This is a genomic window from Corynebacterium timonense (genome assembly GCF_900105305.1).
Lineage (GTDB): Bacteria > Actinomycetota > Actinomycetes > Mycobacteriales > Mycobacteriaceae > Corynebacterium > Corynebacterium timonense.
Genome location: NZ_LT629765.1, coordinates 1023932 through 1139274 on the forward strand (window position 1 = coordinate 1023932; position 115343 = coordinate 1139274).

Annotated in this window: 102 protein-coding genes, 4 tRNA genes, 4 pseudogenes and 1 other annotated feature (2 of these 111 running past the window's edge); of the genes and pseudogenes, 43 read left to right on the forward strand and 67 right to left on the reverse strand. The window is 66.3% G+C overall.

What is annotated here, in order from left to right:
• The 15 genes from tyrS to pheS form a co-directional block, all read right to left on the reverse strand.
• Positions 1-526, reverse strand: partial view of a tyrosine--tRNA ligase gene (gene tyrS / locus BLT81_RS04920; RefSeq protein WP_019194888.1) — the start only. Its footprint begins 740 nt before the window's first position; 526 of the gene's 1266 nt are visible here — the first part of the coding sequence; its start codon is at positions 524-526; its stop codon lies beyond the left edge, outside the window.
• A gap of 18 nt (positions 527-544) precedes the next feature.
• Positions 545-718, reverse strand: coding sequence for a Trm112 family protein (locus BLT81_RS04925; protein WP_019194889.1), 174 nt, complete (start codon positions 716-718; stop codon positions 545-547).
• Positions 715-1380, reverse strand: a complete 666-nt coding sequence (locus BLT81_RS04930; protein ID WP_019194890.1) for a hypothetical protein — start codon at positions 1378-1380, stop codon at positions 715-717. Before BLT81_RS04930 ends, BLT81_RS04925 begins: the two co-directional genes overlap by 4 nt.
• Positions 1367-2947 (reverse strand): VWA domain-containing protein, encoded by a 1581-nt coding sequence (locus BLT81_RS04935; RefSeq protein ID WP_019194891.1) that lies wholly within the window; start codon positions 2945-2947, stop codon positions 1367-1369. Before BLT81_RS04935 ends, BLT81_RS04930 begins: the two co-directional genes overlap by 14 nt.
• The gene (locus BLT81_RS04940; RefSeq protein WP_051011571.1) at positions 2944-4155 is read right to left on the reverse strand and encodes a hypothetical protein; all 1212 of its coding nucleotides are present in this window, start codon (positions 4153-4155) and stop codon (positions 2944-2946) included. The genes BLT81_RS04935 and BLT81_RS04940 overlap by 4 nt, the downstream gene beginning before the upstream one ends.
• A 13-nt stretch (positions 4156-4168) precedes the next feature.
• Complete coding sequence (gene argH / locus BLT81_RS04945) at positions 4169-5602, reverse strand: argininosuccinate lyase (RefSeq protein ID WP_019194893.1); 1434 nt, start codon at positions 5600-5602, stop codon at positions 4169-4171.
• Entirely contained in the window at positions 5603-6805 is a 1203-nt protein-coding gene (locus BLT81_RS04950; protein WP_019194894.1) for an argininosuccinate synthase, read from the reverse strand.
• Between the two features lie 73 nt (positions 6806-6878).
• Positions 6879-7364 carry an arginine repressor gene (locus tag BLT81_RS04955; protein ID WP_019194895.1) on the reverse strand — a complete coding sequence of 162 codons (486 nt, stop codon included), beginning with the start codon at positions 7362-7364 and terminating at the stop codon, positions 6879-6881.
• Complete coding sequence (argF, locus tag BLT81_RS04960) at positions 7361-8311, reverse strand: ornithine carbamoyltransferase (protein ID WP_019194896.1); 951 nt, start codon at positions 8309-8311, stop codon at positions 7361-7363. Before argF ends, BLT81_RS04955 begins: the two co-directional genes overlap by 4 nt.
• 27 nt (positions 8312-8338) lie before the next feature.
• Entirely contained in the window at positions 8339-9547 is a 1209-nt protein-coding gene (locus BLT81_RS04965) for an acetylornithine transaminase (RefSeq protein WP_019194897.1), read from the reverse strand.
• Entirely contained in the window at positions 9544-10491 is a 948-nt protein-coding gene (gene argB, locus BLT81_RS04970) for an acetylglutamate kinase (RefSeq protein WP_019194898.1), read from the reverse strand. The genes BLT81_RS04965 and argB overlap by 4 nt, the downstream gene beginning before the upstream one ends.
• Positions 10492-10500: 9 nt before the next feature.
• On the reverse strand, positions 10501-11658 hold the full coding sequence (gene argJ / locus BLT81_RS04975) for a bifunctional glutamate N-acetyltransferase/amino-acid acetyltransferase ArgJ (protein ID WP_019194899.1): 1158 nt from the start codon (positions 11656-11658) through the stop codon (positions 10501-10503).
• Between the two features lie 30 nt (positions 11659-11688).
• A complete protein-coding gene (argC, locus tag BLT81_RS04980; protein WP_019194900.1) occupies positions 11689-12732 on the reverse strand; it encodes an N-acetyl-gamma-glutamyl-phosphate reductase in 1044 nt (347 codons plus the stop codon).
• A gap of 37 nt (positions 12733-12769) precedes the next feature.
• Positions 12770-15277 (reverse strand): phenylalanine--tRNA ligase subunit beta, encoded by a 2508-nt coding sequence (gene pheT, locus BLT81_RS04985; RefSeq protein ID WP_019194901.1) that lies wholly within the window; start codon positions 15275-15277, stop codon positions 12770-12772.
• A gap of 16 nt (positions 15278-15293) precedes the next feature.
• Entirely contained in the window at positions 15294-16340 is a 1047-nt protein-coding gene (pheS, locus tag BLT81_RS04990) for a phenylalanine--tRNA ligase subunit alpha (RefSeq protein WP_019194902.1), read from the reverse strand.
• A 562-nt stretch (positions 16341-16902) separates the two neighbouring features.
• On the opposite strand from pheS, the gene BLT81_RS12585 reads away from it, so the two are divergent.
• A complete protein-coding gene (locus BLT81_RS12585) occupies positions 16903-17106 on the forward strand; it encodes a peptidase associated/transthyretin-like domain-containing protein (RefSeq protein WP_155860881.1) in 204 nt (67 codons plus the stop codon).
• 87 nt (positions 17107-17193) lie between these two features.
• The gene (locus tag BLT81_RS04995) at positions 17194-17412 is read left to right on the forward strand and encodes a peptidase associated/transthyretin-like domain-containing protein (RefSeq protein WP_019194904.1); all 219 of its coding nucleotides are present in this window, start codon (positions 17194-17196) and stop codon (positions 17410-17412) included.
• A 143-nt stretch (positions 17413-17555) separates the two neighbouring features.
• Here BLT81_RS04995 and BLT81_RS05000 read toward each other — a convergent pair whose 3' ends face one another.
• From BLT81_RS05000 to infC, 4 genes are all read right to left on the reverse strand, one after another.
• Positions 17556-18395, reverse strand: a complete 840-nt coding sequence (locus BLT81_RS05000) for a TrmH family RNA methyltransferase (RefSeq protein ID WP_019194905.1) — start codon at positions 18393-18395, stop codon at positions 17556-17558.
• 94 nt (positions 18396-18489) lie between these two features.
• The gene (gene rplT, locus BLT81_RS05005; protein ID WP_019194906.1) at positions 18490-18873 is read right to left on the reverse strand and encodes a 50S ribosomal protein L20; all 384 of its coding nucleotides are present in this window, start codon (positions 18871-18873) and stop codon (positions 18490-18492) included.
• Positions 18874-18932: 59 nt separating this feature from the next.
• Positions 18933-19127, reverse strand: coding sequence for a 50S ribosomal protein L35 (rpmI, locus tag BLT81_RS05010; protein ID WP_019194907.1), 195 nt, complete (start codon positions 19125-19127; stop codon positions 18933-18935).
• Positions 19128-19157: 30 nt separating this feature from the next.
• The gene (gene infC, locus BLT81_RS05015) at positions 19158-19706 is read right to left on the reverse strand and encodes a translation initiation factor IF-3 (protein ID WP_081583001.1); all 549 of its coding nucleotides are present in this window, start codon (positions 19704-19706) and stop codon (positions 19158-19160) included.
• A 300-nt stretch (positions 19707-20006) separates the two neighbouring features.
• On the opposite strand from infC, the gene BLT81_RS05020 reads away from it, so the two are divergent.
• The 4 genes from BLT81_RS05020 (at position 20007) to BLT81_RS05030 (ending at position 24065) form a co-directional block, all read left to right on the forward strand.
• A complete protein-coding gene (locus BLT81_RS05020) occupies positions 20007-21242 on the forward strand; it encodes a sensor histidine kinase (protein WP_019194909.1) in 1236 nt (411 codons plus the stop codon).
• Between the two features lie 32 nt (positions 21243-21274).
• The gene (locus tag BLT81_RS12590) at positions 21275-21484 is read left to right on the forward strand and encodes a hypothetical protein (protein ID WP_155860882.1); all 210 of its coding nucleotides are present in this window, start codon (positions 21275-21277) and stop codon (positions 21482-21484) included.
• Positions 21481-22146 (forward strand): response regulator, encoded by a 666-nt coding sequence (locus tag BLT81_RS05025; RefSeq protein WP_019194910.1) that lies wholly within the window; start codon positions 21481-21483, stop codon positions 22144-22146. The genes BLT81_RS12590 and BLT81_RS05025 overlap by 4 nt, the downstream gene beginning before the upstream one ends.
• 89 nt (positions 22147-22235) lie before the next feature.
• Entirely contained in the window at positions 22236-24065 is a 1830-nt protein-coding gene (locus BLT81_RS05030) for a hypothetical protein (RefSeq protein ID WP_019194911.1), read from the forward strand.
• Here BLT81_RS05030 and uvrA read toward each other — a convergent pair.
• Positions 24031-26883, reverse strand: coding sequence for an excinuclease ABC subunit UvrA (uvrA, locus tag BLT81_RS05035; protein ID WP_019194912.1), 2853 nt, complete (start codon positions 26881-26883; stop codon positions 24031-24033). The two genes, BLT81_RS05030 and uvrA, sit on opposite strands and share 35 nt — an antisense overlap.
• Positions 26884-27001: 118 nt before the next feature.
• Here uvrA and BLT81_RS05040 point away from each other — a divergent pair, with 118 nt between their 5' ends.
• The 3 genes from BLT81_RS05040 to BLT81_RS05050 all read left to right on the forward strand — a co-directional run bounded on the left by BLT81_RS05040 (position 27002) and on the right by BLT81_RS05050 (position 30975).
• Complete coding sequence (locus BLT81_RS05040; protein ID WP_019194913.1) at positions 27002-27604, forward strand: MBL fold metallo-hydrolase; 603 nt, start codon at positions 27002-27004, stop codon at positions 27602-27604.
• Positions 27605-27695: 91 nt separating this feature from the next.
• Positions 27696-28658, forward strand: a complete 963-nt coding sequence (locus BLT81_RS05045; RefSeq protein WP_040421772.1) for a DoxX family membrane protein — start codon at positions 27696-27698, stop codon at positions 28656-28658.
• Positions 28659-28776: 118 nt separating this feature from the next.
• Positions 28777-30975, forward strand: a complete 2199-nt coding sequence (locus tag BLT81_RS05050; protein WP_019194915.1) for a HelD family protein — start codon at positions 28777-28779, stop codon at positions 30973-30975.
• A gap of 2 nt (positions 30976-30977) precedes the next feature.
• Here BLT81_RS05050 and BLT81_RS05055 read toward each other — a convergent pair whose 3' ends face one another.
• From BLT81_RS05055 to BLT81_RS05115, 15 genes and pseudogenes are all read right to left on the reverse strand, one after another.
• Positions 30978-31421, reverse strand: coding sequence for a universal stress protein (locus tag BLT81_RS05055; protein ID WP_019194916.1), 444 nt, complete (start codon positions 31419-31421; stop codon positions 30978-30980).
• Between the two features lie 104 nt (positions 31422-31525).
• On the reverse strand, positions 31526-31984 hold the full coding sequence (locus BLT81_RS05060) for a universal stress protein (RefSeq protein WP_019194917.1): 459 nt from the start codon (positions 31982-31984) through the stop codon (positions 31526-31528).
• Positions 31985-32003: 19 nt separating this feature from the next.
• Positions 32004-34103 carry an excinuclease ABC subunit UvrB gene (gene uvrB / locus BLT81_RS05065; RefSeq protein ID WP_019194918.1) on the reverse strand — a complete coding sequence of 700 codons (2100 nt, stop codon included), beginning with the start codon at positions 34101-34103 and terminating at the stop codon, positions 32004-32006.
• 25 nt (positions 34104-34128) lie between these two features.
• A complete protein-coding gene (locus tag BLT81_RS05070) occupies positions 34129-34482 on the reverse strand; it encodes a DUF4259 domain-containing protein (RefSeq protein ID WP_019194919.1) in 354 nt (117 codons plus the stop codon).
• Positions 34483-34537: 55 nt separating this feature from the next.
• On the reverse strand, positions 34538-35137 hold the full coding sequence (gene coaE, locus BLT81_RS05075) for a dephospho-CoA kinase (protein ID WP_040421818.1): 600 nt from the start codon (positions 35135-35137) through the stop codon (positions 34538-34540).
• 63 nt (positions 35138-35200) lie between these two features.
• Positions 35201-36655: a 30S ribosomal protein S1 gene (gene rpsA / locus BLT81_RS05080; protein ID WP_019194921.1), complete on the reverse strand. Its 1455-nt coding sequence runs from the start codon at positions 36653-36655 to the stop codon at positions 35201-35203.
• Between the two features lie 314 nt (positions 36656-36969).
• Entirely contained in the window at positions 36970-39576 is a 2607-nt protein-coding gene (gene polA, locus BLT81_RS05085) for a DNA polymerase I (RefSeq protein ID WP_269208322.1), read from the reverse strand.
• A gap of 75 nt (positions 39577-39651) precedes the next feature.
• The gene (locus tag BLT81_RS05090; RefSeq protein WP_040421776.1) at positions 39652-40485 is read right to left on the reverse strand and encodes an ABC transporter ATP-binding protein; all 834 of its coding nucleotides are present in this window, start codon (positions 40483-40485) and stop codon (positions 39652-39654) included.
• The gene (locus BLT81_RS05095; protein ID WP_231286681.1) at positions 40482-41474 is read right to left on the reverse strand and encodes a FecCD family ABC transporter permease; all 993 of its coding nucleotides are present in this window, start codon (positions 41472-41474) and stop codon (positions 40482-40484) included. The genes BLT81_RS05090 and BLT81_RS05095 overlap by 4 nt, the downstream gene beginning before the upstream one ends.
• Positions 41475-41526: 52 nt before the next feature.
• Positions 41527-42474 carry a FecCD family ABC transporter permease gene (locus tag BLT81_RS05100; RefSeq protein ID WP_019194925.1) on the reverse strand — a complete coding sequence of 316 codons (948 nt, stop codon included), beginning with the start codon at positions 42472-42474 and terminating at the stop codon, positions 41527-41529.
• Between the two features lie 83 nt (positions 42475-42557).
• Entirely contained in the window at positions 42558-43520 is a 963-nt protein-coding gene (locus BLT81_RS05105; RefSeq protein WP_040421820.1) for an ABC transporter substrate-binding protein, read from the reverse strand.
• Positions 43521-43911: 391 nt separating this feature from the next.
• On the reverse strand, positions 43912-44328 hold the full coding sequence (locus BLT81_RS05110; protein ID WP_155860883.1) for a hypothetical protein: 417 nt from the start codon (positions 44326-44328) through the stop codon (positions 43912-43914).
• Between the two features lie 28 nt (positions 44329-44356).
• Positions 44357-44830, reverse strand: coding sequence for a hypothetical protein (locus BLT81_RS12595; RefSeq protein WP_155860884.1), 474 nt, complete (start codon positions 44828-44830; stop codon positions 44357-44359).
• Between the two features lie 283 nt (positions 44831-45113).
• Positions 45114-45326, reverse strand: a pseudogene (locus BLT81_RS12600) (transposase-like zinc-binding domain-containing protein); the annotation flags it as partial.
• Positions 45327-45844: 518 nt separating this feature from the next.
• Positions 45845-46450: a hypothetical protein gene (locus BLT81_RS05115; RefSeq protein ID WP_155860885.1), complete on the reverse strand. Its 606-nt coding sequence runs from the start codon at positions 46448-46450 to the stop codon at positions 45845-45847.
• Positions 46451-46762: 312 nt separating this feature from the next.
• On the opposite strand from BLT81_RS05115, the gene BLT81_RS05120 reads away from it, so the two are divergent.
• The 9 genes from BLT81_RS05120 (at position 46763) to BLT81_RS05160 (ending at position 52541) form a co-directional block, all read left to right on the forward strand.
• Positions 46763-47011 carry a hypothetical protein gene (locus BLT81_RS05120; RefSeq protein ID WP_019194929.1) on the forward strand — a complete coding sequence of 83 codons (249 nt, stop codon included), beginning with the start codon at positions 46763-46765 and terminating at the stop codon, positions 47009-47011.
• A 714-nt stretch (positions 47012-47725) separates the two neighbouring features.
• Entirely contained in the window at positions 47726-48337 is a 612-nt protein-coding gene (locus tag BLT81_RS05125; RefSeq protein WP_040421781.1) for an IS21 family transposase, read from the forward strand.
• Between the two features lie 34 nt (positions 48338-48371).
• Positions 48372-48557, forward strand: a complete 186-nt coding sequence (locus BLT81_RS05130) for a transposase (protein WP_019194930.1) — start codon at positions 48372-48374, stop codon at positions 48555-48557.
• Positions 48558-48644: 87 nt separating this feature from the next.
• Positions 48645-48773 (forward strand) — a sequence feature (AL1L pseudoknot).
• Entirely contained in the window at positions 48663-49034 is a 372-nt protein-coding gene (locus tag BLT81_RS05135; protein ID WP_172812376.1) for an IS3 family transposase, read from the forward strand. (Overlaps the previous feature by 111 nt.)
• Positions 49015-49383 (forward strand): DDE-type integrase/transposase/recombinase, encoded by a 369-nt coding sequence (locus BLT81_RS05140; protein WP_019194931.1) that lies wholly within the window; start codon positions 49015-49017, stop codon positions 49381-49383. The genes BLT81_RS05135 and BLT81_RS05140 overlap by 20 nt, the downstream gene beginning before the upstream one ends.
• 9 nt (positions 49384-49392) lie before the next feature.
• The gene (locus BLT81_RS05145; RefSeq protein WP_081583005.1) at positions 49393-49590 is read left to right on the forward strand and encodes an integrase core domain-containing protein; all 198 of its coding nucleotides are present in this window, start codon (positions 49393-49395) and stop codon (positions 49588-49590) included.
• An 84-nt stretch (positions 49591-49674) separates the two neighbouring features.
• Positions 49675-50529, forward strand: coding sequence for a Mu transposase domain-containing protein (locus tag BLT81_RS05150; RefSeq protein ID WP_155860887.1), 855 nt, complete (start codon positions 49675-49677; stop codon positions 50527-50529).
• A 1-nt stretch (position 50530) separates the two neighbouring features.
• Positions 50531-51271: an IS21-like element helper ATPase IstB gene (gene istB, locus BLT81_RS05155; protein WP_019194932.1), complete on the forward strand. Its 741-nt coding sequence runs from the start codon at positions 50531-50533 to the stop codon at positions 51269-51271.
• 517 nt (positions 51272-51788) lie between these two features.
• On the forward strand, positions 51789-52541 hold the full coding sequence (locus BLT81_RS05160; RefSeq protein ID WP_019194933.1) for a tyrosine-type recombinase/integrase: 753 nt from the start codon (positions 51789-51791) through the stop codon (positions 52539-52541).
• A gap of 471 nt (positions 52542-53012) precedes the next feature.
• On the opposite strand, the gene BLT81_RS05165 is transcribed toward BLT81_RS05160, so the two are convergent.
• Positions 53013-53086: transfer RNA gene (locus BLT81_RS05165), tRNA-Leu, on the reverse strand.
• 204 nt (positions 53087-53290) lie between these two features.
• Between BLT81_RS05165 and BLT81_RS05170 the strand changes: the two genes are divergently transcribed.
• From BLT81_RS05170 to BLT81_RS05190, 5 genes are all read left to right on the forward strand, one after another.
• Positions 53291-55405: a metallophosphoesterase family protein gene (locus BLT81_RS05170; protein WP_019194934.1), complete on the forward strand. Its 2115-nt coding sequence runs from the start codon at positions 53291-53293 to the stop codon at positions 55403-55405.
• Between the two features lie 214 nt (positions 55406-55619).
• Positions 55620-56165, forward strand: coding sequence for a hypothetical protein (locus tag BLT81_RS05175; protein WP_019194935.1), 546 nt, complete (start codon positions 55620-55622; stop codon positions 56163-56165).
• A 105-nt stretch (positions 56166-56270) separates the two neighbouring features.
• Entirely contained in the window at positions 56271-57179 is a 909-nt protein-coding gene (locus BLT81_RS05180; protein WP_019194936.1) for an ABC transporter substrate-binding protein, read from the forward strand.
• A 51-nt stretch (positions 57180-57230) separates the two neighbouring features.
• Positions 57231-58178: an amino acid ABC transporter permease gene (locus BLT81_RS05185; protein WP_019194937.1), complete on the forward strand. Its 948-nt coding sequence runs from the start codon at positions 57231-57233 to the stop codon at positions 58176-58178.
• A 2-nt stretch (positions 58179-58180) separates the two neighbouring features.
• Positions 58181-58942, forward strand: coding sequence for an amino acid ABC transporter ATP-binding protein (locus BLT81_RS05190; RefSeq protein ID WP_019194938.1), 762 nt, complete (start codon positions 58181-58183; stop codon positions 58940-58942).
• Between the two features lie 5 nt (positions 58943-58947).
• Here the strand turns inward: BLT81_RS05190 and BLT81_RS05195 are convergent, their stop codons facing one another.
• The 7 genes from BLT81_RS05195 to BLT81_RS05225 are packed head-to-tail and all read right to left on the reverse strand — an operon-like array spanning position 58948 to position 66068.
• Positions 58948-59694 carry a sulfite exporter TauE/SafE family protein gene (locus BLT81_RS05195; RefSeq protein WP_019194939.1) on the reverse strand — a complete coding sequence of 249 codons (747 nt, stop codon included), beginning with the start codon at positions 59692-59694 and terminating at the stop codon, positions 58948-58950.
• On the reverse strand, positions 59691-60167 hold the full coding sequence (coaD, locus tag BLT81_RS05200; protein ID WP_019194940.1) for a pantetheine-phosphate adenylyltransferase: 477 nt from the start codon (positions 60165-60167) through the stop codon (positions 59691-59693). The genes BLT81_RS05195 and coaD overlap by 4 nt, the downstream gene beginning before the upstream one ends.
• Before the next feature lie 3 nt (positions 60168-60170).
• On the reverse strand, positions 60171-60770 hold the full coding sequence (locus BLT81_RS05205) for an RsmD family RNA methyltransferase (protein ID WP_019194941.1): 600 nt from the start codon (positions 60768-60770) through the stop codon (positions 60171-60173).
• Between the two features lie 10 nt (positions 60771-60780).
• Positions 60781-62913 (reverse strand): ATP-dependent DNA helicase RecG, encoded by a 2133-nt coding sequence (locus BLT81_RS05210; RefSeq protein ID WP_019194942.1) that lies wholly within the window; start codon positions 62911-62913, stop codon positions 60781-60783.
• Positions 62914-62917: 4 nt separating this feature from the next.
• Complete coding sequence (locus BLT81_RS05215) at positions 62918-64426, reverse strand: DAK2 domain-containing protein (RefSeq protein WP_040421783.1); 1509 nt, start codon at positions 64424-64426, stop codon at positions 62918-62920.
• Between the two features lie 11 nt (positions 64427-64437).
• Complete coding sequence (locus tag BLT81_RS05220) at positions 64438-65106, reverse strand: uracil-DNA glycosylase (RefSeq protein WP_019194944.1); 669 nt, start codon at positions 65104-65106, stop codon at positions 64438-64440.
• Positions 65106-66068, reverse strand: a complete 963-nt coding sequence (locus BLT81_RS05225) for a thiamine-phosphate kinase (RefSeq protein WP_019194945.1) — start codon at positions 66066-66068, stop codon at positions 65106-65108. Before BLT81_RS05225 ends, BLT81_RS05220 begins: the two co-directional genes overlap by 1 nt.
• Before the next feature lie 34 nt (positions 66069-66102).
• Here BLT81_RS05225 and BLT81_RS05230 point away from each other — a divergent pair, with 34 nt between their 5' ends.
• On the forward strand, positions 66103-67068 hold the full coding sequence (locus BLT81_RS05230) for a DUF3515 domain-containing protein (RefSeq protein WP_019194946.1): 966 nt from the start codon (positions 66103-66105) through the stop codon (positions 67066-67068).
• Here BLT81_RS05230 and BLT81_RS05235 read toward each other — a convergent pair.
• Complete coding sequence (locus BLT81_RS05235) at positions 67040-68095, reverse strand: D-alanine--D-alanine ligase family protein (RefSeq protein WP_019194947.1); 1056 nt, start codon at positions 68093-68095, stop codon at positions 67040-67042. The two genes, BLT81_RS05230 and BLT81_RS05235, sit on opposite strands and share 29 nt — an antisense overlap.
• Positions 68096-68115: 20 nt before the next feature.
• Positions 68116-69114 carry an NAD(P)H-dependent glycerol-3-phosphate dehydrogenase gene (locus tag BLT81_RS05240; protein WP_019194948.1) on the reverse strand — a complete coding sequence of 333 codons (999 nt, stop codon included), beginning with the start codon at positions 69112-69114 and terminating at the stop codon, positions 68116-68118.
• A 235-nt stretch (positions 69115-69349) separates the two neighbouring features.
• Between BLT81_RS05240 and BLT81_RS05245 the strand changes: the two genes are divergently transcribed.
• Positions 69350-70318: an NUDIX hydrolase gene (locus BLT81_RS05245; protein ID WP_051011586.1), complete on the forward strand. Its 969-nt coding sequence runs from the start codon at positions 69350-69352 to the stop codon at positions 70316-70318.
• A 19-nt stretch (positions 70319-70337) separates the two neighbouring features.
• Here the strand turns inward: BLT81_RS05245 and leuD are convergent, their stop codons facing one another.
• Positions 70338-70925, reverse strand: coding sequence for a 3-isopropylmalate dehydratase small subunit (leuD, locus tag BLT81_RS05250; protein ID WP_019194950.1), 588 nt, complete (start codon positions 70923-70925; stop codon positions 70338-70340).
• Positions 70926-70942: 17 nt separating this feature from the next.
• A complete protein-coding gene (gene leuC / locus BLT81_RS05255; RefSeq protein ID WP_019194951.1) occupies positions 70943-72370 on the reverse strand; it encodes a 3-isopropylmalate dehydratase large subunit in 1428 nt (475 codons plus the stop codon).
• A gap of 36 nt (positions 72371-72406) precedes the next feature.
• Between leuC and BLT81_RS05260 the strand changes: the two genes are divergently transcribed.
• Entirely contained in the window at positions 72407-73120 is a 714-nt protein-coding gene (locus BLT81_RS05260; protein WP_019194952.1) for an IclR family transcriptional regulator, read from the forward strand.
• Here the strand turns inward: BLT81_RS05260 and BLT81_RS05265 are convergent.
• Positions 73117-75870, reverse strand: a complete 2754-nt coding sequence (locus BLT81_RS05265) for an FAD/NAD(P)-binding protein (RefSeq protein WP_019194953.1) — start codon at positions 75868-75870, stop codon at positions 73117-73119. The two genes, BLT81_RS05260 and BLT81_RS05265, sit on opposite strands and share 4 nt — an antisense overlap.
• A 4-nt stretch (positions 75871-75874) precedes the next feature.
• Positions 75875-76810, reverse strand: a complete 936-nt coding sequence (locus BLT81_RS05270; RefSeq protein ID WP_040421833.1) for a pyridoxal-phosphate dependent enzyme — start codon at positions 76808-76810, stop codon at positions 75875-75877.
• Positions 76811-76895: 85 nt separating this feature from the next.
• On the opposite strand from BLT81_RS05270, the gene BLT81_RS05275 reads away from it, so the two are divergent.
• The 4 genes and pseudogenes from BLT81_RS05275 (at position 76896) to BLT81_RS05290 (ending at position 83468) form a co-directional block, all read left to right on the forward strand.
• The gene (locus tag BLT81_RS05275; protein WP_019194955.1) at positions 76896-79529 is read left to right on the forward strand and encodes a YhgE/Pip domain-containing protein; all 2634 of its coding nucleotides are present in this window, start codon (positions 76896-76898) and stop codon (positions 79527-79529) included.
• Positions 79526-81703 (forward strand): YhgE/Pip domain-containing protein, encoded by a 2178-nt coding sequence (locus BLT81_RS05280; protein ID WP_019194956.1) that lies wholly within the window; start codon positions 79526-79528, stop codon positions 81701-81703. The genes BLT81_RS05275 and BLT81_RS05280 overlap by 4 nt, the downstream gene beginning before the upstream one ends.
• A 98-nt stretch (positions 81704-81801) precedes the next feature.
• Positions 81802-82800, forward strand: a pseudogene (locus BLT81_RS05285) (IS481 family transposase).
• Positions 82801-82874: 74 nt separating this feature from the next.
• Positions 82875-83468, forward strand: a complete 594-nt coding sequence (locus tag BLT81_RS05290) for a hypothetical protein (protein WP_019194958.1) — start codon at positions 82875-82877, stop codon at positions 83466-83468.
• On the opposite strand, the gene BLT81_RS05295 is transcribed toward BLT81_RS05290, so the two are convergent.
• Together BLT81_RS05295 and BLT81_RS05300 are read right to left on the reverse strand one after the other, a co-directional pair.
• Complete coding sequence (locus BLT81_RS05295) at positions 83425-84711, reverse strand: hypothetical protein (RefSeq protein WP_019194959.1); 1287 nt, start codon at positions 84709-84711, stop codon at positions 83425-83427. The genes BLT81_RS05290 and BLT81_RS05295 overlap by 44 nt on opposite strands.
• 5 nt (positions 84712-84716) lie before the next feature.
• Positions 84717-85652 (reverse strand): YibE/F family protein, encoded by a 936-nt coding sequence (locus BLT81_RS05300; protein WP_231286683.1) that lies wholly within the window; start codon positions 85650-85652, stop codon positions 84717-84719.
• Here BLT81_RS05300 and BLT81_RS05305 point away from each other — a divergent pair.
• The 3 genes and pseudogenes from BLT81_RS05305 to BLT81_RS05315 all read left to right on the forward strand — a co-directional run.
• Positions 85556-86054: pseudogene (locus tag BLT81_RS05305) on the forward strand (integrase core domain-containing protein); the annotation flags it as partial. The gene BLT81_RS05300 and the pseudogene BLT81_RS05305 overlap by 97 nt on opposite strands.
• A gap of 90 nt (positions 86055-86144) precedes the next feature.
• A complete protein-coding gene (locus BLT81_RS05310) occupies positions 86145-87143 on the forward strand; it encodes an NADP-dependent oxidoreductase (RefSeq protein WP_019194961.1) in 999 nt (332 codons plus the stop codon).
• Between the two features lie 10 nt (positions 87144-87153).
• Positions 87154-87837 (forward strand): type 1 glutamine amidotransferase domain-containing protein, encoded by a 684-nt coding sequence (locus tag BLT81_RS05315; protein ID WP_019194962.1) that lies wholly within the window; start codon positions 87154-87156, stop codon positions 87835-87837.
• Between the two features lie 527 nt (positions 87838-88364).
• Here the strand turns inward: BLT81_RS05315 and BLT81_RS05320 are convergent.
• The 9 genes from BLT81_RS05320 to panD all read right to left on the reverse strand — a co-directional run bounded on the left by BLT81_RS05320 (position 88365) and on the right by panD (position 96943).
• A tRNA-Glu gene (locus BLT81_RS05320) sits at positions 88365-88437 on the reverse strand.
• Positions 88438-88516: 79 nt separating this feature from the next.
• Positions 88517-89797, reverse strand: a complete 1281-nt coding sequence (locus BLT81_RS05325; protein ID WP_019194963.1) for an alpha/beta hydrolase — start codon at positions 89795-89797, stop codon at positions 88517-88519.
• Between the two features lie 26 nt (positions 89798-89823).
• Complete coding sequence (gene chrA, locus BLT81_RS05330; RefSeq protein WP_040421839.1) at positions 89824-91026, reverse strand: chromate efflux transporter; 1203 nt, start codon at positions 91024-91026, stop codon at positions 89824-89826.
• 17 nt (positions 91027-91043) lie between these two features.
• Positions 91044-92162: a cysteine desulfurase family protein gene (locus tag BLT81_RS05335; protein ID WP_019194965.1), complete on the reverse strand. Its 1119-nt coding sequence runs from the start codon at positions 92160-92162 to the stop codon at positions 91044-91046.
• A complete protein-coding gene (gene nadC / locus BLT81_RS05340) occupies positions 92159-93010 on the reverse strand; it encodes a carboxylating nicotinate-nucleotide diphosphorylase (protein ID WP_019194966.1) in 852 nt (283 codons plus the stop codon). Before nadC ends, BLT81_RS05335 begins: the two co-directional genes overlap by 4 nt.
• Before the next feature lie 17 nt (positions 93011-93027).
• Positions 93028-94467 carry an L-aspartate oxidase gene (locus BLT81_RS05345; RefSeq protein WP_019194967.1) on the reverse strand — a complete coding sequence of 480 codons (1440 nt, stop codon included), beginning with the start codon at positions 94465-94467 and terminating at the stop codon, positions 93028-93030.
• Entirely contained in the window at positions 94464-95720 is a 1257-nt protein-coding gene (gene nadA, locus BLT81_RS05350) for a quinolinate synthase NadA (RefSeq protein WP_019194968.1), read from the reverse strand. Before nadA ends, BLT81_RS05345 begins: the two co-directional genes overlap by 4 nt.
• A gap of 4 nt (positions 95721-95724) precedes the next feature.
• Positions 95725-96435, reverse strand: coding sequence for an NUDIX hydrolase (locus tag BLT81_RS05355; RefSeq protein WP_040421786.1), 711 nt, complete (start codon positions 96433-96435; stop codon positions 95725-95727).
• Positions 96436-96526: 91 nt separating this feature from the next.
• Complete coding sequence (panD, locus tag BLT81_RS05360) at positions 96527-96943, reverse strand: aspartate 1-decarboxylase (protein ID WP_019194970.1); 417 nt, start codon at positions 96941-96943, stop codon at positions 96527-96529.
• 139 nt (positions 96944-97082) lie between these two features.
• On the opposite strand from panD, the gene BLT81_RS05365 reads away from it, so the two are divergent.
• A complete protein-coding gene (locus BLT81_RS05365; protein ID WP_019194971.1) occupies positions 97083-97376 on the forward strand; it encodes a hypothetical protein in 294 nt (97 codons plus the stop codon).
• 61 nt (positions 97377-97437) lie between these two features.
• On the opposite strand, the gene BLT81_RS05370 is transcribed toward BLT81_RS05365, so the two are convergent.
• The gene (locus BLT81_RS05370) at positions 97438-98427 is read right to left on the reverse strand and encodes an alpha/beta hydrolase-fold protein (RefSeq protein ID WP_051011578.1); all 990 of its coding nucleotides are present in this window, start codon (positions 98425-98427) and stop codon (positions 97438-97440) included.
• A gap of 471 nt (positions 98428-98898) precedes the next feature.
• Between BLT81_RS05370 and BLT81_RS12605 the strand changes: the two genes are divergently transcribed.
• Positions 98899-99372, forward strand: a complete 474-nt coding sequence (locus tag BLT81_RS12605; RefSeq protein ID WP_156784085.1) for a hypothetical protein — start codon at positions 98899-98901, stop codon at positions 99370-99372.
• Here the strand turns inward: BLT81_RS12605 and BLT81_RS05375 are convergent.
• The 6 genes and pseudogenes from BLT81_RS05375 to gltX form a co-directional block, all read right to left on the reverse strand.
• Complete coding sequence (locus BLT81_RS05375; RefSeq protein ID WP_083337246.1) at positions 99292-100530, reverse strand: IS256 family transposase; 1239 nt, start codon at positions 100528-100530, stop codon at positions 99292-99294. The two genes, BLT81_RS12605 and BLT81_RS05375, sit on opposite strands and share 81 nt — an antisense overlap.
• Positions 100531-100721: 191 nt before the next feature.
• Positions 100722-101870, reverse strand: coding sequence for a hypothetical protein (locus BLT81_RS12610; protein ID WP_156784086.1), 1149 nt, complete (start codon positions 101868-101870; stop codon positions 100722-100724).
• A gap of 77 nt (positions 101871-101947) precedes the next feature.
• Positions 101948-102145 (reverse strand): annotated as a pseudogene (locus BLT81_RS12615) (transposase-like zinc-binding domain-containing protein); the annotation flags it as partial.
• A gap of 253 nt (positions 102146-102398) precedes the next feature.
• Positions 102399-102471: transfer RNA gene (locus BLT81_RS05380), tRNA-Glu, on the reverse strand.
• Between the two features lie 24 nt (positions 102472-102495).
• A tRNA-Gln gene (locus BLT81_RS05385) sits at positions 102496-102567 on the reverse strand.
• A gap of 135 nt (positions 102568-102702) precedes the next feature.
• Positions 102703-104217 carry a glutamate--tRNA ligase gene (gene gltX, locus BLT81_RS05390; RefSeq protein ID WP_040421788.1) on the reverse strand — a complete coding sequence of 505 codons (1515 nt, stop codon included), beginning with the start codon at positions 104215-104217 and terminating at the stop codon, positions 102703-102705.
• 207 nt (positions 104218-104424) lie between these two features.
• Between gltX and BLT81_RS05395 the strand changes: the two genes are divergently transcribed.
• The 8 genes from BLT81_RS05395 to BLT81_RS05430 all read left to right on the forward strand — a co-directional run.
• Positions 104425-105381, forward strand: a complete 957-nt coding sequence (locus BLT81_RS05395) for a choice-of-anchor M domain-containing protein (protein ID WP_040421790.1) — start codon at positions 104425-104427, stop codon at positions 105379-105381.
• A gap of 163 nt (positions 105382-105544) precedes the next feature.
• Entirely contained in the window at positions 105545-107914 is a 2370-nt protein-coding gene (locus BLT81_RS05400; RefSeq protein WP_051011580.1) for a choice-of-anchor M domain-containing protein, read from the forward strand.
• A 162-nt stretch (positions 107915-108076) separates the two neighbouring features.
• Complete coding sequence (locus BLT81_RS13005; protein ID WP_197675222.1) at positions 108077-110326, forward strand: choice-of-anchor M domain-containing protein; 2250 nt, start codon at positions 108077-108079, stop codon at positions 110324-110326.
• Positions 110327-110459: 133 nt separating this feature from the next.
• On the forward strand, positions 110460-111998 hold the full coding sequence (locus tag BLT81_RS12930) for a TIGR03773 family transporter-associated surface protein (protein ID WP_019194974.1): 1539 nt from the start codon (positions 110460-110462) through the stop codon (positions 111996-111998).
• Positions 111995-113491 carry an anchored repeat ABC transporter, substrate-binding protein gene (locus BLT81_RS05415; protein ID WP_040421793.1) on the forward strand — a complete coding sequence of 499 codons (1497 nt, stop codon included), beginning with the start codon at positions 111995-111997 and terminating at the stop codon, positions 113489-113491. Before BLT81_RS12930 ends, BLT81_RS05415 begins: the two co-directional genes overlap by 4 nt.
• Before the next feature lie 38 nt (positions 113492-113529).
• Complete coding sequence (locus BLT81_RS05420; protein ID WP_019194976.1) at positions 113530-114435, forward strand: choice-of-anchor M domain-containing protein; 906 nt, start codon at positions 113530-113532, stop codon at positions 114433-114435.
• Complete coding sequence (locus BLT81_RS05425) at positions 114432-115178, forward strand: anchored repeat-type ABC transporter ATP-binding subunit (protein WP_040421795.1); 747 nt, start codon at positions 114432-114434, stop codon at positions 115176-115178. Before BLT81_RS05420 ends, BLT81_RS05425 begins: the two co-directional genes overlap by 4 nt.
• On the forward strand, positions 115178-115343 hold the 5' portion of the coding sequence (locus BLT81_RS05430) for an anchored repeat-type ABC transporter permease subunit (protein ID WP_019194978.1). It continues 683 nt past the right edge of the window; 166 of the gene's 849 nt are visible here — the first part of the coding sequence; the start codon lies at positions 115178-115180; its stop codon lies beyond the right edge, outside the window. Before BLT81_RS05425 ends, BLT81_RS05430 begins: the two co-directional genes overlap by 1 nt.

Below are 115343 nucleotides of genomic sequence, written 5' to 3' on the forward strand. Positions count from 1 at the left end.
CCTGCAGCAGCATGTAGGAGAACTCCGTGTAAGAAATGCCGTCGGATTCCAAGCGCCGCTTGACGGTTTCACGGCCGAGCATGGTGGCCAGCGAGAAGTGCTTTCCCACGTCACGCAGAAAGTCGATGACCGTCCAGTCCTTTATCCAATCGTTGTTGTTCACCAGCAGCGCGCCGTTGGGACCGTCAAAATCCACAAAGCGCTTGAGTTGGCCGGAGATCCGCTGTGCCCAGTCGGCGACGGTGTCAGAGGAGTTCATCGAACGCTCCCCCACGTCGCGTGGGTCGCCGATCATGCCCGTGGCCCCACCGGCGAGAACAATCGGCCGGTGACCCGCGAGCTGGAAGCGTCGCAGCATCAGAAGCGGCACTAGGTGGCCAGCGTGCAGCGACGGCCCAGTCGGGTCAAACCCGCAGTAGAGCGAAATGGGCTCCGTGGTGGCTTGGCGCAGGTTGTCCAGGTCCGTGGACTGGTTCACCAGCCCACGCCACTCGATGTCGTCGACAATGTTTACGGGTGCGGTCATGCTCTGTTCACGCTCTTTCTAGTTCGGGTGGGGCTGGGCTTCGCTGCTCAGCAGCACCGGGATGCCATCCTCGATGCGGTAGGCGATGCTGAGCCGCTCGTTGATGAGCAGCTGCGCGTCGTCGTCGTAGACCAGCGGACCCTTGTCCTGCGGACAGACGAGGATCTCCAGCAACGTCGGATCTAGGCTCATGACGGTCGATCGTACCCGCCGGGGTCGGGGGCATCATCGTTGGAGTAGGCGTCGTCCAACCCGGGCAGTTCACCGAGCTCAACACGCAGAAAGTTCGCCTGGGAGTCCATTGCGCGCAGGTTGTCTTCGACAATCCCGTTCTTGATGCGCTCGGCGGCCTGGGTCAGCGTGCTCAGCGAGTCGACGACAACGGCGACGGCGCGCTCCTCGCGGAAGTTCGGGGCGGCGAGGTAGGTCCCCACAACCTCTGGGTAGTAGATTTTCACGATGTTCCAGATGGTCTGCCTATGCTGCGGGGTGGGCTCCAGGTGCTCCCACTGGCCCAGAACGAAGCGGATGTTGTCCTCCAGTGCATAGGCCTGGTAGAGCACGTCGTCCACGGGTTCCGCCTGCCTGAGCTGGGCTGTGGTGCGCCGGTACGCGTCTTCGAGGAGTTGCGGTGTGGGCACAAGCGGCGCCGGGGGCAGCTCTTTCTGCTTCTGCGGAGGTGTGAGCGCGGCGCCGGCCCCGTAGGCGGCGACGGCGGCGATTGGCCACAAAAACCCGAGGCCGAAAGCGATGTGCAGCACAACGACGAGGATCGCGCACACCATACCGACCTGGTTTTTGCGCGAGCGGAGGAACTCCGAAAAACCGCCCCCGGACTGCTTACTGGTAGCCACGAATCTCCTTAAAGGCCGCCTCCAAGTCGCCGCCCAAGGCGTCGAACACCGCGCCACCGGTTAGCCCGGCAAGCTTCTCCATCTCTTTGCGGTTGGCCTCGCCGTACAGGATGACGAAGACGGGGATCCGTCGCTTCTCGGCGGGCAGGCGTTGGTAGGCGGCCTCGAATTGAGAATAGTTCGGGCCGACATTCGCTTCGCCGTCGCTAAGCAGGACGATCGATGGGATGCCCTGGGAGGTGTCCGTCGCCTCGAGAGCGTCCAAAAGCGCCGAGTACATCGCGGTCGATCCGATCGGCGTCTGGACGTGCAAATAGGCTTTGACCTCGGTGATCACCTTCGGGTTGTCGCGGTCGAACTCCACGGTGAACGGCTCGCGCGGTTCGTCGCTAAACGGCAGGAAGGTCACCGACTCGCGGTCGCGGAAAGAGACGTCGCCGATGAGGGTGGACGCGGAGCCGTCGACAAGCGACAGCATGATCGCGCGCAGTGACTCCATGCGCTCGCCCACCATCGAGCCCGAGGTATCGAGGACGAAGGTGGTAGTACCCGGCTGGCGGTACTCGTTGTTGTACGCGAGGAGCAGGTCGTCGACCACGCCCTGATTCGCAGGAAAGGGAAGCTCAATGACCTGCTGGGCTTCAATCTCCGCTGGGAGAGTGTCTACGGCTTCCACCGGGCGGCGGTACGTCAGCGCGATGTCTTCTTGGTGCTCGATAAGCCAGTCCGCGAAGGCTTTGACTTTGTCGGCGGCGTCCGGGTGAGCGGGGTTCGCCAAGGTGGACAAGGGATAATCGGCGGTGATCACGCCGTCGGAAGGCACGATGACGGAGATCCGGTGGCCTTGGTCGCGCAGCTGGTGCAGCGTCGACTCGTAGTTGACAATCGCGTCCGCGCGGTCCGGCTCGCTGGCAAAAGCCTCCGCGAGCCAACCCGAGGAGCCCGAGACCAGCGACTGCGCGTGGAACAGCGCGGCCAGGGTCGGGCTAACCCGCTCAAGATCGGCCGGTCCCACGGCTTGGCCGGTATCCGCGACGGCGGTGGCTACCGACACAAGTGCCGAAAAACCGGAGTTCGAGGCCGAGGGGTCCGTCATGCCGAAGGTGAACTTCCCCTCCTGCGCCGCCTGCGCGAAGTCCGCCCACGTCGGCTGCTGCGCGTCCCAGCCGAGCTCTTTCGCCGTCTCCTCCCACACCCCGAACGCGACGGGGCTGGAGGCGATCTTCGTCTCGTCCGCCAGCTTGTCCGACGCGCCGATGAGGTGCACGTAGCGGTTAGTGGCAAACCAGGTGGCGTCCACTTCCCCATCGAACTGCCCGCGGCTCAGCGCCTGCGAATTGTCCAGCGTGCCGCCGGGAAACTCGAGCGTTATGCCGAAGCCGAGGTCCTCGGCCGCTTGGTCGGCCAGGCCCGTCAGGTCGCTCAGCTCGGTAGCAGCGACGATGGTCAGTTCGCCCGAGTTTGGGGCCCCGGCGGGTCCGCCCGCACCGAGGTCTTCACCGAGGGAGCACCCGGTGAGCGCTACCACGCCCAACGCCGCCCCGAGAATCGTCCACAATCGTGTCATTGCTCTGTCTCCTCCTCGGCCGGCGGCGGGGCGATGACGCCGTAGCGCGTGCCAATGCCGTCGATAAGCTTTTCCAGCCGGTCGTAGTGGGGCGGGTCAACCGAGTTGATGTAGTCAGTGGGCGGCGCGAGGCCGCGGGCCTCCATCTCCTCGGCGAGCGAGCCCGCCGTCGCCGGCCGGAAGCCGTGGCGGGCCGCGAGCTTCTGCAGCTTTTCGTCATGGGTGAGCAGGCGGCCGATCTCCTTGCCCTCCTCTGTCACACCGACAATGCCGTGGTTTGCCAGCACCGTCGGGCTGAGCTGAAGCAGCACCATGTCGTTGCGGATCCGGGAATTCGGGCGCAGTTGCTCGCCGACGAACTGCGCCTCGTAGACCATCACCAGCGGGGCCGCGCCCATCCCCTGCGCGAGGTACTCGTCGAAGGGGCCGGAAGACGTCGACTCCGAGTACCCCTGGCCAGTGAAAAACGGCGAGATTTCGCCGATGAGGTAACCCGCGTCATCCGCCCGCGCGCTGTCGCGCTCCGCGAACTCCCACGCCAGCAGGGACAAGTACATCGCGGCGGAGTTCGAGGTGCGGATGTCCGTGCTGCGAATCTGCACGGAACGCGGCGAGGGAAACGCCTCACTCAAGTCGCGCCACCGCGCTCCCGAGCGGGCCAGGTCCACGTACGCCCCGACGTCGAGCACGTACGCGCCGCCCTCCTCGCGCACCACTCCCTCTTTGAGGAGGATGTCGGCGATGGTATGCCAGCTCGCCACGGCCATCGGGGAAAAGAAGGGGTACTCGACGCTCGCGCCGGCCACCTGCTCCAAGACCTTCTGGGAGGCGGGGGCGGAAGAGGGCGAGACGAAATCCTGGGCGGCCACGTCCACCCCGGTCGCAATCTTGCGCGAGCCAGCGGTTGAAACTGAGACCTCGTAACCCAGCTCGGCGAAGCGCTCGACCACCTCCGAGTCCTCGAAGAAGCCGCGCTTTTCGGAGCCGATGACCCCGTGCACCGAGGTGAGGCCCGCCCGCGCGCTCCCCCCGTTCTCTCGGCCGTCATTCGTTTCCGCACCCCCGCCGAGCACCACGGCCGCGATGACCACTCCAACGAGGACGACGCCGAGCACGATGGATGCTCCCCGCCCTCGGCGCTTGGAGTTTGGCTTCGTACCCGGCGTCGCAATATTGTTATGCGAACCTGAGCTGCTGGGAACAGTCATGCGCCCATATTACTTAGGAACGCACAGGTTTTCCCGCCCATTCGCGAAACTGGTTCGCCGCTTCCCGGACGCGCTCGCGCTGCTCCTCGACGCGCACCTTCGCGGTACCGCCCCGCGTCGCGCGCGAGGCGACCGCCCCTTCGACGGTGAGCACCTCCCGCACCTCGGGCAGCAGACGCTTATCGACGCCCGCAAGCTCCTCATCCGTCAAGTCCACGAGGTCCACTCCCCTCGCTTCGGCGATGCGCACGCACGCGCCGGAGGCCTCGTGCGCTTCGCGGAAGGGCACGCCCTGGCGCACCATCCACTCGGCGAGGTCGGTGGCCAGCGTGTAACCGGCGGGCGCGAGCTCGCGCATCCGCTCCTCGTGGAAAACCAACGTGGATACCAAACCAGTCATCGCCGGCAGGAGGGTGCGCAGCTGCGTCACCGAGTCGATGACGGGCTCCTTGTCCTCCTGGAGGTCCCGGTTGTACGCCAGGGGCATGGCCTTGAGCGTGGACAGCAAGCCGGTGAGGTTGCCGATGAGGCGACCGGTTTTGCCGCGCGCGAGCTCCGGGACGTCCGGGTTTTTCTTCTGCGGCATGATGGACGAGCCGGTGGACCAGGCGTCGTCAAGCGTGACGTAGCCAAACTCCGGGGTAGACCAGGCGATGATCTCCTCGGCGAAGCGCGATAGGTCGACGGCGATCTGGGCGAGCACGTAGGCGGTCTCGGCGGCGAAGTCGCGCGAGGCCGTGCCGTCCAGCGAGTTATCTGCGGCTGAATCGAACCCGAGCTCAGCGGCAATCGCCTCCGGGTCCAGCTGGAGCGAGGATCCCGCCAGCGCGCCGGAGCCGTAGGGCGAGACCGCCAGCCGCTTGTCGGCGTCCTGGATCCGCTCCAGGTCGCGCAGCAGCGGCTGCGCGTGGGCAAGCAGCGAGTGCGCCAGAAGGATCGGCTGTGCCGCCTGGAAGTGGGTCTTGCCCGGCATGATCGCGCCCGGGTGCGCCTCGGCCTGCTCGACGAGCGCGTCGATGAGGTCGGCGACGTCGAGGGCGATTCCGCGCAGGGCGTCGCGGCACCACATGCGGAACATCGCGGCGACCTGGTCGTTGCGGGAGCGCCCGGCCCTCAGGCGCCCGCCGACCTCCGGGCCGACGCGGTCGATGAGGCCGCGCTCCATCGCGCCGTGGACGTCTTCGTCGGTCGGCGCCGGGGCGAACGTCCCGTCGGCGACGTCGCGACCCAGCTGGTCGAGTCCGTCGAGCATGGTCGCCAGGTCAGCGTCGGACAGCAAGCCTGCCCTGTTGAGCACCTTCGCGTGCGCCGTGGAGGCGAGCACGTCGTAGGGCGCCAGGACCCAGTCAAAGTGCGTGGACACGGACAGGGCGAACATCGCCTCGGAGGGGCCGCCGGAGAAACGGCCGCCCCACAGCGCGCCCTCGTTGGTCGCGTGGCGCTCCATTTACTTGCCCGCCTCCCGGTCGCGCTTGTTGGCGATCTGCGAGGACAAGCCGTGGAGGCGCACGAAGCCCTTGGCTAGAGTCTGGTCGAAGGTGTCGCCGGTGTCGTAGGTGGCCAGGTTGAAATCGTAGAGCGAGTGGTTCGAACGTCGGCCGTTGACGGTCGCGCGGCCGCCGTGGAGGACCATGCGGATGTCGCCGGTGACGTGTTCCTGGGTCGAATCGATGAAAGCGTCGAGCGAGCGCTTCAGCGGACCGAACCAGAGGCCGTCGTAGACCTCCTCGGACCAGCGGGCCTCGATGAGGCGCTTGTAGCGGGCGAGCTCGCGCTCGACGGTGACGTCCTCGAGGGCCTTGTGCGCGGTGATGAGCGTCAGGGCGCCGGGCGCCTCATAGACCTCGCGGGACTTGATGCCCACGAGGCGGTCCTCGACCATGTCGAGGCGGCCGATGCCCTGAGCACCCGCGCGGCGGTTCAGCTCCTCGATGGCCTCGAGGACGCTGACCTGACGGCCGTCGATGGCGACGGGGACGCCGGACTCGAAGGAAATGATGACCTCGTCGGGGGCGTTACCCAGGGCCGGGTCCTCCGTGTAGGAGTACAGGTCCTTTGTGGGCGGGTTCCACAGATCTTCCAGGAAGCCGGTCTCCACGGCGCGGCCCCACACGTTCTGGTCGATGGAGAACGGGGACGCCGCGGACTGTTCGATCGGCAGGTCCTTGCCCTCGGCGTAGGCGATGGCCTTGTCGCGCGTCCACGCAAAATCGCGCGCCGGGGCGACGATCTCCAGATCCGGGTCCTGGTTGAGGAAGCCGACCTCGAAGCGGACCTGGTCGTTGCCCTTCCCGGTGCAGCCGTGGGCGACGTGGGTGCCGCCGTGCTCCTGGGCAGCCTTGACCAGGTGCTTAACAATCAGCGGGCGCGAGATCGCCGAGACGAGCGGGTACTCACCCTGGTAAAGGGCGTTGGCCTTAATCGCCGGCACGCAGTACTGCTCCGCGAACTCGTCCTTCGCGTCGATGACGATGGACTCGACGGCACCGCAGCCGAGGGCGCGCTGGCGCACGGATTCCATGTCCTCACCACCCTGGCCGAGGTCAAGAGCGACGGCGACGACGTCGCCCTCGATCATCTCGCCGAGGTACGGGATGGCCACGGAGGTGTCGAGGCCGCCGGAATACGCGAGGACTACGCGGTTGGTCATAAAAAATCTCCTTGTCAATGAGTCAATGAGGTGTTCAGTTAGTTGGTCAGGGCACTCAGAATGGGCCACGGCTCTAGGTCGAGGATAGCGTTCCCCCCAACATCAGCTGCGCCAGGTCGGCACCGGTGAGCGGTTCCCGCGCGAGGACGAAGATTGTGTCGTCTCCCGCGATGCACCCGACCACCTGGTCAAGACCCACCCTGTCGATGTAGCTGGCCAGGTACTGCGCGGCCCCCGGAGGGGTGCGCAGGACGGCGATCGAGCCGGACGAGTCGGCAGTGACCACGAGCTCGTCGAGCATGCGCCGCAGCTTTTCTCGCGGGCCGGAGTACGAGGGGCCCGCGGCGCCGCGGACGGTGTAGAAGGCGCCCCCGCCGTCGGTGGGGCGGACCTTTTTGGCCCCGATCTCGTCAAGGTCGCGCGAGAGCGTCGCCTGTGTGATGTCGATGCCCTCCGATTTGAGGATCTCGGAGAGTTTCACCTGGCTGGAGACCCGGGTCGTGTCCAGAATCTCCAGGATCCGCGCCTGCCGGGCCGTGCGCGAGACCGGTTGCGTCATTCCTGGTGCTCCAGGAGCCAGACAAGTAGCGCCTTCTGCGCGTGCAGCCGGTTTTCCGCCTCGTCGAACACCCGCGAGGCGGGGCCGTCGATGACGTCCGCGGTGACCTCGCTCCCGCGGTAGGCAGGCAGGCAGTGCAGGAAGATCGCGTCGTCCGCGGCGCGGGCCATCATCGACTGGTTCACCTGGTACGGCAGGAACGGCGTGCGCCGGTCCTTACCGTCGCCCTCCATCCCCATGGACACCCACGTGTCGGTGATCACCACGTCGGCGCCGTCCACGGCTGCAAGGTCGGACGTCACCGTGACCGTCGCTCCCGTCTCCTCGGCGCGCTCAAGGGCCCGGTCTACGAACTGTTTCTTGGGCAAGAATCCTTCCGGCGCGACGATGGCGATGTCCATGCCGGCGGTGGCGAAGCCGATCATGTAGGAGTTCGCCATGTTGTTGTCGCCGTCGCCGAGGTAGACCGCCTTCTTGCCGCGCAGCCCCGCCGGCCCGTCCTCCGGGCAGAGGTTTTCCACCACGGTCTGCAGGTCCGCGAGGATCTGGCACGGGTGCAGGTCATCCGACAGGGCGTTCACCAGCGGCACGGTCGCCGACTGCGCCATGTCGAGGAGGTTCTGGTGGTCGTAGGTGCGCCACACGATCGCCTCAACGTAGCGCGAGAGCACGGCGCCGGTGTCCTGGTAAGTCTCGCCCTTGCCCATCTGCGAGTTGCCGGTCTCGGTCACGATGGCGTGCCCGCCCAGATGCGCGATGCCAGCGTCGAAGGAAAAGCGAGTGCGTGTCGACGTCTTATCAAACAGCACGGCGACGGACAGCGGCCCCTCTAAGGGGCGGCGCGATAAGGGCGCGCGCTTGAGCTCGGCGGCGAGCTGGAGTACCTCCGCCTGCTCGGCGGGAGTCAGATCGTCGTCTGCGAGGAAGTGGCGGGGTGAATGTGTCATGTGTAGTCCTCCTGCTTAGCTGTCCGGTTAGTTGGCGGCCGCCGCGTGGCCAAGGGCGTCGCCCAGTGCCTGCGCGATACGGCGAGTCGCCTCCGCGATGTCTTCGTCGGTGATCACCAGGGGCGGGGTGAGACGGAGCACGTGGTCCGCCGGTGCGTTGAGGATCACGCCGTGTGTGAGCCCGGCCGCAACGGCCTGCTTGGCCACCGGCGCATCCAGCACGACACCGAGCATGAGCCCGCGCCCTCGCACGCTCTTTACGCCGCGGAGCTCCCCGAGCTCGCGGGCGAGCTCCCCGCCCTTGCGCGCTACCTCGGCGAGAAAGGCGTCGTCGACAACATCGAGGACCGCGTTGGCGGCGGCGCACACGACGGGGTTGCCGCCGAAGGTGGTGCCGTGCGAGCCGGGGCCGAACAGCTGGGCTGCGGCGCCCCGGGCGATGACGGCGCCGATGGGCAGCCCTGCGCCGAGCCCCTTTGCCATCGTGACCACGTCGGGGGCGACGCCGTCGTGCTCGTGGGCGAAAAACCTTCCGGTGCGCCCCACGCCGGTCTGCACCTCGTCGACGACCATGAGGATGCCGTGCTCGTCGCACAGATCGCGCACCGCACGCAGGAAGCCTTCCGGGGCGGGCACTACCCCGGTCTCGCCTTGGATGGGTTCGAGGAAGATCGCCGCGACGGAGGACGGATCCATCTCCACGAGGGCGCGCAGGTAGTCGGCGTCACCGTAGGGGTAGAACTCCACGCCCGGGGTGAGCGGCTCGAAGACGGCGCGCTTGGCGGGCTGCCCCGTCAGCGCCAGCGAGCCCAGGGTGCGGCCGTGGAAACCGTGGTGGGCGGCCAGGACGCGGCGCCGGCCGGTCAGCCGGGCCAGCTTGAAGGCGGCCTCGTTCGCCTCGGCGCCGGAGTTGCAGAAGAAGGCGCGGGCGGTGGCGTCGCCAAGCTTCGCTTTCAGCCGCCCCGCCAAGCGCACGACGGGCTGGGAGGCAAAGAGGTTCGACACGTGGCCGAGCTGCGCGACTTGGCTGCTGACCGCCTCCACGACGGCGGGGTGGCCGTGGCCGAGCGCGTTAACGGCGATGCCCGCGAGCAGGTCGATATATTCCGCACCCTCGGCGTCCTTCACGCGGGCACCGCGGCCCGAGACAAGCTCGAGGGGCGGGGCGCCGTAGGTGTTCATGAGCACGTCGTCCCACTGCCTCGGGGCCGAGCGCTGGAGCGTCGAGTCGGTCATGCGCGATCATCCTTCCGGAAGACGGTTCCCTCGGGGTAGTTGGCGGCATCGAAGGCGTCGGGAAGCACCATGGTGCCGATGCCCCCCATGGTGAGCAGCTCGAGCAGGACCGCGTGGGCGAGGCGCCCGTCGATGACGTGAGCGGCGCGCACCCCGCCGTGCACCGCGGTCAGGCACGCCTGCATCTTCGGGATCATGCCCGAGTCGAGCGCGGGCATCATCTTCTCAAGGTCGCCGACCTCGACGCGCGAGAGCAGCGAATCCTTGTTCGGCCAATCCGTGTAGAGGCCTTCCACGTTGGTGAGCACGACGAGGCGCTCCGCACCGATCGCCGCGGCGAGTGCCCCTGCGGCCTCGTCCGCGTTGATGTTGTAGACGTTGCCGTCCTCGCCCGGGGCGATGCCGGAGACCACGGGGATGCGGCCGGCCTCGATGATGTCCATGACGGCGGAGGGGTTGACGTCGACAATCGTGCCCACCAGTCCGATGTCGAGGTCCTCCCCGTTGACCCGGACGTGGCGGCGTTGCGCGCGGAACAGGCCGGCGTCTTCTCCCGAGGTGCCGACGGCGTACGGCCCATGGGAGTTAATCCGGCCGAGCAGGTCGCGGCCGACCTGCCCGAAGAGCACCATGCGCACCACGTCGAGGATCTCGGGCGTGGTCACACGGTAGCCTTTGACGAACTCGCCTTGGTCGAGGCCGAGCCGGCGCAGCATGGCAGAGATCTGCGGCCCGCCGCCGTGCACGACGACGGGTTTCGCTCCTACCGTGCGCAAAAAGACCATGTCCGCGGCGAAGGCGGCCTTGAGCTCCTCGTCGATCATGGCGTTCCCGCCGTACTTCACCACCACGATCTTGTCGCGGAAGTGCTGCAGCCACGGTAGGGCTTCGGCGAGGACGTACGCGCGTGTCTCGTTGTTGAGTGTCACTAGGTGCTCGTTCATACTCCCCTCCTAGGTGCTGTAGGCCGAGTTGATCTCCACGTACGCGTGCGACAGGTCCGTGGTACGCACCGTCGCACGCCCTCGTCCCCCGGTGCCGAGATCCACGCGGACCTGGATATCCGCCCCAGATAGATCCACCTCGCGCGCGCCGGGCGCTCCCGTGGACGCCACGCACACCGGCTGCCCGTTGAAGCTGACCGAAATATTGTCGGGGTCCATCGTCGCCGGCGCCATCCCCACCGCGGCGAGCACGCGACCCCAGTTCGGGTCGGAGCCAAACATCGCGCACTTGAACAGGGTGTCGCGCCCAATCGTGCGCGCCGCCTCGCGCGCCTCGTCGTCGGAGTCGGCGCCCTCGACGGTGATGCTCACCCGCTTGGTCACACCTTCAGCGTCGGCCTGCATCTGCACCGCGAGCGACTCGCAGACCTGCAGGATCGCAGCGTCGAGCTCCTCCTGATCAGGGGCGATCCCGCTCGCCCCGCTGGCAAGGGCGATGACCGTGTCGTTCGTCGACGTCGTGCCGTCGATGTCGAGGACGTCGAAGGTGGCGGCCGTCGCGCGTCGCAGCGCGAGGCCGAGGGCATCGCTGCTTATCGACGCATCAGTGGTCACGCACACCAACATCGTCGCCAGGGAGGGGGCCATCATCCCGACGCCCTTGCCCATTGCGCCGACGGACCAGCCGTCGCCCTCGACGTGTGCCTCCTTGGCCACCGTGTCTGTGGTCATGATCGCGCGGGCCGCCGCTGCCCCGCCGGCGGCGTCGAGCCCGCCAACCAGAGCGGCAACGCCGGCGCGGACCTTATCCATCGGCAGCGGGTCGCCGATCAGCCCAGTCGAGCACACCGCGACCCCACCCGGTTCCATGCCGAGCGCCTGCGCAACGAGCTGCTGCGTCTCGGCGGCGTCGGCGTCGCCCTGGGAGCCGTTGAGCGCATTCGCGTTGCCGGAGTTGTACACCACGGCCGTCAGCGTGCCGTCCGCGATGGCGCGGCGGGTCACCTTCACCGGGGAGGCGACGATGCGGTTGCGGGTGAACACGGCCGCCGCCGCACGTTCGGGCCCCTCGTTGACCACCAGGGCCATGTCGGGGTTGCCCGAGGGTTTAATCCCCGCCGTCGTCGCCGCGGCCCTAAAGCCCCGCGGCGTGGTTATTCCCGTCATGGGGGGAACTCCTTCGCTCGTTGTGTGTGTTTAGGGCGCCACTCCCGCGGTGGGCAGACCCGAGGTCTCCTCCCAGCCGAGGGCGATGTTCATGCACTGCACGGCCGCACCCGCGGTGCCCTTGGTGAGGTTGTCGATGACCGCGGTGGCGAGGAGCTTGCCGGCGAGCTCGTCCGCCTCGACCTGGACGTGGCACATGTTCGTGCCTACGACGTTCTGGGTCTGCGGCTGTAGCCCGCCAGGCATGACCCACACGAAGGGTTCGTCCGCATAGTACGAGGCGTAGGCCTCGTGGGCCGTCTCCGTGGTCACCCCGGGGGTCAGCGGCGCGGTGATCGTGGTGAGAATGCCGCGCGAGAGCGGGGCGAGCACCGGTGTGAAGCTCACGCTCACGGGCGTGTCGGTGGCCTCGCGGAGGTTCTGCACGATCTCGGGGTTGTGGCGGTGGCGTCCCGCCGTGTTGTAGGCCTTGATCGATCCCATGGTTTCTGCGCCCAGCAGGGAGACGTTGGCCTTCTTTCCCGCCCCCGAGACGCCGGTGACGGACACGACGCTCAGGTCGGGGGTGACCAGGCCAGCGCTGACCGCAGGCAGGGCGGCGAGCGTGGCTCCCGTTGGGAAGCAGCCCGGGATGGCCACGCGGCGCGACGCCGCGATCTGTTCCCGGTGCCCCGGCATCTCCGGGATGCCGTAGGGCCACGAGCCCGCATGATCCTGACCGTAGTAGCGGCGCCAGTCCTCGGCGTCGCGCAACCGGAAATCCGCGGCGCAGTCGATCACCAGGGTGGAATCCGGCAGCGCGCGGACGATCTCCGCGGAGTACCCGTGCGGGAGACCGAGGAAGACGACGTCGTGGCCGGCAAGGATGTCCGGGCGCGTCTCCCTGATGACCCGGTCGGCCAAAGCGGGGAGGTGCGGCATCAGCGCCGCCACGGACTGCCCGGCGTTGCTGTTGCCGGTCAGCGCCCCGATTTCGATCTCGCCCGAGGCGTACTTCGGGTGGCCAAGCAGGAGCCGAAGGATTTCCCCTCCGGCGTACCCGGTGGCCCCTGCCACTGCTATCGTGAGTGCCATACAGCACACCGTACGCAATTATGCGCACGGGCGCAATTTATGCACGCATCTCTGCGCCGAAGTGTTCCTTCGCCGCCTCCGCCGCGGCGAGGCGCCCCGCCGACGCCTCGTCCTCCGTCAGCGTCCGATCGGGGGCCCGGAACACGAGGCCGAAGGCCAGGGACTTCTTGCCCTCCCCGAGCTGCGCCGAACGGTAGACGTCGAAAAGCGTCGCGCGCTCGAGCAGCTCGCCCGCTTCCTTTTCGACGACCCTCCGCACCGCTTCAGCAGGGACCTCCTCATCAACCACAAGGGCGATGTCCTGGTTGACCGCGGGGTACGACGAGAGCACCGGCGCCGGGAAGAATTCATCCGTCGGCAGCGCGCTGAGGTTGATCTCCATCGCGCATGTGCGCGCGGGCAGCTCCAAACGCTCGAGCACCTCGGGGTGCAGCTCCCCCGCGTGGCCCACGACCTGCCCGCCCGCGACGAGCGCCGCGCAGCGGCCCGGGTGCCACGGCAACTCCTGCGCCGCCTCAACGTCAAGCTCGACGCCCGCGGCGCGGGCGACCACGCGCGCTGACTCGACCGCATCGGCCCACGTATAGGCGCGTCCCTGCCCCCACGGCCCGGCGAGCTCCTGGCCGCCGGTGGCCACGGTCGCCGCGTAGAGGTCCTGCTGCGGCAGCGAGCCAATAAGCTCAGCGATGACCTCCTCGGCCGGGCGCGCGGCGACACTCGGCAGCGGTGAGACCTCCGCGCGTTTGAAGGACACCTGCGCCACCGAGAACAGCGCAAGATCCCGCCTCCCGCGCGCGACGTTGCGGCCCACCGCCTCCAGCATCGACGGCAAAAGCGTCGTGCCCAGCACGCCGTAGTCGGCGTCCAGCGGGTTGCGCACGCTCACGGTGTTACGGCGCGGATCCTCCGCCTCCAGGCCCCACGCGTCAAAGGTGTCGTTGGCGATGAACGGCGTCGGGATCACCTCAACGTAGCCCGAGTACGCCAGGGCGTGCGTCACGGCGCGGCGGCGGCGCTGCGCGCGCGACAGCCCGCGGCCGCCGCTCGGGGTAGGCAGCACCGACGGGATCTCGTCGAGCCCCTCGAGGCGCACGATCTCCTCGATGAGCTCCACCGGCACGTTCAGGTCGCCGCGCCACGTCGGCGGGGTCACAACCAGCATCTCCCCGCTCACCTCGACGGCGCAGCCAACCTCGTCGAGCCGCTTGACGACGGTCTCAGGCGCGTAGTCCACGCCCACCAGCTCGCTCGGGCGGCTCACGCGCATCTCGATGGGTTCCCGCGGTTCCACCTCGCCGACGAGGGTGCGTTCAGCGGTCACCGTGCCCCCGGCGGCCTCGACCAGCAGCGCGCAGGCGATGTCGAGGGCGACCTCGACGATCGCCGGGTCCACGCCGCGCTCGAAGCGGCGCGAGGACTCCGAGCTGAGCTTGTGGCGGCGCGCGGTCCGCGCCACCGTGAGCTCGTCCCACGTCGCCGCCTCGAAGTACACGGTGGTCGTCTCCTCCGAGATCTCGGAGGTTGTGCCGCCCATGACGCCGGCCAGCGACTGGATGCCGGCGTCGTCGGCGATGACCACGTCGCCGGCGTCGAGGGTGCGCGTGACGTGGTCGAGGGTTTCGAACGTTTCCCCCGCGGCAGCGCACCGCACGTGGAGCCCGCCGGAAATCTTGTCCGCGTCGAAGGCGTGCATCGGCTGGCCCAGCAGGAGCATGACGTAGTTGGTCACGTCCGTCGCCGCGTTGACGGAGCGCACGCCGGAGAGCATGAGCTCGCGCTGCAGCCAGTAGGGGGCTGGAGCCGCGGGGTCGATGCCCTCCACCTTGCGCAGGCCGAAGCGTCGAGCGTTGGTGTCGGCGTCGAGGGTGACCTCGAGAAGCGGAGCCGTCGGCGCGGGCACGGCCGAGGTGTCAATGCCTGCGACGGCGGGGTCGCGCGCGGGGTCGGCGTAGCTCAGGCCGAAAGCCGAGGCGATCTCGCGGGTCAGGCCGCGGGCGGACAGGGCGTAGCCGCGATCGGGCGTGACGTTGACGTCGAAGATCGTGTCGTCGAGGCCGAGGTGTTCGCGCACGTCCTCGCCTGGGGTGCCGAAGCCCTCCGGGAGGGTGATGATGCCCTCGCTACGGGCGGTCAGGCCCAGCTCGGCGGCGGAGGCCATCATGCCCTCTGAGATGTGATCGTAGGTTTTCCGGGCGGAAATCTCGAAGCCGCCCGGCAGCACCGCACCCGGCAGCGACACAACGACGGTGTCGCCCTCGGCGAAGTTGCGCGCGCCGCAGATGATGCCCTGCGGTTCGCCCGTGCCGTTCGCCTGGCCGACGTCGACCTGGCAGTAGCGGATTGGCTTCTTAAAGCCGGTCAGTTCCTCGATCTCGAGCACGCGGCCGAAAACGAGCGGACCCGTGATCTCGGGCAGCGCGGCGTAGCCCTCGGTCTCGAAACCGACGCGGACGAAGCCGGCGTCGAGCTCCTCGGCCGACACCGACCAGCCCTCGTTACCGGCGGCCTGGATGAGCCGGGTGATCCAATTCTGTGAAATCAGCATGCGGGTGACACTCCTTCTAGGCCTGAACGCCGAACGGGATGGTGAATCGAACGTCTCCTTCGACCATGTCGCGCATGTCGGTCAGGCCGTTGCGGAACTGGAGGGTGCGCTCGAGCCCCATGCCGAACGCGAAGCCGGAGTACTCCTCCGGGTCAACCCCGACGGCGCGCAGGACGTTCGGGTTGACCATGCCGCAGCCGCCCCACTCGATCCATCCGGCCCCGCCCTTCTTGTTCGGAAACCACACGTCCACCTCGGCCGAGGGCTCGGTGAAAGGGAAATAATTCGTGCGCATGCGCGTCTTCGTCTCCGGACCGAACAGCACCTTGGCCAAGTGGTCAAGGGTGCCGCGCAGGTGGGCCATGGTCAGCCCCTTGTCCACGGCCAAGCCCTCGATCTGGTGAAACACCGGTGTGTGAGTGGCGTCGAGCTCGTCGGTGCGGAACACCCGTCCCGGGCAGGCGATGTAGACGGGCACGTCGCGCTCGAGCAGCGTGCGCACCTGCACCGGCGAGGTGTGGGTGCGCAGCACCTGCTTAGAGTCCTCGCCGCCGACGTAGAAGGTGTCCTGCAGCGTGCGGGCAGGGTGATGCGGGATGAAGTTGAGGGCGTCGAAGTTGAAGTACTCCGCCTCCACCTCTGGGCCTTCCGCGATCTCCCAGCCCATGCCCACGAAGATGTCGGCGATGTTCTCGCTCAGGGTGGTGATCGGGTGCATCGCACCGACCTGGTGGCGCGTCGACGGCAGCGTCACGTCGACGGTTTCCTCGCGCAGCTGCCGTTCCCGGTGCTCGGCTTCGCGCACGGAGCGAGTCGCGGCGTATTCCTTCTCCACCCGGCCACGGGCCATGTTCACCAGCCGGCCAGCGTCCTTGCGCTGGTCCTTAGGCAGCGTACCCAGCGCGCGACGCGCCTGCGGCAAAAACCCCTGCTCGCCCAGGTGGGCGCGGTGTGCCTCCTCCAGCGCGGGCAAGTCCTCGGCAGCCGCGAAGGCGGCGATGGCGGCCTCGGCCGCCTCGTTGAGCGACTGCTCTGTTAGTTCAATTTCGGGGGTCTCGGACACACTCGTCCCTTCCGCATGCTCGTGAGTTGGGCGCTAACGTAAAACGCCCACCAGCATACCCGCGCCCCCGGACCCAGCCCGCGTGGAGGTCGCCGAGGGCTCGCCAGACAGCCATTACTCATGAGGCGCGGTGAGATTGGCGGCACGGTCTCCGTCTTCGCAGGTCTTTCACTCGGCTTTTCCCCAACACTCCCTGCTGAGGGTTCAGGCCAGAGTCGCCAACCGGCGTTTTTGATAGTCGCTCACCACTCGTGCGGGATATGGACCACACGAGTTCCGCTACGTCGAGGGTCGCGCCCTCCCCGCCCGCCCGCACGACGACGTCGGAGACCACGGGCTCACCTTCGATCGCGCCACGATTGGCGCGCGCCTGTCTCGCCACCGCTTCCTCGAGGAGCTCAGCGTCGGCGCCGGCTCCCTCACACCTGCCGCCTGCCCACCGGACGCACCCACGTCCGCATTGACGTCCCCATCACACGCCACCAGCTCGCCGGCGCCGCTGACGGACATGAAGACAGTCACTGCGAGTCCCTATCCAGGCAACCGGTCGAACGGCCCAGACGTGTTGAAGAAAGTAAAAGCAGGGGTAGAGCGCCGGAACATCCGCGGCTCCATCGGCGGCGGCGTCACCGGCAGCGGGATCCCGCTAAGGGTGAGAGTGAGCATCATTGTCATGGTTAACTCCCGCGCACCGATGTCCGGCGCCTCCGTCGACATCTGGCACTGCACCGCCGAGGGCGAGTACTCGAGGTACTCGACCGGCTAGGAGGACGAAACCTACCTGCGCGGCGTCGAGTTCACCACCATCGTCCCCGGCCGCTGCGACGGGCGCTGGCCGCACGTCCACTTCGAGGTGCTCTCCTCCATCGACGACATCACGGACTCCACGAAGGCCATTTTCACCTCGCAGATTGCCGCGCCGGAGGAGGTCGCAACCGCGGTCTACGCCACGGGTGACTACGGCAAGCCCACCACCAACCTGGACAAGGTCAGCCTGGACACCGACAGCGTCTTCTCCGACGGGTGGGAGCAGCAGCTGCCCACCGTGTCGGGTAACACCCAGTCCGGCTGAGAGTTCGACATCGACGTCCCGATCGACACCACCACGCCCAACAGTGGCGGCAACATGCCCGGCGCCGACGGTATGCCCAGCGGCGCCCCCGGCGGCGACGGGATGCCCCAGATGGGCGGCACTCCCCAGCAGCCGCCCACCAACTAAGACCCCCGCGAATCCTCCAAGGCAGCGTCCCCGTGCAGCGCCTTTGAGGATTCCCACATGCACATCGCGGCCGCCGTGGCCATGTTCAGCGATTCCGCGCTGCCCCGGATGGGGATGGAGACACGGTAGTCAGCCGACTCGATGAGCTCTTTCGGCAGGCCGTGCGCCTCGTTGCCGAACAGCCACGCGGTGGGCCGGGTGAGGTGATCCCCCGCCCGCGCCAACGACACCTCCCCGTCCATCGTCGTCGCGGCGATGGACAGCCCTGCGGCGCGCAGCTGTCCGACCGCATCCGCAATATTGCGCTCGCGCACCACGGGCACATGGAAGAGCGACCCCGCAGACGAGCGCACCACTTTGCCCGACTCCGGGTCGACGGAGTCGCCCGCGAAGATCACCGCGTCCGCCCCGCACACGTCCGCGATGCGGATCAGGGTTCCGGCATTGCCGGGGTCGTTCGTCTCCACCCCCACGGCGACGAAGCGGGGCCGCCCCTTGGTTACCGCGCCGAGGGACCACAGCACTGGCGAACACACGGCGAAAATACCCGTGGTGTGCACGGTGTCGGACAGGTGGGCCGCCGCCTTGTCCGTGATCGCGTGCGTGAACACGTTCATGTATCCGGCCGTGGTGACGATCTCCGCGAACTCGTCGGCCGCGCGCTCGGTAACGAACACGTCCGTCGCCGCGCCCGTGGCCACCGCCGCCTCCACCGAGTTCGCCCCCTCCGCCAGGAATCGGCCCGCTTTACGACGCCCCTGCGCCCTGTGCAGCTTCGCCGCGTTGACGATCCGAGGCGTGCGTTCCGTGAAGGGTTCGGAGAAATCGAGGGCCATGGCACCACAGCGTACCGGGGACCTCTCGAAACACGCGAAACCCGCCCGGCGCCACTGTCGGGGTGGGGCTGGGCGGGCGTCGTGAAGCAGATGTTTAGGCGGCCTTCGGGGCGTTGACGTCCTCGGGCAGGGCGTTCTTGGCAATCTCGCAGATCGCGGAGAACGCGGCGAAGTCGTTGACGGCAAGCTCGGCGAGGATCTTGCGGTCGACCTCGACCTCGGCCAGCTTGAGGCCGTGGATGAGGCGGTTGTAGGTGATGTCGTTCATGCGAGCGGCGGCGTTGATACGCTGGATCCACAGCTTGCGGAAATCGTTCTTGCGCTGGCGGCGGTCGCGGTACGCGTAGGTCTGGGAGTGCAGCCACTGCTCCTTGGCCTTGCGGTACAGGCGGGAACGCTGTCCACGGTAGCCCTTCGCGGACTTCAGGATCGCGCGACGCTTCTTCTTGGCGTTGACTGAACGCTTAACACGTGCCATGAGTCATACTTCCTTATCTGGTGTGTCGAGACGGTGCGGTTGTTGAACTCGGGCAGTGCTTAGGACATGCCGAGGAGGCGCTTTGCGCGCTTGACGTCAGCGCGCGCGACGTCGGTGGTGCCAGACAGCTTGCGGCGGCGCTTCGAGGACAGCTTCTCGTTCAGGTGGCGCTTGCCGGCCTGCTCGCGGCGCAGTTTGCCCTTACCGTTGACCTTGATGCGCTTAGCGGTGCCCTTGTGGGTCTTCTGCTTCATGGTGAAAGCCCTTCAGAGTTGAAACGTGTACTACTTCTTGCCCTTGCGGGCCGGCCCGAAGACCATGGTCATGTTGCGGCCGTCCTGCTTCGGGCGGGACTCGACGACGCCGAGTTCGCCGATGTCGTCGGCGAGCCGCTCCAGCAGGCGGTAGCCGAGCTCGGGGCGCGACTGCTCGCGGCCGCGGAACATGATCGTGACCTTGACCTTGTTACCCTTTTCCAGGAAGCGCTCGACGTTGCCCTTCTTTGTCTGGTAGTCGTGCTCATCAATCTTGGGGCGGAACTTCTGTTCCTTCACCACAGTCTGCTGCTGGTTCTTGCGCGCCTCGCGGGCCTTCTGGTCCTGCTCGTACTTGTACTTGCCGTAGTCCATGATCTTGGCCACGGGCGGCTTGGCCTTGGGAGCAACCTCGACGAGATCGAGGTCAGCTTCGTATGCCAACTTGCGGGCGTCGTCCGTGCGGACGATGCCTACCTGCTCGCCGGAGGGACCGACGAGACGAACTTCGGGAACGCGGATGCGTTCATTAATCCGAGCTTCAGCGCTGATGAGAACTCCTAAAGACGTGAGAAACAATGTCGGACGCTACCGAACCACTCTTGTCGAGCTCACCCACGCAAAAATCCCGCGGCGCTACACGCGCCACGGGAGTCCTTCCGAGTACAGCTCACGCTAAGGAGAACCGTACCTTCGACCCGTAGCCTTCCGTGCCACGTCAAATGGCAGGCGGCGTGGGGTGGGAGAAACTCCACTTGTGGCCCGCGCTCCACGAGGGCGCACGGGCGGTAGTAACGGTTATGCTACCACAGCGGGCAGCTGCATCCAAACCGGTGCATGCCTCTGGGTTTTTCTCCCCGGGGGCGCTACCCTTTTCCCGTGCAGTTTACAGGCCAGCCTAGGTCCACTACCCGGTCCACTCCGCGGCCCCACCCTGACTACCCGCCTGCCATCAACTGGAAGATCGCCGCCTTCGGCGCCCTCGCCGTCGTCGCCACTCTGGCGTTTCCTCCGGTCGATCTTTCCTCGCTCGTCGTCGACGTCATCGCCGTGGTCGTCGTCTCGTTGTCGCAGCGCTGGCCCGTGGCGGCGGGAGCCGCGCTGGTGATGTTGTTCCTCGTGGGATCCGCGGACGAGTCGCTGCGCAGCGCCATTCTCCTTTTCTCCGCCCCCGCGCTCGTCGCGGTGGCCGCCTACTCAGGGCGCCCGCGCTGGTCTATCGCCTACGCCCTGATTTTGGGCTACATCAGCGTGACCAGCCCGTTCAATGGCCGGCTGGTGCCGTACGACGTCACCGGAACGCTCATCTACATCGCCGCGCTCGCCACCGCGTTCTGGATCGGCTGCTTCTTCCGCCGCCAACGTCTCATCGCTGCGGAGAACCAAAGGCGGCTCGAAGACGAGATGGAGCGACGCCGCGAGGAACTCACTCGCGCGCTCCACGACTCTGTGGCCACCACGCTGACCTCCGTGGTCATGCGCGCCGAGACGCTAGGCCTGACGTCCCCGTCCGACTCCGAGCAACGGCGCACCCTCGAGCTCATCGCGGACGAAACCCGGCAGGCGATGCAGGAGATCCGCCACTTGCTTCAGGTCGTGCGCGAGGACGCCCACGCCGAGGACACCACCATCGAGCGCACGGTCGGAGAGCAGATCAGCGTGACGGCTCGCCTGCTGCGCAGCCACGGATTCGACGTGCGCGTCGACGCGCGTGCCTCCGTATGCTCCTACGCCTTCCCCGCCGGTTTCGAGCACGTCTTCACTGAGCTCGCCACCAACGCCATCAAGTATGCAGCGCCCGGCACTTCTGTCGAGCTGAGGGTGTCGCACTCGCGCCGCGGGCTACATTGCTCGGTCACCAACGAGCTCAGCGACAGCCGTGGCCCCGCCACCGCGTCCCCCCACCTGACCAGCGGGCTCGGGCTGGAAGAGGCGAGAAGGGTCGTCGAAAGGCACGGCGGGCGCTGGAAAGCGCGGCCAAAGGGACGCCGGTGGGCCGCCGAGTTCGACCTTCCCGCCCACGCTTTGTACGGCGCATCCCCCGCTGCGGGTGGAGACTTTCGTACCACACTTTCCCGCGAAGGAAGCGAAATCGGCGCGACCGGAGGACAATAGCCGACGTTCGCGCTCACAGAAAGGATGATGACATGAAGGCACCAAAGGCCCGCGCGGCGGCAGCAGCCGCCGCCCTCACTGTGACCCTGGCCCCGGCCGCTCACGCTGTCGCCCCCACGCAGGGCTCGCCAGCCCCGTCCGCGGCACCCACGATCACCCCGTACTCCGCGATGGTGGAGATCTTGTCCTGCAGGTACTACCCCACGCGTCCGTGGTGCCCTAACAACTCCCGTTACGCATGAGTCCCCGCATCGATGCCCTTCTTGTCGATGATAACCCGCTGGTCATAAGCTCTTTCCGCCAGTACTTTGCCACGACGGAGGACATCCGTATCGTCGCCGACGCCGCGGACGGGGCGGAAGCGCTGCGCCAGCTCGACCTACACCACGTCGACGTCGTCCTCGCCGACATTCACATGCCGACGATGGACGGCCCGACACTGCTCGAACGGATCAATGCCCGGCCCCGCCGCCCGATCTTTCTTGCGGTCACCGCCTTCGACTCGGACCGCACGATGGTGCGCATCCTTCGGGGCGGCGGCGCAGGCTACGTGCTCAAAAGCGAGAGGCCGCACGTGCTTATCGACGCCGTCCGCGCCGCCGTCGGCGGAGGCATGGTCGTGTCCCCGCAGGCCATGGCGCGGCTCATCAGCTACCTGCGCGAGGATCCCCGCACGCCCCGCCGCGTGGATCCGATTGCCGAGGCGATGAAGCTACAGACGCTCACCGACTCCGAAAAGAAGGTCCTCGTGCTGCTGTGCCAAGGGCTGTCCAACGCGGAAATGGCCGCCCAGCTTTCGTACTCCGAATCGACCATCAAAAAGTACGTCTCCAGCATCATGGTGCAGTTCGGGGCGACCTCGCGGCTTAACCTCGTCGTCCGTGTGCTCAACGCCCAGTACTAAGTCTCAACCCCTCGCCTCCGAGTGTGACTTTGACTACTCTTCAGCCTCAAGGTCGGATACGCACGCGCCCATGATGCCGAGGTGAAGAAATGCCGAACGCGACGCCCCCAGAGTTGAACGCCGAGGTGCGCCGCCAGCTCGCTGTCTTGGAGCAGGAGCACGCTAAGACGGAAAGGCTCATCGCCCGCCTGCGTCACCAGCTCGCTTCGGAGCTAGCGGAGCCACCACAGTCGGCGGCGCCTAACCCCGCAGCGGCCCCCGCCCCCACGCCTGCTCCCCAGCTCCGTCGCCTTTCCGCCGAGCAGCGCGCGGTGCGCACCGTCGCCGTGCTCGGCACCGCGATCACGCTCACTGGCGTCATCTTGGCAGTGGTGTGGGCGTACCAGAACGACTACCTGGGGACGGTCGGGATTTCCGTGCTCGGCGCGGTGGTGTCTGTGGGGCTCGCAGCGGGGGGCGTAGTAACGCAACAGCGGCGCGGCCCGTCCGTGGGCGTCAGCGCCCTTTACGGCACGTCCTTCCTCACGGCAATCGCTGTGCTCTTCTACTCGAGCTCCACCATCTCCTCGCTCACCTCTCCGACCCCGACCGCGGTTGCCCACCTCGTGATCTGGCTGGCGTTTCTCGCTCTCGCGGTACTTCAACGCAGCTCCGTGCTTGTCAACGTCATGCTCGTCGCCTTCGTCTTTTACCACTTTCCCTTCCACGTCGCCGACATGGCGGCGTCTCTCCTCGCCTTCGCCGCGCCCCTGAGCGTGCTGAGCGTGGATGCGTGGCGCCGCCCGTTCGCGAAAGCAACGCCGGCCTTCGGCTCGGCAGCAGCCACCGCGGCCGTCGTGTTTTCGTTGTGGACCTCCACGAACAACGGCGACGAGACCGCCCTCTACGGTGCCCTCGGTATCGCCATCACGGTGGTCGTGGTCGCCCTCATCGCGCTGCGCCCGGCGTGGTCGATCAACCCCGCCTCCCAGCTGCTTGCGCTGGTGCTCTTCCCGTTGATTGGCTTCGCTAGCGCCCAGTTCACCGTCCACTCTGCAGCCCTTGTCTGGTTTCCCGTCATCGGTGCAGCCGCTGCCGCTGCCCTGACGCTTCGCCGCCCGCCCGCTGGCCACTGGTGGATCGGCCTGGTCCCCATCGGGTTCGCGGCCGCGATCTACCTCCACAACGCCCTCGACGGCGCCATCTCGCTCTCGGTGAGCACCCCTTTGATGCTCGCCTACGTCGCTGTCTTCTTCGGCCTCGGACTCCTCGCGCGAACGATACGCCCCGCTGTACGGCCCTCACCCGGCGCACTTTCAGCGATGTGTATCTCGTGGGTTCTGGTGTTCCTCGTCATCATGGGGATCCCGGCGTCTCCCCTCCCGCCGGCACTGACAACCACCGCGCTCAACGACGCCGGCATTACCGCGGTCTTTCTCGCTGCTTGCGCCTATCACCGTGGCCTCTTCCGCCGCCTTGACTCGGTAGCCCGCGTCGTGTGCGGCGCCGCCGTGGCTCTGTTGACCCTCAACGTCATCGTGTGGCCCATCATGGCCCTCGTCGCCGCTGTTCCCGGCGCCGACCACCGTCTCGGCTTCTGGGTCGGGCAGGCGGCCGCGTCGATCGCGTGGATCCTCGCGGCCTCGGCGCTTCTCCTTGTGCCCCGCGCGCGCACCCTTGGCGCGGGCACCGCCGGGCTCGCGGCCGCCGTGGCCATCGCAGCCGCTTTCAAGCTCGTGCTCTTTGACCTCCGCGCGAGCAGCGAGCCGACGCGCGTCGTCGTCTTCCTGCTCTGCGGCGCGATCCTGCTGGCCGTCGCCGTGGCGCGGTCGCGAGGCTCCCACGATGAACCGGGCACCCACGCCGACCGCGATGGCGACGACGGGGCCGAAACTAGCGCCGCGGCTAGCCCAGAATCTCCCGCAGGAACTGGCCGGTAAAGGAGCCATCCGTGCGGGCGACGTCCTCCGGGGTGCCCTGCGCGACGACGGTGCCGCCGCCCGACCCGCCTTCCGGGCCCATGTCGATAACCCAGTCAGCAGACTTGATCACGTCGAGGTTGTGCTCGATGACGAGCACGGAGTTGCCCTTCTCTACCAGGCCGTTGAGCACGAGCATGAGCTTGCGGATGTCCTCGAAGTGCAGCCCAGTCGTCGGCTCGTCGAGGATGTAGATGGTCCGCCCGTTCGAGCGCTTTTGCAGCTCGGCTGCGAGCTTGACGCGTTGGGCCTCCCCTCCAGAGAGCGTGGTCGCGGACTGGCCGAGGCGAACGTAGCCGAGCCCGACGTCGACAAGCGTGCTCAAGTACCGGTGGATCGACGTGATGGGCTCGAAGAACTCGGCTGCCTCCGAGATCGGCATGTCAAGGACCTCGGCGATGTTCTTGCCCTTGTAACGCACCTCCAAGGTCTCCCGGTTATAGCGCGCGCCGTTGCAGACCTCGCAGGGCACATAGACGTCGGGCAGGAAGTTCATTTCAATCTTGATCGTGCCGTCGCCCCGGCAGGCTTCGCAGCGCCCGCCCTTGACGTTGAACGAAAAGCGCCCGGCCTTGTACCCGCGCACCTTCGCTTCCTGTGTCTCGGCGAACAGGTTCCGGATCTTGTCAAAGACGCCGGTGTAGGTCGCCGGGTTGGAGCGGGGCGTGCGTCCGATCGGCGACTGGTCCACCTGCACCAACTTGTCCAAGTGCTCGAGGCCCCCGACCTTCTTCACGCGCCCCGGCACCTGGCGCGCGCCGTTGAGGCGGTTCTGCAGCGTCTTGGCCAGGATCTCGTTCACCATGGTCGACTTGCCCGAGCCGGACACGCCGGTCACCGTGACCAGAACTCCCAGGGGGATGTCAACGCTGACGTTGTTGAGGTTGTTCTCGCGCGCACCCTCGATACTGAGTACGCGCTCGGAGTCCACCGGGCGGCGCGTTTCGGGGACCGCGATCTCCTTGCGTCCCGCCAGGTAGTCGCCGGTAAGAGAGTTCTCCGCTTCGAGGATCCCGGCGGGCTCGCCCTGGTAGACGATCTCGCCGCCGTACTCGCCGGCCAGCGGGCCGACGTCCACCATCCAGTCCGCAGCCTTGATGGTGTCCTCGTCGTGCTCCACCACGACGAGGGTGTTGCCCAGGTCGCGCAACTTCTTCAGAGTGGCGATGAGGCGCTGGTTGTCACGCTGGTGCAGCCCGATGGAAGGCTCGTCGAGCACGTAGAGCACCCCGGCGAGGCCGGAGCCGATCTGCGTCGCCAGGCGAATGCGCTGCGCCTCCCCGCCGGACAGCGTCCCGGCGGAACGCGAGAGCGTGAGGTAATTCAGGCCGACGTCGAGGAGGAAGCGCAGGCGGGCCTGGATCTCGCGCAGCACGGCGCCGGCGATCATCTCTTCGCGGTAACCGAGCACGAGGTTGTCGAGGTACTCGGACGCGTCCTCCACGGAAAGCTCGGTGAGCCCGGCGATGGACTTCTCTCCGTGCGTGGTTGACGCCAGCCGCACCGCGAGGATTGCGGGCTTGAGGCGCGAGCCCTCGCACGTCGGGCACGGGATCTCGCGGGTGTACGCAAGCAGACGCTCCTTCTGCGCGTCGGACTCCGCCTGCTCCATCTTGCGCTCGAGGTAACCGATCACGCCCTCGTACGCGGCGTCGAACGTACGCTGGCGGCCGTAGCGGTTCTTGTAGCGCACATTCACCTTCGTTTTCGACCCCCTGACCAAGTGTTTTTGCTGTGTCTTGGTCAGCGATGAGAAGGGTGCGTGGGCATCAAAGCCCTCCTCCGCCGCGAGTGCCTCGATGAGCTTAACAAAGTAGCGCTTGTTCGGGCTCGAGTTCCAGGGCTGGAACGCGTCGACCGCCGGGGCGTCCGGGTCGGGGATGACCAGCTCGGTGTCGATTTCCGTGCGCACGCCGAGGCCGTCGCAGGCGGGGCAGGCGCCGAAGGGCGAGTTGAAGGAGAAGGCGCGCGGCTCGTACTCCTCCACGCCGAGGGGGTGCCCGTTGGGGCACGCCATCTTCTCGGAGAACGTTCGGGTGCGCGCCGGGTCGTCGGCGTCGAGGTCGACAAACTCGAAACCTACGAGGCCGTCGGCGAGCTTCAACGCGGTCTCGACAGAGTCGGTGAGGCGCTGCTTCTGGCTCTCCTTGACCTGAAGCCGGTCCACGACAACGTCGATCGTGTGCTTGACCTGCTTTTCAAGCGTGGGGGGCTGCGAAAGCTGGTAGGTCTCCCCGTCGACGGTCACGCGGGAGTAGCCCTGCGCCGCGAGGTCCGAAAACAGGTCCGCGAACTCTCCCTTACGCCCCCGCACCACGGGAGCGAGCACTTGGAACTTCGTACGCTCCTCGTACTCCATGACCTGGTCGACGATCTGCTGCGGGGTCTGGCGCTCGATCACCGCGTCGCACACGGGGCAGTGCGGCGTGCCGGCGCGGGAGTAGAGCAGGCGCAGGTAGTCGTAGATCTCCGTGATGGTACCCACCGTCGAGCGAGGGTTGCGGTTGGTCGACTTCTGGTCGATGGACACCGCGGGGGATAACCCGTCGATGTAGTCGACGTCCGGCTTGTCCATCTGCCCGAGGAACATGCGCGCGTACGAGGAAAGGGACTCGACGTAGCGGCGCTGCCCCTCGGCGAAGATGGTGTCGAAGGCGAGGGAGGATTTGCCCGACCCGGACAGGCCGGTGAACACGACCATCGCGTCGCGGGGCAGCTCCACGTCCACGCCCTTGAGGTTGTGTTCGCGCGCGCCGCGCACAGTGAGCCGATCAGCCACGTTTGTTTCCGTCCTCCGCTTCGCTCTCCCAAATTTTCCGGCCACGTCACCGGCCGGTAACGAACTTACCAACGCGCGTGACGGCCCGGGTATTTCAGCGACGGCTACGCTGGCAGCCATGATCTCGAACTTGAGCCTGCACAGCATCTCCGTTTCCGAGATGGACAACAACTGCTACCTGCTCGCATCCGAGGGCAAGGGCCTGCTTATCGACGCCGCCGCAGACGCCCCGGCCCTCCTCCGCATGGCCACCAACGCCGGCGTGGAGGTCACCGACGTCCTCACCACGCACCGCCACCACGACCACGTCGGCGCGCTGACGGACGTGCTCGAGGCCACCGGTGCGACGCACTGGGCGTCGTACCTCGACGCACCCGCAGTGCCCGCTCTCGTGGACAGGGAGCTGCACGAGGGCGACACCGTGGATTTCGCTGGCCACGCCTTCCCCGTCCACATCCTGCGGGGCCACACCCCGGGCGGGGTGTGCCTTGTCGCCGAGATTGACGGCGTGATCAACCTTTTTATTGGCGATTCCCTCTTCCCCGGCGGTCTGGGCAAGACGGACTCGGAAGGTTCCTTCGTGCGTCTGTTCCGGGACGTCACCACCAGGATTTTTGACACCTACCCCGACAGCGCCATCGTCCGCCCGGGCCACGGGGAGCCCACGACGCTCGGGGAAGAACGCCCGAAACTCGGCGAGTGGTGGGAGCGGCGCTGGTAGCAGCGCGGCAAAAAATCGTGGCACGCTCTCCCCACATCTGGCTAGAGTGGAAAGAGAACATCCGATAGGTAAAAGAAAAGGAATCTGACTGATGATCCGCAAGTTTGCACGGCCTATGCTCGCGTCGGTGTACGTCGCCGACGGTGTGGGGATTCTTCTCAACCCCTCTGCTCACCGCGATAACGCGCAGACGGTGCTGAAGAAGGTCCGTTCCGCGGTGCCGAGCAATGTCCGTGCCTTCGTCCCCTCCGACCCGAACACCGCGGCCCTAACGGTGGGTGGCGTTAAGGCCGGCGCTGGCACCCTCTTCGCCCTGGGCAAGCTCCCGCGGACGTCGGCCGCTCTGCTGGCCGCGACCGCGGTTCCCTCCCTGCTGGGCCGCAATGCTTTCTGGGAGGCGGACGACGAGCAGGAGAAGGCACGCCGCCGGACCGGCGCCCTGACCGACGTCGCGCTGCTTGGCGGCGTTCTCATCGCCACCGTTGACACCGATGGCAAGCCGAACCTTCAGTGGCGCGCCCAGAACGCCGCCAAGCAGGCGAAGAAGAACGTGCAGCAGGCCCTGCCGACCCAGTCCGAGACCGAATCGGCCCTGAGCAAGGCCGGCGACTGGATCTCCGACCGAGCCGACCAGGTTACCTCGTACGTGGACGAGAACAAGGACGACTGGAAGGAGACGGCTTCCACCCTCTTCCAGGACGCCAAGGAGCAGACCTCGAACTTCGTTGACAAGGCGACTGACCAGGCCGAAAGCCTCTACAAGGAGCTGCAGCCGGAGAAGAAGGTCAACGCCCTCGTGAGCAACCTGCAGGACACCCTCGATGACATTCAGCCCGGCCCGGTGGACAAGCTGAAGGCCAAGCGTAAGGTGAACAAGGCGACCTCCAAGTTCAAAGGCCGCGCCCAGGATGCCGTCGATACGCTGCAAGACGCGTTCGACAACCTCGACGCCGCCCCCTCCAAGCGCCAGCAGCGCAAGTGGAAGAAGAAGGCGAAGCAGGCCGAGAAGGACGCTCAGAAGGCCGTGAAGAAGGCCCAGAAGAAGCTGAGCTAAACCTCTCACACGCCGCGCACCCCGCCTCCCTCGCCGTGAGGGCGGCGGGGTGTCGTGCTGCTAGGATCATCCCTCCCCCAGCAAAACACCCGGAGCACAACCAGGAGGTGTGCGGGTAGTGAACCCGACCGACCCCAACGCGCGAAAGCACGAGCAGGCTTACGCGGACAGGCTCTTTGAACACCTGGACGCGGAGGTCGCCGAGGCGCGGGCGAAGCTCGAGGCCGTGCAGGCCGACGTCGACCCCGACAACCCCGACGCGGACGCGCTTGTGCGCCGTGAGACCGAATATCACGGCCTCAACGCCAAGCTCGACGATCTCGCGGTCGCCGAGATCGGGCTCGTCTTCGGGCGCATGGATGTGGCGGACGACGACGCCGAGAACCCCGTCCCGGGCGAGCCGCGGCTGGACCGGCGCTACATCGGGCGCATGTGGATCGACGACCGCCGCGACCACTATCGCACCCTCCTGCTGGACTGGCGCGCCCCCATGGCGCGGCCCTACTACCTCGCGACAACCGCCCACCCGGAAGGCGTGACCACGCGGCGCAACATCAGGATGCGGGGGCGCACGGTAACGGCGGTGGACGACGAAACTCTCTCCGGCGACGCCCCCGCCGGGCCCGGAGCCCACGTGGGCAACGAGGCCGCGTTGCGCGAGGCGATGAACAAGGCGCGCACCGGGCACATGCAGTCCATTGTGGAGACCATCCAGCGCGAGCAGGACGAGATCATTCGCGACGACACCCGCGGCGTGCTCGTGGTGCAGGGCGGACCGGGCACAGGTAAGACCGCAGTGGCCCTGCACCGCGCGGCGTACCTCCTGTACACGTGGCGGAAGCAGCTCTCGCGCACCGGCGTCCTCATCATCGGCCCGAACGCGACGTTTTTGGACTACATCTCTCGGGTCCTGCCGGAGCTCGGTGAGACCGGCGTGGTGCTCACCACGGCCGCCGAGCTTGTCCCGGGGTTCCGTCCGACCCGCACCGAGGAGCCGCTCGCAGCGCGCGAGGTGAAAGGCTCCGAGGAGATGGCCACCATTCTCAAACGCGCCGTGCAGCGCTACCAGTCCGTGCCAGACGCCCCAGTCGAGGTCACTGTCGGCTCGGTTGTCATCGCCGCCACGCCCGCGATGGTCAAGGCGGCGCGCACCCGGGCGCGCCGATCGCGCAGGCCGCACAACGCGGCCCGGGAGGTCTTCGCCGAGACCCTCACCCAGTCCCTAGCCGAGGCGTTGGCACAGCGCATCGGCGAAGACCCGCTCGGCGGCGCCAATTTGCTGTCCACGGCGGACGTTGACCAGCTTCACGACGACCTCGCGGACGAGCCCCAGGTCGCCCAGCTTATCGACGCCTTCTTTCCCGCCCTGGACCCCACGGACGTCCTGGAGGGGCTTTTGAGCTCGCGCGCGGTCATCGACGACGTCGCGAGCGACTACGACGACTACACCCGCGACGCTCTCTTCCGGCCGGCCGGCTCAGGCTTCGCGCCCTCGGACACGGCGCTCATCGACGAGCTCACCGAGCTCATCGGCCGCCCCGACGCGGAGGAGGAACGCGAGAGGGAACGCCAGGAGTGGCGCCAACGCGTGGCCGAGGCCGAAGACGCGCTGGACGTCCTCGCCTCCTCGGAGGCGACCGACAATGACGACGACCAGTTCGAGGCCGAGATCCTTTCTGCCCGCGACGTCATCGACGCGGAGGCGTTGGCGCAGCGCCAACGCGAAACCGACGTACGCTCGACCGCGCAGCGGGCCCGCGCCGACGCGTCGTGGGCCTACGGCCACGTCATCGTCGACGAAGCGCAAGAGCTGTCCCCGATGGAATGGCGCATGGTGTTTCACCGCAGCCCGTCTCGCTGGATGACGCTTGTCGGCGACACCGCGCAGACATCCGCGCCGGCCGGCACCGACGACTGGGCTGCTGCGTTGGACCCTTATGTCGGCGGGCGCTTCCGCACCCACACGCTGACGGTGAACTACCGCACCCCGGTGGAAATCATGGAGGTCGCCAACGCCGTGCTTGCCGCGATCGACCCGGCCGCGAGGCCGGCGACGGCGATCCGGTCGACCGCGCAGCCGGTCGTTTTTCTGCCCGCGGGCACCGACCCGGCCAACGTGGTGCCGGAGGGCCCCGGCACCACCGCGGTGATCACTGCGCACAACGTCACGCAGCACAAAGGCCTCGAGTACGACCACGTCGTGGTGGTCGAGCCCGAGGCCATCGTGGAGGCCTCGCCGCAGGGCTGGCAGGACCTCTACGTCGCCGTCACCCGCGCCACGCAGACGCTGACGGTGATCGGCGAGCTACCGATGTAGCTCTAGTTGACGGTGTGGACGATCATGACGTCGCAGTCGGACTGGCGGGCGACGTCGGCCGGCACGGAGCCCAACAGGCGACCAGTCAGGGAGTTGATCCCGCGGTTGCCCACGACGAGCAGGTCGGCCCTATTGTCGTTCACAATGGCCATGAGCGCCTCGACCGGGGTGCCCGGGCGGGTGGCCGTCTCCACCTTCTCGGCGCCGGCCTTTCGGGCGTGCTCGGCGGCCGTCTCGAGGTTGGAGCGGGCCTGCTCGTCGCCGAGGATGGTCACAGAGTCCTGCCGCAGCGTCTTCGAGGCCTCATCCTCCGACTCGTAGTAGGCGGTGCCGATGATAAGGGTGGAATCAAAGGCCGCGGCGATCTTCGCCGCGCGCTCAACTGCGAGGAGCGAGGACTTCGAGCCGTCGCTGCCGACAACGATTTTTTCGTAACTGTTGGCCATGGGCAATCACTAACCTTTCATTGCATCATGGGCCACATGCGCGCTCACAGGCGCACACGCACGCTGGCCCCTCTAAAACTGTCACCTAGTTTACCCAGATTCTGCTAGGCGTGACCCTGCGAACGAGTGTCCACGAGCATCACGTCGACTGGTGCTTTCTTAGCCACGTTACCAGGGATGTTACCGAAAAAGCGGCCCGCCAACGAGCGCATTCCCTTGTTGCCCACCACCAGCAGGTCCACCCCAAACTCCTGCGCGGCCTCCAACAGCACCTGGGCGGGCTGGCCCTCACGGGTCGTCAGCCGGACCTCCGGGGCCTCTTCCTCCTCGGCAATCTTGCGGGCGGAGTCGAGGATGTCCCTCGCCTCACTGTCGCTGACAATGTCGATCTTGGACAGCTCCGCGTTGGTGGCGTTGAGCATGGAGCCGCTCGCTGAATAGTGCGCGCAGATCACCGTCAAGGTGGCCCCGTAGACTCGGGCCAGGCTCGCGGCGACCCGCACCGCCATGAGGGAGGTCGCAGACCCGTCCGTGCCCACCGCGATTGAAGTGTAAGAGTGCATTCTGTATGAACGTCCTTCCCTAGTTTCCTGTTTCTTTCATACCACGCAGCTCGCGGCGCAGATCCGCGATCTCGTCGCGCAGCCGGCCGGCCAGCTCGAACTTGAGCTCGCGCGCGGCGGCTCCCATCTGGGACGTGAGGTCGTCGATAAGCTTCTGCACCTCGTCGGAGGCCATGGTGGACACGTCGGGGGCGTCGACGACGGCGGCCTCCCCCGACGAGCCAGCAGCGCCCTCCTCGTCGGTGTTCTCGTAGACCTGGTCGAGGATGTCCGCGATCTTTTTCCGCAGCGGCTGCGGGTCGATACCGTGCTCGTTGTTGTACGCGATCTGCTTCTCTCGGCGGCGTTCGGTCTCGTCGATCGCCGCCTGCATCGACTCCGTCACGGAATCGGCGTACATGATCACCTCGCCGGAGACGTTGCGGGCGGCGCGGCCAATGGTCTGGATGAGCGAGGTGGTCGAGCGCAGGAATCCTTCCTTGTCTGCGTCGAGGATCGCCACGAGCGACACCTCCGGCAAATCGAGGCCCTCGCGGAGGAGGTTGATGCCGACGAGCACGTCGAACTCGCCGAGACGCAGCTGGCGCAGGAGCTCCACGCGCTGGAGAGTGTCAATGTCGGAGTGCAGGTAGCGCACCTTGATGCCGTTGTCCACGAGGTAGTCGGTGAGGTCCTCGGCCATGCGCTTGGTCAGGGTGGTGACCAGGACGCGCTCGTTTTTGTCCACGCGCTGGCGGACCTCGTCGATGAGGTCGTCAATCTGCCCCTTCGTCGGTTTGACGGTCACCTTCGGGTCGACGAGCCCCGTGGGACGGATCACCTGCTCGACAAACTCACCGCCCGAGGCCTCCAACTCGTAGCCGCCGGGCGTCGCCGACATGTAGACGGTTTGGCCGACACGCGCCTCGAACTCATCGAAGGTCAGCGGCCGGTTATCCACGGCGCTGGGGAGGCGGAACCCGAACTCGACCAGGTTGCGCTTGCGCGACATGTCGCCCTCGTACATGCCACCGATCTGGGGCACGGTGACGTGGGACTCGTCGATGATGGTGAGGAAGTCCTCGGGGAAGTAGTCGATGAGCGTCGCCGGCGCCGAGCCCGGCGGGCGCCCGTCCATGTGCCGGGAGTAGTTTTCGATGCCGGAGCAGAAGCCGACCTGCTGGATCATCTCCAGGTCATACTCCGTGCGCATCCGCAGCCGCTGCGCCTCGAGCAGCTTGCCGCGGTTTTCCAGGTCCTCGAGCCGGTCCGCGAGCTCCTCCTTGATCGCCTCGATGGCCTTCTCCATCCGTTCGTCGGTGGCCACGTAGTGGGTCGCAGGGAAGATACGGACCTCGTCTTCTTTGCTCAGGACCTCGCCCGTCAGCGGGTGGATGTAGTAGAGCTCGTCGACCTCGTCGCCGAAGAACTCGATGCGCACCGCAACCTCCTCGTACGCGGGGATGATGTCCACGGTATCGCCCTTGACGCGGAAGGTACCGCGCTTGAAGTCGACGTCGTTGCGCTCGTACTGGACGTCGACGAGCAAGCGAAGGAAGCGATCGCGCTCGACCTCCTCCCCCACCCGCAGCACAATGGAGCGGTCCAGATACGACTGCGGGGTGCCCAGGCCGTAGATACACGAAACTGAGGCCACCACCACAACGTCGCGGCGGCTGAGCAGCGCCGACGTGGCCGAGTGGCGCAGGCGCTCGACGTCGTCGTTGATCGAAGAGTCCTTCTCGATGTAGGTATCGGTCTGCGCGATGTAGGCCTCCGGCTGGTAGTAGTCGTAGTACGACACGAAGTACTCGACCGCGTTGTTGGGCAGCAGCTGGCGCAGCTCGTTGGCCAGCTGCGCAGCGAGCGTCTTGTTCGGCGCCATGACCAGCGTGGGCCGCTGCTGCTGCTCGATCAGCCAGGCCGCCGTCGCGGATTTACCGGTACCGGTGGCACCCATGAGGACAACGTCGCGCTCGCCGCGCTGCAGCCGCTCGTGGAGCTCGTGAATAGCCGTCGGCTGGTCGCCCGAGGGCTGGTACTCGGAGACGACCTCGAAGGGCTTCTCACGGCGCTCGATCTCGCCGACGGGGCGAAACTCGGACTGGGGGAGGACGGGATGTTCAGCAGCGAAAGCCATGCACCCATCCTATCGCTACTGCGTTCTAGTAAATGACCTTCCTCGTCTCCTTGAGCCACTCGGCCAGCTCCCCCGTCTCGTCCCAGAGGGCGTAGAGCTCGGACGTCCGCGGGTCCATCGCCTCGCGCACCTTCGAACGCAGCCAGTGGCGGTCGCGGAAGGTGAAGGTGTACCGCAGCGCGCGGCGGTCGCCGCCGCGCGGAAGGTGCCCGTTCATCACCGCAACGAGCGCGACGACGGTCTCGGCGCGGTCGGAGTCCAGCGGGGCATCACCGCAATCGAAGCGGAACTGGGCCATGTCAAAAGAACCGTCCGCCAAGTGGCGGACGGCGTCCCGGGCGCTGTCGTTGTCAAAGGGCCCATAGTTCCACGTACCCATGGACGGACACCGTAGCGGACGCAGATTAATGGGAATTGGCCAATAGTTGAACGTCTTAAGACAGTGCGTTGATCTGCTCGCACACAGTGTTCACCTGCCGGCGCAAGTCCTCCAAAGTGCCGTTATTGTCCAGCAGCACGTCGGCCTTTGCTCGGCGCACCTCGTCGCTCACCTGGCGGGCGATACGGTTGCGCACGTCTTCCTCGTCGAGGCCGCGCTGCTCCACGAGTCGGCGCACGCGCACGTCCACGTCGGCAACCACGGCGACGGTGAGGTCCATCGTGGCGTCAATCCCGAGCTCAAACAGCAGAGGCATATCGTAGACGGCTGCGCGGGTGCCCGCCTCCGCCAGCTCGGTCAGGCGGCGCTCCGCCTCCGTGCGAATGGCCGGGTGGGTAATCGCGTTGAGCTTCTCGGTCTCCGCCTCCGTGGCAAAGGCGCGGCGCGCCAGATCACCGCGGTTGAGTCGGCCGGTCTCGTCGATGAGGTCGGCGCCAAACGCTTCCGCCACCTTCTCTAGTACCGGAGAGCCGGGGTCCATGATGTCGCGCGCAACCTGATCCGCGTCGACGACGGGGAAACCAGCCTCCCCGAGAAGCCGCGCGGCCGTCGACTTGCCGCTGCCGATCCCGCCGGTCAATCCAATCCTGAGCATGCGGCCCATGGTAAACGAAAACCCGCCTCCCAGACACGGGAGGCGGGTGCATGCGGCTAGCTCTTAGTTGCCGGCCAGCTTCTCGCGCAGCGCAGCCAGCTGCTCATCGGACGCAAGGGACCCGATGGACTCCTCAGCCTGGTCCGCTGCCGGAGCTGCAGCGGCAGACTCGGAGGAGTAGTCGGTGCCCTGCTCGGCGGCCTCGGCCGCGGCGGCGCGGTGGCGCTCGATCTGAGCGGTGTGGGCCTGGAAGCGGCGCTCCGCCTCAGCGTAGCGGGCCTCCCACTCCTGGCGGGCCTCGTCGTAGCCTTCCATCCACTCGTTGGTCTCCGGGTCGAAGCCCTCGGGGAAGATGTAGTTGCCTTGCTCGTCGTAGGAGTCGGCCATGCCGTAGCGCGACGGGTCGAACTCTTCGGAGTAGTCCTCGTCAGCCTGCTTGAGAGACAGGGAGATACGGCGACGGTCGAGGTCGATGTCGATGACCTTGACCATGACCTCCTCGCCCACGTTGACGACCTGGTCCGGCACATCCACGTGGCGCTGAGCCAGCTCGGAGATGTGGACGAGGCCCTCGATGCCCTCCTCGACGCGGACGAAGGAACCGAACGGCACGAGCTTGGTGACCTTACCCGGGACGATCTGGCCCACAGCGTGGGTGCGGGCGAAGACGCGCCACGGATCCTCCTGGGTCGCCTTCAGCGACAGGGAGACGCGCTCGCGGTCGAGATCGACGTCGAGGACCTCGACGGTGACCTCGTCACCCACGGTGACAACCTCAGACGGGTGGTCGATGTGCTTCCAGGACAGCTCGGAGACGTGAACCAGGCCGTCGACACCGCCAAGGTCGACGAACGCGCCGAAGTTGACGATGGAGGACACGACGCCCTTGCGGACCTGGCCCTTCTGCAGCTGGTGCAGGAAGTCGGAGCGGACCGCGGACTGGGTCTCCTCCAGGTAGGCGCGGCGAGACAGCACGACGTTGTTGCGGTGCTTGTCCAGCTCGATGATCTTCGCCTCGAGCTCCTGGCCGATGTACGGCTCCAGGTCGCGCACGCGGCGCATCTCAACGAGGGAGGCCGGCAGGAAGCCGCGCAGACCGATGTCGAGGATGAGGCCGCCCTTGACAACCTCGATGACGGTGCCGGTGACCGGCTGGTCGTTGGACTGCAGCTCCTCGATCGTGCCCCAGGCGCGCTCGTACTGTGCGCGCTTCTTGGACAGGATCAGGCGGCCTTCCTTGTCCTCCTTGGTCAGGACAAGCGCGTCGATCTCATCGCCGACCTCGACGACCTCGTCCGGGTCGACGTCGTGCTTGATGGACAGCTCGCGGGTGGGAATGACGCCCTCGGTCTTGTACCCGATATCGAGGAGAACCTCGTCGTGGTCGACCTTGACGACGGTGCCGGTGACGATATCGCCATCATTGAAGTACTTGATGGTCGCATCGACAGCGGCAAGAAAGTCCTCAGCGCTGCCGATGTCGTTGACGGCAACCTGGGGTGCGTTAGAAGTGGGCATAGGTGAGAGTGCTCCGAAACGGATAGGAGGTCGAAAGTGTACATGAGCGCGTCTCTCGCAGGCGCCACGCGGGCGCTTCGATCTCGCCTCGGCCGCGTCCCCGGCCCTCCTATACGACCCAGAACGCCCCTTAGCACAGACACGCACCCAGCACTCTAGCCTCTTTCCCCAGCTCGAGCAAATATTCGTGCCCCGCGCAAGGCTCACCCCTGCGCCGCCCGGGAGCTTTCGCACGCGTGACGACGTTCACCCGCCCGCAGAAGGCCGATGCCGTGCGTTGTCCACCGCGTGCGGCCGGGCATTTCCCGCGATGCTTAGTGCCCCGCCTCGTCCCAGTTCGCACCCGTGCCGGTGGAGACCTCGAGGGGAACTAGCAGCCGGATGGCCCCGTCCATCTCCTGCTCCACGATCTGCGTAACCTCGTCGAACTCGCCCGGGGCAACCTCGACGACGAGCTCGTCGTGCACCTGGAGCAGGACGCGCGAGCGCAGGTGCTCCAAAGCACCGTCCACACGGATCATCGCCACCTTGATGATGTCGGCGGCGGTGCCCTGGATCGGCGCGTTGAGCGCGGCGCGCTCCGCGTTCTCGCGGGCGACGCGGTTGTCCGAGGTGAGCTCGGGCAGGTAGCGGCGCCTGCCGAAGACGGTCTCCGTGTAGCCGTCGCGGCGCGCCTGCTCCACCACCTCGTCGAGGTAGCGCTTGACCCCGCCGAAGCGCTCGAAGTAGCTTTCCATGATCTTCTTCGCCTCGGAGGCCGGGATATCCAGCTGCTGGGACAGGCCGTAGGCCGAAAGCCCGTAGACCAAGCCGTAGCTCATCGCCTTGACGCGGCGGCGTAGTTCCGGGGTGACCCTATCAATCGGCACGTCGAAAACGCGCGAGCCGACGAAGTTATGCAGGTCCTCGCCCGCCCGGTAGGCCTCGATGAGCCCGTCGTCCTGGGACAGGTGCGCCATCACGCGCATCTCAATCTGCGAGTAGTCCGCGGTGAGCAGCCGCTCGTAGCCCTCCCCGACGGTAAACGCCGAGCGGATGACGCGGCCGGCGTCGGTGCGGACCGGGATGTTCTGCAGGTTCGGATCGGTCGAGGACAACCTCCCGGTCGAGGCGACCGTCTGGTTAAAGGTGGTGTGGATGCGGCCGTCGTCCTGCACCGCCTTAATGAGCCCCTCGATGGTCGACTTCATTTTCTGGTACTCGCGGTGCGCCAACAGCGCGTCGAGGAAGGGGTGCGGGTTCTTCGCCGCCAGCGACTCGATCTCCTTCGCCGCGGTGGAGTAGCCGGTCTTGGTCTTCTTTGTCTTCGGCAGCTCGAGCTTGTCGAAGAGCACGACGGACAGCTGCTTCGGGCTGGACAAGTTGAGCTCGGGCTCATCGACGAGCCCGCGCGCGTGCTCCTCGACGTCCGCCACCTTCTGCGTGAACGCCTCGAGCTCGCCCTCGAGCACGGAGACGTCGACGGCGATGCCGGCGTGCTCCATCTCCGCGAGGATGCGCACCAGCGGGATCTCCAGGTCGGCGTAGAGCTCGAAGGACTGGATCTCGCGCAGCCGCTCGGTGAGCTCGCCCGCCAGCTCCAGCACGGCACCGGCCGCGTCAGCGGGGCTCACCTCGCCGAGCTGGCGTTGGAGGTGGCGCTGGTAGACGTCGCCAAGATCGTAGGTCCGCTGCCCCGGCCGCAGCAGGTAGGCCGCGATCGCCGTGTCGTGCGCGATGCCGCGCAGGCTGATCCCCCAGGCGGCGAGCATGTGGTAGACGAGTTTCGCCTCGTGCAGGTACTTCGGCGCGTCCGAAGAAGCCCACTCGGCGAGGGCCTTCTCCTCCTCCGGGCTCAGATCCGCCGCGCGCTTTTCGACGCCCCGCCGCTGCTTATCCACAATCGCCAACGCCTCGACGTCCCCGCCGTACGGGGCGCCGTTGCCCGTGACGTAGAGTGCGAGCCCCTCCCCCTCACGGGCGGCGAGCCACTCGTCGAGCGGTTCCTCGGAGACCTCGACGGCGCTAAGCTCCACCGTAGGCTCGGGCTCGTGGCCCTCCGTGGGCACGGCGGCGAGCACGCGCTCGCGCAGGTTGGCGCCAAACTCCAGGTCGTCGAAGGCCTTGGCCACGCGTGAAACGTCCGTCGGCTTGAGCTCAAGATCAGCTGGAGTAACGGGCAACTCAACGTCGGTGACCATGCGCGTGAGCTCTCGGTTGAGCTTGACTTGGTCGATGCGCTCCCGGAAGTTGTTACCGGCCACGCCCTTGATCTCCTCGGCGTGCTCGATGAGACCGTCGAGGCTGCCGTACTGCAGGATCCACTTCGTGGCGGTCTTCTCCCCCACCTTCGGCACGCTGGGCAGGTTGTCGGAGGGGTCGCCGCGCAGCGCCGCGAAGTCGGGGTACTGCTGCGGTGTCAGCCCGTACTTCTTCTCCACCTCCTCCGGGGTAAAACGTGTGAGCACGGAGACTCCGCGGGTTGGGTAGAGGACGGTCGTGGTGGCGTCGACAAGCTGCAAATAATCGCGGTCGCCGGTGACGATGACGATCTCGTAGCCGCCCTCCGCGCGGGCCTCGGTGACAAGGGTGGCCACGATGTCATCGGCCTCGAAGTTCTCCTTCGACAGGGTGACCACGCCGAGGTCGTTGAGCACGTCGTTGATCAGGGGAACCTGGCCCTTGAACTCCGGCGGCGCCGCCTCGCGCTGCGCTTTGTACTCGGGGAACTTCTCGGTGCGGAAGGTCGTGCGGCCGACGTCGAAGGCGACCGCGGCGTGGGTCGGTTCTTCCTCCGCCAGGATGTTGGCGAACATCGAAAGAAAGCCGTAGACCGCGTTCGTGTGCTGCCCGCCGGAGGTGGAGAAGTTCTCCGCCGGCAGCGCGTAAAAGGCCCGGAAGGCCATGGAATGTCCGTCGATAAGTAGGAGGCGCTTAGTCACGGCACCCCAGTCTAGACACCGGCCCCGACACCACCCCGAATTATGAGCGGAGATGCAGCCGTGGCAGGCGCCACCCTAGCGCTCGCTGCCCACGGCGGCAGTCTCCCGCGACTGCGCCTCGGCACGCGGGTGCTCCCACCGCGGCACCACCAGCGGGCTACGCGACTCCGGATCCTCGATTACCCTGGCGTCGAGGCCAAAGACCTCGGCGACAAGCTCCTCGGTGATCACCTCCTGCGGTGTACCGGTGGCCACCACTTGACCGTCTTTCATCGCAATGATGTGGTCGGCGTAGCGCGCTGCCTGGTTGAGGTCGTGCAGCACCGCAACGAGGGTATGCCCCTGGTTGCGGTTGAGGCTGCGGCACAGCTCTAAAAGCTCGATCTGGTGGCTGAGGTCCAGGTAGGTTGTGGGCTCATCCAACAACAGAATCGGAGTCTGCTGAGCGAGCGCGACCGCCATCCACACCCGCTGGCGCTGCCCGCCAGAAAGCTCGTCGACGTAGCGGCCCGACAGCTCCCGCACCCCCGTGGACTCCATAGCGGCGGCCACCGCCTCCTCGTCCCTCGGCGACCAGGGAGAAAACATCCCGCGATGCGGGTAACGCCCGCGATTGACAAGGTCGACAACCCGCACCCCGTCGGGGGCGACCGGTCCCTGCGGCAAGAGGCCCACCTCCCGGGCAACCTGTTTTGTCGGCATCGTGTGCAATTGGCGCCCATCAAGGAGTACGCTGCCACGCGAGGGCGCAAGCAGGCGCGTCAGGCTTTTCAGCAACGTCGACTTTCCGCACGCGTTCGGCCCGACGATGACGGTGAACTCCCCATCGGGGATAGGCGCGCTGATGTCCTCGCACACCACCTTGTCGCCGTACGCCAGGGCCACACCTGAAGCTTCGAGTCGTGTCATCGGTTCTTTCCTTCCCGTAAAAGCAACCACAAAAAATACAGTCCGCCGATAGAGACGGTGACGATGCCGACCGGAAGCGGCGACACCGGGTAAATACGCTGCGCAGTGACGTCTGCAAGCAAAAGAAGCAACGCACCAACGGCGGCGCTCGGCCCGAGCGCAAGCCCATCGGTGCGCGCAAGGCGGCGAGCAATCTGCGGGGATGCCAGCGCAATAAAGGAGATGGGCCCCACCGAGGCCGTGGCCACAGCGGTCAGGCCTATTCCCACCAGGAGCGCCGCTACCTGCACCAACCGCACGTTCTGGCCGAGCGCCGTGGCAAAAGGCACACCGATTTGCTGCAGGCGCAACGGCCGTCCCAGCACGGCAGCCCCGAGAACGAACGCACCCGACCCGACACCGACAACCACCACCGTCTGCCACGACGCACCCGACAGGTTGCCCGCTCCCCAGAGCCCAGCCATGGTCGCGTCTTCCACCGTCGCCGTCAGCATCAGCCACACGTTGAAGGACGAGAGCATAGCGCCCACACCGATACCGACGATGATCAGGCGCACCGCCTTCACCGCCCCCTGCGAAGAGGACAAGAAAAACACCACGAGCGCCGTGGCGATGCCACCGGCCAGCGCGCCCATCATCGTCGCCGCCGCCCCGCCGCGCAGAACCAGCATGACCACGAGCGCGCCCGTAAACGCACCCGTTTGGAACCCGATCACATCCGGCGAGCCCAACGGGTTTCGCGTCAGATTCTGAAATATCGCCCCGCTCAGCGCCAAGCAGACGCCGAGGATAATCGCCAAAACGACCCGCGGCGCACGCCACTCGCCCACCACCATCGACGTGTAGTCATCACCGCGCCCTCGTATCACGTCGACGACCTCGCCCAGGCTTATCGACGCCGACCCTGTTGTTACAGCAAAGATCGCGAGCACGGCAATGATGCTCCACAGGATTGTGCACAGGACGAGCGAGCGGGCGTCGACAAGCATGCCTGGGCCCACCCGCATGACGCGGCGCCCGTAATCTAGCGTTGTCATCGTCTTACACCTCCGCGACCCGATAACGGCGCACCATGTAAATCAACAGCGGCGCACCGATGAATGCCGTGACCACGCCCACCGGAACTTCACCGGTGGTGATCACCCGGCCAAGGACGTCGGCGAAACCCATCACTGTCGGCGCGATAAGCACCGAGTACGCGATGATCCAGCCTTGGTGGGGTCCCACCAACGAGCGCGCCAAATGCGGGGCCATCAACCCGAGGAAGGCGATGGGACCAGCAGCGGCTGTTGCACCACCAGCGAGCAACGTGATGGACACAAGCGCCACGAGGCGCACACGCGTCGGGTCTGTTCCCAGCGACACGGCCGAAGCCTCGCCAAGCGCAAGCACATCAAGCGAGCGCGACGCGGAAATCGCGATGATGAGGCCCAGGATGATGAAGGGCACAATCACCAGCGTGTCGTTCAAGGGCTGCGACGCGGTCGTCCCCGCAGACCACCCTCGCATCTGCGCCAAGAGCTGCGAATTAGTCAGCAACACCGCGGACGTGAAACCAGACAGCACCGCGCCTAGGGCGACACCCGAGAGCGTCATCCGGACGGGGCTGCCGCGCACTGGGCCCGAATTTCCAATGGCGAAAACCACCACAGAGGTCACCATCGCACCTCCGAAGGCCCACCACATGTACTGGCGGATATCGGTCAACCCGAAGAAGGCGAGGCCCACCACCACGGCCAGCGAGGAACCAGCGTTGACCCCCAGGATGCCCGGGTCCGTCATCGGGTTACGCGTGACCGCCTGCATGAGCGCCCCGGCCACGCCGAACGCAGCACCCGCGACGAGGATGAGAACCGTCCGCGGCACTCGCGACAACCAGACGGTCTGCGACTCCGGGTCAGCGGGGTCTGGGTTAAGCAGCAGCGAGACAACGTCCGCAGCCTCGACATGACGGGAGCCGACCAGCATGCTCGCGACAAGCGCGCTCACACACAATACAGCGAGGGGCACGACACCAGCCCACCGAGTTTTGTCGCTTGGGCGCAGCCTCGTCGTCACCGTACTCACGAAAGCTAGGCAACTTTCTCGGCCGAGGCAGCCAACTTCGTGACCTCACGAAGCCACTGCGCGTAACTGCGTGACGTCATCGCACCCTTCGACGCCCACGGCCCCAGCTGACCAGCCTGAACCGCAGGAAGTGTATTCCACAACTCATTATCAAAAGAATACGACTCGTCATACCCCTCAACTAGGAGAATATCCGCCGGATACGACGCGGCTTCCTCCCACGCAACTCGACCCCAGGGATTACCACTTTCCGGCTCAGGCGCGCCAACAATCCTCGCCCCCAAACTCTCCAAAAGATCAGCCTGCGGGAAACCAACAGCGGTATACAACATCTCCTGCGTCGGGCTGACCAGCATGAAAGAAAGATCACCCCCTTCCATCACGTCCTGGAACTCGCCCTTCGCCTGCTCAAGCTCCTCATCCGACTGCTGCACCTGGGCACTATCTACATCCCCACCGAAAAAGTCCGCAAGATAACGCGTCTGCGCAATACTTTCTTCCACCGACTCATCACGCGGCAACGGTACAAAAGGAGCAACCGTAAGCAACTGCGCATTCACCGTCTCATCAAACCAACTCCACCCCTCCAACGAGCCATTACCAATAACTGCATCAGGCCCAATCTCCGCCAGCTTCTCCATATCAATCTCAGCATTGGTACCAATCCGCTCAATACCCGAAATATCAAGATCCCCCATGACGAAAGGATCCTCACAGTCATAACCAAACAACGCAGCCGGCGTCAGACCATACTCATGCAACGAACTGTAGGCATAACAATCCATCACAAGCTCCTCAGGCTGACTCTCAAACTCGATTTCCGCCCCATCAAAAGACGGATGCGCAAGCGTCACCGGCTCAGAAGCTCCACTAGGCGCCGACTCAGAACGTCCCTGCTCCTCCCCAGCACACGAGCAAAGCGCCAACGAGGCTGCAGCAAGCACCACCAAAGAAACCTTGGAAGACATAAACCCACCAATCATTCGACAACACTGACATCACCTAATTCACTAAGGATAGGCACTCCTATTCTAGAAAGCACCAGTGAATTGTCAAGACCCCCGCGCAACGTAACACCGCGCTGAGCAGGTCACTGCGGGCACGCTGAGCGCCACACACCGGACCTCACCGTGCCCACGGCCGTGTCCACGTAGGGCCAGGGCTCATTGACACGATGATGTACACGCGCGGCCTCAACACCCCCTTCTTCTGGCTCGCTTTCTTCATCGCCCTGAACTGCGTGCGGGGGTGTTCTGTGCTCTGGCCTGGTCAGGACATCGCGGAGCGCTCGGCTGTGCCGGGGCGTGGGAGCATGTGCCGTTCGCTTGGGCAGCGAACGTTAAAGGCCTGTAGCCGGATTCACGATTCGCCGTTGTTTTTGCGGATTACGGACCGGCCTATTTCCCACGCCTCGAAGAGATCCTTGGCCACCGCACCACTTGGGACAAAGGTTTTGAGCATGTCGATTGTCTGATCAGCTTCGATCACCGCCTTAGCTGAATACTCATTGAACAATTCGATGGTTTCCTTAGGAAAGGGCAACAAGCCTTTCCTAACATCAACACTATGGCCATCGTTGTGCGCAACCACTGCTCCCAGAAGCTTCTGGGATAAAACTTCTTGTTCGAAAGTCAATGCAGCGAGCATCGCTGCTTTCCGAAACTCTACATAAGGTGGCGGAAATGGGTGATGCAGGGTTACAAGCCGTTCTACTTGAGCGGACAGGAATTCTATCCTTCGCTCTAGATCAGCTAGGCTCGCCGAATTATCTTCCATTGAGGGCCACCTTAAAAGAACACGAACATCAGAGCGTCAGCGACGCCGAGGCTAGTGTGCCACCTACGATTGGAGTAAGGTTTTTAGTCAGCCTTTCCTTGATACCTTCTTCATAGTCACCGGCCACGCTCAATGTGTTGTCGATGGCATCTGCGATTTGATCTGGCCGTGCACTGATCGCGTTAGCCATATCATCATCAATGAATCCGCGCTTGCGAGCTGCATCGATAACTTCGGTGACCCTGTGATTTCGAAGTAGCGAACTGACTAAACGCAGCGCTTGTTTGATCAAGAAGCCCCTTGCACCATAGGTTTGCACCTCTGGAGATTGCAATTCCTTCTGAGCCTGCAATGCCTTTGGAGTAACGTTCTGCTGCGCTTCTCGAACTGCGATCAAAGGCTCCGGCGCGGTCGCCGTTTTAGCATTAGCCACAGCGACGGGCGACAAGCCCACGGAGATGGCCACTATTGCCGCCAGCAGTTTACTGCTTTTCAATTTCAAAATGTTTACCTTTCAGCCTTCGTTACATTCGGGCTACGTGCGGGTTCCCTCATGCAGGTTTAAACACAGGTTGAGGCTTTCAGCAGGACAACCCGAGCCTAGTATTGGCGCTTTCTCGAATTACTTCTTGTAGAAATCCAGCATTTCGGCCTCGGCTGCGAGCGGCAGACCAGCCGCCCACGCGGGGTTCGTCTCCATGATCCCGACCTAGTCCGCGGCCTCGACGTCGGTCTCTACCTCGGCGACGATCTCGTCGTGGACGTGAAACACGGTGCGCACCCCAGCCTGTTTTGGCAGCGGTGATTTTCAGACTGTCACCCGTGGTGACGTGAGTGATAAAGGCGTTGAAGGCGGCGGCGTTGGTGATATCGGGCCGTCGTTTCGTGACGGAGGCACCGCAGATCTTGCATCGCCACCGAGTGCGGTTCGCAGAGGTTTTCCCATTACGCTTCATTTCGCCGCCGCACACAGCGCAGCGGGGTCGGTTCTTCGGCATTGAGCCACCACACCACCGGCCCCTACCACATCAACCACGCCACACCGGAGATATACGACCACAACAGCGGATATACGCTCTTGAGGCATATACTTCCAGAAATCACCCAGGTCAGATACCGGAAACCACCAATTCCGGACACACATTTTGTCGTTTAACCCGTTGAAGCTGTGTTCCGTCCTTGCTCCAATCAGCCTTTCGGTGAGATAGTGTGCTCTGAGGACTCAGCGGGGGTAACCGAATACCAGGTCACCGCTATATAACCAGCAAAAGCGAAGACCAAAACTAGCGGAACGAATGCCCCTATAGCAATACAAATCGCAAGCAGGCCGACGGCCTTAAGGCCGCCTTTTGGCTCCGAAGGCGACGCAATTAGTAGTGCTGTCGGAATGGCAGCGACGAAGAGAAGAGTTACTAACAGAAGAGAAGGAGCTTCTTTTACATACCCTGCAAGCAAAGTCCCGACGCCCGCGCAAATCCACAGGAATTTTCGTAGGCTCATAGAACGGCTCCTCTAATTACTCGTTAGGTGCAATCGCGACAGGAGCGATATTCGCACCAAGGATCGCCGCAGCGAGGCTGAACGCACCGACTTTCTTGAGGGCGGTGGCGATCATTTGCTTGTTATTCATAATGACTTGAACGAGCTTAGCCTGCTGGGCTCCGGGAATGCAGCCGGTGAGTACGCCTGCGAGAGCCCACACAGCACTGTTCGGGTCCTCCCACGATTTTGTAAAGACTGCGCCCCCGATTCCTACCGCGCATCCGATCGCAGCCACGATGACGAGCGGTGCAACCCTCGGAGCTGTTCCGTCGTTGCGCTCAAGCGATTGAAGTTCGGCATCCAGTTCATCCGCCGGTAGACTAGAAAGGTATTTAAGCTCAGAATCCAGCTGCTCATGGATGTCTTCGGTTTCCGTTTCGGAGCCACCAGAAAAATCTGGTTGCGAGAGGGTTTCGGAGGCTGGTTTGGCGGCTTTTGCAGCGGTGATTTCGGGCGTCGCAGTGTGGGCTGGTTGCATGGCCGCCACTGGCATGGCCACGGCCAGACAGAGTGCGAGTAGTCGCTTGTGCATTGCGGTTTTCTTCCAATCTGGGCTTATTGGCATGATGCGGGAATACACCCGACATCAAAATAAAGCCCGATGTCTAGTATTTCAGCGAGACTGCTACTCGAAGCACTTTCGTGCACACCTAGATGGTGGCGGCATGTGAACCAACCCCCGCCGCAGCATGACCCACGGCGGAGGTTGACGGTCTCCTCCTTCATCGCCGACACCACCGCGGCGTGACCGAGGGCGGTACGGTGGATAGGCACCGCGTCATCACCCGTCACTGGGCCGAGCGCGGAGACACGGCGCTGTCCCGACGGCGCGCACACGCCCGCGCCGTCGTCCGGCGCGGCGACGTAGCCCACACCCACCGCGGAGGAAGCGTTGGCCGCGCTGTGCACCGCGCTGGCCCCGACCCCGGCCGAGCGCGCGGCGGCGCTGCGCCTGGCCGCGAGCCTGTGCATGGCTGGTGTCGCGGGCCGCGAAATTGCACGTGCGCTGGGTGTGGCCGAGACCGAGCTCAGCCGCATGCTCACGCCCTACCCGGAGGCCTGCGTGACCCGCGCTAGCGACGTCGTTTTCGACGAGCACACGCAGCGGTGGACAGCACCAGACGCCGCCCCCACCGTGTAGCGCGACATCGTCTGTCAGCACCGCCGCGAGCAGTCGCGGTGGTGCTTTTCTCATACGAGAGGTTTCCCGGGCCCGAGCGGGGTTTTCCAGGGGGTGTTTCCACGGTCTCTGCCCCGCCCGGGCACGAAGTCCGGGCGGGGTTGTCCGGGGTGAACACGGGCTTCCTGGCCGGCCGGGACATCATTTCAGGGGGTTTTCGCATCGCGTCGACCCCCACGCCGAGCACCACACACACCTCACCAGCCCGTGCACCAGCCCACGCACCCGCTTTCGGCAGAGCGCGTGCGCGAGGCCCGTGGGCATGTGCTGGGGCATGTGCACGGGCGGGTCGCGGGCGCGAGCTGGTCACCCCGCGGCGTGTTCGGCGGGGTCGCGGACATAGCGCGCGGCTTATCCCCCGGCCTCGCCCTGACATAGCCCGAGGCATGGCCCGCGGCATGGCCTGGGCATAGCCAACGGTGTGTCTGATCTGATGTAGTTGGTCCGGTTCGGCTTGGGAAGTAGGCCGTGTTGGCGGCCTGTTTTGGTCCGTTTCAGCGCGCAAAATTAGGCCACTTCTCCATGTGGCTGTGACTGGTGTGGCCCCTTTTTGGATAGAGAAAGGGCCATGCCGATAACCATCCCCCAGTAGGTTTCTGTTCCTGAGAAATGTCCCGCCTTCGTTTATTCGCGAGGTTCGGGACGTGGATGTTTCAGGAAAGGACCAGAAAGTAGATGACGATCAGCATGACCACGATCGAAACTATCAGGCAGCTCGATGACGAGGGAATGTCCAGACGAGCGATTGCCAAAGCGGTAAACGTGGCGCGGGCCACGGTCGATAAGTACGTCAATCAGGAAGATTTCAGCCCCACTCCGCCGGTGACGGTGCGTAAACCCGGCTCGATCGTGCTGGGTGAGACGCTGTGCGCCGTGATTGATGGTTGGTGTGAGAATGATCAGCGCATGCCGCGAAAGCAGCGCCACACCGCGCGACGCATTTGCGACCGCCTCGTCGACGAGCACGGATATACCGGCTCGTATTCCCCGGTTCAGCGCTACGTCAAGCAGTGGAAACAGGACCACACATCCCCAGGGGATGGGTTCATGGAGTTGGAATGGTCACCTGGGGTCATCCAGGTCGATTTCGGCCAAGCCGAGGTCGTTATGGCGGGAACTGCTAAGGTGGTGCACCTTTTGGTGGTAACGTTTCCGTACTCGAATATGCGGTTTTGCAGGGCGTTCGCCGGAGAGACCGCCGAGTGCGTTATCACCGGCCTGTTGGACGTCATCGACACCGCCGGCGGGGTGCCGAGAGAGATGGTCTTTGGTTCGCCCCGGGTTTAATAGAGGGTAGGAATTTGGAAAAGGAGCCCTACACATGCCCTCGAAGTACACGCCTGAGTTGAGGCAGCGCGCCATCGAACTGGTGCTGCACGCGCAAGCTGACCCTGACACGTCTCGTGGTGCGATATCCCGCATCGCTGTCGAGCTCGGAATGAGCAAGGAAACTCTGCGCGGCTGGGTCCGCGCTCATAAACAATCCGGCGCGGCAACCCCGGGTTGAATCGGTGGATTGTGCAGCAGAAAACCGCAGACTGCGAGCTGAACTGATTGAAGCGAAGCGCGCCAACGAGATTTTGAAAAGAGCATCAGCTTTTTTCGCGGCGGAGTGCGAGCGCCCACACACGTAGTCGTCCGGTTCATCGACGACAACCGGGAGGAATTCGGGGTCGAGCCGATTATTCGCGCCCTTTCAGCAACCGACGCGACAATCGCCCTGAGCACCTACTACGCCCACAAATCCCGGCCTGAATCATCTCGATCTATCCGCGACCGACAACTACGCAAAGCTTTGCGTGCTATCTACGACGACAACTACTCCTGCTATGGAGCGCGCAAACTATGGGCCGAGGTCAATCGCCGAGGCGATGTCTGTCACGTCGCCCGGTGCACCGTCGAGCGTCTCATGGCACTCGACAACATCCGTGGTATCCGGCGCCGGAGGAAAAGGCCTTCCACCCGTGAGCGCTGCCCCCGATAACTGCCCAGTCGACTTGGTCGAGCGCGACTTTTGTGTCGATGCGCCGAACCGGCTGTGGGTCGCGGATATCACATACATCCCCACGCGTGCCGGGTGGGTGTACGCCTCGTTCGTCCTCGACGCGTATACCCGGGAGATTGTTGGCTGGCAGATCACCAACCACATGCGCACGTCACTGGCTAAAGACGCACTTGACATGGCCTTGTCAGCGCGCCTGCGTGCCGGTGAAGATGTCTCCGGTCTGATCCATCACTCAGACAGGGGCGTGCAGTACAGGTCGGTCGTCTACGGAGAGACCTTGGCCCAGTCGCAGGTTATCGCTTCGGTTGGCTCGCGGGGAGACTCCTGAGACAACGCGATGGCAGAAGCGCTGAACTCAGTGTTCAAAGCTGAACTCATCGACCGTAGGACCTGGCCGGCACTGCGAGATGTTCTCGTCGCGACGTCGACATGGGTCGGCTGGTACAACAACCGCCGCTTGCACTCGGCGCTAGGGTACCGCCCACCCCGCCAGGTCCATCAGGAATACACCGCCGCGAACACCCAAGCGGCCTAATCGACAACAATAGGACCCTCTACAAAACTCGGGGCTTGACACTTCGACAACGCCACCGCCATTGGGCGCCGCTTGGGTCCCAACGTGGTGGAATCCGAACTCTTCGCCGCGTTTAAGGCGCACTATCGGACGAAGGCTCGCTACTGCAACCCGTACTCGGGCCATGAGAAAGGCAACGTGGAAAACGCGGTCGGTTTCATCCGGCGCAACCTGTGTGTGCCTGTGCCTGAAGTAGCCAGCCTGGCGGAGCTAAACGACTATCTCAGCTCCGGGTGCGCCGCGTTTGCCGACCAGATCCACTACAAAAAGTCGGCCACGATCGGGGAGCTATTCCAACAGGATCAGCAAGCGCTCAAAGCGTGCCCGTCGGTGAGGTTTAACCCGGTGCGCTTCGAAGTGCGCCGCACCGATAAGACCGGGGTCGTCACAGTCGGCGGCAATCGCTACCTTGTGGGCCCTGCCTGGGCGGGAAGGCAAGTCACGGTGGAGCTATCGCATGACACCATCACCGTCTTAGACGACAACGCCCGACGCATCGTCGCACTGCCACGAGTCTTCGGCACCACAGAGGAAACGGTGATCAACCCACTGAGTGTTTTGCCTTCGCTGGCGAAAAAGCCCGGGGCGTGGGCGAACTCACCACTTCGCCGCCACATGCCGGACGCTGTCGTGGGCTATCTCGACGCAGCAGATGCGACAACCCGCAGGGAGTTTTTCACCCACGCCGAAACCACCGCCACAGAATGCGGATTCGACACCACCGTCACCGCTGCCGCGGCACTGCTGGAAACCAACGCGACACCGACCGGGCCACACCTCGGCATCGCCGCGCGCTACAGCGCCCCACCACCAACACAGCACGCGCGAGCGAATCTCACCACCTACGATCAGCTGCTCGCCACCAGCACCACCACACCTGATCATGAGGAGGAGACCTAAAATGAGCACCGACACCACCAACAGCAAAGACCGCGTGGTGGCACTCGGTCGCCAGCTCTACCTGACCACCGCGGTGCTACGCGAATGCGCAGACCATGCCACCCCACGCCAGTGCGACATACTCATTGAGCTTTTCGAAGCTGAACTTGAATCCAGATCCGCATCTAGAGCGCGCCGCCTGATGCACCGAGCACGAATCCCGGTACGAAAAACTCTCGACAACTACGACTGGTCCCCGGTAACTCTGCCCGCCGACATCACCCGCGAACACCTCACCACCCTCGACTTCCTCAACGGATGTGAAGACCTCGTCTTCTACGGTGATGTCGGCACCGGCAAAACACACCTCGCCATCGCCCTGGTCACCGCGGCATGTCTCAGAGGCACTCCTGCAAGGTTTTTCACCGCCGCCAGCCTGGTCGACCATCTGCGCAACGCAAAACTTGTCGGCAAACTCGACAAAGAACTCGCACCCCTCGGCAAAAACGAACTGCTCGTCATCGATGAACTCGGCTACATCCCAATCGACACCGACGGGGCGAGGCTTTTATTCCAAGCCATCGCCGATGCCTACGAACAACGCAGCCTCATCATCACCACCAACCTCGCGTTTTCCCAATGGGGCCACGTCTTCGGCAGCGACGACATGGCAGCCGCCGCAATCGACCGCATCGTCCACCACGGCCGCATGATCACCTTCACCGGCCAGTCCTACCGCATGGCAAACGCCCTGATGAAATAACCCGAAAACCCAGCAACGCCCAAACGGCCCAAAACCACGCCACCCCGGCCTAAAAAACCGCGCCGAAACGGCCTACAACAACTTGACAAAACACAAACGGCCGGGGCGGAGGGCGTCGCGGAGGGGTAGACGAAGCCATGCGCGGACACCCGGCCAGCCCCGGCCGTGGTTACTGTTCACGATGCACTCGATGTATAGACGAAGCATGTGCGAGCGTGTTCGTGGGCACCCCCACGTGACACCGCGGAGGGAGGAGAAAGCAGTGCCCCAAGTTCCCTTGCAGCCGGGCGAGATGGGCGAGGTCGCCATCTCGACCCAGACCAAGGCTGACGGCTCGACCGTCTACGTCGGCATCGCGCCAGGTCGCCGCCTCGACGGACGTGCCATCCGTGCGAGCGGTCGTGGTGACTCCCCCACCGCTGCTCGGCGAGCAACCGCACAGCGGTTCGAGGTGAAGAAGCATGAAACTTCGACTTACTCCGCACCGCGCACCGCATGAGCCGATGGCAGTAGTGCTGTGCTCTCCCCTGACTCGTCTTTCACCGACCTGTGCCGGGCGTGGTTGACCGACGCTGAGGACGAGGGCCGAGGGCGTCCGCAGAGCCTCGCGCTCTATCGCGGCGTGCTCGACAATCACATCACACCCCACCTCGGCGAGCTGCGCGTCCGCGAAATCACCGCACAGCGCATTACCGTGTTCCTGCGCGAGCGGGCACGGTCGGAGTCGCCGAGCGCGGCCGACTCGACCTACAAGGTCATCCGCGCCGCGTGGCGTTTCGCGCAGCGGTCGGGTATCGCCGAGCGCGATGTTCTCGGCGGTGTCGTGCGACCCGCACGAGATTCCAAGACAGACCTCGGCGAGTACGCGCGCGTTGTCACTCCGCATCAAGCGAAGTACTTCTTGGACTTGTGCTCCATGCACTCGCCTGCCCTCGGTCTAGCCATGCGCATCGCTGCGGAGACAGGCGCACGCATGGGTGAAATCATGGCGCTACATGAAGCCGCGCTCCACCCCGGCCCTGGCCCGTGGATTGAGCTGCGAGGCACCGAGGTGCAGCGCAAGGGCGGTGCAGTGCGAGAGCCCCACGGCAAGACACAGACTTCCTCGCCTGATGTGTCCGTCTCCGAGCTGGTCATGGACAGACTTTTCCTCGCGGTGGCCGAGACCAAGCGCGTGTGGGGTGGCGCACCGCCCCACACCGACGGTCTTGTGCCGGTGTTCCCGTCGACACGCGGCGGGTGGGCGTCAGTGCAGACCATCAATGCGTAAAGGCGCGCAGCGCTCGCGGACAGTGGCGTGGAGTGGGTCAGCGCGCGGGCGCTGCGCCGCGCGCTGGCTACATTCACCGCCGCCGGGCAAGGTGACCGGGTCGCCGCCGACCAGCTCGGCCACGCCCGCGTATCAGTAACCGCGAGGCACTACATCGACACCCACGGCGTTGTCCGCGACGCCGGCCGAGTGCTTTCGCCGCTTTCATCGACAGCGGCGACGAGACCGAGGAATGAGCCGGGGGGTCGCTCCCCGGAACGGGGACGTGACAATGCCCTCGCGCTAGTCGTGGCCCTGGCCGCGACCCCGCGTTCGGGGGTGGTCAAGTCGGTTTACACTCCGCGTAACACGGGCTACGAGGTGGCCGATGGCGGCCAAGGGAAATAGTGCTGCACCAATCCAAAAAGTCAGCAAAGTGTCAACAGTTTGACTTGCACTCGCGGCGAAAAAGACCTTGACCAGCCACTTCAGTGCCCCAGGTGAGACTCGAACTCACACTGGACGGGTTTTGAATCCGTTGCCTCTGCCAATTGGGCTACTGGGGCGCTGCGAAAACTATAGCGTAGTCAGCCCGACTGCTATAAATCGTGCGGCCCCGGCAGATACAGCCCTTCGACGCGCCATGCCCACCCCCTTCCACCCGGTCACGACATTCACCCAGACATTTGCCAGCCATTACCCGCCGTTTACCTGCATTCTGTGCAATGAGATCGTTCCTGTTCACAAACTATGCACAGTTAAGGAATGCCATGTCCCGCCGCTCACGTCTCGTCCCGGCCACCGTTCTGGCAACTCTTGCCATCACCGCCCCCGCAGTCACTCCCGTGGCTCAGGCCGCCGACACCCCCAACTACTCTTACCTGGATATCTCGGACCACCCGAAAGCACCGCAGCCCGGCTTCCGCATCCACCCCTACCTGCAGAAACCCGCGTCCGATCAGATGACCCTCAACTTTTTTGGTGAAATGGGCACGGATGCAACCGTGGTACTGACACGCAACGGCCAGGAAGTGGCCACAAAGACAATCACGGGTGAGCTCCAGGACCACCTGCGATACACAGAGGCCGAGCGCGACCAGACCATCGAGGGGCTCGAGGCAGGCTCGTGGTTGAAATCCAACAACAACTACAAGTACAGCGTGACATTTACGGACCTCACGCCGGGCACAACGTATGAGTACGTCGCAACGCTGGACGGCCGCACAGCAGGTAATTCCTTTACCACCGCCCCGACCCGCGACCACTGGGATCGCATCCGCATCGCTGCGTTCTCCGACACGGAAACTGAGCCCGCAGGCCGCCCGAAGGTGTCCGGCGCCCGCGAGTGGGAGCGCAACCGCACATTCGCCGAAGGCTCGCTCGATCGGCCCGGCCCGGGTTCTGCGTGGTTTGAGAAATTCGGCAGCAACAGGCGCCAAGGCACCGATGAGCCACGCTACCCCCTCACGCAGGACGAAGCGATGAAGTACAACGTTACCGAGATGGCCAAGCAGAAGCCCGATCTGCTTCTCGTTGCCGGTGATCTAGCTCAAGGTGGCGGCTACCAGCCTGGCTGGGATGAGTACTTCGGCTACCTCGCAGGTGAACACGGCAAACTCGCTGGTACAACTCCCATGCTGACCGCTCTGGGTAACTGGGAGACTTTCGGCGCGATGAACGGCAACTACCAGGATGCGGAAGGTGTTGCGTGGGGCGCCGCGAAGGGCCGCAAGGCGTACATGACGTACTTCGACACCTTCGGCTCGGACACGCCGGAGCACGAGGATTCTTATTACCGGGTTGATTACGGCCCCGTCACGGTGATTACGCTCGACTCCACCAACGGCGTACCGGATGAGGATGCCGCGACGGAAAAGGAAAAGGACGTCCCCGGCAACGACAAGGACTTCTTCGGCGCTTACGGCAGCTGGGGAACGGACACGAACACCTCATATACGGCGGAGGGCATCCGCCGCGCGGGCGATCGTACCCAGCCCGATTTCAGCGAAAACTCCGCTCAGTGGCTGTGGGCGGAGAAGCAGCTGTCCGACGCCCGCGATAAGGGCCAATTCATCATCGTGCAATTCCACCACACCCCGTACTCCTCGGGCGTGCACGGCACCGCGACAGCGTCGGCAACCCCGGACGAACAGCCTGGGACCCCAATGCGCATCTACACCCCGATGTTTGAAAAGTACGGTGTAGCGGCAGTCATCACCGGCCACGACGAAATGTTCGAGCGTTCGTGGATCGACGACGACGGCGACGGGATCGGCTTCCACAACTTCGACGTCGGTGTCGCGGCCGACGGGCTGCGCGGGGACTACCGCGTCCAAAACGAGGATGGCGCTCTCGAGCCGGTGGAGTTCAACTCTTACCGCGAATGGATGGCGCAGTCCGATGAACCCGAAATGTGGGTTGACGACGAAAACGGCGTTCGGCAGCTCAAGGACGGCGGTAAACACTACGGCCACCTGCAGATGGATATTGCGCCGGTGCGGTGCTCAAACGATGTAGTGGCAAAACTCACTACCACCCCCGTCTACCTCTTCCCCGTGCTGGACTCCGACTACAACCTGGTCGCCGTCGAACGCAGGGTGTACAACGACGTGCAGGAAATCCTGCTGACTAACGACGGCGCCCCGGCACCGCGCGGCACCACGTGCGCATCGGGCACCGGTACCCCCCAGCCGTCGTCTGCATCGTCGTTCTCGTCGGACAGGAACCTCGCCTCCTCGGCGGCTGTGGGAGTGGGTGTGATCGCCGCTGTCGTTGCTATGCTCCTTGGCGCCCTCGGATGTGTGGCGCTGAACGCGGAGACCCTCCCGCTCCCGCACGCTGTCACTGAGGCCCTCAACCAGGCGCGCCGTACGCTTGGGCTTTAAGTACCTCTCGTACCGAGCCCGTGCTGCCCGGGCTGCCCGAGCCTTTCGCACACGCACTCACCCCGCGATCTAAGCACCCGCAACCGGACCGCGGGGGTGCGCGTTTGCGGGCACCTTTGAGGAGACAACGATAACCGGGGCATTCCCCCGCCCCAGCATCGAAGTGGGCGTCACGGGCTTTGTTCAATCGTCACCAAAACGTTATGATTCGTGCATGCGTAAAATTCTGGCCTCGTCTCTCGCTGCTGCTCTCGTCGTGTCCGGCTCTGTTGCCGCCGCGGGCGCCCAGGAGGAGGGAAGCAGCGGTTCCAGCCGCCCCACCGAAGAGATTAATCGGATCAAGCAGACTGTTGGCACCCCCTCGGAGGGCCTGCAGCCCCTCAACCCGGATCCGGCCAACGACCCGCTCTACATCGACCCGGAGAAGAACCCACTCCAGAAGGTCTCCAGCTCCGACATGTTCCTGGATTGGACGATGGGCTCCTCCGATAGCGGCTTTAAGGAGTTCCTCCAGGGCTTTGCCGCCGGTTCCTCCATCCCGAACACCGCGAACCCGATCGAGCTATTAAAGCAGGAGCTGCAGGGCAACCTCATGATGTCGTCCGGCCTGTTCACCGGCGACTTCGCACAGAGCTCTCGAGGCTCCAGCCAGGCTCTGTCGGTCTACCTTCCGATCCTGATCGGCGCCATCGCCATCGGCCAGCTCATCGAGGTCGTGGTGAGCAACCTGCGCAACGCGGGAATCACGCTTCCGCTCTAGCGGGCTCGACACCACAACAAGGCCGAATAATTCACGCCGCGGGGGCCCGAGGGTTTATTATGCATTCGAGCGTAATTTTTTAACTCAGAAGGTCCCGGACACCCAATGCACATACGACCAGCACACGCCCGCCGCGCAGCGGCCGCCTGCACCGCACTCGCGGCGGCCTGCGGCCTGAGCGCGTGCGTGACTAACCAGGAGGGTGGCCTGCCCGAGGGGTGGCAGTCCGTCGACCAAGAGACCGTGCCCGAGATCGCCGCCATGGTCCCCGAGGAGGTCGCTGAGGACGGAAAACTCTCCATCGGCACCAACCCTCCCTTCGCCCCCTTCCAGTTCAAAGACTCACAAGGCACCTTGATCGGCTTCGAGCTCGACCTTGGGCGCGCCGCCGCGACCGTCATGGGGCTCGAATTCGACCCGCAGGAAATGGACTTCGCCATGATCCTGCCGGCCGTGCAGGCGGGCAGCCTCGACGCCGGGATGTCGGGCTTTACCGACAACGAAGAGCGCCGGCGCAGCTTCGACTTTGTCAACTTCCTCTACGCCGGCATCCACTGGGCCGCCCAGCCCGGCACCGACGTCAACCCCGAGCACCCCTGCGGGCTGACCGTGTCCGTGCAGCGCACGACCGTCGCTGAGACGGACGATGTGCGCCCGAAGAGCGAGGAATGCGAAGCGAGCGGCGAGGACCCCGTCACCGTGCTGGCCTTCGACACCGCGGACAACGCGGCTCTTGCCGCCCTCGTAGGCCGCGCCGACGCCGTCAGCGCAGACTCCCCCGTGACGGCCTGGGCTGTCGAGCGCTCGGACGGGGACCTCGAACTCACCGGCGAGATGTTCGACGCCGCGCCCTACGGTTTCGCGGTAAGGAAGGACTCCCCCCTCGGCCCGGCGCTCGCCGCTGCCATCCAACATCTCATCGACACCGGCGAGTACCAGCGCATCCTCGCACAGTGGAATATCCAGTCCGGTCTCCTCGACGAGGCGCTTATGAACGAGCAACCGGTGCACTAGGCAGCGAAACAGACACACAACCAGACCCAGAAAGGACGGGACACGGCCGCGATGAGCACTCCCACGAACACGCCCCCGGAAAAGGTGCCGGACCCAATTAAGGCCAAGCCTCTGCGCCATCCCGGCCGATGGATCCTGGCCGCGGTGCTTGCAGCGCTGGTGATCTGGTTTGTCATCGGTGCGGCCCGCAACCCCGCCTACGGCTGGGACACCTACTTCACGTATCTCTTTGACACGCGTATCGCTACCGCGGCGCTGCACACGCTGGCGATCACGCTGCTGAGCATGCTCATCGGCGTCATCGGCGGCGTCATCCTCGCTGTCATGCGTATGAGCCCAAACCCGGTCTTCGCCGGCGTCGGCTGGGTGTTTTTGTGGGTTTTCCGCGGCACCCCGGTCTACGTCCAGCTCATGTTCTGGGGCCTGCTCGGCGCGATCTACGACTCGATCAACCTCGGCTTCGCTAGTATCTCCCTCGAGCCGTTCACCTCGTCGGCGTTTATGTTCGCGGTCGTCGGCCTGGGCCTCAACGAGGCCGCATATATGGCGGAGATCGTCCGCTCGGGCATCTCCTCGGTGCCGGAGGGCCAGGTGGAAGCCTCGAAGGCACTGGGCATGGGCTGGGGCCAGACCATGCGCCGCACGGTGCTGCCGCAGGCCATGCGCATTGTTATCCCGCCGACGGGCAACGAGTTCATCTCGCTGTTGAAGACGTCCTCCCTTGTCGTCGCGGTCCCCTACTCGCTGGAGCTGTTCGGCCGTTCCATGGACATCGCCGCGGCGTTGTTCGAGCCGGTGCCGCTGTTGCTCGTGGCGGCCACCTGGTACCTCGTCATCACGTCGCTTCTCATGGTGGGACAGCACTACCTAGAGAGGTATTTTGAGCGCGGGGCGACGCGTCAGCTCACCGCGCGCCAGCTCGCCAGCCTCGCGGACGCGGAGGGCACGATCCCGGGCAACGTTGAAATCGTCGGGACGCCGGAAAGGAAGCGTCGATAAGCATGACCCCCATGATTCACGCCAACGAGGTGTGGAAGTCCTTCGGCAACCTCACCGTACTCAAAGGCATCACTCTTGAGGTCGCGCCAGGCGAGGTGACCTGCCTCATCGGGCCGTCCGGCTCGGGCAAGTCGACCTTTTTGCGCTGCGTCAACCACTTGGAGAAGATCACCGCGGGCCGCCTGTACGTCGACGGCGATCTCATCGGCTACCGCGAGCGCGACGGCGTGCTCTACGAGATGAGCGAAAAGGAAGCCGCGAAGCAGCGCCGCGACATCGGCATGGTGTTCCAAAACTTCAACCTCTTCGGGCACCGCACCGTGCTCGAGAACATCATCGAGGCCCCGGTGCAGGTCAAGGGCGAGCCCGTGGAGCAGGCGAAGGCCCGCGCGATGGAGCTGCTCGCGATGGTCGGCCTGGAGTCCAAGGCGAGTGCCTACCCCATTCAGCTGTCGGGCGGCCAGCAGCAGCGCGTCGCCATCGCGAGGGCCGTGGCCATGGACCCGAAGCTCATGCTTTTTGACGAACCGACCTCCGCCCTCGACCCCGAACTGGTCGGCGAGGTCCTGCGCGTCATGCGCGACCTTGCCGCGCAGGGCATGACGATGCTCGTGGTCACCCACGAGATGGCCTTCGCCCGCGAGGTCGCCGACAAGGTCGTCTTCATGGCCGACGGGCGCATCGTCGAATCCGGCACCCCCGACGAGGTCCTGGGCAACCCCCGTGAGGAACGCACGAAGGCGTTTTTGTCCACGCTGTTTTAGACTTTCTAGCCCAGCAGCCCCGCCAGCCCCCGCACGAGCGCCGTCGCCCCGCCGAGCACCGCCAGCCCCAGCGCAAGGGCGTGGGCCTTCGGCGCAGGCACGCGCGGCGCCACCGCCACGCCAGCCGCGATGCCCAGCACCATGCCGAGCCCGCCGGCGACCCAGAGCTCCGCGCCTATCGACGCCACATTCGCCGCCCCAGTCAGCTCCTTGATCAAAAACGACACCGCGCCGCTGACCATAAAAATTGGCTGCAACGTCGCCGCGTACGTGCGCTGCGGCCAGCGCGCCGCCTCCGCGTAGACCGTGATGGCGGGCCCGGCGACCCCGGCAAGGGTGTTCATGAAGCCGCCAATGACGCCGGACGCCGCGGCGGGCGCGCGCCCCGACACAGTGGGAACGCGCTTCTTGCCCACGGTGACTGCCCCGAGCGCGAGAAGCAGCAGCACGCCCACCGTGACCAGAAGCGCGTCCGCCGAGGACACGGCCACCAGCACCGCACCCGGCACCGCTCCGACGACCAGGTAGGGCGCGATCGAGCCGAACCTGCGCCAGTCGACGTCGCCGCGCACCGTCAGCGTGGTCAGCCCCGCGTTGATGGTGGCAAGCACGTTGACGAGCACGATCCCCTCGACTGGGCCGATGAGGATGGACAGTACGGGGCCGGCGATCAGCCCCACGCCCATCCCGGAGACGCGCTGGAGCAACGAACCGATGAGAACGGCACAGAACAGGATGACGGCGGCCGTCACCGCAGCTTCTCCTTCATGGCGGCCTCCACGGCCTCCGGGACAAGTCCCGTGACGTCGCCGCCGTACTTCACCACCTCCTTGCATAGGGAGGAGGAGGTGTAGCCGTACTTCTCGTCGGTGAGCAGGAAGTAGGTGTCCACGCCGGTGAGCCGGCGGTTCATTTGCGCCATCGGCACCTCGTACTCGTAGTCGAGCGAGGAGCGCAGCCCCTTGACCAAGGCCGTGACGTGGTGGGCACTTGTGTAGTGCACCAGCAGCCCGCCCCAGGAATCGACGCGAATGTTGGCGACGTCCTTGGTCACCTCGCGGATGAGGGAGACGCGCTCGTCGATGGTAAACAGCCCGGAGGTTTTCGTCGGGTTACCGGTCACCAGCACGATGATCTCCTCGAAGTGCGTCGCGGCGCGGCGGAAGATGTCGAGATGACCGTTCGTGACGGGGTCGAAGGAGCCGGGGCAGACGGCGATGGTCATGGTTTACTCTCCTTGATCGGTGTCGGGCCCTGTACCAGGACCGGCGCTGTAGACCGCCATGTCCATCCGGGCGATGCCGTAGAGCCGCTTCTTCAGCTTCTGCGTCGTCGGAGTAAACGCCGCGGGCCAGGCCGTCTCGGGGCTGTCGCGGTGGCGCTCGATGACGACCACGGCGCCGTCGATAAGCGTCGGCTCGAGGGCGTGGAGCATCTCGACGACGGACTCGTCGGCGAGGTCGTAGGGCGGGTCCGCGAGCACCATGGAGAAGTGCTCGCGGGGGGCGCGGGCCAGGTACGTCGAGGCCTTGACCGGCTCGATGCGCACGTTCGGGTGGCCTACCACCCCGGCGTTGAACTCGATGACCTGAACCGCCCGCGGGTCATTTTCCACGAGGACCACCTCCGCCGCCCCGCGGGAGGCAGCCTCCAGGCCCAGCGCCCCGGAGCCGGCGAACAGATCGAGCACGACCTGGTCGACGATGCCGAAGCGAACCTGCAGCGACGAAAACAGACCCTCGCGCGCCCTATCCGAGGTCGGGCGCGTGCCCTCCGGCGGCACCTTGATCTTGCGGCCGCGGGCCTCTCCCGAAATAATGCGGTTCATTCCGACCACCTTAACTCTTCTCCAAGAACTCAAAGCGCTCCGGCACCAACGAATCCGCCACCTCGCGTGCCTTCTCCGGGTGCGCGGCGACAAACGCCGCGGCGTCCTCGTAGGCGCGCATCACCACCGGGTAATCCTCCACCAGGTTAATCAAGCGCAGCGTGCGCCGCGCCCCCGACTGGCTCGCGCCCAGCACGTCGCCCTCCTGCCGGTTGCGCAGGTCGAGCTCGGCGAGCTCGAAGCCGTCCGTTGTCGCGGCCACCGCGCTGACCCGCTCAAACGCGGCCGAGCCCGGCTCGGCACGGGTATGAAACAGGCACAGCGACGCGCTGCCGCCTCGCCCGACGCGCCCCCGCAGCTGGTGCAACTGGGACACGCCGAAGTTCTCCGACTCGCGCACTACCATCACCGTCGCGTTGGGCACGTCCACGCCGACCTCGATGACCGTCGTGGATACCAGCACGTGGATCCCCCCGGCGACGAAGTCCGCCATCACCGCGTCCTTTTCTTCGCTTTTCATCCGGCCGTGCAACACACCCACCTCGAGGTCGCGGAACTCGGTGTCCCGGAGCCAGGAGGCGATCTGGGTGACGCCGCCGTCGCCGTCGATACGCGGGCACACGACGTAAGCCTGGTGGCCGGCAGCCGCCTCCTCGCGGATTTTCTCCCACGCACGCGCCACCCACGTCGGGCGGAACTCGGGCACCACCGACGACTGGATCGGTCGGCGCCCGCCCGGCAGCTCCCTCAGGGTCGACACCTTGAGGTCGCCGAAGACGGTGATTGCAATGGTGCGCGGGATCGGCGTGGCCGTCATCACGAGCAGGTGCGGGGTGTTATCCCCCGCTTTCGCGCGCAGCGCATCGCGCTGCTCCACGCCGAAGCGGTGCTGCTCATCGACGACGACGAAACCCAGCCGGAAGAACTCCACGCCCTCCTGCAACAGCGCGTGGGTGCCCACGACGATCTCCGCCTCCCCCGTCATCGCCTGGAGAAGCGCCTGCTGCTTTTGCGCGGCGGGAAGCGAGCCGGTCAACGCGACGACGCGAGCGGGCACACCCGCGTTCATGAGCGTCTGCGTCAACGAGCGCGCATGCTGCATCGCCAGCACCTCCGTCGGCGCGAGCAGGGCGCACTGGGCGCCGTTGTCGACGGCCTGCAGCATCGCCAGAAGGGCCACGATCGTCTTCCCCGAGCCAACCTCGCCCTGCAGCAGGCGGCTCATCGGGCGCGGCTGTGCGAGGTCCTCGCTGATCTGCGTGAGCACCTCGTTCTGCCCCGCCGTCAGAGGGAAGGGTAAGCGGCGCAGCAGCGCGTCCTGGTCGCGCCCCTCGACGCGCGGCAGCGGCGTCGCCGGGTCCGCTTCCGCGTCGGCGCGGCGCACCGCCATCGCCAGGGCCACGCCCATCGCCTCGTCGTATTTGAGCCTGTCGATCGCTTTCGTCGGCCCCGCGGGACCGGGCTCGTGGATTTCTCGGATCGCTCTGTCCAGCGGGATCAGGCCCGCCGGAACCTCCCCGAGCGGCTCTGCGACCGGCTCTAAGGAACGAAGCACGGCGTGGACGGCGCCCATGACCATCCACGTGCTCGCCTTGGAGGCCGCGGGGTATAGCGGTAGCCACTCGCGCCCCCGCAGGATCTCTCCGATGTCGCCGAAGTGCGCCAGCTGACGCAGCGCGCCGGTTGCCTCAGAGGGGGAGTCCAACAGCACGAAATCAGGGTGCTGGAGTTGCGGCTCTCCCCGGAAGGAACCGAGCTTTCCCGTGAGCATCACACGTTGGCCCCGCATGAGGGAGCGCCGGGCGTAGTCCGACCCGAAGAACGTCGCCGCGATGGTGGTCGAGCCGTCGTCCACAGTGACCTTGTACAGCGAGGAGGGCCTGCGTGTGCCGCGCGTGTCCGGCCGCTTGTTCTTCCGCGAAAACTCGTGCGTACCTACGACGCGCCCCACCACGCTCACCGTGTCGCCCTCGACAGCACCGTCCAGGTCGAGCGAGCCACCCGAGCCGTAATGCAGGTAGCGGCGCGGGTAGTGGCGCAACAACTCCCCGCACGTGGAGATGCCCAGGTGTTTTTCCAGCGCGCGCGCCTGCCGCAGCGGGATGACCAGGTTGAGCGGGCGTGCGTCGTCGAACCCCAGCACCGGCTTACTCCACCCCGAGCTCCGCGATCGAGCCCAGGCCGTCGGCCGGGTACGCGAGAACATCCACGCCAAGTTCTTCAGCGAGCGGGGTGGTGTCGAACTCTCCGCACTCCTCGGGGCAGTACAGCAGGACCACCTGCTCGCCGCCGTGCTCGAGCAACCGGCGGCACGCGGCAGCCACGGCCTCGCACGGGTCATCGGAGGCCGGGGTGCTCTCTCCATGCGTCACCACGACGAGCCCCTCCTCGCCGCGCTGGATCGCGGCGGTGCGCATCTCGCCGGCGGCCTCCGACATCGTGAACGCCATCGTCGACAGCGGCTGATCCGGATCGTGGACGGTCAGCGCCGCGATCCCGGACACGAGGCGCACCGTGGGCAGCACGGTCACCGTCTGTTCGAAGGCCCGGGCCGCCTTCTCGATGCCGCCGATCTGGCGCGAATCCAGCTGGCCGTTGGGCAGGAGGATCACCTCGGTGGCGGGGGAACGCCGGACGACGCTCAGCACCTCCGAGACGACGTCGTCGCCGGGTTCGACCGTCACCGCGCCCGCCTCCGTGTACAGCTCGGCGAGGGAACCCGCCGGGGTGAGCGCCACGATGAGGCGCTCGGGGTTTTCCGTCACCGGGGTTGGCGGTAGCACCTCGAGCCGGAGGTCGCCGACCTCGCCCATCGCGTAGGCCGTCTCGATGACTCGGCCGGCGTCCGCGGAGTGGATGTGGACCTTGCCGTGGGTGTCGTGCACCCGGGCGACGACGAGGCTCGTCCCCATGTGCGTGAGCGCGGCCTCCAGCTCGTCGAGCGGGCCGGAAAAGAGGAACATGACCTCCAGCTCGGCGGGCTGGGAGTGCGGCTCGTGGTCCTCGGGCTCCTCCGCCGACGCGGCGTCGCGGCCCGCGACCTCGCCGACAAACTCCTCGAGCAAGATCACTAGGCCAGCCCCGCCGGCGTCGACCACGCCGGCCTCTCTCAGCACCTCGAGCTGGGAGGGCGTCTTTGCCAGCGCCGCGCGCGCGGCGGACAGCGCGGCGTCCGCGACCTCCTCCAGCGGGGCGCCCTCGGCGACGTCGCTGGCGGCCCCGGCAGCGGCGCGCAGCACCGTGACCACCGTGCCCTCGACGGGGTCGGTGATCGCGCGGTCGACGAACTGCACCGCCGAGTTCAGGGCGGTGGCCACGTCGCCCGCGCTGAGAGGGCCCTCGCTCACGCTCTGGGCGATGGCCCGGATGAACTGCGATAACACGATGCCGGAATTGCCGCGGGCCCCGCGTACGCTCCCCACCGCGAGGGCCTCGGCGACCTCGCGCACGCTGGCGCCCGCGCCGCGACTTTCCGCCTCCGCGACGGCGGCCTTCATCGTGTGGGCCATGTTTGAGCCCGTGTCGGAGTCGCGCACAGGGAAGACGTTGAGCTCGTTGATCTCCACACGCCTGCGCTCGAGCTCCGTCGCCGATCGTCGCGCCCAGCTGAGCAAGCGGGCGCCATCGAAGACCGTGGGCGCGGCAGCAGTCACCATGGGTAGAGAGTTTACAGCCCCTGATAAGCTTCTCCGGACAGGCTCCACTCCACGGGCTGCGCCCCCTGCTCGACCAGCGCCCGGTTCGCGCGCGAAAAGGGGCGGGATCCGAAAAACCCGCGGGAGGCCGACAGCGGCGAGGGGTGCGGCGACTCGATGCGGGGCGTGGTGCCCAAAAAGCGCGCCGCCGACTGGGCGTCACGGCCCCAGAGGATGGCCACGAGGGGCGTCCCGCGCGCCACGAGCGCGGTGATCGCCTGCTCCGTCACCGCCTCCCAGCCCTTGCCGCGGTGCGAGGCCGGGGCGCCCGGGCGGACGGTGAGCACGCGGTTGAGCAGGAGAACACCTTGTTTCGACCAGGCGCTGAGGTCGCCGTCGTCACGCGCGGCGACGCCGAGGTCCTGCCCCAGCTCCCTGTAGATGTTGACCAACGAGCGCGGCGGCGCTACCCCCGGCTGGGTGGAAAAGGCCAGCCCCATGGGGTGCCCGGGCGTGGGGTACGGGTCCTGGCCGAGGATGAGCACGCGGACATCGTCGAAGGGGTCGTGGAAGGCACGCAGGATCTCATTGCCGCGCGGCAAAAACGCTGCCTCCGCGCGCAGGAACTCCCCCATCGCGTGGATCTGGTCCTCGACGGGAGCGAGCGGCTCCTTCCACGATTCGTGCACGGGCAGCACCATTAGAAACTCCCCCATCCCGAGGTGTATGCGGGTTCCTCGCCGTCCACGGTGACGCCCGCGCCCTTGCGCACCGTGCCCACCGGGCGAAAGCCCACGGGCGCGTCGCCGTCGATGGTGCCGATGAGCGTGTGGTCTTCTCCCCCGCACAGCACCCACCGCCAGGGGTCGACGCCCAGCAGCTCGCCGGCGCGGCGCAGCAGGGTGTCCGGCGCGATCGCCCGGCTGTCGAGGTCAACGCACACACGCGAGCGCCCGGCGAGGAGGCCGACGTCGCGGACCAGGCCGTCGGAGTTGTCCGTCATCGCTGTCGCGCCCGCGGCCCGGGCCACCACCCCGCGGCCGGGAGTGAGCTCGGGCGCCTGGTGGGCGAGGACGAGCGGCTCGAGCTCCTCCGGGATCTCTCGCCCGGAGCGCAGCAGGTCCAGGCCCGCCGCCGAGTAGCCGAGCCGACCGTGGGCCACCACGCGCTGCCCCGCTCGCGCCCGACGCAACGACAGCGGGCCCTTGTTGCCTCCGAGCGAGCCGATGGCCGACACCGAAATGACCAGGCACTCCCCGCCGGTGACGTCGCCGCCGACGAGTTCCGTGGAGTACTCCTCCATCTTCGAGTGGATGCCCCGGGCAAGCTCCTCCACCACCGCCAACGGAAGCGTATCCGGCGCGGACATTGCAAGCAGCGCCGCGATCGGGCGCGCGCCCATCGCCTCGATGTCGGCGAAGTTTTGCACCACGGCCTTGCGCCCGAGCAGGTAGGCGGTGGTGTACTCCGGCAGGAAGTGGCGGCCTTCGACGAGCATGTCCGTCGTAGCCACGACGCGCGAGTTCGGCGCAGCCGGGGTGAGGACCGCAGCGTCGTCGCCGTTGATGGTCGACGGGGCGGAATCCACGATCGCGCGGATCACCTGCTCCTCGCCGACATCGCCGAGCGTCGGGCCCGAAGCGGGAAAACCTGTGCGAATCACGAGCAGAAACGCCCTTTCAGTAGAGTTATTCGGCATGACGGGATTGAACGACAGGCCGCAAACGGCACCGGGCAGCACGGCCGCCACGCTCAATGCCCCCCAATTTAGCCGGGGCCTCGTTATCGCCATCCTCGCCCTCGCGCTCGCGCTCGTCGGGGGCGTGCTCATCGGGGCAAGAGTCGTCTACGACCGGGTCAACAACCAGCCCGTCGCGATGACGCCGCTGCCCTCGCCCCTCGCCGACTCACCGGAGTGTGCCGCCTTCGTTGACCAGCTGCCCGACCGCGTGGACGGGCACCTCCGCGCCGAGCTCGCCGAGCCCGCCCCCGACGGCGCCGCGGCCTGGCAGGCCTCGCCCACCGAGCGCATCACGCTTCGCTGCGGGGTGGACCTGCCACAGCAGTACAACGAGTACACCCCCACGACCGAGTCGCAGGGTGTGCGGTGGATGCGTGTCGACGACCCCACGGCCGGCTCCACCTTCAGCACTTGGTACACCGTCGATCGCGTCCCAGCCGTCGCCGTGACCTCAGAGGAGACGGGCGGCTTTCGGGAGGACCCGCCGTCCGGCATCGGCGCGCAGGCTCTCCCGCGGGACGATATCCAGCCCGCCCCCGCCCCGCTGTCCGGCCTGGCGCCAGGGCCCGCCGAGGGCTGCTCGGCGCTCATGGCTGACCTGCCCGAACAGATCGCAGACGGCTTCGAGCCGCTCGACGTCGACCACCCGGATACCGCAGTGTGGGTCGCCGAGGGCCGCGAGCCCATCGTCGTGCGCTGCGGCGTCGCCGAACCGGAGAACTACGAGGCCGGGGCGCAGCTGTACCAGATCAACGACGTCACCTGGTTCGAAGACACGACGCTGGCCAACGGGACGACCTCCTCGACGTGGTTCGCCCTCGGCCGCACCAGCACCGTCGCTGCCCACCTGCCGCAGGCCGAGGGCAACGAGGCCGTCACGGCGCTGACAGAGGCTATCTCCCGGACCGTGCCAGAGCGGTAGCGATCATCGTGTCGAGAAGCTCGCTGTAGCTCACGCCCGAGGCGAGCCACATCTGCGGGTACATGGAGATCGAGGTGAACCCGGGCATGGTGTTGACCTCGTTGAGCACCGGCCCGCGCTCGGTGAGGAAGAAGTCCACCCGCGCCAGCCCCGTGCAGCTCAGCGCACGGAACGCCCGCACCGCCAGCTCGCGCAGCTCCTCGACCACCTCCGGCGCGTACGGCGCGGGGATGGACGCCGTGACGTTGTTCTCCAGGTACTTCGTTTCAAACCCGTAGAAGCCTTCGTGGCTGTCCTCGGTGCCGTTGAGCCGCGCCGGCACCGAGGCGCTCACGCGCCCGTCGGGGTATTCCAACACGCCGACCTCGACCTCGTCGCCGACCAGCTCGGCCTCCACGATCACCTTCCCGTCGGATTCGCGCGCCAGCGCGATCGCTTCGTCGAGCGCGCCCCAGTCGGTCACCTTGGACACGCCTATCGACGACCCGCCGCTCGCCGGCTTCACAAAGACCGGCAGGCCGAGGCGCTGCTTGGCGGCGTCGTCAAGCACCTGCCCTGGTCCGAGGACCGCCTCCTCCGTGACCGCCATGCCCGCGAGCCTGACCAGCTTCTTTGTGTACTCCTTGTCCATCGCGCAGGCCGAGGCGAGGACGCCGGGGCCAACGTAGGGCACGCCAGAGAGCTCGAACATGCCCTGGATCGTGCCGTCCTCGCCGAACTTGCCGTGCAGGACCGGCAGCACGACGTCCACGGTGGCGAGCGCCTCGCCGCTGCGGGCGTCGGCGAACTGGCCGCGGCGCTGCGGGCTCACGGACAGCGCCACCTCGCGCCCCCCGGTCACCTCGGGCAGCGTTTCGCCGCGGACGGGGTCGAGCTCCCCGAGAACCCAGGCTCCCTCGCGGGTGATGCCCACGGGGAGGACCTCGTAGCGCTGCGGGTCGAGGTTGGCCATGATGGAGCCCGCCGAGATGCAGGAGATCGAGTGCTCGGTGGAGCGGCCACCGTAAATGACAGCGATGCGAATCATTGTGCCCACTCTACCGGCGTTTACTCTGACTTCTTGGAGCGCCCCATCAAAGCAGCGATGCTGTCGGACACGGCTTGGCCGTTGTGGCACACCGAGAAAACCGAGTGGGTGATCGGCATATCCACCCCGTGCATCCGCGCCATCTCGTGGATGCTGCGCGAGGAGATCACGCCCTCTGCGACCTGCCCCTTCGTAGCCTCGGCGGCCTGCTCAACCGTTGCGCCCTCGCCGAGGGCCGCGCCGAAGGTCCTGTTGCGAGACAGCGGCGAGGAGCACGTGGCCACCAGGTCGCCCATGCCCGCCAGGCCCGAGAAGGTGCGCGCATCGGCACCGAGCTCCGCGCCGAGGCGGGCGATCTCGGCTAAGCCGCGCGTGATCAGCGAGGCCTGGGTATTCTGCCCCAGCCCCATGCCCGCGGCCATCCCGCAGGCAAGGGCGATGACGTTTTTGCACGCCCCGCCGATCTCGCAGCCGACGACGTCCGTGTTGGTGTAGGGACGCAGGTAGGGCGTCGCGCACGCGGCTTGCACCAGCTTCGCGCGGTTCAGGTCCGTGCAGGCGATGACGGTGGCCGCCGGCTGCTCCTTGGCGACCTCTTTGGCCAGGTTCGGGCCGGTGAGCACTGCGATGCGTTCGGGGCTGGCGCCGGTGACCTCCGCGATGATCTCGCTCATGCGCATGTAGGTCTGCGCCTCGATGCCCTTGGAGATGGACAGCAGCGTCGCGTCCGCTTCGAGCCGTGGCGCCCACGCGGTGAGGTTGTCGCGCATGGTCTGGCTGGGCACGGCGAAGACGACGATCGCCGCCCCGCTCAACGCCTCATCCGCCTCGGAGGTGGGCACAATCGACTCGGGCAGCGCGATCCCCGGCAGGTAGTCGGGGTTTTCGTGCGTGGCGGCGATCGCCTTCGTCAGCTCGGGCCGGCGCGCCCAGAGCGCGACCGCGTTGCCCGCGTCGGCGAAGACCTTCGCCAGCGTCGTCCCCCACGACCCAGCGCCCATGACCGCTACGTTGACCATTCGTCGGCTCCTCCATCGAATCCAGTTGGCTGCGTTGGTTGCGTTGCCTGTGCCTGACGCGCCGCGCGCGAAGCAGCGCGAAACAAAACAAGCTTAAACCAGTTCGCGCCGGCGCCGGAAGTGAGACAAAATGGGGCGCATGGCCAAGGACTCTCAGAAGGCAGGCGGCGCCGACGCTGCGCACGCGCCCCGCAAGGCGACACTGCACGAACAGGACAAAGACGACCAGGGGGAGATGTTCCTCACCGGCCGCCACCAGGAAATTCCCCGCCACCCCGAGAAGGAGTTTCACAAGACCACCCTCGCCGCCGGAGCCGTGCTGTGGCGCGGCAGCGTCCCCGCCGAGGGCGACGACGTCTCGAACATCGAGGTCGCCTGCATCCACCGCCCCCGCTACGACGACTGGTCGCTGGCCAAGGGCAAGGTCGACCCGGGCGAATCCCTCGTGTCCACCGCCGTGCGCGAAATCCGCGAGGAGACGGGCTACCACGTGCGTTTGGGCAAGCTTCTGGGCAAGACCGTGTACCCGGTGAAAAACACCACGAAGGTGGTCTACTACTGGACGGGCGAGGTCACCGGCGGAGAGTTCGTCCCCAACGACGAGGTCGATGAGATCCGCTGGCTTGCCCTCCCCGAGGCGAAGGAGCTTCTCACCTACGACCTCGACCGCGAGGTGCTGGAGAAGGCGGAAAAGCGCTTCCGCCTGCCGACCCACGCGCGCGTCCTCTACGTCCGCCACGGCCGCGCCCACGACCGCGAGAAGTGGTCCGGCGACGACAACCTGCGCCCCCTGGACAAAAAGGGGCTACGTCAGTCGGAGATGCTCGTGCCCCAGCTGGCGCCTTTCGCTCCGACACGCATCTACTCGGCGGTGCCCGACCGCTGCCAGAACACCGTCGCCCCTCTCGCGGACGAGCTCTCCCTCGAGATCACCGTCGACGCGCGCTTCGGCGACGACGGCTGGGCGGCAAGCCAGGTCGAGGCGCAGAAGGCGTTCATGGAGGTCGTCGAACAGGGCGGCACGAGCGTCATCTGCGCCCAGGGCACAGTGATGCCGCAGATGATCGCGTGGCTCTCGGCCCAGGGCCGGCTGCCTATCGACGACGAGATTCGCGTCAAGAAGGGCGGCGTGTGGGTGCTGTCCTTCCATCGCGGAGAGCTGACCGGGGCGGACTACCTGCCGTCTGCGCTGCCGGTGCACTAGCCGCCGCGAGTGCGCGTCGCTAAACGCTCGGCTTGAACGCTGGGCGGCGCGCCTCGAAGGCGTCGATGGCGTCCTCTTGGCGCAGGGTCAAGCCGATGTCGTCGAGGCCTTCCATGAGCCTCCATCGGGTGTAGTCGTCGACGTCGAAGGTGTAGGTCGACTCCCCGACCGTCACGGTGCGGCTTTCCAGCGAGACGGTGACGTCCTGGCCGGGGTTGTTCTCCAGCTGCTTCCACACCAGCTCGATGTCGGCGGCGCTCATGATGCCCGCCAAGAGGCCCGCCTTGCCGGCGTTGCCGCGGAAGATGTCCGCGAAGCGCGGGCTGAACACGGCGCGGAAGCCGTAGTCGTTGAGCGCCCACACCGCGTGTTCGCGGGAGGATCCGGTGCCGAAGTCGGGGCCGGCGAAGAGGACGGAGCCGTTCTTGTACGCCTCCTGGTTGAGCACGAAATCGGGCTCGTTCTCGCGCCAGTTGGAAAACAGGCCGTCCTCGAAGCCGGTGCGCGTCACGCGCTTGAGGTAGCGGGCCGGGATGATCTGGTCGGTGTCGACGTTGGAGCGGGTCAACGGCACCCCAACGCCGGTGTAGGTGGTGAATTTTTCCATGGCAATGCTCCTTACCCTTACACGGACAGGTCTGCGGGGCTGGCGAGGTGGCCGGCGACGGCGGTCGCGGCGGCGACAAGCGGCGAGACGAGGTGGGTGCGCCCGCCGGGGCCTTGGCGGCCCTCGAAGTTGCGGTTGGAGGTGGACGCCGAACGCTCGCCGGGCGCAAGCTGGTCCGGGTTCATGCCCAGGCACATCGAGCAGCCGGCGGTGCGCCACTCCGCGCCGAAGTCGGTGAAAATCTTGTCCAAGCCTTCGTTCTCTGCCTGCTGCTTCACCATGGTCGACGAGGGCACGACCATCATGCGGGTGCCCTCCGCGATGCGCCGGCCCTTGAGCACCTCGGCGGCGGCGCGCAGGTCCTCGATGCGGGCGTTGGTGCAGGAGCCGAGGAAGACGGTGTCGATCTTGATGTCGCGCAACGGGGTGCCGGGGCGCAGGTCCATGTAGCGCAATGCCTTTTCGGCCGCGGCCTTGGCGGTCTCGTCGCTGAAGGACTCCGGGTCGGGCACGGCCTCGCCGAGCGGCAGGCCCTGGCCGGGGTTGGTGCCCCAGGTGACAAATGGGGTCAGGGCGGAGCCGTCGATCTCGACGACGGTGTCGAAGGCCGCGCCCTCGTCGGTCGGCAGCGTCTTCCAGTACGCGACAGCCTTGTCCCATTCCTCGCCCTTCGGCGCGTATTCGCGCCCCTCCAGGTAGTCGAATGTCTTCTGGTCGGGGGCGACCATGCCGGCGCGGGCGCCTGCCTCGATGGACATGTTGCAGATGGTCATCCGCGCCTCCATCGACAGCTTCTCAATAGCCTCGCCGCGGTATTCGATGATGTGGCCCTGGCCGCCGTTCGTTCCGATCTTCGCGATGATCGCGAGGATCAGGTCCTTCGCGGTAACACCCTCACGCAGCTCGCCGGAGACGTTGATCGCCATCGTCTTGAACGGCGCGAGCGAGAGCGTCTGGGTGGCCATGACGTGCTCGACCTCGGAGGTGCCGATGCCCATCGCGATGGAGCCGAAGGCGCCGTGGGTCGAGGTGTGGGAGTCGCCGCACACGATGGTCATTCCCGGCTGAGTGATGCCCAGCTGCGGGCCGACGGTGTGCACGATGCCCTGCTTGACGTCGCCCATCGAGTGCAGCTTTACGCCGAACTCTTCGCAGTTCTTGCGCAGGGTTTCCACCTGGGTGCGCGAGGTCGGCTCGGCGATCTCGAGAAGGTTGCCGCTGGTGATGCCCAGGGTGGGCACGTTGTGGTCCTCGGTGGCCAGGTGCTGCTCCGGGTGGCGGAGGGTGCGCCCGGACATGCGCAGGCCGTCGAAGGCCTGGGGTGAGGTAACCTCGTGGAGGAGCTGGAAGTCGATGTAAATAAGGTCGGGATCGCCGTTCTCACCGGGCATCACCACGTGGTCGCGCCACACCTTCTCGGCGAGTGTCAGGGCCGTGTCAGACATCGCTGTTCTCCTTTGATCGCTACGCGCATTCTCATTATGCGGGATGTTATCATCCATTACGTGAGACAGTATAGCGAAGACTCCGGCATCAAAGTGCTCGACCGCGCAGTCGTCATCGTGCGGTCCGTCGCCGCCGGCGACAAATCCCTGGCAGAGCTAAGCACCGATACCGGCCTGCCACGAGCAACGACCCATCGCATCGCCACGGCTCTCGAGGTCCACCACATCCTCGCACGCACCCCCGCCGGAGCGTGGACGGTTGGCTCGGCGCTCGCTAGCTACGCCACCCGCACCCCGCCGCAGCTTCTCTCCGCCGCGGGGCCACTCATGCGCGACCTCGTGCGTGAGACCGGCGAATCCGTGCAGCTCTACCAGCTGACGGGCGACACGCGCACGTGCATCGCCGCGGAGGAACCAACCAGCGGCCTGACGTACACGGTTCCCGTCGGCTCGCAGCTCAGCCTCACGGCGGGCTCGGCCGCGCGCGTCTACGCGGCTTTTTCGCTGATCGACGCCCACCCTTTCCCCGCCGACGAACTCGCCGCCGTTCGCGACAGCCTCGTCGCCGAATCCGTCGCCGAGCGCGAGGTAGGCCTGGCCAGCCTGTCTACCCCCGTCTTCGACCCCGAGGGGGAGATCGTGGCGGTGTTGTCCATCTCCGGACCTGTCGAACGCCTCGGCCCCCACCCCGCGCAGAAGTGGGGCGCGCAGCTCACGGACGCGGCCCGCACGCTGCGCGAGGCTCTTTAACCTGCGGCGTCGATCGCGTCGAGCTCGCCCGCCGGCCACACCACATTGCGCGCCAGCGGGATCTGGTGCGAGGCAGACTCCAAGATATGCATGAGGTAGCCGGCCGTGTTCGGGATCGCGACGATATCCCCCGGGGCGACCCCGGAGGGGAAGCGCACCTTCCGGCGGAGGATCAGCTCGTCCTCGATGCAGTACGCGCCAACGAGAAAGGCCTCGAGCTCCTCGCCGGGTTCGCTGGCACGAATGAGAATCGGGTCGACGAGGTAATCGTCGGAGGTGCTGCGGCACTGCGTACGGTTCATGTACAGGCCCACCAGCGGCACACCGTCGCTACGTTCCTTGACAAAGGCGACCTCGGCGAGGGTCAGGCCGCAGCCGTCGAGCAGCGCGCGCCCGGGCTCGAGGTGGAGGCGCAATCCGCGCTCGCGCAGCGCCGCCGCGGTGCCGCCGCCGAGGACCTCGCGCAACCACGCCCCGCGCGTGGGGCTCTGCCAGTAGGGGTACACGGTGGTCAGAGGGTCGGCCTTCCACGTGAACGGTTCGGCGTAGCCGTGGGGCTGCGCGGCAATCGCCTGCTCGTAGGCGCGCCACTGCTCCTCGTGGGCAAGGTAGCTCATGGGCACGCCCCCGCCGAGATCAATGAACTCGAGCTCATGGCCGGCGTCGCGCAGGCCGTCGACAAGCCGCACCGCCTCCTCGAGCGCGACGCGACGGTCGGCCGCCGCGTAGCCGTTAAGGTGCACGTGCACCCCCACCACGCGCACCCCGGCGCGCGCGCTGGAACAGCAGCGCAGCCAGGTGTCCTTGCGCTCCCCGAAGCGGGTGGGCGCCACGGCCGCGGGGTCGGGGGCCAGGCGCGGCGCGACGCGAACCGTCCGGCCCGCCGCGAGGTCCGCGATGCGCTCGTACTCCCCCGCGTTATCTACGGAGATGACCACCCCGCTGTCAATCGCGAGGCGCAGAAGCGCGTCCGGCTTCACCGCCGCCGTGAGGATGATGTCCCTGCCGCGCACCCCGCGCTCGAGCACCTGCCTCAGCTCGTTCTCGCTGGCCACGTCCACGCCGTGACCAGCGTCGCGCACGGCGTCGACAAAGGCGAGGGCTTTGTTTGCTTTGCGGGCGTAGTAGAGCCGCAGCTCGACCCCTTCCGCCGCCGCGGCCTCGACGAGCTCGGCGGCGTTTCGCTTCAGAGGCTCCGCGTCGACCACGTTGACCGGGCTGGAAAAATCGCGGATGAGCCCGCGGCACGCCTCGTTGTCGGCCAGAAGCCGCTGTGCCCACGGCTCGAGGCAGGCCCGCAGCGGGGGCATCCCGTGGACGCGCTCTGGGTCGGCGAGAGCCGCGCGGCTGACCCTGCGCGCCCACGCCGGGATGACCTCGTGCTCGCCGCGCCGCAGGGTGTCGTGGCCGAGGATCCACCCCTCGCTCATCCGGCCGGCCGCCGCGAGGTGCTGCTGCCCGACGAGCGTGCCGTCGCGCTCCACCATGATCGCGCCCGTCTCGCCGTGAACTCGGGCGATGCCGCGTTCGACGAGCAGGCCGGCGACAGTTCCCTTCACCGGGCCCGGAGGTGCGTTGACCGCGTCGACGACGGCGGTGGCGCCCACCTCCCGCGCCAGCGCGGTCAAGTCCTCGTCCCCGCGCCCCAGGAGGTCCGTGCGGATCCGGCCGGATTCGATCATCCCGAGCACCTGCCCGGCCGTCTCGGCCGGCGGGCCGAAGGCGACGCGCTCCAGGGTTGTGGTCAGCTCGCCGAAGCGCTCACCGCCCAGCGAATCGCGCCCTCCGAAGGAGGCGCGTTCGACAACCGCCCCATAGGCGGCGCGGAAGGCGTAGCCGACGGCGGCGGCGGGAGTCCAGGCGCGGCTGCCCACGGCGACTTCGTAGGAGGCGCGCAGGTCCTCGACGGGGTCTGTGCCGTCGCGGCCAGCGAGCACGGCGCGCACTCCCGCCTTGTCGCCTGCGCCCCCCGCGGCGGCGAGGACGTCGAGGGACAGGTCGGCGAGGGCGTCGATAAGCTCAGTGAAACCTGCCGCCCCGCGGATGGAGTCCTCGGCCGCGCGCAGCGCCGGGCGAAGCTGCGCGGCCTGGTCGGGCGCGAGGTGGCACTTGACGTCCATGAACCGCCCTCCGCGCGCGACCGGGTAGAAGATGCCGGCGCGGCAGTAGCGCACGACATCCACGAACGTTAAGGCCGCGCCCCTGACCAGAGCGGTATCGTGCGCGCCGATGGCGTCGAGGTTGCCCGGAGGGAAGGCCCGCACCACAGTGTTCACGCCCTCGACCGAGTCTGGTGCGAGGGCCCCCGGCCAGTCCTCGGCGTGGCCGGTGGCAAGAAGCGCCTCGTCGTAGCGCGTCCCGTCGACCGCCACGCCGCCGTCGGCGGGGATGATCTCATCCACGCGGTGGTCGACGATCTGCACCGTGCAGCCGGCGGGCACCCAGTGCGCGAGCGCGGACCACGAGGCCGCGATGAACCGCCCCACCACGCGACGGGACGGGTACTCGTCGTCGTCCCCCCGCCACTCATTGAGACCGCCGAGGCGGGTGTGCACCGTCTCCGCGGGCACGTTGAGCACCCATTCGGCGGGAAGGTCCGGCTGGTACGAGCCGAGCCCTCCCGCCGTGGCCACCGGCCCGTCGTTGTACACGCTGAGCTCGATGGCCGCGCCACGTTCGCGGGCCCGGCTGAACAGTTCCTCGGCCGCCCACAGCCCGCGGGGCCCGGCCCCAATAATCGCGACTTTCACTCTGCTAGTTCACGTTCCTTTCCACCCAGTCGTCGTTGTAAATCGTATCGAGGTAAGCGCGCCCGTCGTCGTGGAAAATGGCCACGATCTCAGCCCCCGGGTGCGCCCGGGTGATCGTGTCGACGCCCACACACACCGCGCCGCCGGACGCCCCGGGAAGAAAGCCCGTCAGCCGCGCCGCGCGGCGGGCGGCGGCGACGGCATCCGCGGCCCCGACGCGTACCACCTCCTGCGGGGCGAGCCCGCGCGACAGCTCCGTTTCCACTCCCGCCCCGTACCCGGGCAGCACCCGCTCGCCACGCGCGCCGCCGAAAAGTACCGAGCCCTCCGCGTCGACCGCGATCACGCGGGTCCCCAGCCCGCGGCCGTTGATGTAGCGCAGGCACCCGCCGAGGGTGCCCGTGGTGCTCACCGCCACAACGAGGAAATCCGGGGCGTGGCCGAGCTGTTCCACGATCTCGCTCATCGTCCCCTCCGCGTGAGCGGTGAACGCGGCCGTATTTGAGTACTGGTCCAGGTTCACCGCCCCCAGCTGCTCCACCAGTTCGGCGACGCGGGCGCGCCGCGCCGTCAGCCAATCCCCCGTCGCTGGGTCGGGCTCGGAGACCGGGTGGATGTGCGCTCCCAGCGCCTCCATGTGGGCCAGCGTGACGTGGTTCGTTCGGGGGTCGACAACGCAGTGAAACTCGAAGCGACCGACGACAGCCTCGCGGGCGAGCGCCACCCCGAGGTTTCCAGAGCTCGACTCCACCACGACGCTGCCGGGGCCGAGCACGCCGCGAGCGATGGCGTCGGCCACGAGCGCCCGCGCCGTGCGGTCCTTCGCGCTGCCGCCCGGATTGAAGGACTCCAGCTTCGCCCACGCCCCGAGCTCGTCGAGGAGAACAAGCGGGGTGGCGCCGATGGCCCCGAGGATCCCGGGTTCACGCACAGATTTCATGCGCATCAGTTTATACTTCGTGTGTGGGTGGCCTCTGCCCGTCTTTTCGTTTTCGTTATACATCTGGCGGAGGTACGCTCACGCGGTGCGACAAAGCGGACAGATTCTCAGCCGGGACATCCGGCGCCTTGTGCGCGTTCCTCGCGCCTTCATCATCATCCTTGGCGTTCTCATCACCCCGGCGCTCTACGCGTGGTTTAACATCAACGCCTTCTGGGACCCGTACTCCAACACCGAGAACATCCGCATCGTCGTGGTCAACCAGGACCGCGGCGCCGTCATCGAGGGCGACGGCGCCGACGAAGAGGACCGCGAGATTGACGTCGGCAAGCAAATCAGCGAGCAATTAGAGGAAAACGACACCATCGGGTGGGAGTTTTTGCCCGAGGACGAGGCGCGCGACGCGCTCATGCGCGGCGAGTACTACGCCATGTTCCTCATCCCGCCCTCGTTTAGCGAGGACATCCTGAGCCTCGCCGAGGAGACCTACGTCCAGCCGACGTTGCAGTACTACGCCAACGAAAAAATCAACGGCGTCTCCCCCACCATCACCGACGCCAGCGCCTCCGTCATCGACTCCACCATCGCCACGACCTTCAAGCAGCAGGTCGCCGAGGCGGCGGCCTCCGAGCTACGCGACGCGGGCCTCGAGCTGCGCCACGACACTAACACCGCGCGCGACAACGCCACCGGCGGGCTCGAACAGGTCGCGCAGAGCCTCGACTCCGCCAGCGAACGCGTCCAGGAGATGAGATCCACCGTCAACGGCGCCCGCCCCGTCGTCGGCGAGCTGCGTAACCTCGTCATCTCCGTGGACGACACGCTCGGCAGTGTCGGCACGGCGCTCAACGACATCGAAGGGCTTTTGCGCAGCCTCGAAGCCTCCTCCGCCGACTTTTCGGCGTCGGCGTCAACCGCCCTCCTCGAATCGACGAACGCCCTGAGCACGGGCGCCGCCTCCGCGAACGCCTCGATCACGTCCGCGACCGACGAGCTGAAAACGGCGCAGGCCCGGGCGCGTTCCGCCCTCAGAGAGGTCGAGGGAGTTCTCTCCCAGGGCGAGGCCGCCACCGCCCAGCTGCGCTCTCTCGCCGACGGGGCGCCCATCTCCCCCGCGATCTCGGCGGAGATCGACAGCGTGATCAGCGCCCTCGAGGAGCGCACCGGCGCCTCACGCGAGATTATCGACGGGCTGGGCGACCTCGACCGCACGACCGGCACCGCGCTCGACTCGCTGGGCGCGCTGGGCGATTCGTTGGAGCAGGCGGCTGGCGATTCCGCGTCGAACGCCCGCCTCGCCCGCGATGAACTGGCGTCAACCGTGCCCGCAATCAACGCCGCGTTGTCCCGACTGTCCGGCAGCGTCGCCTCCGTGCGCGGCGCTGTGACCAGCCAGCAGGCCCTCACTGACGAGACGCTGGTGCTGCTCGCCGGCGTGGACAACCAGCTCACCTCGTCACTCAGCGTGCTCAACCAGGTGAGCGGCAACCTGGTGACGCTGGCCGACGGCGCCCGCACCGCGCAAAACGACATCGCGACCCTGTTGTCCACCTCCGACTCCGAGACGCTCAACAACGTCACGAGCCTGAACTCCGTCCAGATCGGCGAGTACATCGCCGAACCCGTGAGCGTCGAACAGCACGAGGTCTTCCCCGCGGACAACTACGGCAGCGCCATGGCGGCCTTCTTCACCAACCTCGCGCTGTGGATCGGCGCCTTCGTGCTCACGATCATCTTCCGCGTCGAGGTCGACATGGAGGGCTTCCGCCGCCTCACTGTCGGGCAGGCGTACCTGGGGCGTTTCTTCCTCTTTGCCACCCTGTCCGCCCTGCAGGCCATCGTGGTCTCGGTGGGCAACCTCGCGTTCGGCGTGCAGATGGAATCGATCGCCGCGTTCTTTGTTACGGCGATCCTCACCGGCATCGCCTACACCGCCATCATTTACGCCATCGTCTCCGCCTTCGGGCACCTCGGCCGGGGGCTTGCGGTGCTACTTGTTGTCATCCAGATTCCGGGCGCCTCCGGCCTCTACCCCATCGAGCTGATGCCCGGCTTCTTCCGCGCCCTCTATCCCCTCCTGCCGTTTAGCTACGGCATCAACGCCATGCGCGAGACTATTAGCGGCTTCTACGGCGGCCATTACTTCCGCTATATGGCCGTTTTGTTCGCCATTGCGGCGCTCGTCATGGCCCTGGGGTGGCTGTTCCGCCGCACCTCCTCGCACGCGAACCTGCTGTTCAACCGCCAGCTGGCTACGACCAACCTGATCACCAGCGAGAAGGTCGAAGTGATGGGCTCGCCCTACCGCATTTCCGACATCATGGCGGCGCTGTCGGACCGCAAGGAGTTCGGTGAGGCCGTGGCCAAGCGGGCGCGCTTCCTGCACGAGAACTACAAGACCCTCATCTTCGCAGGGATCGGAGCCGGCGTCATCGGCGTGGCCATCATCACCGGCCTGACCATGCTGCTGCCCACCGACAAATCGGTCATGCTCGCGATCGCGGTAGCGTGGTCGCTTCTGGTCATCCTCTACCTCGGCGGCGTCGAGTACTTCACGCAGAGCCTCGTCGACGCCCAGCAGGTCACGAGGCTTGGCGACGCCGAGCTCCGCGACGCCGTTGTCCACCGCCACGACTCCACAGGCACCGCGGTCACCATCGCTGGCATACCCGCTGACGGCCACGAGGAGGACCACCACGAGGAAGGGGAACGCTCGTGAGGACGATTCTTTCCATTGCCTTCAACGATCTGCGACGCCTGTACACCAACGTCATGGCCGGCATCGTCATGGTCGGGCTCATCGCCATCCCCTGCCTGTTCGCCTGGTTCAACATCCTGGCCACCTGGGACCCCTTCGGCAACACCGAACGCCTCAAAGTCGCGGTGGCCAACACCGACGAGGGCCACACCAGTACCATCACTCCGCTGTCGGTCAACGTCGGCGACATGGTCTTGTCCCAGCTCTACCGCAACGACGCGATGGACTGGGTCATCACCAGCGAAGAGGACGCGATCGAGGGAGCACGCTCCGGCGAGTACTACGCGGCCATCGTCTTGCCGCCGACGCTGAGTGACAACATGCTCACCTTCTACACCGGCGCCGCCGAGCCGAGCACCATCGACCTCTACGTCAACGAGAAGAAGAACCCGATCTCCCCGCTCATCGTCTCCGCGGGCGGCGAAGGGGTCGGCTCGCAGATCAACGAGACCTTCACGCGCACGCTGTCCGAGGTGGCCTTCGGGCTGATCGAGACCGCCAACGACTTCCTCAACGAGGACGAGACGATACGCGCGCTCGACTCGATTGAACAGCGCACGATCAACGTCCGCGACCAGCTTCTATCCGGGGCGGACACCGTCGACGCGCTCGCCGCGCTGACGGAATCGAGCGTCCCCCTCGTCGACGGCGCGCAGCGCATCGCCGACGCGTTCGACGCTTCTCTCAACCAGATCCAGCCGGCGGACCTCGGCGACCTAGGCACGCAGCTCGGCACCGGGGCGGGCTCGCTCGGCGCGGCGCTCGCCGCCACCGCTGACAGCTACTCGCAGGTCGGCGACCGCGTCGACGAGCTTCTCGCCGACGCGGGAGCGACCTCGCAGGCGACGGCCGGGACCCTGAGCGACATCGCGGCGCGTATCGACGTCCAAGCAACGCAATACACCACCCTGCGCGACCGACTGAATAACGAGGTCATCCCGGCGCTGCCCGCCCCGGCCCAGCCGCCGCTGCGTTCCGTGGCCGCCAGCCTCGACGACACGATCGCCCGCCAAACCACGGTGCGCGACCACCTCAACGACGCCGCCGCCCGCATCGGCGCCGGCCGCGGTAGCGACGACGACCGCCGCGCCATCGCCGAGTCGATCGGCGCGGCCCGGGACGCCGCGGACTCTGCACGCCAGACCTTCGACACCACCGTGCGCCCCCAGCTCGAGTCCCTGGCCGGATCTGTCCAGGGCGTCCAGTCGAGCGTCGATAAGGCGCGCTCCGACATGGCCGGCGTGGCTACCGCGCTGGATAACTCCCCCGGCTCGTTGCGGGCCACCCTGGCAACGACGGGCGAGGACCTGCGTTCGATGGCGGAGTCGATGCGCGACAGCGCCGCGACGATGCAGGACGCGCAGCGCTCCATCGCGCAGGCGCGCGCCGAGGGCGACGTGAGCGAGCTCGCCGACCTCATCGCCAGCCGCCCGGAGGAGTTGGCGGACGCGTTGGTGGAGCCGATCGCGATCGATCGCCAGGCCGTTTTCCCTCGCGCCAGCTTCGGCGCCGGTATGACCCCTCTCTACACCGTCATCGCGCTGTGGGTCGGCGCGCTGCTGAGCGCTGTCGCGCTGCGCACGGACAAGGAGTCCGTGGTGCAGAACGTGGTCGACCCGGAGGACGTGACCACGGCGCAGGAGTACTTCGGCCGCTACCTCACTTTCGTGGTCACCGGCCTGGCGCAGTCGACGCTGATTATGGGCGGGCTGATCCTCTACGTGGAGATCTCGCCCGCGCATCCCTTCCTGCTCTTCGTCGCGGGGTGGGTGTCCAGCCTTGTGTTCCATATGATCTGTTACACCCTCGTGCTCTCGTTAAGCAACGCTGGCAAGGCGATCGGCGTGATCCTGCTCGTCCTGCAGGTCTCCGCAGCCGGCGGCGCCTACCCGCTCATGATGCTTCCCGAGTGGGTGCAAAACACCAGTCCGTGGTTGCCGGCAACATACTCGGTGTGGGCGATGCGTGCGGCCATCTTCGGCACCTACGACGGCGACTTCTGGAAGGCGATCGGCATGCTCCTGTTGTTCACCCTGCCGTTCCTCCTCCTCGGGCTGTGGCTGCGCAACCTGCTCGCCACGCCGATCGGCAAGATGGACGACGCGGTGGCGAGGACGAAGGTGCTCCAAGGCTAGGTGTACTTCCCCGGGAGGTTGTGAACGGTGTGAGCGGATGGGGGAATCCTCCGGTAGTGGTGTAGGTATCCACACGAACACCGATCCGGAAGGCTTCCATGACACACCGTAACGCACCTTTGACCCCGACCGGCAGAGCAAGGATGGTTGAGCTGGTCATCACCCACGGATGGACGCAGCGCCGGGTCGCTGAACGCTTCCAGGTCTGACCAGCCACCGTCAACAGGTGGGTGAGCCGGGCACGCCGTGGCGAAGTGCTCACTGACCGGTCACACCGTCCGCGCACGTGCCCGCACCAGCTGCCGGTGCGCACCCAGCGCCGCATCATCAAACTGCGGTTTACCCGCCAGTGGGGCCCACACCGTATTGGCTACCACCTGGGAATTCCCCGTTCCACGGTTGGTCGGGTGCTGGCGCGCTACAACATGCCGAAACTAGTCTGCATCGACCAGGCCACCGGCCTGCCGGTGCGCACAGCACCACCAGTGCGCTATGAGCGCAGCCAACCCGGGGACATGATCCATGTCGACATCAAAAAGCTCGGTCGCATCCCCGACGGCGGGGGCTGGCGCGTGCACGGGCGTGGCTCTGAACAGGATCGCCGGGCGGGCCGCGCCCGCAACGCACAAAAACAGGCTGGTGCACCCGCCGGGCGCGAGTATTCCTACCTGCATCACGCCGTGGATGACTACTCACGGATGGCGTACTCGGAGATCCTTCCTGACGAGAAGAAGCACACCGCCGCCGGTTTTATGCGGCGTGCCTGCGCGTTCTTTTCCCTCCACGGTGTCGAGGTCACCCGGGTGATGACCGATAACGGAGCCTGCTACCGTTCCACGGCGTTCAACGCTGCCCTGGGCACGATTAAGCATGTCTCCACCAAGGCGTACCGGCCGCAGACCAACGGCACGGTCGAGCGGTTTAACCGCACCCTGATGCAGGAATGGGCCTACATCCGCCCATACACCAGTGAAAAGGCCCGGCAGCAGACGTATGCGGAATTCATCCACGACTACAACTACCATCGAGCCCACACCGCCATCGACGGCCTCACCCCCGCACAACGCGTTCACAACGTCACGGGGAAGTACACCTAGCGTGCTTGCGGGCCTGAGCGCCCGCGAAATGAGAGCGCGGCGAGCCGGGCCGCGCCCCCAAGAAAGGATCTTCCGTGCGCCCATCCGCCGCCCTCGCCACCGCCGCTGTGCTCTGCCTCGCCCTCGCGGGCTGCTCCACCGCCGCGCCCGCCACGACGAAGAAGGCGGAGGCAAAGGAGGAGAAGGCCAAGGAGGAGAAGGCCAAGGAGACGAAGGCGAAGTCCTCCACCGGCAAGAGCACCAGCAAGAGCACGAGCAAGAAGAAATCCACCACGAAGTCCTCCTCCGCCGCGGCCGCACCCGCCCAGGAGCCGAAGGAGGCGGCGCAGGCGCCCGGCGCTGCCGCCGCCCCGGCTGAGGTCGTCACCGAGTGCGCCTGGCCCAAGCAGGCGGAGGCGGGTCAGGGCGAGGAGTTCCAGCGCTTCTGCGACGGCACCTGGGCGCGCACCACCTTTCCCGAGGACGGCGACTACGTCTGGAAGGCGCAGGGCACCAACTGGGTGAGCATCACCCCCGCCGGGGAAACCGAGTCAGGCGAGGTCTGCTTCAACGAGGCGGCCCCCGGGGCGCCCCCGAAGCGGTGCGCAAGGACCTGGACCTTTGCCCCGCCGAGCCAGCCGAGAGCTAGGCGCCCGCCCACGTCTCCCAGCGCGCCTTGCCCTCCCTGAACGCCAGGGGAACCGCCCGGAGAATCTCCTCCGCAGTGGTGGGGGCGCCGTCGGCCGCGATACCCGCGGCCAGGGCATAGAGGCCGACAGCCTCGTCCGGGGCGTAGCCCGGGGAGGGGTCCTCCGGAACCACGCGGGGGCGGTCGGCGAGGAACCTCTCCATGGAGACCTCCATCCGGGCCAGAGAGGCGGCGATGAGCCCGATGAGGACGTCCCGGCCGCCCGGGGTGTCGACCCACGGCACCCCGGCGTCGTGAACCGTCCAGATCCCCGCCGGTTCCTCTCCGCTCTGTTTCCGCAGCGGCTGGACCACCAGCGCCCTTTCCCCCGGCACCACGATCACGACCTTCTCGTCCCTCGCACGGCGCAGGGCCTCCTCCCGGGTCAGGCCGTCCACGAGCAGAACCCGCCCGAAGGACCCCACGATCTCATCGCCGCTGACCCGAACGCGGGCATCGCCGAAAGGCTCGACCCCGGGGTGGTCGACGCCCGCGCGTACCGCCCCGGCGCCGGCGCGCAGGGCGGCCTCCGCGCGCAGCCGGGCCGCCGCCCCGTCGCCGTCGACGCGCACCGAAGCCTCCGGCTCGACGGTGCGCGGCACGTGCACCGCCGAGAGCGGCCGGCGCAGGGGGTTCGCGCCCGCGTTGTAGCGGGCGTACTGGCCCAGCAGGTCCGGGGAGAGACTGCCCTCTCCCCGGGCCACGACGACCTGGCCGCAGGCGGGGTGCAGCGCGTGGGCCGCGTTCAGCCCGTGCGGGGCGACGGTGACGTCGGCACGGACGAAGGCAGGTTTGCGCACGTGGGCGTAATCACCGTGGGCGGGGTGGCTACCCCGTTCCCGCACCACGCGGAATCCCGCATCGGTGTGGCTGTCGGCGGCGATCCCGGCCGGGGTGCCCACCGACACAACCGTGGAGCTGGCGCGGGAGCGGTCCAGGTAGTCGATCAGGGCGTCGGGCAGCTCAGTGGCGCCGAGGGCCTCGACGATGATGGCATGGTGGGGGTCGGCGGGGACGTCGTCAAGCGTGCGGGCGCCGTCGCCGAGGATGTCGACCTCCCGGCCGCGCCCGGCCAGCTCCTCTGCGGCCCCGAGCACAGCCGAGCGGTAGGGCGAGTCCCCCACCGCGACGAGGGCGGCGCCGGTGTTGTCCGCCACCTCCTCCACCACAGAGACGATCTCCTCCGTGAGGCGCGGTGGCACTCCAGCGTCGAGGATAGTTTGGGAGCTGGAAACGAGCAGCATGGGTGCTAGCGTACCCGCGCGCGGCCCGCCGTCAGGGCGGCGATGACCGTGGTGGCGGGCACCGCGAGCGCCAGGCCCATCGCGCCGACTGCGGAGCGCAGCAGCTCCGTGGCCACCACGTCGGAGGCCAGGACCTGCCCCAGGGGCCGGTCCACCACGGCGAGCAGCAGCGTCATCGGCAGGGCCGCACCAACGTAGGCCAGCACCAGCGTGTAGACCATCGAGGCGATGTGGTCGCGCCCCACGCGCATCGCCGAGGAGAACAGCTGCGCCGGGCCGGCCCCCGGGTTCGCCTCCGCCAGCTCCGCAACGGTCGACGCCTGGGCGACGGTCGCGTCGTTGAGCGCTCCCAGCGTCCCGATGATGAAGCCGGCGAGCATGAGCCCGGTGACGCTCACGGTGGGGAGGTAGAGCTGGATGAGCAGGTTCGAGTCGTCGGCAAGCCCGCGCAGGCTCGTCGAGCGGATGACCACGTGCGCCAGTCCCGCCGAGGCGGCCAGCGACGCCAGGGTCCCGCCCAGGGCGGAGGCGGACTTCCAGTTGGCGCCGTGGACCAGGAACATGACGGGAAACAGGATCGCGGACCCGGCGACGACGGCCAGGGGGATCGGCGGGCCGCCGCGCAACAGGGCGGGGACGAGGAAGACGCCGATGGCCAGCAGCGTCCATGCCAGGCCGGCGAGCGCCCGTGCGCCGCGCCACGCGCCCGCGGCGATGACCGCTGCGGCCGTCACCGCGAGCCACAGGGCGAGCGGCGTTGAGCGGTCCATGTCCAGGAAGGAATAGGAGGGCTGCCCGCTCTGGCGCGCGAGCCGGATGCGCTCGCCGATGGCGAAGGAAGGCTCGCCGGGCGGGCCGCGCCCGCAACGCACAAAGGCAGGCTGGTGCGCCTGCGGGGCGGGGATATTCCTACCTGCATCACGCCGTGGATGATTACTCACGGATGGTGTACTCGGAGATCCTGGCCGATGAGAAGAAAGATACCGCGGCCGGGTTTATGCGGCGCGCCTGCCAGTTCGTCACCGAGCAAGGCATCGAGGTCACACGGGTGATGACCGATATCGGAGCCTGCTACCGTTCCAAGGCGTTCAACGCTGCCCTGGGCACGATTAAGCATGTCTCCACCAAGGCGTACCGGCCGCAGACCAACGGCAAGGTCGAGCGGTTTAACCGCACCCTGATGCAGGAATGGGACTACATCCGCCCATACGCCAGCGAAAAGGCCCGGCAGCAGACGTATACGGAATTCATCCGCGACTACAACTGTCATCGAGCCCACACCGCCACCGGTGGCCTCACCCCCCGCACAACGCGTTCACAACGTCACGGGGAAGTACAGCTAGGGTGCTCCAAGGCTAGGGCCGCGACGGTCCCCTCGCCTCGCGCGTATGGTCGGTGGAGGAACTACACGCGAAGCGCAAAGGAGATTTTTCGTGACCACGACCACCCAATGGGTCCTGGCCTCCCGCCCGCAGGGCACCCCGACCGCGGAGAACTTCCGCCTGGAAACGGCGCAGCTGCCCGCCCTCGAGGACGGGCAAATCCTCGTTGAAAACACCCTCGCCAGCGTGGACCCCTACATGCGCGGGCGGATGAACGACGAAAAGTCCTACATCGAGCCCTTCCAGATCGACGAGCCGCTCACCGGCACCGCGATCGGCACCGTCACCGAGTCGCGTTCCGACGCCTTCGCGGTCGGCGACACCGTCCGCCACTTCCAGGGCTGGCGTTCCCACGCCATCCTTCCCGCCGAGAAGGCCGAGGCGATCGACACCGACGCCGCGCCCGCCGAGGCGTACTTGGGCGTGCTGGGCACGACGGGCCTGACGGCCTACGCCGGCCTCACCGCGGTCGGCGAGATGAAAGAGGGCGACGTCGTCTTCATCTCCGGCGCTGCCGGCGCGGTCGGCTCCGCCGCGGGGCAGATTGCCAAACAGCTCGGCGCGTCCCGCGTCATCGGCTCCGCCGGCTCGCCCGAGAAGGTCGACTACGTCACGAGCCTCGGCTTCGACGCCGCCTTTAACTACAAGGACGGCGACGTCACCGAGCAGCTCGGCGAGGCCGCACCGGAGGGCATCGACTTCTACTTCGACAACGTCGGCGCCGACCACCTCGAGGCCGCGATCCACCACATGAACACGTTCGGCCGTATCGCCATGTGCGGCGCGATCGCGCAGTACAACAACCGCGATAAGGCTACGGGCCCGCGCAACCTCTTCCAGGCCGTTGGCAAGTGCATCACGCTGCGCGGTTTCGTGCTGGGCCAGTACCGCCACCTAGACACGGAGTTCCAGGAGCGCATCGCGCCGCTCGTCCTCGACGGCTCCATCACCTACGAGACCACGGTGCGGGAGGGACTGGAGAAGATGCCGGAGTACTTCCTTGAGCTCTTCGAAGGCACCAATACCGGCAAGATGGTCGTCAAGCTGTAAGGAGGTTCCCATGCCCCGCGCGCTCTTTGTTCTGTCGGCCGCGAAGCACATCACGCTTAACGACGCCACAACCCACCCCACCGGGTTTTGGGCCGACGAGTTCGCCACCCCGTACCGCACCTTCGCCGACGCGGGCTGGGACATCGACGTGGCCACCCCCGCCGGCCGCGCCCCCACCCCGGACCCTGTGAGCCTGGACCCAGAGACGGGCAACCCAGACGCGCTCGACGGCCTCGACGAGGTGCTCGATACCCCGCTCGCCCTTGAGAAGGTAACCTCTGCCGATTACGACCTCGTCTTCTACCCCGGCGGCCACGGCCCCATGGAAGACTTGGCCGTCAACGAGGACTCGGCGGCCCTTCTCACCGCCCGCCTCGAGGACAACGCCCCCGTGGCGCTTCTGTGCCACGCCCCGGCCGCGGTCGTGGCCACCGCCGACGGCGAGGGCGCTTCGCCCTTCCAGGGCCGCGCCCTGACGGGCTTTTCCAACGAGGAGGAGCGCGCTGGGGGCCTCGCTGACAAGCTGGAGTGGCTCGTGGAGGACCGCCTCATCGAGCTCGGCGTGGACTATATCAAAGCCGACGAGCCCTTCGCCGCGCGCGTCGTCGCCGACGGGGCACTCTACTCCGGCCAAAACCCCGCGTCCGCCGGCCCGCTCGCGCAGCTGATCCTCGACGACTTCAACGAGGAGTAAGCCCGCGGGCTCGACTGCGAAAGGTGCCCCGTTTCCGCTCTCCCGAGGGCGCACGGCCTCCGGGAAGGGCGAAGGAGCAGAACGCGTGTCTGATCTCCAGGGTTGTTACTGGCCAGCAGGCATAAACCGGAATGGCACCCGCATGTGCTCGGCGGGTGCTGGCGAGCTTTCCCCGTGAAGAGAGACCGGCCACGATGCTTCGGCCGCGCTGTGCGCGTGGAGAAAAACGGCAACACCTATAAGGGACGCCACGGTGGCGTTGCACACGTCCCCGCCGACCGCGCTCAGGCCGGTGACCTTCACGTTTTCTTTTCGTCGTGCCGCCTCCACGGCGGCATCGCCCGGCGGGGCCCGGCACCACGGGTAAACCGTTGTGGCTCGTCCACGTGCCCACCCGTGGCGATCCTCACCGCGTCTACGACCACGTTGGACCACGTTGGGCTGCTTTTCGCTCTTGGTCCGCCCACCAGAAGGAGATAAACGAGCGGGGCGGCCGGTTCATCACCGGCCGCCCCGCTCCTGCTCTGTACCCCGTACGGGATTTGAACCCGTGTTACCGCCGTGAGAGGGCGACGTCCTAGGCCGCTAGACGAACGGGGCGCGTTCGCTTGTCGTTTGCGACTCGTTCACCTTAATCCACCCCGCGCCGGTTCAACAAATCACGTGTTCAGAGCGCCTTTTATTCCACTCCGAGCGCGGGCCCAATGGTGCGCCAGCTCGCGCGCAGCTCGTCTTCGAACAAGCCCCAGGTGTGGGTGCCCTCGGGCACCTCGTACCAGTCGACGTTCAACCCCGCGTTCCGGGCCTCGTTGACGAAGTGCGCCGAGCAGGCGTAGGAGGCGCCCTCGAGGACCATCGGGAAACCGAGCCGCTGCACGCGCGACGACAGGGGCGAGCCGCCGTCGATGGGGCCGGGCACGCCCATGGACGCCGCGACGAACAGGTCGACGCCGCGTAGCGCCTCGAGGTTGAGCAAGGGCGAATGCTCTACCCAGGCGGGGTTGCCGGGAAGTCCCCACATCTTCACCGGGTTGCCGCCGTTCATGGTGACGGCGGACGACGTCCACGCGCCCCCGATCGCCCCGGTGGTTGCGGGACAGCCGGAGAACGAGCCCGCGGCGACGTAGCGCTCCGGGGCGTAGCTAGCGATGGACAGAGCCGGTCCCCCGGACATGGAGACCCCAGCGATCGCGTCGCGTCCGGTGCCGTGGAACATGGCGTCGACAAGCGCGGGAAGCTCCCGCGTCATGTACGTCGACCAGCGGTTGATGCCCGTGGCGGGGTCCTCGTCGTACCAGTCGGCCTGCATGGACGAGACCGATCCCTTGGGGGTGACCACGTTGACCAGTTTGTCGGCGAAGAAGCCCTCGTAGTCGGTGGCGGTGCGCCACGTGATGCCGCCGCTCGCGCCGTCCGCGCCCATCATCAGGTAGAGCGTGGGCCGCGGCTCGGTGTTCTCAGGACCGCCCGGCAGCAGGATTTCGTTTGCCACCTCGCGCTGCATCGAGGGGGAGAAAACGGTCAGCTCGTAGACGTTGCCCTCAAGGTGGGTCAGGTCGACGAACTCCGCCGGCGGCGCGCTCAGGTCCGGGTGGGTCGGCGTGGTGTCGACGATCCCCGAGCTCAGCGTCTGACCGCTCGAGCCGATCCCCTGGTAGAGGCTGGACCCGAAGATGCCGCGGCCCAGGATCGCGAGCATCACAGACGGCACGGCAAGAACGGGTACCTCGGACAGCATGCTAAGCGACGCAAACGGCACGCTCGCCGCATCGATCACGCTCGAGCCCGTGTAGCTGGGTTGCCCGGTAACGACAGACGACAGGGGGTTGACCGTGGACAGGGTGACGGTGTCCGGCGGCAAAGCCTGGGCGTTCGCGGCGGGCGCCGCCGCGGCGGCGGCAAGCGCGAGGGCAGTGGCGAGGGAGGCTGCAGCACAGCGGTTGACGTATCCACGACGCATTATGCAACAGTAACGCGGCGCGCCGCTTAGAAGAAAATTGCCCCGAGTGCGGCTGCTGCGATGACCACCGCCCACGCCGGGATCTTCCACCCCTGCAACGCGGTGAACGCCGCCACAGCGAGCGCCATCGTGGCCGTGCCGGTAATGCCGGCGGTGAAAACTGGGTCGTACAACGCGGCGCCGAGGATGCCCACGACGGCGGCGTTTGCGCCCGCGAGCACCCCGGCCGCGGCGCGGTGGTGGCGCAGCGTCTCCCAAAACGGCATGGCCCCGATGACGAGCAAAGCGGCGGGCGCGAAGATCGCCACCGTGGCCACGATCGCACCCCACCACCAGCTGATCCCCTCGGCGCTCGCGCCGAGGAAGGAGGCGAAGGTAAACAGAGGTCCCGGCACCGCCTGGGCGGCGCCGTAGCCGGCGAGGAACGTGTCGTGGTCGACCAGCCCGGTCGGCACCGTGGCCTGCTCCAGCAGCGGCAGCACCACGTGGCCGCCGCCGAAGACGAGGGCGCCGGCGCGGTAGAAGGTGTCGAAGATTTGCACCCCGACCGCGCCCACGGCGCGGCTCAGGACGGGCAGCAGCACAAGGCCAGCAGCAAAGAGGACAAGGCAGGTCACCGCAATCGGGCGCGACACCCGCGAGGGGGCCCGCTGCTCCGCCTCCCCATCCGGCGCCGGGGTATTCGCGCCGCGCAGGAGCGCCCAGCCGCCGAACGCGCCGAGGACGATCACGCCAACCTGCACGAAGGGTGTGGACATCAGCAGGACCGCAATAGCGGCGGCCGCCGCGATGAGGGCTCGCCACTTGTCGGTGACCAGGTTGGTCGCCATGCCGAGCACCGCGTGGGCAACCACGGCCACCGCGGCCGCCTTCAGGCCCGTGAGCCATCCGGCGCCCTCGATGTCCCCGAGGGTGGCCACGCCGAGCGCGAACACCACCATGAGCAGCACGGATGGCAGTGTAAACGCCACCCACGCCGCGGCCATGCCAAGGTACCCGGCGCGGCGCAGCCCGAGCGCCATGCCCACCTGGCTCGAGGCCGGGCCGGGCAGGAACTGGCACAGGGCCACCAGGTCCGCGTATTCCCTCTCCCCCAGCCACTGGCGGCGCTGGACGAATTCTTCGCGGAAGTAGCCGAGGTGGGCGACGGGCCCGCCGAAGGACGTCAGGCCCAGGCGCACAAAAGCGCCGAAGACTTCCCCACCACTGCCAGTTTTCTGTTCAGCCACCGCTCTAGAGTGCCACATCACCCATTCGCGCGCTCGACCTCACGGCGCAGCACCTCGACGATGCGGGAAATCTCGGCGCTGCTCAGCGGGGCGGGCAGCGTGAAACGCAGCGCGGACCGGGCGAGGTCGGCGTCGACGCCCATGGCCAGCAGGACGGGCGAGGGCTCGGACTGCCCGGCGCGGCAGGCGGAGCCCGAGCTGACGGCGTAGCCGGCGACGTCGAGGGCAACGAGCAGTGCCTCGCCGCTGACGCCGTCGACGACGAAGGAGGCGTGGTTGGGCAGGCGCTGCTCCCTGTGCCCGGTCAGACGCAACCCGGGCACGCCGTCCTCGACGGCGCGGATTAACTCGTCGCGTGAGCGCATGAGCGCGACGGCCCGGGTGCCGGCGCGGGCCGCGTGGGCGGTGACGGCCGCGGCGAAGCCCGCGATGCCGGCGACGTTGTGGGTGCCGGAGCGCCTCCCGGCTTCCTGCCCGCCGCCGTGGATGACCGGCTCGAGTGCAACGTCGCGCGGCAGGATGAGCGCGCCGACGCCTTGGGGCCCGCCGAATTTGTGGGAGGCGATGGCCATGCTGGCTACGTTGGGGCCGGGCCAGCCGCTGGGGCCGAGGCTGAGCGGCAGGTTCGCCGCGGCCTGGACGGCGTCGACGTGGCAGGGCGCGGCGGCAGGCAGCTCGCCGAGGTCGGACACGGTGCCCACCTCGCCGTTGGCGAGGCCGACGGCGATGAGCGAGGCGTCGGCGGGAGGGCGGGTGTCCACGGTGGCGTCGCTGTCGACAGGGAGGTAACGCACCTCGAAGCCGTGGACGCGGGCGAGGTAGTCGCAGCTGGCCAGGACCGAGGAGTGCTCGACGCGGGTGGTGTAGATGCGCCGGGTGCCGGGCGCAGCGAGGGCGCGGCCGATGATGCCCAGGTTGTTTGCCTCCGTCCCGCCGGCGGTGAAGATCACTCCGTCGGGGCGCACGCCGAAGGCGGCGGCGACCTGCTCGCGGGCCGACTCGACCTCGCGGGCGGCCCATTGCCCCGCCGAGTGCACGCTCGACGGGTTGGCGTTTCCTGCGTCCCAGACGCGCAGCATGGCCTCGCGAGCCTCGGGGTGCAGCGGGGCTGTGGCGGCGGCGTCGAGGTAGGTCATAGGGCGGCTTCTGTAATCTCGTCGAGCCCCAGATCGAGCGCGCCCGCGCTGTGGGTGAGCTTGCCCACGGAGATGACGTCGACCCCGGTCGCGGCGATCGCGGCCACGGTGTCGAGGCTGACGTTGCCACTCGCCTCGGTGGCGGCGCGGCCGCCGATCAGGGCGACGGCCTCGCGCAGCTGGTCGGGGGCGAAGTTGTCCAGCATGATGCTGTCGACCCCGGCGGCAAGGACGGGTTCGATCTGGTCGATGCGGTCAACCTCGACCTCGATGTGGGTGGTGTGACCGACGCGAGAGCGGATGAGGCGCAGCGATTCGGTGACGGTTCCGCCGAGTGCGGCCAGGTGGTTGTCCTTGACCATGACGGCGTCCGACAGGCCGTGGCGGTGGTTGTGTCCCCCGCCGGCGCGCACGGCGTGCTTTTCGAAGACGCGCAGGCCCGGCGTGGTTTTGCGGGTGTCCACGATGCGCACGTCGTAGCCCTCGGCGGCCGCGACGTAGCGCGCGGTGAGCGTGGCCACGGCGCACATGCGTTGCGCGAAGTTCAGGGCGACGCGCTCCGCGGTGAGGATGCCGCGGGCGGGGCCTTCGATGAGCGCTAGGCGGTCGCCGGCGTCGAAGCGCGTCCCGTCGGCGGCGAGCCCGGTGACGGCGATCGCGGGGTCGGTGAGCGCGAACGCGGCGCGCACGACCTCTCCCCCGGCGAAGACGCCCGGCTCGCGGGCGACGAGCGCGACGCGCAGGCGGGCGTCGGCGGGGATGGCGGCGTGGGCTGTGATGTCGCCCCAGGGCGCGTCCTCGTTTAAGGCTGCGGTGACGGCCGCGGTGATGGCGTGGTGGGTGAGCATGGTGGCCTCCTTAGACCTTAGACGGCGCGCAGGTAGATCGGTCGCGCCTGGGCGGGGTCGGTGTCGGGGTGGTCGAGGCGGCGGTGGGCGCCGCGCGATTCCGTGCGGTGGGCCGCGGCTGCGGCCATGAGCAGGCCGGTTGCGGCGGCGATGCTCCCGTTGCCGCGCAGGGCGCGGGCGGTGCCTGTGATCGTCTCGCCGGTGCGCTCGACGGCAAGGCCGGCGCCGATAGCTTCGCGGGCGGCGCCAGCGTCGCCGCGACGATTCGGATCCGGTAGGGCCACGTCGAGGACCTCGCCCGCGATCTCGGGCGCGTGCCACGGTTCCCCGGCCGCCGCGGCCCGCCCGGCGGCGGCGCCGAAGACGAGGCCCTCGAGAAGCGAGTTCGAGGCCAGCCGGTTCGCCCCGTGCACCCCGGTGCGCGCGACCTCGCCGACCGCGTACAGCCCAGGCACGCTCGTGCGCCCGGCAAGGTCGGTCACGATCCCTCCCATCGAGTAGTGCGCGGCCGGGGCGACGGGGACGAGCTCGCGCGTCCAATCGAGCCCGGCCTGCGCCAACCGTGCGCTGATCCCGGGGAAGCGACGGGATAGGTCGTCGACGTGGCGGGCGTCGAGGTACACGGCTCCGGTGCCGGTGCCGGTATCGGTCTGGCGCTCGCGGTGGACCCCCGCGGAGACGACGTCGCGCGGGGCCAGCTCGCCGCGCGGGTCAACCTCGAGCAGGAATCGGGTGCCATGGCCGTTGATGAGGTGCGCCCCGGCACCGCGCACGGCCTCCGAGATGAGGGCGCCGGTGCCCTCCAGCACCGTCGGGTGGAACTGGACGAACTCCATGTCCGCCAGCAGCGCGCCGGCGCGGGCGGCGGCGACGATGCCCGCACCCGTCGCCTCGGGCGCGCCGGTCGAGAGGGGGTAGACGCCGCAGTAGCCTCCCGTGGCGAGGATGACCGCGTCCGCGCTGAGGGTGGTCAGGCCGGTGATGTGGCCGTCGACACGCGACAAGCTCAGCTCCTTGCTTCGCGGAGCGTGGTGAATGCGCGGGGTGGAGAGCGCGCGGGTAATGAGGAAACGGTGCAGCTCAGCGCCGGTGCGATCGCCGCCCGCGTGCGTGATGCGCGGCGCGGAATGCGCTCCCTCGAGCCCGAAGCCGGGGTCGGCGGGAAACCCGTCCCCAAGCAGGGCGCGGACCTGGCGTGCGCCGCGCTCGGCGAGGTAAGTCGCCGCATGCGTATCGACGAGCCCGGCACCCGCCTCGATCGTATCGCGCGCGTGCGCCTCCGGCGTGTCGCTCGGGCCGATCGCCGCCGCGATTCCGCCCTGGGCGAGCTGGGTCGAGCCGGGGCTGGAGGCGATGTCCTCGCCGGGATAGACGAGCGTGACCTCCGCCTCGCGCGCGGCGGCGCACGCGGCGCTCAGGCCCGCGACGCCGGCGCCAACGACGACGACGTGCCTCATGGCTTCGCCGCGAGCATGCGCTCGAGCGCGACGCGGGCGTCGGCGGCGACGTCGTCGGGCACGACGATGCGGTTGGTGATCTCCCCTTCGACGAGCGACTCAAGCACCCACGCGAGGTAGGCCGGGTGGATGCGGTACATCGTCGAGCACGGGCACACCACCGGGTCGAGGCAGAAGATCGTGCGGTCCGGGTACTGCTGCGCCAGCCGGTTCACCATGTTGATCTCGGTGCCGATGGCCAGCACGTCGCCGGGCTTCGACGCCTCCACTTCGCGACGAATCACCTCCGTCGACCCCGACACGTCCGCCGCGTCGACGACGGGCGCCGGGCACTCCGGGTGGACGATGACGCGCACCCCGGGGTACTCCGCGCGCGCTCGCTCGATCTGCGCCACCGTGAAGCGCTTGTGCACGGAGCAGAACCCGTTCCACAGGATCACCGTGGACTGCTCCACCTGCTCGGGTGTGTTGCCGCCGAGCGGCTGGTGCGGGTTCCACATGATAATCTGCTCGTCCGGAATGCCCATCGCGCGCGCCGTGTTGCGTCCCAGGTGCTGGTCGGGCAGGAAGACGACGCGCTCGCCGCGCTCAAAGACCCACTCGAGCACTGTGCGCGCGTTGGACGACGTGCACACGATGCCGCCGTTGCGCCCGCAGAACGCCTTGATGGCGGCCGAGGAATTCATGTACGTCACCGGCACGAGCGGCGCCTTGGCACCGTCGCCCCTCGTGGGCAACACGCGGGTGAGCTCCTCCCAGCACGCCTCGACCTGGCCGATCGAGGCCATGTCCGCCATGGAGCACCCCGCCGCGAGGTTCGGCAGGATCACGGCCTGGTTGTCGCCCGAGAGGATGTCGGCGGTCTCCGCCATGAAATGGACGCCACAGAAGACGAAGGCCTCCGCCTCCGGGTGCTTCTTCGCGGCCTGGGCAAGGTTGAACGAGTCGCCGACGAAGTCCGCGAACTTCACAATTTCGTCGCGCTGGTAGAAGTGGCCGAGGATTTTCACTCGGTCCCCGAGCTCCTTCCTCGCCTGCTCGATCATGGCGTCGAGCTCTGCAGGGCTCGCCTCGGTGTAGCGCGAGGGTACCGCGCCCTGTCTGGGCGCGATCTGCGGGAAGCGGTCTGCCTGGGAGGCACCGGGGCCATAGGAGTGGTTCTGGTCCACCTCCCAGGGCTCGGCGGGAAGCTGCGAGTCGCAGGTAGACTCCTTCCCCGCTGCGGTGAGGATGAGGTTGGTCACGGATGGCATGGTGTTAATCCTGTCTGGCGTTGTTGTCTGCGAATCGGTAAAACTTCGCCGGGCGGTGCTTCGCCCCCGCCTGGGTCACCCCGGTTTCCACGATCTCTCCGGAGGACAACGCCTGGCGGCGGAAGTTCGCCGGGTCGACGCGCTTGTCCACAATGACCTCGTGGACCTCGCGCAGTTGCGCGAGGGTGAAGTGGCGTTCGAGGAAACGGTGCGCCACAAAGGTCTGGCTAGCGCGGCGCTGGAGCCGCTGGATACCTGTGTGGATGATCTCGGCGTGGTCGAATGCCAACTCGGGCAGGCGGCTGGTGGGAAACCAGGCGACGTGTGGGTCGTCGATACGCGCCGCGGACTCGAAGTCCGACTCCCGGTACTGGGCCCAGTACGCGATGGTGACGGTGCGTTCGGCCTGTGCGGAACGTTCCACGGAACCGAAGGCGTAGAGCTGCTCGAGGTAGTTCGGCTCCGCCTGCGTCGCGGCGACGAGGGTCTCGCGCGCCGTCTGGGTCAGCGTTTTGTCCCACTGCGTGGGCCCTCCGGGCAGCGCCCACGCCCCTTTGTAAGGCGGGCGGGTGCGTTGCACCAGCGGGACCCAGAGTCCCTGCGGCGTGTCAGCAGGTCGATGAGGAGGGGCCAGGGAAAAGGCCACGGTGGACACCGCCACCGACGGGCCGTGCATTCTCCGTTCGGCGACGTTGAGGCTGTGCCACCCCCGCATACGCCCCTCCTGCGACTCATAAGCGTTAGTTAGTGTCAGATCGACCTTAACTAAGGGTAGGGCGCGGTCCGGGGGCGGTCAAGAAAATGATTCAGTCCTGCGGGTGGCGGGGGTTAAGCAAGCCGGACCCCTCGGGCGCGTGCGCCGGGTCCTGTCCCTCGACGAGCGCCCTATTGGACCCGTCGACGAACACGATGCGCGGGCGATAGTCTTTCAGGTCCTCCGCGCCGTACTGGGCGTAGCCGATGATGATGACGAGGTCCCCGGGGCTGATCAGGCGAGCGGCGGCGCCGTTGATGCCGATGACGCCGCTGCCCCGGTCGCCAGTGATGGCGTAGGTGGTGAGCCGGTTGCCGTTATTGATGTCCACGATGTCAATCTGCTCGCCCTCGAGGATGTCGGCGGCATCCATCAGGTCAGCGTCGATGGTGCAGGAGCCCACGTAGTGCAGGTCAGCCTGCGTCACGGTAGCCCGGTGGATCTTGGATTTCAGCATGGTGCGCAACACGCCGAAAACTCTATTCCCCCCGCTCCCCGATCGCCTAACCATGTGCTCTTCGCCACCTTTTTGAAAACGTATTGAAAACGCGGTACGGATCGTGTTTAATGAAAACGTACTGAAAACAGACACTCAAGGAGGGACCCTCATGAGCACGCACACCATCCACGACACCCACGAACACACCCACGGCGAGGGCTGCGGCCACGTGGCCGTCCCCCACGGCGACCACGTCGACTACGCCCACGACGGCCACCTCCACCGCGAGCACGACGGCCACTGGGACGAGTGCGAGACCTCCGAGCACCACGTGCACGAGGACCACCCGCACGTCCACGGCGAGGGCTGCGGCCACGTGGCTGTCCCCCACGGCGACCACGTCGACTACATCCACGACGGTCACCGCCACGCCGCCCACGACGGCCACTGGGACGACCACTAATCGCTCCCCACGCACGCGGGCGCGGACGCACGTTTTCGGTGCGTCCGCGCCTTTTCTTTCGCTACTCGACGCCCAAAGCCCGGCCAATTGTTACCCGGGTCGCCGGGAGCTGGCGGCGGAACAGTCCCCAGTCGCGGGTGCCCTCGTTGAACTCGTAGACGTCGACGTCGAGCCCCGCGTAGCGCGCCTGGTCGACGAAGCAACGGGTGCAGGTGTACGCGAACTGCTTGTCGACGACCAACAGCGGCGCCGCGGAATCCTTGACGGGCTCGTCCGTGTCGGCAGGGACGCCGCGCGACGCGGCGGCGAAAAGCGTGAGGCCCCGCATATCGTCGAGGTGGAGCACCGGCGAGTGTGCGGCCCACGCTGGGTCCGCCGAGCTACCCCACAGGTTCTTCGGGTCCGCCCCGCAGAAGCGCGCGGTGGAGGATGCGAACGCCTGCCCGAGCGCGCCCGTCGTGGACTGGCGGCTGGAGTAGGTCCCGGCCACCTTAAAGCGCTCCTCGAGCGTGGCGATGTGCAGGGCGGCCCCGCCCGACACCGACATCCCCGCGATGGCGTCGTGTCCCGTGCCGTGGAACTGGGCGCCGATAAGCGAAGGAAGCTCCTTCGTCAAATAGGTCGTCCACGTGTCCAGGCCGAGAGTGGGCCCCCTTCGACCAGCCCGCCTGCTGAGGACCGATCGCGCCGCGCGGCGTGACCACGTTGATGAGCTTGTCTCGGAAGAAGTCGGGCGCGCCGCCTCCCGCGCTGGAGGAGGCAGGAAGTAGGGCGCGGCGCGGTGTTGTCCGCCCCCCTCGGTCAGGACGAGGTCGTTGGTAATGTTGCGCTGGATCGACGGCGAGTACACCGTGAGCTCCCACAGGTTGTTGCGCACGTGCTTGAGGCCGACGAACTCCCCCGGCGGGGCCTCTGGGTCCGGGAAAAAGTCGGCGAGGTCCACGCCACTGGAGCCCAGCTTCGAGCTGGTTTCGAAGGCGAAGCGCTCGAAGGAGAGGTAGCCGACGAGCCCGCCCATGAGCGCCGAGATGAGCAGCGCAGGAAGCGCCACCGGGTCGTTATCGGAGCGGAAGCTGGCGAAGGCTGCGGCGATGGGGAGTTTTCACCCAAAACTTTACCTGACAGTAACCTTGGAAATTACTTGTTCCCACCGCATAGCTCGCCGTGTGGGGGTTCATGAACCGTCCCAAGTTCGGCCCCGTTTGAGCAGACGACGGCGCATAAACGACGGAGCCTGGTCAACACAACACCGCCCGGCATCACCAACGCAGCCTCCTTTACACGGCTCAACGATCTCCTCACTGCTGACGCGAGCCCGGCCGCCGTCGCTCCCCGGGCCGACAGCAGCCCAACCACTCTGCAGAGCCGATTCGAACAGTTTTGACTCATCGACGTACCTGATCCCACACCCCGCCCACACCAGCACCTACACCGCAGCCGGCTGCCTGCTCGCCGCGGCCACCGCCGACCACGTCATCGCCCGTCCCTGGCGCCGGCGCGAACCACAGCCTCCTACACCGTCTTGTTCGAGCGCTTCGCCGCCACACTGATCGTGATCACCCACGGCGGCCCAAAAGCCGCAAGCGCGATCAAGAACAGCAGGCCCACCAGCAAAGTGCAACGCTGCCTGCTCCACATCCAACGCGTCGTGCACCGTCACACCACCTCCCAACCGCCAATCGACGCCGAACGGGCAATCTACCAACTCGGCTTGAACCTGACGAAGATCCACACCCTCAACGCGGTTTTGACTTCGAGGCTTAACGGGGGGCGCTCTCCCGCGCGAGGAAGCGTGGCGCCGGCAGCAACGTCCCAAAAACTGGTCAAGTCCACGGTGGTGGTGTATCTGCCTTCCGATATGAACAAGCAGGATGACGGTGTCAGGGGCCGTCACGAGCTCGGTGCTGGCGTGGGCTCATGCAACCTCCTGAGTGGATTCGCCGGCATCAATGACGGTGGCTGTCATCATCGTCTTGGTCTGTTCCAGGCTGGTTAGCGACATGTAGCGTTTCTGCTGGATCCAATCATCGTGTTGCTCGGCGAGTACCGCCCCGACCAGACGCACGACGGCGTCGCGGTTGGGGAAGATCCCCACGACGTCGGTGCGACGTCTGATCTCCCGGTTGAGCCTTTCAGTGGGGTTGTTTGACCACACCTTCGTCCACACCGCTTTCGGCGCGTTCGTAAACGCCAGCAGGTCGTCCAAGGATTCCTCCAGGTAATCCGCCACATGGGGGAACTTCTGCTGGCAAAACTCAATGACGTCTCGGGCCTGGTCCCACACGGCCTGGGCGTCGGGTTGTTGGAAGATCGTGTGAAACATCGCCGACAATGTCGGCCACTGGGTTTTCGGCACCATCGATGACAGATTCTTCGCGAAATGGGTGCGGCACCGCTGCCAGGATGCGTTGGGTAGGCAGTCACCCACAGCGGCTTGGATGCCTAGGTGGGCGTCGCTGGTGACCAGGTACACCTGATCCAGGCCCCGGGCTTTCAGGTCGCGGAAGAACCCGGTCCACGACGCGGCCGATTCGGCGGTGGCGACCTGCATACCAAGCAACTCCCGGTACCCGTCGGCGTTAACCCCGGTGGCCAGCAGCACGCTGGTTTTGACGACGCGCCCGCCTTCACGCACCTTCATCGTCAGCGCGTCGCAGGAAACATAGAGGTAGGGGCCGGTGTCCAACGGGCGGGTGCGGAAGTCTTCGACCATCACGTCGAGTTCTTTGGCCATGGTAGACACCTGTGACTTCGACAGGTTGGTGATCCCGAGGGTGGCGACAAGGTCGTTCATGCGGCGGGTGGAGACCCCCTTGAGGTAGCAGGTGGCTACGACGGTGGCCAGGGCGCGTTCTGCTCGTGAGCGGCGCTCCAACAACCAGTCGGGGAAGAATGATCCGTGGCGAAGTTTCGGGATTCTCACGTCGATGGTGCCCACGCGTGTGTCCAGGTCGCGGTGGCGGTAGCCGTTTCGGTGGTTGGTGCGGGTGTCGCTGACTGTGGCGTAGTCGGCCCCGCAGATGCTGTCTGCTTGGGTGGAGAGGATCTGGTTGATGAAGTCCTGCAGCATCTGACGCATCAGATCCGGGGATGCTTGGGCGAGCAGCTCATCAAGGTAGGCGGTCGGGTCGATATGATTGGGTCCAGCGGTCATCGCGTTGGTTCCTTTCGAGGAGATGTTGGAATTGATTCGAAAGGTACTGCGGTGGCCGCCTCACACGTTCATGAGGTCCCTCACCGACAGTCACAGGTACACCACGCTAGCGGACGCAACCCAAAAACTCACCGACGCACGACCCGCCTGGGCGTGATCGCGCCCCATTGGCCTAGGAAGCGGAAGTTATCTCAACCTGTTACGCGATAGATAGAAACGGGAATGACGTAGGGTGCTCCTATCCCGGATTCGCCAGCTAGCTCGCTTATTCCATCGAGTGCAAAACCACCGCCGCTCGCTGTGGGTCTTTCTAACGAAAAAGAATGAACGGTGAACTGAGGAGAGCCATCGATCGGTTGAGTGGCTACATTAATGGAATCTCCCTCAATGGTTGCAGATACTGGTCGTTGTCCTTCTGGCAGTAGCGGACCAGACTCAACTATGGATTGTTGGGAAAGATCGACTGTTGATATCGTGCCCTGCTGAGAGAACTGGCGAACTTTCCCTTCCGTCACTTGCGTAGAGCGATTGATCCCAGGGGAAGGTAAACCACTCATAGAGCCCACGTAGTCAAGGGAACGAGGGGGTTCTTCGTTCCCGAGCCTAAAGATATCAATCCCTTCTTGCTCATTCGCGACCGCTATATAGGATTTCTCATCACCGCATCCGAGAGCGGTAAATGGCTCAGAAACTACACCTTTCTGAAGTAAAGGCACTGCATTTTCAACGACTTCACCCTCGGCGCCCATTCGGGCAACCGTTAGTGTCCTGCCGACACTATCATTTTGCTCAAACCAGACGACGGATCCGTCGTCACAGGATCGCACTGAAGATGGGACGTTGTCCCTCACACTTGTGTTAATGCTTTCTCCGACAATTGACACGATCAACCGTCTATACGGTTGGCTCTCGTTACCAACATTGAAAGTCCATGCAGCCGCTTCTCCATTGGAGGCCCCAGTTGCCGTAGCCATCGTAGGAAAACCCAATCCTGGAATTCTTTGGCTCGTTTTTTCTTGGAGACTGCCGTCTAGAAATACGATCCGATCGCGGTCGGGGACAATATACCCGTCTTGAAGCCTCTGCAAGGAGGGGTAGTAGACGGGTGCAGTTTTGAAAACCGGCTTCACGCTTTCGTCACTGGCCGCAAAAACAACGTTGCGATTGGTCGACACAAGTGAACCAGATACGGGGGTTGAGAGTCCTACCCATTGCCATGTGGGCGCATCCTCCGCAATTTCAGCAATGGGGGGCGGTTCTGTTGCGGTGCAGGAAGAGAGAAATAGACAGCATCCGCATAGCGCGAGCCAGGAAAAATTCAATTTAAGGGATCCCTTCATCAACACCACTCCTAATAATACTTGGTTTGCCCCGGGTTTAGTGGAGGGTAGGAATGTGGAAAAAGGAACTCTACACATGCGATCTGCCTCAGGGCGGTGGTCGATGTGCAGTGCTCGATGAATTGTCGAAACACCGCTTGGCTGGTGATATCGCTGCGGGTTTTGGTGGTCGATGCACCGCAGATTTTGCAGCGCCACCGAGCGGTGCCGTTGGATGTGGTTCCGTTGCGTTTCATTTCCCCACCGCAGTGGCAGCGTGGTCGGTTCTTCGGCATTGAGCCACCACACCACCTGCTCCTACCACATCAACCACGCCACACCGGGGATATACGACCACAACAGCGGATATACGCCCTTGGGGCATATACTTTCGGAAACCACAAAGGTCAGACACCGGAAATCACCGATTCCAGACACACTTTTTGACCCTTAACCCTTTGTCGTTTAACCCTCGTTTAACCCCACAACAAAAAGACATAAAGGAGCGGGGCAGCCCGGTTCATCACCGGCTGCCCCGCTCCTACTTTGTACCCCGTACGGGATTTGAACCCGTGTTACCGCCGTGAGAGGGCGACGTCCTAGGCCGCTAGACGAACGGGGCAAGGACTAGCAGATGGCTCTGCAGCTGGCCTACCTGGACTCGAACCAAGAATGACGGTACCAGAAACCGTTGTGTTGCCAATTACACCATAGGCCATCGTTTTTCAGATCCTGCCACTCTTTCGAGCTGCTCTCTCTGAACAACGTGAATTACTATAACCATCACGCTGGCGACGAAACAAATCGCCAGCTCAACGGCATTAAAAGCCGCACCGTAATGACACCCGCGTAACTAGCCAGCAGCCACGTACGGGGTCACCGCGCGGGCGGCCCGCAAGCGCGCCAGGGTCGATTTCTTGCCCAACAGCTCCATCGACTCGAACAGCGGCGGCGAGACCGCCTCGCCCGAGATGCCAACGCGCAGGGCACCGAACGCGGTACGCGGCTTGAGCTCGAGGTCGTGAATGAGGGCCTTGTTCAGGGCGTCCTCAATGTACGCGGTGCTCCACTCCCCTTCATCGATGGCCTCCAGGGCGGCAATGCCGGCGTCGAGAGGCTCTTCGGCGGCCTGCTTGAGGTTCTTGCGCGCGGCCTTCTCGTTGAGTTCGAGGTCCTCGTCGGCGGTGACGAGGAACTTGAGCAGCCCGTAGGCGTCGGACAGTACCTTGATGCGCGTCTGCACAAGCTCCGCCGCGACGGCGAACTTTTCGGCCGGGTAATCAGCCGGGAAGTCGGTGAACTCGGTGAGGTAGTTGCGCAGGCGCTGCTCGAAATCCGCAGGATCGAGCAAGCGAATGTGGTCGGCGTTGATCGCTTCGAGCTTCTTTTGGTCGAAGCGGGCGGGGTTGCCGAGGACGTCGGAGACGTCGAAGGCCGCGACAAGCTCATCAACGGTGAAGATGTCCTTGTCCGCGGACAGCGACCAGCCCAAAAGCGCGAGGTAGTTAATCATTCCCTCGGGGATGATGCCGTTGTCCCGGTGGTTGAACAGGTTGGACTCGGGGTCGCGCTTGGACAGCTTCTTGTTGCCCTGACCCATCACGAAAGGAAGATGCGCGAACTTCGGGGTGAAGTCGGTGACGCCGATGCGCTGCAGTGCGGCGTACATCGCCAGCTGGCGCGGGGTCGACGACAGCAGGTCCTCGCCGCGCAGCACGTGGGTGATCTGCATGAGCGCGTCGTCGACCGGGTTGACCAGGGTGTACAGGGGCGCGCCGTTAGAGCGGGCGACCACATAGTCGGGCTGGGTCTCAGACCTGAAGGTCACCTCGCCGCGCACCAGGTCGGTCCAGGTCCAGTCCTGGTCCGGCATGCGCAGGCGCCAGACGGGCTTGCGGCCCTCGGCCTCGTAGGCTGCGATTTGGGCGTCGGAAAGCTCGCGGTCAAAGTTGTCGTAGCCGAGCTGCGGGTCGCGGCCGGCGGCTTTGTGGCGCTCCTGCACCTCCTCGTTGGTGGAGTAGGACGGGTAGACCTCGCCGGCTTCGATGAGCTTATCTAGGACGTCCTTGTAGATGCCCATGCGCTGCGACTGGCGGTAGGGCTCGTGCGGGCCACCCTTGACCACGCCCTCATCCCAGTCCAGGCCGAGCCAGGTCAACGAGTCGATGATCGCCTGGTAGGACTCCTCGGAGTCGCGGGCGGCGTCGGTGTCTTCGATGCGGAAGACGAGGGTGCCGCCGGAGTGGCGGGCCTGCGCCCAGTTGAACAGGGCTGTGCGCACCAGACCCACGTGCGGGGTTCCGGTCGGCGACGGGCAGAAACGGACGCGCATCGGCGCGCGAGCAGGGGAATCAGTCATGCCCGCCATGGTACTGACCCAAGCGGATTCCCCTGGGGGCAGGTCCGCCACCCGACGGGGGTAATGAAAATCTTTTTCACGAGGCGCCACAACGGCCTACAAGCTGGCCGAACGAGGCTACAGCGGGGGTAGGTCCGCCGCCTGGACTATTGCAAACCGTTTCCAGTAGTTACTTTTATAAAGAATCCCAGTCGCCTCATAGGAAGGGTTCTAGATATGCACAGCTCAGCATGGGGCCGCTCTGCCATCGCGGCGATCGCAGCGGCCAGCCTCCTTGCCCCGGCTACGGCAACTGCCGAACCGACTACGTTTGTCACGGCACAGCCCGCGAAAACGGGCACCTGCGCGAACAGACCAATCATCGAACGCGGCCACGTGGACATCGCGGCCACCGGCGGAAAAACCGACCTCGGCATCGTCCTCAAAGACGACACCAACACCACCCCCGGCGTCAAAGAACGCCGCCTCGACAGCGTCATCCTCGGTGTCAGCGACACGGCCAAAAAGACCCGCAAAGACGTGTTTACCAACCCGTTCTTTAACTTCGTCGGCCTCGCCGGAGCTCCGTTCTATTTCCTCCCTAAGGTCGAGGACAAGGCACTCCTCTGGCCCGGCTACAACACCGAAAAGGTCGACTTCGCCGACATCGATGGCCCTGTCACCCTTCACATCGACATCGCAGGCGGACCCAAAAACGGCCACGTTGCTATGTTCCACGACGAGTTCGGCAAGTTCACCCCCCTACTCAACACCGCAACCCGCGACACCACCATCGACATCGACGACCCCACCCACGTCCACACCAACTGGATCTTCACCCAACCCGGCACCTACGCCCTCAACGTCTGGTACACCGCCCGCACAAAAACCGGCAAAGACCTCACGTCCGAAGTACAAAAGGCAACCTTCGCCATCGGCAACGACGCCGTCGCCACCGCAAAAGACACCAGCAACTGCACCACCCCCACGCCACAGCCCAACCCCGGCGACGACCACGGGACCGGCCCAAGCACCCCAGGGCAATCCGGCGACCAGTCCAGCGGCTCCTCGCTCGGCGCTGGTGCGACCGCCGGAATCGCGGCGGCGGCCGTCATTGGCGCCGGCCTGCTGGCTCTTCTCGCCGCCAACATCCCGGCCATCACCGGCTGGCTGAGCAACCTGACCGGGCGTTAAGCAGAATTAGCCGTCGCCGCCAATACGCCTGACACCGGGGGTGGGGCCAACAGAGCGTCGAAAAGCTCTTGAGGGCCATGTCGCCTCCGACCGAGCCTCACCCCACCTTTGACCTAGCCGCTTTCCCGAACTCGTTTTCACTTTGATCCGAAAGGACGCTATCGTGGGCACTTCCCGCACCGCGCGCCGCGCCACCGCCGTCGTAACCGCGCTATTCCTCCTCTCCCCCGTCACCGCCGTCGCCGGGCCCGACGACGGTAAAGCCATCGCGACCAAGAAACACATAGATGCTCCCAAAACCTTCTGGGAAGGCGACTCCTTTTCCTTAAAAACAAACCTTGGACATGGCAACAACGTTCCCCTCGAGGACACCGTCGTATGGGTCGGCAAAGGCTGGGGACGCGGCGCAAGCACGTACCAGTTTACGGTTCCAGACGATCCCGCCATGGCATTCCTTGGAGAAGAAGGCACGGTAGTCTACGCAGCACCGCAGAATCCGTATGGCACACGTGATCCCGTGTGGCTCGGCTATGGTGCCGACTCCGAGTTGCCCATCGACTCGTTCCTCGACAGCAAAGCTTCCCTCGACCTCATCTCCGTAAACGGGCCAGGTCGAGTGGACAAGTTTGTCTGGCACGAGGGACCATATGGTTTCCGGCACTTGCTTAGCTCCGCGAACGGCCCACGTTCGGTGTATCTCACCCGGGGAACCCACACGCACAACTACACCACATTCACGCGCCCAGGACGCTACGAGCTGACCTACCGCACCGTTGCCCGCGACCACAACGGCACCATCATCAGCTCTGAACTGACCACCCTGCCCATCCAAGTCGGCGGCAAACAACCCCACGACACCCCGACCCCCTCCACAATGGAGCGCTACAACAACGCCCCCGAAGGCAACCTCGCCGACGCAGGCTACACACTCTCCGTCGCCCCCAACGAAACCCATGAGAAAGACGGCGACGAACACCTGTCTACCCTGACCTTCACCGCCAAAGACACCTCCCTCGAAGGCACCCTCACCCTCTTCATCAACGGCTACTTCCTCACCGACCTCGACGTCACCAAAGGCACCGCCAGCTGGAACGAACACCTCGGCCCCCTCGACTCCACCCTGCAAGCCGTCTTCACCCCCAAGGGCACCACCGGCGCACGCTGGATCTCCCCCACACTCGCCTACACCAAAGGCAGCACCAATACGGTCACCTCTGACCACGGCAACGCCAAACTTGCCGAACCAACCAACGACCCCGCCAACACGGTCTTGCCCACCGAGGACTACACACCCACCACCCTCAACTACATTGCAACAATTGACCCGCTCGGGGAGAAACGTTACAAAGTCGCAGTTGAGTTCGAGGACACGAAGATTGATGGGTTCCTTCGGGGTGGGCTTTATAGCAGCCCAGCCGACACATTTGTGACGCACGAGTTCGAAACATTCATCAAGAATGGCCGTGCTGAGCTTACGTTCGAAGATTTCGGGTATTCGGACTACGAGATCCGACTCGAGCTCCTGCCTCACCCGCTGATCAACGCAGGTGGAGTGACGGCAGTCATGCCGGAGCGCCATTCAGATGGTAAGTCGCAACGCACACAAGGTGCCCTACTACCGGCGCTCACCACGTCTCCTCCCCCGACGACTAGTCCACTCCCCAGGCCGACGCCGGAACCGGCGCCCGGCGATGATCCTGAGGTGTGCACCCCGCGGCCCGTTATCGAACGCGGCCACGTGGACATCGCAGCCACCGGCGGAAAAACCGACCTCGGCATCGTCCTCAAAGACGACACCAACACCACCCCCGGCGTCAAAGAACGCCGCCTCGACAGCGTCGTCCTCGGCGTCCACAACAACGCCCGCAAAGAACGCACGGACGCATTCAAGGACCCATTCTTCGATATCGTCGACCCCAAAGGCCCCTTCTACCTCCTGCCCGCAACACAAAACCCCGACATCATCTGGCCCGGCTACAACACCCAAAGCATCGACTACACAGGCATCGACGGCACCGTCGACCTCCACATCAACATCGCAGACGGACCCAAAAACGGCCACGTCGCCATGTTCCACGACGAGCTCGGCTCATTCACCCCCGTACTCAACACCGCAACCGACGACACCACCATCAACATCACCTACGCCACCCACGTCCACACCAACTGGATATTCACCCAACCCGGCACCTACACCCTCAACATCTGGTACACCGCCCGCACAAAAACCGGCAAAGACCTCACGTCCGAAGTACAACAAGCAACCTTCGCCATCGGCAACGACGCCGTCGCCACCGCAAAAGACCCCCGCAACTGCACCACCCCCACACCACCGCCCAACCCCGGCGACGACCACGGGACCGGCCCAAGCACCCCAGGACAATCCGGCGACCAATCCAGCGGCTCCTCGCTCGGCGCTGGTGCGACCGCCGGAATCGCGGCGGCGGCCGTCATTGGCGCCGGCCTGCTGGCTCTTCTCGCCGCCAACATCCCGGCCATCACCGGCTGGCTGAGCAACCTGACCGGGCGTTAAGCAGGGGGAGCGCGACCCCGTACCCGTCGACACGCGTGCGCTCACAGCATCGCCGCACACTGCGCGCCGAACGGGGGTGGTCGCCCCCCCCTCTTTTATTGAAACTGTTTTGCATTAAGTAGATTCTAGGGCGTTCCAGCCTTGATCCGAAAGGACGCTATCGTGGGCACTTCCCGCACCGCACGCCGCGCCACCGCCGTCGTAACCGCGCTATTCCTCCTCACTCCCGTCACCGCCGTCGCCGGGCCTGACGACGGCAAAGCCATCGCGACACGCACCCACGTCGACGCCCCGAAGACGTTCTGGACAGGCGACGCGTTCACGCTGAAGACGTCTTACGGCGAAAACACCGTCAAAAACGTCGACGAAACCGCGATCTGGACAGGAAAAGGTTGGGGGCTCAACAGCAACAGCCAGTACCAATTCACGGTTCCCGACGACCCCCAGTTCCGCTTCCTGGGACAGCCGGGCGACGTCCTCTACGCCGCGCCCAACATCACGCATGGCAACAATGACCCCGTGTGGCTCGGCTTCGGCGCAAGCGATCTGCCGACCGAGAAGTTCCGTGACAACACCGTCTCGCTCGACCTCGTCTCCGTCGACGGCCCCGGCCGGGTGGAAAAGTTCATTTGGCGACGAGACAACGCGCCCGTCGAACGCCTGCTCAGTTCCTCCGATGGCCCGCGCTCCTACTTCCTTACCTCCGGTGACCACACGCACAACTTCACCACGTTCTCGCGTCCCGGCCGCTACGAGCTGACCTACCGCACCGTTGCCCGCGACCACAACGGCACCATCATCAGCTCTGAACTGACCACCCTGCCCATCCAAGTCGGCGGCAAACAACCCCACGACACCCCGACCCCCTCCACGAAGGAGCGCTACAACAACGCCCCCGAAGGCAACCTCGCCGACGCAGGCTACACACTCTCCGTCGCCCCCAACGAAACCCATGAGAAAGACGGCGACGAACACCTGTCTACCCTGACCTTCACCGCCAAAGACACCTCCCTCGAAGGCACCCTCACCCTCTTCATCAACGGCTACTTCCTCACCGACCTCGACGTCACCAAAGGCACCGCCAGCTGGAACGAACACCTCGGCCCCCTCGACTCCACCCTGCAAGCCGTCTTCACCCCCAAAGGCACCACCGGCGCACGCTGGATCTCCCCCCCACTCCCCTACGCCACAGGCGCCACCAACACGGTCACCTCTGACCACGGCAACGCCAAACTCACCGAACCGACCAACGACCCCGCCAACACGGTCTTGCCCACCAAGGACTACACACCCACCACCCTCAACTACACCGCAACGATCGAGCCGGCTGGGAAGGGCAAGGGGAAAGTCACCGTCGAGTTCGAAGACAAACGCATCCGCGGCTTCCTACGCGGCGGCCTCTACGATAAGAAGGACGACGAGTTCGCATCGGTTGCTTTCGAAGGCACTGTAGAAAACGGCCGCGCGGAGTACGTGTTCGAAACATACGACGACTTCAACGGCGCCACCGCCCGCCTGGAGGTTGTGCCTCACCCCACGGTGGCGGCCTCGACCGGGGTCCTCACTATGCCCGCCCCCTATTCTGTATCGACCACACTCACCGCCGAGGGTGCTCTCGGAGCCGCGGGCTCCCAGCCGAAGCCCACGCCCAGCCCCGATCCTGAGGTGTGCACCCCGCGGCCCGTTATCGAACGTGGCCACGTGGACATCGCAGCCACCGGCGGAAAAACCGACCTCGGCATCGTCCTCAAAGACGACACCAACACCACCCCCGGCGTCAAAGAACGCCGCCTCGACAGCGTCGTCCTCGGCGTCCACAACAACGCCCGCAAAGAACGCAAAGGTGCCTTCTCCGACCCCTTCTTCGACGTCGTCGGCCCCAAAGACTCCCCCTTCTACCTCCTGCCCGCAACACAAAACCCCGACATCATCTGGCCCGGCTACAACACCCAAAACATCGACTATGAAGGCATCGACGGCACCGTCGACCTCCACATCGACATCGCCGACGGCCCCAAAAACGGCCACCTCGTCATGTTCCAAGACGAATTCGGCGGATACACCCCCTACTCAACACCAAAAACGGCGACACCACCATCGACATCAGCCGCCCCACCCACGTCCACACCAACTGGATCTTCACCCAACCCGGCACCTACACCCTCAACGTCTGGTACACCGCCCGCACAAAAGACGGCAAAGACCTCACGTCCGAAGTACAAAAGGCAACCTTCGCCATCGGCAACGACGCCGTCGCCACCGCAAAAAACCCCAGCAACTGCACCACCCCCACGCCACAGCCCACCCCCACACCACAGCCCAACCCCGACGACGACCACGGAACTGACCCAAGCACCCCAGGGCAATCCGGCGACCAGTCCAGCGGCTCCTCGATCGACCCGTACTCCGTGATTGGCGTGGTCATGGCAGCTGTCTTTGGCTTGGCAGTGGTCAACTTTTTCGCTCAGCACGCTCCTGCTCTCGCCGCGTGGTTCACCTCACTCTTCCGCCGATAATGCACGTAGAAAGGACACAGTTTCCTCCCATGGCACCGACCAAACTCGCGCCATCGTCTCTCTTGCTGCTGCTTCTGATCGTGGTGGGCTTCGCCCCGCCTGCCGCGGCGCAAGGGCTGGCGTTTGACTCCGGCCACATCGACGCGTTCAACGTCACCGCGGACGGCGGTGGTCTCGTCCTCGATCTGAAGGAGGACGTGACGGGCAGCCACGTGCGCCACGCCCCGGAGGACGTCTCACTCGTAGTCACGGACGCCGCATGGTCGGATGCCACGGCCGCCGTCGACGGGATCGGCCAGGCCACCTATTACCTGCCCCAGACCCAAAACCCGAACATCATCTGGCCGGGGTGGGATACCCAAGCCGTGGTCGCCGGCGGGTTTTCCGCCATCGACCTTGTGTTCAACGAGGTCAGCGGCCCCGGCGACGTGTTTGTCTTCGAAACCGCGGGCCTCGGCGGGATCAACCCCGTCACCAATGACGGCTCACTCGCGCTGACCAGCGGCTCCGTGATCACCCAGGCGAACCCAGCCCACCGGCACGTCAACTGGGCGTTCACAGAGCCCGGCGTGTACACCATGCGCGTCAACGCCTCCGGCAACGGGGTGTCCAGCAACACAGCGACCTACACCTGGGTCGTCGGCGACGGCAGCGGTGCCCCCGCCCCGGCGGCAGCTCCCGCCCCCGCAGCGGGCGCCACGACCCCCGCAACGAACCCCGGAACAAACCAAGGCGGCGCCGCAGCGCCCGCTGCCGGCCAGAAGTGCACTCCAGGCATCATCCCGATGATCAAGGACGATCGCAGCGTTCCCCCGGTCTGGCGCTCGCCGAGCGAGCTTTCCTTCGGGCTGGGCGATGCGGCGAAGAAGAATCTGCCCGAACCCGTCGGCCCTGTCCCGGCGGGCGAGGCATGGATGATCGGCGCCGTCCAAGAAGCCGGTGTTCCCTGGCTTGGCGCCAACACGCAGCACCCGAGCATGCTGGAGAACCAAGTCGGCGATGTCACGTGGGAGCTGACCTCCTTTGACGGGCCCGGCACCATGGTCGTGTTCACGCAGGGCGGCCTCGGCCAGATCATGGGCGAAGAATGGTTCCGCGGCGGCGACGGCCGCGGCCAGGGCTCGCACACCATCGCGCCGAACACGCACGTCCACCCGATGTGGCTGTTCAGCAAACCCGGCACCTACAAGGTCGGCATCCGCCAGTCCACGGTGAAGGACGGCACGACGTATTCGGGAACCGACGTCATCACCTTCCACGTTGGACAGGGCGGCGACGCCAACGACGGCCACTTCGACCTGGGCGGCCACTTCGACCTGGGCGGGCAGTTCGATCCGGCTGGCGGAGACTGCGCGGCGGGCGCGGCGAGCGCAGGAGGCACCGCCGGCGATGCCTCCGGTACAAACGGCGCGCCCGCCGCTCAGAACCGGCCCCAGGCGCAGGGCACTCTGGCGGACACCGGGACTACGCCTATGACACTGCCGTTCGCCATCCTCGGCCTCGGCCTGCTGGTGTTCGGTATCGGCGTTGCGCGCTTCTCCTACGCGATGGGCAGGGCACACCGGTGAGGCAGCGCGCAGTAGCCCTCGCCGTTAGCCTTCTTGCCGCCGCGCTGGGCACCACAGCGTGCTCCTCGGCTCAGGCCAGCCAGGATTCGGCGGGCGCAGGACCCTCCGTCGTGGCCACGACTACGATCCTGGCGGACCTCGCATCCAACGTTGCGGGCGAACGCGCCTCGGTGCGCTCTCTCATCCCGCCGGGGGCGGACCCCCACTCCTACGAGCCGGGTCTGCGCGCGGTGCGCGACATTGCCAACGCCGACCTCGCCCTCATGAACGGCCTGCTCCTGGAGCCGGCGCCGCTTGTGGCCACGGTGGAGCACTCCACCCCAGAGGGCACGCCGGTTGTGCCAGTTGCGGAAAACCTCGCCCGGTACGGCACGGAACTTGTCACCCTCGTAGAAAACGTCGCCCTCGACGCGGTCTGGCTCGGCCTGCGGGTCGCAGGCACGAGCTTGTCGACGACCGACCACGTCACCGTGACCCTCACCGACGCGCGCGGGCCCGGCGACGTCGCGGCCTACATCACCTCGACGTTCGGCCAGCCCGAGGTACTGTTCAACAGCGCCGACGGTCTGGATGCGAACGATGAGGTCGCGCTGCCCGAAGGCGCGCACACCCACGTGTCGTGGGCGTTTAGCGCACCCGGCGTCTACGAGCTCGACGTTGCCGCGAGCAACGGCGAGTCCGCGACCATCACGGTGGCCGTCGGCGTGGACCCGGCGACGTCGAGCCCCATCTCCGACCCCGTGATCCTCGATTCCGGACACGTCGATATCACCGCGGGCGGAGGCGCCCTCGAGCTGGTCCGCGACGCCGACTTCGGCGCCAAGGAGTCGCTCGACCCGGCGCGCGCCGTCGTCGCGGTGCCGGGCACGACGCTGCAGCCGATCCCGGGTGACCCGGCGTTTCGCTTCCTGGGCCGCCCGGGGTCGGAAACGTACCTGCTGCCGCAGGCCGTGCTCGGCCGCCACGTTCACGGGGAGAGCGACCCGCACGTGTGGCACGACGTTTCGGCTGCCGCGGCGATGGTGCAGGTGATCCGCGACGAGCTGGTGCGCGTCGACCCCGCCGGGGCGGCCGAGTACCGCAGTAATGCGGACGCCTACCTGGCGGAGCTGGCGGAGGTGGACGCGTATGTGCGCGAGCGCATCGCCGCGATCCCCCCGCAGAACCGTCATTTGGTGACCACCCACCACGGCTACGCCTACCTCGGCCGCGCCTACGGGGTGTCCATCGCTGGGTTCGTCAGCCCCAACCCGGCGGTGGAGCCGACCCCGCGCGACCTCATCGCCTTGACCCGCACGTTGGAAAACCTCAAGGTTCCGGCTGTGTTTCTCGAACCTCAGCTGGCGCGACAGTCCTCTCCGTTGACGGAAACCGCGAGGGACCTTGGCATCGCAGTGTGCCCGATTCGCGGTGACACCCTCGACGACGAGGCCCCGACCTACAGCGATTTTATGAAGCAGAACGCGGACAGCCTAGCTCGCTGCTTGTCCTAGACACCCACTCACGTTTGCATACGAAAGAAGATTTTCCCATGTTTTTACGCACCCGCGCCGCCGCTGTAACCGTTGCGGCCTCCCTTGCCCTCTCCCCCGCCGCTTTCGCGGCGATGGCTCCGGTCGACCCCGCCCTCAAGCAAACGGTGACGGCGGACGAGGCCGTCGCAGACCCGGGGACCGCCGCGACCGTCGAGGCGGGCCACGTCGACCTCGGACCGCTGCCGGGGGCGAACCCGGGTGAGTTCGATCTGCTCGCGCGCGACGACACGGCCGTTCCCCCGATCTGGCGCCACACCGACGACGTGGTTCTGCGTGTCGGCGACGCCGCAGCCCAGACCCTTCCCGACAACGAGCAGTTCGAGTTCATCGGCGCGCAGCCCGGCGCGTCGGTGTGGGTCGTGCCGCAGACGGAGGTGCCGGGCGTCCCGTGGCTGGGGTGGAATACGCAAAACCCCGACCTCATCAGCGCTGCCGACCGGGGGGTGACCTTCGAGTTCGCCGGCCATCAGGGCCCCGGCCGGTTCAGCCTCTTCCTGCAAAACGGCGGTTTCGAGCCGCCTCAGGTGCTGTGGAACTCGGACGCAGAGGGAGCGCAGCCCTTCTTCGCCGAGCTGAACACGCACACGCACGCCAACTGGGTGTTCACCGAGCCGGGTATCCATCAGGTGGCTTTGCGCGTGACCGTGCCGCTTCTCGACGGCGGAGAAACCTCCGCCACCAAGGTCATCACTTTTGCTGTCGGCGACGCCACCGACGTCAACGCCGCGCAGCAGGCGCAGTGGCAGGGCGATTTCCGCGCCGCCGCTGAGTCCGACGCGGGCGCGGGCCCGGGCGCCTCGGAGGCGTCGAACGCGTGGTGGCTGGCGGGCGCCGGCGTGCTCGTTCTCGTGGTCGTCGCCGTCGCGCTGGTGGCCGTGCGGCGCAAGGGTGGGCGTCGATGAGCGTGCTAGAGGTTGAGAACCTGGCGGTAACTCTTGCTGGCAGGCCCGTGATCCGCGACGCCTCCCTCACGGTCGATGCGGGCGAGTTCGTCGGTCTGCTTGGACCGAATGGCGCAGGCAAAACGACGCTCATGCGCTCCGTGCTGGGGCTCATCCCGATCGACTCCGGCCGCGTCGAGGTGTGCGGGACATCGGGCCGTGCGGTGCGCGAGCTCATCGGATACGTGCCGCAGCGCCACGAGGTTGCGTGGGACTTCCCCATCGACGTGCGTACCGCCGTCATGGGCGGGCGCACCGGCCTGATCGGTTTTTTCCGCCGCCCGCGCGAAGCGGACCACGCCGCGGTCGACGAGGCCCTTGAGCGCGTGCGGCTCACCGAGCTGTCGCACCGCCCCATCGAAGAGCTCTCCGGCGGGCAACGCCAGCGCGTGCTCGTCGCGCGCGCTCTGGCCACGCGCCCCACGGCGCTGCTTCTCGACGAACCCTTCACCGGCCTCGACATCCCCAGCTCAGAGCAGCTACTCGACCTGTTCGACGAACTCGCCGGGCAGGGCACCGCGATCGTGATGTCCACCCACAACCTTGCAGAGGCCGTCCACGCCTGCCACCGTCTGGTGCTGTTTAACCGCACGGTTATCGCCGAGGGGCCGCGCGCGCGTTTGACGGTCGCGCAGCCGTGGATCGACACTTTCGGCGTGCGCCCCGACTCGCCCCTGTTATCCTCCGTGGGGGTGCAGGCCTAATGCTCAGCCCTGTCGAGTTCGTCTCCGACCTCGCCAACCCCGCTCTCGGCTTCTTGCCGCGCGCTCTGGTCATCTCCATCATCGTCGCCGCGGTGTGCGGCGTGGTGGGAACACACGTGGTGCTGCGCGGCATGGCGTTCATTGGTGACGCCGTCGCCCACGCCG

Coding starts and splice junctions, on each gene's coding strand:
- BLT81_RS04925 (WP_019194889.1), bottom strand. CDS start 718: ATGAGCCTAGATCCGACGTTGCTGGAGATCCTCGTCTGTCCGCAGGAC.
- BLT81_RS04935 (WP_019194891.1), bottom strand. CDS start 2,947: ATGACACGATTGTGGACGATTCTCGGGGCGGCGTTGGGCGTGGTAGCG.
- BLT81_RS04940 (WP_051011571.1), bottom strand. CDS start 4,155: ATGACTGTTCCCAGCAGCTCAGGTTCGCATAACAATATTGCGACGCCG.
- argH (WP_019194893.1), bottom strand. CDS start 5,602: ATGGAGCGCCACGCGACCAACGAGGGCGCGCTGTGGGGCGGCCGTTTC.
- BLT81_RS04950 (WP_019194894.1), bottom strand. CDS start 6,805: ATGACCAACCGCGTAGTCCTCGCGTATTCCGGCGGCCTCGACACCTCC.
- BLT81_RS04955 (WP_019194895.1), bottom strand. CDS start 7,364: ATGACGCAACCGGTCTCGCGCACGGCCCGGCAGGCGCGGATCCTGGAG.
- argF (WP_019194896.1), bottom strand. CDS start 8,311: ATGACACATTCACCCCGCCACTTCCTCGCAGACGACGATCTGACTCCC.
- BLT81_RS04965 (WP_019194897.1), bottom strand. CDS start 9,547: ATGACCGACTCGACGCTCCAGCGCTCGGCCCCGAGGCAGTGGGACGAC.
- argB (WP_019194898.1), bottom strand. CDS start 10,491: ATGAACGAGCACCTAGTGACACTCAACAACGAGACACGCGCGTACGTC.
- argJ (WP_019194899.1), bottom strand. CDS start 11,658: ATGACGGGAATAACCACGCCGCGGGGCTTTAGGGCCGCGGCGACGACG.
- argC (WP_019194900.1), bottom strand. CDS start 12,732: ATGGCACTCACGATAGCAGTGGCAGGGGCCACCGGGTACGCCGGAGGG.
- pheT (WP_019194901.1), bottom strand. CDS start 15,277: ATGCTGATTTCACAGAATTGGATCACCCGGCTCATCCAGGCCGCCGGT.
- BLT81_RS05000 (WP_019194905.1), bottom strand. CDS start 18,395: ATGGCCCTCGATTTCTCCGAACCCTTCACGGAACGCACGCCTCGGATC.
- rplT (WP_019194906.1), bottom strand. CDS start 18,873: ATGGCACGTGTTAAGCGTTCAGTCAACGCCAAGAAGAAGCGTCGCGCG.
- rpmI (WP_019194907.1), bottom strand. CDS start 19,127: ATGAAGCAGAAGACCCACAAGGGCACCGCTAAGCGCATCAAGGTCAAC.
- BLT81_RS12590 (WP_155860882.1), top strand. CDS start 21,275: ATGAAGGCACCAAAGGCCCGCGCGGCGGCAGCAGCCGCCGCCCTCACT.
- BLT81_RS05025 (WP_019194910.1), top strand. CDS start 21,481: ATGAGTCCCCGCATCGATGCCCTTCTTGTCGATGATAACCCGCTGGTC.
- BLT81_RS05030 (WP_019194911.1), top strand. CDS start 22,236: ATGCCGAACGCGACGCCCCCAGAGTTGAACGCCGAGGTGCGCCGCCAG.
- BLT81_RS05040 (WP_019194913.1), top strand. CDS start 27,002: ATGATCTCGAACTTGAGCCTGCACAGCATCTCCGTTTCCGAGATGGAC.
- BLT81_RS05045 (WP_040421772.1), top strand. CDS start 27,696: ATGATCCGCAAGTTTGCACGGCCTATGCTCGCGTCGGTGTACGTCGCC.
- BLT81_RS05055 (WP_019194916.1), bottom strand. CDS start 31,421: ATGGCCAACAGTTACGAAAAAATCGTTGTCGGCAGCGACGGCTCGAAG.
- BLT81_RS05060 (WP_019194917.1), bottom strand. CDS start 31,984: ATGCACTCTTACACTTCAATCGCGGTGGGCACGGACGGGTCTGCGACC.
- uvrB (WP_019194918.1), bottom strand. CDS start 34,103: ATGGCTTTCGCTGCTGAACATCCCGTCCTCCCCCAGTCCGAGTTTCGC.
- BLT81_RS05070 (WP_019194919.1), bottom strand. CDS start 34,482: ATGGGTACGTGGAACTATGGGCCCTTTGACAACGACAGCGCCCGGGAC.
- coaE (WP_040421818.1), bottom strand. CDS start 35,137: ATGCTCAGGATTGGATTGACCGGCGGGATCGGCAGCGGCAAGTCGACG.
- rpsA (WP_019194921.1), bottom strand. CDS start 36,655: ATGCCCACTTCTAACGCACCCCAGGTTGCCGTCAACGACATCGGCAGC.
- BLT81_RS05090 (WP_040421776.1), bottom strand. CDS start 40,485: ATGACACGACTCGAAGCTTCAGGTGTGGCCCTGGCGTACGGCGACAAG.
- BLT81_RS05095 (WP_231286681.1), bottom strand. CDS start 41,474: ATGCTTGTCGACGCCCGCTCGCTCGTCCTGTGCACAATCCTGTGGAGC.
- BLT81_RS05105 (WP_040421820.1), bottom strand. CDS start 43,520: ATGTCTTCCAAGGTTTCTTTGGTGGTGCTTGCTGCAGCCTCGTTGGCG.
- BLT81_RS05110 (WP_155860883.1), bottom strand. CDS start 44,328: ATGGAAGATAATTCGGCGAGCCTAGCTGATCTAGAGCGAAGGATAGAA.
- BLT81_RS05125 (WP_040421781.1), top strand. CDS start 47,726: ATGACGATCAGCATGACCACGATCGAAACTATCAGGCAGCTCGATGAC.
- BLT81_RS05130 (WP_019194930.1), top strand. CDS start 48,372: ATGCCCTCGAAGTACACGCCTGAGTTGAGGCAGCGCGCCATCGAACTG.
- BLT81_RS05145 (WP_081583005.1), top strand. CDS start 49,393: ATGGCAGAAGCGCTGAACTCAGTGTTCAAAGCTGAACTCATCGACCGT.
- istB (WP_019194932.1), top strand. CDS start 50,531: ATGAGCACCGACACCACCAACAGCAAAGACCGCGTGGTGGCACTCGGT.
- BLT81_RS05170 (WP_019194934.1), top strand. CDS start 53,291: ATGTCCCGCCGCTCACGTCTCGTCCCGGCCACCGTTCTGGCAACTCTT.
- BLT81_RS05175 (WP_019194935.1), top strand. CDS start 55,620: ATGCGTAAAATTCTGGCCTCGTCTCTCGCTGCTGCTCTCGTCGTGTCC.
- BLT81_RS05180 (WP_019194936.1), top strand. CDS start 56,271: ATGCACATACGACCAGCACACGCCCGCCGCGCAGCGGCCGCCTGCACC.
- BLT81_RS05185 (WP_019194937.1), top strand. CDS start 57,231: ATGAGCACTCCCACGAACACGCCCCCGGAAAAGGTGCCGGACCCAATT.
- BLT81_RS05190 (WP_019194938.1), top strand. CDS start 58,181: ATGACCCCCATGATTCACGCCAACGAGGTGTGGAAGTCCTTCGGCAAC.
- coaD (WP_019194940.1), bottom strand. CDS start 60,167: ATGACCATCGCCGTCTGCCCCGGCTCCTTCGACCCCGTCACGAACGGT.
- BLT81_RS05205 (WP_019194941.1), bottom strand. CDS start 60,770: ATGAACCGCATTATTTCGGGAGAGGCCCGCGGCCGCAAGATCAAGGTG.
- BLT81_RS05215 (WP_040421783.1), bottom strand. CDS start 64,426: ATGGTGACTGCTGCCGCGCCCACGGTCTTCGATGGCGCCCGCTTGCTC.
- BLT81_RS05220 (WP_019194944.1), bottom strand. CDS start 65,106: ATGGTGCTGCCCGTGCACGAATCGTGGAAGGAGCCGCTCGCTCCCGTC.
- BLT81_RS05230 (WP_019194946.1), top strand. CDS start 66,103: ATGACGGGATTGAACGACAGGCCGCAAACGGCACCGGGCAGCACGGCC.
- BLT81_RS05235 (WP_019194947.1), bottom strand. CDS start 68,095: ATGATTCGCATCGCTGTCATTTACGGTGGCCGCTCCACCGAGCACTCG.
- BLT81_RS05240 (WP_019194948.1), bottom strand. CDS start 69,114: ATGGTCAACGTAGCGGTCATGGGCGCTGGGTCGTGGGGGACGACGCTG.
- BLT81_RS05245 (WP_051011586.1), top strand. CDS start 69,350: ATGTTCCTCACCGGCCGCCACCAGGAAATTCCCCGCCACCCCGAGAAG.
- leuD (WP_019194950.1), bottom strand. CDS start 70,925: ATGGAAAAATTCACCACCTACACCGGCGTTGGGGTGCCGTTGACCCGC.
- leuC (WP_019194951.1), bottom strand. CDS start 72,370: ATGTCTGACACGGCCCTGACACTCGCCGAGAAGGTGTGGCGCGACCAC.
- BLT81_RS05260 (WP_019194952.1), top strand. CDS start 72,407: ATGCGGGATGTTATCATCCATTACGTGAGACAGTATAGCGAAGACTCC.
- BLT81_RS05270 (WP_040421833.1), bottom strand. CDS start 76,810: ATGAAATCTGTGCGTGAACCCGGGATCCTCGGGGCCATCGGCGCCACC.
- BLT81_RS05295 (WP_019194959.1), bottom strand. CDS start 84,711: ATGCTGCTCGTTTCCAGCTCCCAAACTATCCTCGACGCTGGAGTGCCA.
- BLT81_RS05315 (WP_019194962.1), top strand. CDS start 87,154: ATGCCCCGCGCGCTCTTTGTTCTGTCGGCCGCGAAGCACATCACGCTT.
- BLT81_RS05325 (WP_019194963.1), bottom strand. CDS start 89,797: ATGCGTCGTGGATACGTCAACCGCTGTGCTGCAGCCTCCCTCGCCACT.
- BLT81_RS05335 (WP_019194965.1), bottom strand. CDS start 92,162: ATGACCTACCTCGACGCCGCCGCCACAGCCCCGCTGCACCCCGAGGCT.
- nadC (WP_019194966.1), bottom strand. CDS start 93,010: ATGCTCACCCACCACGCCATCACCGCGGCCGTCACCGCAGCCTTAAAC.
- BLT81_RS05345 (WP_019194967.1), bottom strand. CDS start 94,467: ATGAGGCACGTCGTCGTCGTTGGCGCCGGCGTCGCGGGCCTGAGCGCC.
- nadA (WP_019194968.1), bottom strand. CDS start 95,720: ATGCCATCCGTGACCAACCTCATCCTCACCGCAGCGGGGAAGGAGTCT.
- BLT81_RS05355 (WP_040421786.1), bottom strand. CDS start 96,435: ATGCGGGGGTGGCACAGCCTCAACGTCGCCGAACGGAGAATGCACGGC.
- BLT81_RS05365 (WP_019194971.1), top strand. CDS start 97,083: ATGAGCACGCACACCATCCACGACACCCACGAACACACCCACGGCGAG.
- BLT81_RS05375 (WP_083337246.1), bottom strand. CDS start 100,530: ATGACCGCTGGACCCAATCATATCGACCCGACCGCCTACCTTGATGAG.
- BLT81_RS12610 (WP_156784086.1), bottom strand. CDS start 101,870: ATGAAGGGATCCCTTAAATTGAATTTTTCCTGGCTCGCGCTATGCGGA.
- gltX (WP_040421788.1), bottom strand. CDS start 104,217: ATGGCGGGCATGACTGATTCCCCTGCTCGCGCGCCGATGCGCGTCCGT.
- BLT81_RS05395 (WP_040421790.1), top strand. CDS start 104,425: ATGCACAGCTCAGCATGGGGCCGCTCTGCCATCGCGGCGATCGCAGCG.
- BLT81_RS12930 (WP_019194974.1), top strand. CDS start 110,460: ATGGCACCGACCAAACTCGCGCCATCGTCTCTCTTGCTGCTGCTTCTG.
- BLT81_RS05420 (WP_019194976.1), top strand. CDS start 113,530: ATGTTTTTACGCACCCGCGCCGCCGCTGTAACCGTTGCGGCCTCCCTT.
- BLT81_RS05425 (WP_040421795.1), top strand. CDS start 114,432: ATGAGCGTGCTAGAGGTTGAGAACCTGGCGGTAACTCTTGCTGGCAGG.